Source organism: Bradyrhizobium sp. CCBAU 11430 (assembly GCF_028128855.1).
Classification (GTDB): Bacteria; Pseudomonadota; Alphaproteobacteria; order Rhizobiales; family Xanthobacteraceae; genus Bradyrhizobium; species Bradyrhizobium ottawaense.
The window spans coordinates 1-111,760 of sequence record NZ_LBJV01000057.1 but is presented as its reverse complement, the minus strand read 5'-3'; the positions used below and the strand labels follow the sequence as shown (position 1 = coordinate 111,760).

The 111,760-nt window shown below is 64.7% G+C and carries 110 protein-coding genes and 1 tRNA gene (1 of these 111 cut by a window edge); 52 read left to right on the top strand and 59 right to left on the bottom strand.

Annotation, left to right across the window (positions count from 1 at the left end; translation table 11 throughout):
- Both mfd and XI04_RS18055 read right to left on the bottom strand, forming a co-directional pair.
- Positions 1-543 carry the start of a transcription-repair coupling factor gene (mfd, locus tag XI04_RS18060; RefSeq protein WP_152102924.1) on the bottom strand. Its footprint begins 2,976 nt before the window's first position, so the window shows 543 of its 3,519 coding nt (coding positions 1-543); its start codon is at positions 541-543; the stop codon falls past the left edge of the window.
- A complete protein-coding gene (locus XI04_RS18055; RefSeq protein WP_028144552.1) occupies positions 540-830 on the bottom strand; it encodes an FAD assembly factor SdhE in 291 nt (96 codons plus the stop codon). Before XI04_RS18055 ends, mfd begins: the two co-directional genes overlap by 4 nt.
- Positions 831-1,014: 184 nt before the next feature.
- Between XI04_RS18055 and recG the strand changes: the two genes are divergently transcribed.
- Positions 1,015-3,123: an ATP-dependent DNA helicase RecG gene (recG, locus tag XI04_RS18050; protein WP_271610118.1), complete on the top strand. Its 2,109-nt coding sequence runs from the start codon at positions 1,015-1,017 to the stop codon at positions 3,121-3,123.
- Between the two features lie 97 nt (positions 3,124-3,220).
- Here the strand turns inward: recG and XI04_RS18045 are convergent, their stop codons facing one another.
- From XI04_RS18045 to glmS, 3 genes are all read right to left on the bottom strand, one after another.
- Positions 3,221-4,078 carry an NAD(P)-dependent oxidoreductase gene (locus XI04_RS18045; RefSeq protein ID WP_271610128.1) on the bottom strand — a complete coding sequence of 286 codons (858 nt, stop codon included), beginning with the start codon at positions 4,076-4,078 and terminating at the stop codon, positions 3,221-3,223.
- A 104-nt stretch (positions 4,079-4,182) separates the two neighbouring features.
- On the bottom strand, positions 4,183-4,953 hold the full coding sequence (locus XI04_RS18040) for a DUF502 domain-containing protein (RefSeq protein ID WP_028144549.1): 771 nt from the start codon (positions 4,951-4,953) through the stop codon (positions 4,183-4,185).
- Between the two features lie 84 nt (positions 4,954-5,037).
- Positions 5,038-6,864 (bottom strand): glutamine--fructose-6-phosphate transaminase (isomerizing), encoded by a 1,827-nt coding sequence (gene glmS / locus XI04_RS18035; protein WP_271610117.1) that lies wholly within the window; start codon positions 6,862-6,864, stop codon positions 5,038-5,040.
- Between the two features lie 221 nt (positions 6,865-7,085).
- Here glmS and XI04_RS18030 point away from each other — a divergent pair, with 221 nt between their 5' ends.
- Positions 7,086-7,304 (top strand): hypothetical protein, encoded by a 219-nt coding sequence (locus XI04_RS18030; protein ID WP_038970382.1) that lies wholly within the window; start codon positions 7,086-7,088, stop codon positions 7,302-7,304.
- Between the two features lie 154 nt (positions 7,305-7,458).
- Here the strand turns inward: XI04_RS18030 and glmU are convergent, their stop codons facing one another.
- Entirely contained in the window at positions 7,459-8,814 is a 1,356-nt protein-coding gene (glmU, locus tag XI04_RS18025) for a bifunctional UDP-N-acetylglucosamine diphosphorylase/glucosamine-1-phosphate N-acetyltransferase GlmU (protein ID WP_271610116.1), read from the bottom strand.
- 174 nt (positions 8,815-8,988) lie between these two features.
- On the opposite strand from glmU, the gene XI04_RS18020 reads away from it, so the two are divergent.
- The 5 genes from XI04_RS18020 to XI04_RS18000 all read left to right on the top strand — a co-directional run bounded on the left by XI04_RS18020 (position 8,989) and on the right by XI04_RS18000 (position 12,192).
- A complete protein-coding gene (locus tag XI04_RS18020) occupies positions 8,989-10,380 on the top strand; it encodes a hypothetical protein (RefSeq protein ID WP_028144545.1) in 1,392 nt (463 codons plus the stop codon).
- Between the two features lie 177 nt (positions 10,381-10,557).
- Positions 10,558-10,815, top strand: a complete 258-nt coding sequence (locus XI04_RS18015) for a hypothetical protein (protein WP_028144544.1) — start codon at positions 10,558-10,560, stop codon at positions 10,813-10,815.
- A 232-nt stretch (positions 10,816-11,047) separates the two neighbouring features.
- Complete coding sequence (locus XI04_RS18010) at positions 11,048-11,488, top strand: MgtC/SapB family protein (protein WP_018317958.1); 441 nt, start codon at positions 11,048-11,050, stop codon at positions 11,486-11,488.
- A gap of 76 nt (positions 11,489-11,564) precedes the next feature.
- On the top strand, positions 11,565-11,720 hold the full coding sequence (locus XI04_RS18005; protein ID WP_161966444.1) for a hypothetical protein: 156 nt from the start codon (positions 11,565-11,567) through the stop codon (positions 11,718-11,720).
- Positions 11,721-11,811: 91 nt separating this feature from the next.
- Positions 11,812-12,192, top strand: a complete 381-nt coding sequence (locus XI04_RS18000; protein ID WP_028144543.1) for a hypothetical protein — start codon at positions 11,812-11,814, stop codon at positions 12,190-12,192.
- Here the strand turns inward: XI04_RS18000 and XI04_RS17995 are convergent.
- Complete coding sequence (locus XI04_RS17995; protein ID WP_271610115.1) at positions 12,152-13,711, bottom strand: glycoside hydrolase family 17 protein; 1,560 nt, start codon at positions 13,709-13,711, stop codon at positions 12,152-12,154. The genes XI04_RS18000 and XI04_RS17995 overlap by 41 nt on opposite strands.
- A gap of 368 nt (positions 13,712-14,079) precedes the next feature.
- On the opposite strand from XI04_RS17995, the gene XI04_RS17990 reads away from it, so the two are divergent.
- From XI04_RS17990 to XI04_RS17955, 8 genes are all read left to right on the top strand, one after another.
- Positions 14,080-14,670, top strand: a complete 591-nt coding sequence (locus XI04_RS17990; protein WP_028144541.1) for a hypothetical protein — start codon at positions 14,080-14,082, stop codon at positions 14,668-14,670.
- A gap of 217 nt (positions 14,671-14,887) precedes the next feature.
- Entirely contained in the window at positions 14,888-17,554 is a 2,667-nt protein-coding gene (locus XI04_RS17985) for a glycosyltransferase (protein ID WP_271610114.1), read from the top strand.
- Positions 17,555-17,873: 319 nt separating this feature from the next.
- Positions 17,874-17,949, top strand: a tRNA-Lys gene (locus XI04_RS17980).
- 414 nt (positions 17,950-18,363) lie between these two features.
- Complete coding sequence (locus XI04_RS17975; RefSeq protein ID WP_271610113.1) at positions 18,364-19,371, top strand: hypothetical protein; 1,008 nt, start codon at positions 18,364-18,366, stop codon at positions 19,369-19,371.
- Position 19,372: 1 nt separating this feature from the next.
- Complete coding sequence (locus tag XI04_RS17970) at positions 19,373-20,773, top strand: MBOAT family O-acyltransferase (RefSeq protein ID WP_271610112.1); 1,401 nt, start codon at positions 19,373-19,375, stop codon at positions 20,771-20,773.
- Between the two features lie 1,451 nt (positions 20,774-22,224).
- The gene (locus tag XI04_RS17965; RefSeq protein ID WP_028144539.1) at positions 22,225-22,419 is read left to right on the top strand and encodes a hypothetical protein; all 195 of its coding nucleotides are present in this window, start codon (positions 22,225-22,227) and stop codon (positions 22,417-22,419) included.
- A gap of 156 nt (positions 22,420-22,575) precedes the next feature.
- The gene (locus XI04_RS17960; RefSeq protein ID WP_162832273.1) at positions 22,576-22,746 is read left to right on the top strand and encodes a hypothetical protein; all 171 of its coding nucleotides are present in this window, start codon (positions 22,576-22,578) and stop codon (positions 22,744-22,746) included.
- Between the two features lie 465 nt (positions 22,747-23,211).
- Positions 23,212-23,454 carry a hypothetical protein gene (locus XI04_RS17955; protein ID WP_028144537.1) on the top strand — a complete coding sequence of 81 codons (243 nt, stop codon included), beginning with the start codon at positions 23,212-23,214 and terminating at the stop codon, positions 23,452-23,454.
- 59 nt (positions 23,455-23,513) lie between these two features.
- Here the strand turns inward: XI04_RS17955 and XI04_RS17950 are convergent, their stop codons facing one another.
- Together XI04_RS17950 and XI04_RS17945 are read right to left on the bottom strand one after the other, a co-directional pair.
- Complete coding sequence (locus tag XI04_RS17950) at positions 23,514-24,182, bottom strand: hypothetical protein (protein ID WP_028144536.1); 669 nt, start codon at positions 24,180-24,182, stop codon at positions 23,514-23,516.
- 1,206 nt (positions 24,183-25,388) lie between these two features.
- On the bottom strand, positions 25,389-28,493 hold the full coding sequence (locus tag XI04_RS17945; protein WP_212475508.1) for a DEAD/DEAH box helicase: 3,105 nt from the start codon (positions 28,491-28,493) through the stop codon (positions 25,389-25,391).
- 791 nt (positions 28,494-29,284) lie between these two features.
- On the opposite strand from XI04_RS17945, the gene XI04_RS17940 reads away from it, so the two are divergent.
- Both XI04_RS17940 and XI04_RS17935 read left to right on the top strand, forming a co-directional pair.
- On the top strand, positions 29,285-29,524 hold the full coding sequence (locus XI04_RS17940; protein WP_028144534.1) for a hypothetical protein: 240 nt from the start codon (positions 29,285-29,287) through the stop codon (positions 29,522-29,524).
- A 159-nt stretch (positions 29,525-29,683) separates the two neighbouring features.
- Positions 29,684-29,968, top strand: coding sequence for a hypothetical protein (locus XI04_RS17935; RefSeq protein WP_212475480.1), 285 nt, complete (start codon positions 29,684-29,686; stop codon positions 29,966-29,968).
- A 1-nt stretch (position 29,969) separates the two neighbouring features.
- On the opposite strand, the gene XI04_RS17930 is transcribed toward XI04_RS17935, so the two are convergent.
- Both XI04_RS17930 and XI04_RS17925 read right to left on the bottom strand, forming a co-directional pair.
- Positions 29,970-30,362, bottom strand: coding sequence for an NUDIX hydrolase (locus tag XI04_RS17930; RefSeq protein ID WP_018317944.1), 393 nt, complete (start codon positions 30,360-30,362; stop codon positions 29,970-29,972).
- A gap of 141 nt (positions 30,363-30,503) precedes the next feature.
- Complete coding sequence (locus XI04_RS17925) at positions 30,504-31,583, bottom strand: AI-2E family transporter (protein ID WP_370092373.1); 1,080 nt, start codon at positions 31,581-31,583, stop codon at positions 30,504-30,506.
- Positions 31,584-31,733: 150 nt separating this feature from the next.
- Between XI04_RS17925 and XI04_RS17920 the strand changes: the two genes are divergently transcribed.
- The 3 genes from XI04_RS17920 (at position 31,734) to XI04_RS17910 (ending at position 32,767) form a co-directional block, all read left to right on the top strand.
- Complete coding sequence (locus XI04_RS17920) at positions 31,734-31,946, top strand: hypothetical protein (RefSeq protein ID WP_028144531.1); 213 nt, start codon at positions 31,734-31,736, stop codon at positions 31,944-31,946.
- 151 nt (positions 31,947-32,097) lie between these two features.
- Entirely contained in the window at positions 32,098-32,325 is a 228-nt protein-coding gene (locus tag XI04_RS17915) for a hypothetical protein (RefSeq protein ID WP_212475481.1), read from the top strand.
- 139 nt (positions 32,326-32,464) lie between these two features.
- Positions 32,465-32,767, top strand: a complete 303-nt coding sequence (locus XI04_RS17910; protein ID WP_018317940.1) for a hypothetical protein — start codon at positions 32,465-32,467, stop codon at positions 32,765-32,767.
- A gap of 27 nt (positions 32,768-32,794) precedes the next feature.
- Here XI04_RS17910 and XI04_RS17905 read toward each other — a convergent pair whose 3' ends face one another.
- From XI04_RS17905 to XI04_RS17895, 3 genes are all read right to left on the bottom strand, one after another.
- The gene (locus XI04_RS17905; RefSeq protein WP_038949116.1) at positions 32,795-33,115 is read right to left on the bottom strand and encodes a hypothetical protein; all 321 of its coding nucleotides are present in this window, start codon (positions 33,113-33,115) and stop codon (positions 32,795-32,797) included.
- A gap of 161 nt (positions 33,116-33,276) precedes the next feature.
- Entirely contained in the window at positions 33,277-33,495 is a 219-nt protein-coding gene (locus tag XI04_RS17900; RefSeq protein WP_028144529.1) for a hypothetical protein, read from the bottom strand.
- 339 nt (positions 33,496-33,834) lie between these two features.
- A complete protein-coding gene (locus XI04_RS17895; protein WP_038949118.1) occupies positions 33,835-34,119 on the bottom strand; it encodes a hypothetical protein in 285 nt (94 codons plus the stop codon).
- Between the two features lie 187 nt (positions 34,120-34,306).
- On the opposite strand from XI04_RS17895, the gene XI04_RS17890 reads away from it, so the two are divergent.
- The 3 genes from XI04_RS17890 (at position 34,307) to XI04_RS17880 (ending at position 35,907) form a co-directional block, all read left to right on the top strand.
- Positions 34,307-34,894, top strand: a complete 588-nt coding sequence (locus XI04_RS17890) for a formyltransferase family protein (RefSeq protein WP_095424117.1) — start codon at positions 34,307-34,309, stop codon at positions 34,892-34,894.
- Positions 34,895-35,066: 172 nt separating this feature from the next.
- Entirely contained in the window at positions 35,067-35,417 is a 351-nt protein-coding gene (locus XI04_RS17885) for a hypothetical protein (protein WP_080670293.1), read from the top strand.
- Positions 35,362-35,907, top strand: a complete 546-nt coding sequence (locus XI04_RS17880) for a hypothetical protein (protein ID WP_028144526.1) — start codon at positions 35,362-35,364, stop codon at positions 35,905-35,907. Before XI04_RS17885 ends, XI04_RS17880 begins: the two co-directional genes overlap by 56 nt.
- Before the next feature lie 52 nt (positions 35,908-35,959).
- On the opposite strand, the gene XI04_RS17875 is transcribed toward XI04_RS17880, so the two are convergent.
- Complete coding sequence (locus XI04_RS17875; protein ID WP_212475482.1) at positions 35,960-36,358, bottom strand: RidA family protein; 399 nt, start codon at positions 36,356-36,358, stop codon at positions 35,960-35,962.
- A gap of 165 nt (positions 36,359-36,523) precedes the next feature.
- Between XI04_RS17875 and XI04_RS17870 the strand changes: the two genes are divergently transcribed.
- On the top strand, positions 36,524-37,399 hold the full coding sequence (locus tag XI04_RS17870) for a DMT family transporter (protein WP_038949123.1): 876 nt from the start codon (positions 36,524-36,526) through the stop codon (positions 37,397-37,399).
- 201 nt (positions 37,400-37,600) lie between these two features.
- Positions 37,601-39,028 carry a caspase family protein gene (locus tag XI04_RS17865; RefSeq protein WP_212475483.1) on the top strand — a complete coding sequence of 476 codons (1,428 nt, stop codon included), beginning with the start codon at positions 37,601-37,603 and terminating at the stop codon, positions 39,026-39,028.
- A 172-nt stretch (positions 39,029-39,200) separates the two neighbouring features.
- Here XI04_RS17865 and XI04_RS17860 read toward each other — a convergent pair whose 3' ends face one another.
- Positions 39,201-39,443, bottom strand: a complete 243-nt coding sequence (locus XI04_RS17860; RefSeq protein ID WP_028144522.1) for a BrnA antitoxin family protein — start codon at positions 39,441-39,443, stop codon at positions 39,201-39,203.
- Positions 39,444-39,446: 3 nt separating this feature from the next.
- Positions 39,447-40,424 carry a cysteine synthase A gene (cysK, locus tag XI04_RS17855; protein WP_095424116.1) on the bottom strand — a complete coding sequence of 326 codons (978 nt, stop codon included), beginning with the start codon at positions 40,422-40,424 and terminating at the stop codon, positions 39,447-39,449.
- A gap of 222 nt (positions 40,425-40,646) precedes the next feature.
- Between cysK and XI04_RS17850 the strand changes: the two genes are divergently transcribed.
- Complete coding sequence (locus XI04_RS17850) at positions 40,647-40,865, top strand: hypothetical protein (protein ID WP_028144520.1); 219 nt, start codon at positions 40,647-40,649, stop codon at positions 40,863-40,865.
- A 15-nt stretch (positions 40,866-40,880) separates the two neighbouring features.
- On the opposite strand, the gene tgt is transcribed toward XI04_RS17850, so the two are convergent.
- Positions 40,881-42,026 (bottom strand): tRNA guanosine(34) transglycosylase Tgt, encoded by a 1,146-nt coding sequence (tgt, locus tag XI04_RS17845; protein ID WP_095424115.1) that lies wholly within the window; start codon positions 42,024-42,026, stop codon positions 40,881-40,883.
- A gap of 204 nt (positions 42,027-42,230) precedes the next feature.
- Here tgt and XI04_RS17840 point away from each other — a divergent pair, with 204 nt between their 5' ends.
- The 4 genes from XI04_RS17840 (at position 42,231) to XI04_RS17825 (ending at position 46,413) form a co-directional block, all read left to right on the top strand.
- Entirely contained in the window at positions 42,231-43,415 is a 1,185-nt protein-coding gene (locus XI04_RS17840; protein WP_246554089.1) for a patatin-like phospholipase family protein, read from the top strand.
- Between the two features lie 127 nt (positions 43,416-43,542).
- A complete protein-coding gene (locus XI04_RS17835; protein ID WP_028144517.1) occupies positions 43,543-44,289 on the top strand; it encodes a TetR/AcrR family transcriptional regulator in 747 nt (248 codons plus the stop codon).
- A 251-nt stretch (positions 44,290-44,540) separates the two neighbouring features.
- On the top strand, positions 44,541-45,143 hold the full coding sequence (locus tag XI04_RS17830) for a PepSY domain-containing protein (RefSeq protein ID WP_038970390.1): 603 nt from the start codon (positions 44,541-44,543) through the stop codon (positions 45,141-45,143).
- Positions 45,144-45,375: 232 nt separating this feature from the next.
- Positions 45,376-46,413 (top strand): aspartate-semialdehyde dehydrogenase, encoded by a 1,038-nt coding sequence (locus tag XI04_RS17825; protein WP_095424114.1) that lies wholly within the window; start codon positions 45,376-45,378, stop codon positions 46,411-46,413.
- 122 nt (positions 46,414-46,535) lie between these two features.
- On the opposite strand, the gene queA is transcribed toward XI04_RS17825, so the two are convergent.
- From queA to coaD, 5 genes are all read right to left on the bottom strand, one after another.
- Entirely contained in the window at positions 46,536-47,609 is a 1,074-nt protein-coding gene (gene queA, locus XI04_RS17820; protein ID WP_271610127.1) for a tRNA preQ1(34) S-adenosylmethionine ribosyltransferase-isomerase QueA, read from the bottom strand.
- Between the two features lie 142 nt (positions 47,610-47,751).
- Positions 47,752-48,216 carry a peptidylprolyl isomerase gene (locus XI04_RS17815; RefSeq protein ID WP_028144513.1) on the bottom strand — a complete coding sequence of 155 codons (465 nt, stop codon included), beginning with the start codon at positions 48,214-48,216 and terminating at the stop codon, positions 47,752-47,754.
- Positions 48,213-48,629 (bottom strand): hypothetical protein, encoded by a 417-nt coding sequence (locus XI04_RS17810; RefSeq protein WP_271610110.1) that lies wholly within the window; start codon positions 48,627-48,629, stop codon positions 48,213-48,215. Before XI04_RS17810 ends, XI04_RS17815 begins: the two co-directional genes overlap by 4 nt.
- 9 nt (positions 48,630-48,638) lie before the next feature.
- Positions 48,639-49,202 (bottom strand): peptidylprolyl isomerase, encoded by a 564-nt coding sequence (locus XI04_RS17805; RefSeq protein WP_271610109.1) that lies wholly within the window; start codon positions 49,200-49,202, stop codon positions 48,639-48,641.
- A 37-nt stretch (positions 49,203-49,239) separates the two neighbouring features.
- Positions 49,240-49,737 (bottom strand): pantetheine-phosphate adenylyltransferase, encoded by a 498-nt coding sequence (gene coaD, locus XI04_RS17800; RefSeq protein WP_028144510.1) that lies wholly within the window; start codon positions 49,735-49,737, stop codon positions 49,240-49,242.
- A gap of 260 nt (positions 49,738-49,997) precedes the next feature.
- Here coaD and XI04_RS17795 point away from each other — a divergent pair, with 260 nt between their 5' ends.
- The gene (locus XI04_RS17795; RefSeq protein WP_018317917.1) at positions 49,998-50,255 is read left to right on the top strand and encodes a hypothetical protein; all 258 of its coding nucleotides are present in this window, start codon (positions 49,998-50,000) and stop codon (positions 50,253-50,255) included.
- Between the two features lie 178 nt (positions 50,256-50,433).
- Positions 50,434-52,287, top strand: a complete 1,854-nt coding sequence (locus XI04_RS17790) for a potassium transporter Kup (RefSeq protein WP_028144509.1) — start codon at positions 50,434-50,436, stop codon at positions 52,285-52,287.
- Positions 52,288-52,392: 105 nt separating this feature from the next.
- Here XI04_RS17790 and gyrA read toward each other — a convergent pair whose 3' ends face one another.
- Complete coding sequence (gene gyrA / locus XI04_RS17785; protein WP_212429252.1) at positions 52,393-55,137, bottom strand: DNA gyrase subunit A; 2,745 nt, start codon at positions 55,135-55,137, stop codon at positions 52,393-52,395.
- A 357-nt stretch (positions 55,138-55,494) separates the two neighbouring features.
- Entirely contained in the window at positions 55,495-55,992 is a 498-nt protein-coding gene (locus XI04_RS17780; protein ID WP_018317913.1) for a single-stranded DNA-binding protein, read from the bottom strand.
- A gap of 448 nt (positions 55,993-56,440) precedes the next feature.
- On the opposite strand from XI04_RS17780, the gene XI04_RS17775 reads away from it, so the two are divergent.
- From XI04_RS17775 to uvrA, 4 genes are all read left to right on the top strand, one after another.
- On the top strand, positions 56,441-57,190 hold the full coding sequence (locus XI04_RS17775; RefSeq protein WP_271610108.1) for an outer membrane protein: 750 nt from the start codon (positions 56,441-56,443) through the stop codon (positions 57,188-57,190).
- A gap of 234 nt (positions 57,191-57,424) precedes the next feature.
- Positions 57,425-58,099, top strand: a complete 675-nt coding sequence (locus tag XI04_RS17770; protein WP_091963333.1) for an outer membrane protein — start codon at positions 57,425-57,427, stop codon at positions 58,097-58,099.
- Between the two features lie 222 nt (positions 58,100-58,321).
- Positions 58,322-59,068 carry an outer membrane protein gene (locus tag XI04_RS17765; protein WP_038949134.1) on the top strand — a complete coding sequence of 249 codons (747 nt, stop codon included), beginning with the start codon at positions 58,322-58,324 and terminating at the stop codon, positions 59,066-59,068.
- A 286-nt stretch (positions 59,069-59,354) separates the two neighbouring features.
- On the top strand, positions 59,355-62,330 hold the full coding sequence (uvrA, locus tag XI04_RS17760) for an excinuclease ABC subunit UvrA (RefSeq protein ID WP_271610107.1): 2,976 nt from the start codon (positions 59,355-59,357) through the stop codon (positions 62,328-62,330).
- Positions 62,331-62,356: 26 nt separating this feature from the next.
- On the opposite strand, the gene XI04_RS17755 is transcribed toward uvrA, so the two are convergent.
- Positions 62,357-62,908: an RNA 2'-phosphotransferase gene (locus XI04_RS17755; protein WP_028144502.1), complete on the bottom strand. Its 552-nt coding sequence runs from the start codon at positions 62,906-62,908 to the stop codon at positions 62,357-62,359.
- A 64-nt stretch (positions 62,909-62,972) separates the two neighbouring features.
- Here XI04_RS17755 and XI04_RS17750 point away from each other — a divergent pair, with 64 nt between their 5' ends.
- A complete protein-coding gene (locus tag XI04_RS17750; protein ID WP_271610106.1) occupies positions 62,973-63,611 on the top strand; it encodes an HAD family hydrolase in 639 nt (212 codons plus the stop codon).
- 81 nt (positions 63,612-63,692) lie between these two features.
- Here XI04_RS17750 and XI04_RS17745 read toward each other — a convergent pair whose 3' ends face one another.
- The 6 genes from XI04_RS17745 to XI04_RS17720 form a co-directional block, all read right to left on the bottom strand.
- Positions 63,693-64,646, bottom strand: a complete 954-nt coding sequence (locus tag XI04_RS17745) for a YVTN family beta-propeller repeat protein (RefSeq protein ID WP_271610105.1) — start codon at positions 64,644-64,646, stop codon at positions 63,693-63,695.
- A gap of 2 nt (positions 64,647-64,648) precedes the next feature.
- Entirely contained in the window at positions 64,649-65,230 is a 582-nt protein-coding gene (locus XI04_RS17740) for an SRPBCC family protein (protein ID WP_028144499.1), read from the bottom strand.
- Between the two features lie 1,071 nt (positions 65,231-66,301).
- Complete coding sequence (locus XI04_RS17735) at positions 66,302-67,069, bottom strand: AAA family ATPase (protein ID WP_028144498.1); 768 nt, start codon at positions 67,067-67,069, stop codon at positions 66,302-66,304.
- A gap of 106 nt (positions 67,070-67,175) precedes the next feature.
- A complete protein-coding gene (locus XI04_RS17730) occupies positions 67,176-68,036 on the bottom strand; it encodes a PCC domain-containing protein (RefSeq protein WP_038973377.1) in 861 nt (286 codons plus the stop codon).
- Between the two features lie 9 nt (positions 68,037-68,045).
- Entirely contained in the window at positions 68,046-69,653 is a 1,608-nt protein-coding gene (locus XI04_RS17725) for an acyl-CoA synthetase (RefSeq protein WP_038949143.1), read from the bottom strand.
- Between the two features lie 105 nt (positions 69,654-69,758).
- The gene (locus XI04_RS17720) at positions 69,759-70,256 is read right to left on the bottom strand and encodes a hypothetical protein (protein ID WP_271610104.1); all 498 of its coding nucleotides are present in this window, start codon (positions 70,254-70,256) and stop codon (positions 69,759-69,761) included.
- A gap of 94 nt (positions 70,257-70,350) precedes the next feature.
- Here XI04_RS17720 and XI04_RS17715 point away from each other — a divergent pair, with 94 nt between their 5' ends.
- Entirely contained in the window at positions 70,351-70,710 is a 360-nt protein-coding gene (locus tag XI04_RS17715) for a hypothetical protein (RefSeq protein WP_028144494.1), read from the top strand.
- Between the two features lie 87 nt (positions 70,711-70,797).
- Entirely contained in the window at positions 70,798-71,073 is a 276-nt protein-coding gene (locus XI04_RS17710) for a GNAT family N-acetyltransferase (protein WP_028144493.1), read from the top strand.
- Between the two features lie 49 nt (positions 71,074-71,122).
- Here the strand turns inward: XI04_RS17710 and XI04_RS17705 are convergent, their stop codons facing one another.
- Positions 71,123-71,518 carry an SPW repeat protein gene (locus tag XI04_RS17705; RefSeq protein WP_028144492.1) on the bottom strand — a complete coding sequence of 132 codons (396 nt, stop codon included), beginning with the start codon at positions 71,516-71,518 and terminating at the stop codon, positions 71,123-71,125.
- A 317-nt stretch (positions 71,519-71,835) separates the two neighbouring features.
- Here XI04_RS17705 and XI04_RS17700 point away from each other — a divergent pair, with 317 nt between their 5' ends.
- Positions 71,836-72,111, top strand: a complete 276-nt coding sequence (locus tag XI04_RS17700) for a GNAT family N-acetyltransferase (protein WP_038973376.1) — start codon at positions 71,836-71,838, stop codon at positions 72,109-72,111.
- Positions 72,112-72,176: 65 nt separating this feature from the next.
- Here XI04_RS17700 and XI04_RS17695 read toward each other — a convergent pair whose 3' ends face one another.
- Positions 72,177-72,578, bottom strand: coding sequence for a DUF3597 domain-containing protein (locus XI04_RS17695; RefSeq protein WP_028144490.1), 402 nt, complete (start codon positions 72,576-72,578; stop codon positions 72,177-72,179).
- 335 nt (positions 72,579-72,913) lie between these two features.
- On the opposite strand from XI04_RS17695, the gene XI04_RS17690 reads away from it, so the two are divergent.
- Both XI04_RS17690 and XI04_RS17685 read left to right on the top strand, forming a co-directional pair.
- Positions 72,914-73,822: a DUF2189 domain-containing protein gene (locus XI04_RS17690; RefSeq protein ID WP_271609458.1), complete on the top strand. Its 909-nt coding sequence runs from the start codon at positions 72,914-72,916 to the stop codon at positions 73,820-73,822.
- A 128-nt stretch (positions 73,823-73,950) separates the two neighbouring features.
- Complete coding sequence (locus XI04_RS17685) at positions 73,951-74,775, top strand: lytic murein transglycosylase (RefSeq protein WP_028144488.1); 825 nt, start codon at positions 73,951-73,953, stop codon at positions 74,773-74,775.
- A gap of 70 nt (positions 74,776-74,845) precedes the next feature.
- Here the strand turns inward: XI04_RS17685 and XI04_RS17680 are convergent, their stop codons facing one another.
- Positions 74,846-75,172 carry a hypothetical protein gene (locus XI04_RS17680; RefSeq protein WP_038949145.1) on the bottom strand — a complete coding sequence of 109 codons (327 nt, stop codon included), beginning with the start codon at positions 75,170-75,172 and terminating at the stop codon, positions 74,846-74,848.
- 589 nt (positions 75,173-75,761) lie between these two features.
- Here XI04_RS17680 and XI04_RS17675 point away from each other — a divergent pair.
- From XI04_RS17675 to XI04_RS17655, 5 genes are all read left to right on the top strand, one after another.
- The gene (locus XI04_RS17675; RefSeq protein ID WP_007590701.1) at positions 75,762-75,914 is read left to right on the top strand and encodes a DUF1127 domain-containing protein; all 153 of its coding nucleotides are present in this window, start codon (positions 75,762-75,764) and stop codon (positions 75,912-75,914) included.
- 129 nt (positions 75,915-76,043) lie between these two features.
- Positions 76,044-77,471 (top strand): methylenetetrahydrofolate--tRNA-(uracil(54)-C(5))-methyltransferase (FADH(2)-oxidizing) TrmFO, encoded by a 1,428-nt coding sequence (trmFO, locus tag XI04_RS17670; protein WP_271609459.1) that lies wholly within the window; start codon positions 76,044-76,046, stop codon positions 77,469-77,471.
- Between the two features lie 7 nt (positions 77,472-77,478).
- Positions 77,479-78,573: a serine/threonine protein kinase gene (locus tag XI04_RS17665; protein ID WP_038973380.1), complete on the top strand. Its 1,095-nt coding sequence runs from the start codon at positions 77,479-77,481 to the stop codon at positions 78,571-78,573.
- Between the two features lie 93 nt (positions 78,574-78,666).
- Entirely contained in the window at positions 78,667-79,224 is a 558-nt protein-coding gene (locus XI04_RS17660) for a CAP domain-containing protein (RefSeq protein WP_028144484.1), read from the top strand.
- Positions 79,225-79,315: 91 nt separating this feature from the next.
- A complete protein-coding gene (locus XI04_RS17655) occupies positions 79,316-80,494 on the top strand; it encodes an aminotransferase class V-fold PLP-dependent enzyme (protein ID WP_271609460.1) in 1,179 nt (392 codons plus the stop codon).
- A 56-nt stretch (positions 80,495-80,550) separates the two neighbouring features.
- On the opposite strand, the gene XI04_RS17650 is transcribed toward XI04_RS17655, so the two are convergent.
- On the bottom strand, positions 80,551-81,012 hold the full coding sequence (locus tag XI04_RS17650; RefSeq protein ID WP_038949151.1) for a cupin domain-containing protein: 462 nt from the start codon (positions 81,010-81,012) through the stop codon (positions 80,551-80,553).
- Between the two features lie 126 nt (positions 81,013-81,138).
- Between XI04_RS17650 and XI04_RS17645 the strand changes: the two genes are divergently transcribed.
- On the top strand, positions 81,139-82,692 hold the full coding sequence (locus XI04_RS17645; RefSeq protein ID WP_271611072.1) for a winged helix-turn-helix domain-containing protein: 1,554 nt from the start codon (positions 81,139-81,141) through the stop codon (positions 82,690-82,692).
- Positions 82,693-82,724: 32 nt separating this feature from the next.
- Here the strand turns inward: XI04_RS17645 and XI04_RS17640 are convergent, their stop codons facing one another.
- From XI04_RS17640 to yajC, 6 genes are read right to left on the bottom strand one after another with little or no spacing between them, the layout of a single operon-like run.
- Positions 82,725-83,969: a threonine ammonia-lyase gene (locus XI04_RS17640; RefSeq protein ID WP_038949153.1), complete on the bottom strand. Its 1,245-nt coding sequence runs from the start codon at positions 83,967-83,969 to the stop codon at positions 82,725-82,727.
- Between the two features lie 45 nt (positions 83,970-84,014).
- Positions 84,015-84,878 (bottom strand): phytoene/squalene synthase family protein, encoded by an 864-nt coding sequence (locus XI04_RS17635; protein ID WP_271609463.1) that lies wholly within the window; start codon positions 84,876-84,878, stop codon positions 84,015-84,017.
- Between the two features lie 7 nt (positions 84,879-84,885).
- On the bottom strand, positions 84,886-85,269 hold the full coding sequence (locus XI04_RS17630; protein ID WP_028144478.1) for an Mth938-like domain-containing protein: 384 nt from the start codon (positions 85,267-85,269) through the stop codon (positions 84,886-84,888).
- 60 nt (positions 85,270-85,329) lie between these two features.
- The gene (secF, locus tag XI04_RS17625) at positions 85,330-86,349 is read right to left on the bottom strand and encodes a protein translocase subunit SecF (RefSeq protein WP_028144477.1); all 1,020 of its coding nucleotides are present in this window, start codon (positions 86,347-86,349) and stop codon (positions 85,330-85,332) included.
- Between the two features lie 10 nt (positions 86,350-86,359).
- Positions 86,360-87,964, bottom strand: coding sequence for a protein translocase subunit SecD (secD, locus tag XI04_RS17620; RefSeq protein ID WP_028144476.1), 1,605 nt, complete (start codon positions 87,962-87,964; stop codon positions 86,360-86,362).
- A gap of 47 nt (positions 87,965-88,011) precedes the next feature.
- Positions 88,012-88,386 (bottom strand): preprotein translocase subunit YajC, encoded by a 375-nt coding sequence (gene yajC, locus XI04_RS17615; RefSeq protein ID WP_014495068.1) that lies wholly within the window; start codon positions 88,384-88,386, stop codon positions 88,012-88,014.
- A 182-nt stretch (positions 88,387-88,568) separates the two neighbouring features.
- On the opposite strand from yajC, the gene XI04_RS17610 reads away from it, so the two are divergent.
- Complete coding sequence (locus XI04_RS17610; RefSeq protein WP_038949155.1) at positions 88,569-89,549, top strand: ATP-binding protein; 981 nt, start codon at positions 88,569-88,571, stop codon at positions 89,547-89,549.
- Positions 89,550-89,723: 174 nt separating this feature from the next.
- Here the strand turns inward: XI04_RS17610 and XI04_RS17605 are convergent, their stop codons facing one another.
- Both XI04_RS17605 and XI04_RS17600 read right to left on the bottom strand, forming a co-directional pair.
- Positions 89,724-91,127: a LysM peptidoglycan-binding domain-containing M23 family metallopeptidase gene (locus XI04_RS17605; protein ID WP_038949156.1), complete on the bottom strand. Its 1,404-nt coding sequence runs from the start codon at positions 91,125-91,127 to the stop codon at positions 89,724-89,726.
- 109 nt (positions 91,128-91,236) lie between these two features.
- Positions 91,237-91,887: a protein-L-isoaspartate(D-aspartate) O-methyltransferase gene (locus XI04_RS17600; protein WP_038949157.1), complete on the bottom strand. Its 651-nt coding sequence runs from the start codon at positions 91,885-91,887 to the stop codon at positions 91,237-91,239.
- 228 nt (positions 91,888-92,115) lie between these two features.
- Here XI04_RS17600 and XI04_RS17595 point away from each other — a divergent pair, with 228 nt between their 5' ends.
- Complete coding sequence (locus tag XI04_RS17595) at positions 92,116-92,487, top strand: response regulator (protein ID WP_008547195.1); 372 nt, start codon at positions 92,116-92,118, stop codon at positions 92,485-92,487.
- 104 nt (positions 92,488-92,591) lie between these two features.
- Here XI04_RS17595 and surE read toward each other — a convergent pair whose 3' ends face one another.
- The 12 genes from surE to XI04_RS17535 all read right to left on the bottom strand — a co-directional run bounded on the left by surE (position 92,592) and on the right by XI04_RS17535 (position 104,698).
- Entirely contained in the window at positions 92,592-93,359 is a 768-nt protein-coding gene (surE, locus tag XI04_RS17590; protein WP_018317879.1) for a 5'/3'-nucleotidase SurE, read from the bottom strand.
- Between the two features lie 108 nt (positions 93,360-93,467).
- Complete coding sequence (locus XI04_RS17585) at positions 93,468-93,830, bottom strand: hypothetical protein (protein ID WP_271609470.1); 363 nt, start codon at positions 93,828-93,830, stop codon at positions 93,468-93,470.
- Between the two features lie 151 nt (positions 93,831-93,981).
- Positions 93,982-95,313 (bottom strand): serine--tRNA ligase, encoded by a 1,332-nt coding sequence (gene serS, locus XI04_RS17580; RefSeq protein WP_097668672.1) that lies wholly within the window; start codon positions 95,311-95,313, stop codon positions 93,982-93,984.
- A 137-nt stretch (positions 95,314-95,450) separates the two neighbouring features.
- A complete protein-coding gene (gene tatC / locus XI04_RS17575) occupies positions 95,451-96,266 on the bottom strand; it encodes a twin-arginine translocase subunit TatC (RefSeq protein ID WP_028145379.1) in 816 nt (271 codons plus the stop codon).
- Positions 96,263-96,778 carry a Sec-independent protein translocase protein TatB gene (gene tatB / locus XI04_RS17570; RefSeq protein ID WP_028145380.1) on the bottom strand — a complete coding sequence of 172 codons (516 nt, stop codon included), beginning with the start codon at positions 96,776-96,778 and terminating at the stop codon, positions 96,263-96,265. The genes tatC and tatB overlap by 4 nt, the downstream gene beginning before the upstream one ends.
- An 88-nt stretch (positions 96,779-96,866) precedes the next feature.
- Complete coding sequence (locus XI04_RS17565; RefSeq protein ID WP_028145381.1) at positions 96,867-97,100, bottom strand: twin-arginine translocase TatA/TatE family subunit; 234 nt, start codon at positions 97,098-97,100, stop codon at positions 96,867-96,869.
- A gap of 167 nt (positions 97,101-97,267) precedes the next feature.
- Positions 97,268-98,032 (bottom strand): SMC-Scp complex subunit ScpB, encoded by a 765-nt coding sequence (scpB, locus tag XI04_RS17560; RefSeq protein ID WP_028145382.1) that lies wholly within the window; start codon positions 98,030-98,032, stop codon positions 97,268-97,270.
- A gap of 21 nt (positions 98,033-98,053) precedes the next feature.
- On the bottom strand, positions 98,054-98,893 hold the full coding sequence (locus XI04_RS17555; RefSeq protein WP_018317872.1) for a segregation and condensation protein A: 840 nt from the start codon (positions 98,891-98,893) through the stop codon (positions 98,054-98,056).
- On the bottom strand, positions 98,890-99,918 hold the full coding sequence (gene nagZ, locus XI04_RS17550; RefSeq protein ID WP_271609465.1) for a beta-N-acetylhexosaminidase: 1,029 nt from the start codon (positions 99,916-99,918) through the stop codon (positions 98,890-98,892). Before nagZ ends, XI04_RS17555 begins: the two co-directional genes overlap by 4 nt.
- A 46-nt stretch (positions 99,919-99,964) precedes the next feature.
- Positions 99,965-101,548: an SPOR domain-containing protein gene (locus XI04_RS17545; RefSeq protein ID WP_271611073.1), complete on the bottom strand. Its 1,584-nt coding sequence runs from the start codon at positions 101,546-101,548 to the stop codon at positions 99,965-99,967.
- Positions 101,549-101,689: 141 nt separating this feature from the next.
- Positions 101,690-103,480: an arginine--tRNA ligase gene (argS, locus tag XI04_RS17540; RefSeq protein ID WP_271609467.1), complete on the bottom strand. Its 1,791-nt coding sequence runs from the start codon at positions 103,478-103,480 to the stop codon at positions 101,690-101,692.
- 9 nt (positions 103,481-103,489) lie between these two features.
- Positions 103,490-104,698: a deoxyguanosinetriphosphate triphosphohydrolase gene (locus tag XI04_RS17535; protein WP_271609468.1), complete on the bottom strand. Its 1,209-nt coding sequence runs from the start codon at positions 104,696-104,698 to the stop codon at positions 103,490-103,492.
- Positions 104,699-104,821: 123 nt separating this feature from the next.
- Here XI04_RS17535 and erpA point away from each other — a divergent pair, with 123 nt between their 5' ends.
- On the top strand, positions 104,822-105,151 hold the full coding sequence (gene erpA, locus XI04_RS17530; RefSeq protein ID WP_038949166.1) for an iron-sulfur cluster insertion protein ErpA: 330 nt from the start codon (positions 104,822-104,824) through the stop codon (positions 105,149-105,151).
- Between the two features lie 4 nt (positions 105,152-105,155).
- On the opposite strand, the gene XI04_RS17525 is transcribed toward erpA, so the two are convergent.
- Complete coding sequence (locus XI04_RS17525; RefSeq protein WP_271609469.1) at positions 105,156-107,486, bottom strand: ATP-binding protein; 2,331 nt, start codon at positions 107,484-107,486, stop codon at positions 105,156-105,158.
- 134 nt (positions 107,487-107,620) lie between these two features.
- On the opposite strand from XI04_RS17525, the gene xth reads away from it, so the two are divergent.
- Entirely contained in the window at positions 107,621-108,418 is a 798-nt protein-coding gene (gene xth, locus XI04_RS17520) for an exodeoxyribonuclease III (RefSeq protein WP_038949167.1), read from the top strand.
- Between the two features lie 61 nt (positions 108,419-108,479).
- Here the strand turns inward: xth and XI04_RS17515 are convergent, their stop codons facing one another.
- Together XI04_RS17515 and ilvD are read right to left on the bottom strand one after the other, a co-directional pair.
- Complete coding sequence (locus XI04_RS17515; RefSeq protein WP_028145390.1) at positions 108,480-109,310, bottom strand: tetratricopeptide repeat protein; 831 nt, start codon at positions 109,308-109,310, stop codon at positions 108,480-108,482.
- Positions 109,297-111,021, bottom strand: a complete 1,725-nt coding sequence (gene ilvD, locus XI04_RS17510; RefSeq protein ID WP_028145391.1) for a dihydroxy-acid dehydratase — start codon at positions 111,019-111,021, stop codon at positions 109,297-109,299. Before ilvD ends, XI04_RS17515 begins: the two co-directional genes overlap by 14 nt.
- Between the last annotated feature and the right edge of the window lie 739 nt (positions 111,022-111,760).

Below are 111,760 nucleotides of genomic sequence, written 5' to 3'. Positions count from 1 at the left end.
GATGCCGCCGCGCACGGCATATTCACCGGGCTCACGCACGGTCGAGGAACGGTTGTAACCGTTGTGCTCGAGCCAGGCGACGATGGTGTCCATCGGCACGACGTTGCCGGGTGCCACCGACAGCGCCTGCGCCGCGACGAGTTCACGCGCCGGCACGCGCTGCACGATCGCATTCACCGTGGTCAGCACGATCAGCGGCTTGTCGCTGCCGGTGAGCGAGGCCAGCCGCGCCAGCGTGGTCAGGCGTTGTGCCAAAATGCCGCCATGCGGCGAGACGCGGTCATAGGGCTGGCAGTCCCAGGCCGGGAACTGGAGCACCGGCAGATCGGGCGCGAAGAACTGCAGCGCGCGTTCGAGCTGCTGCATGCGCGGACCGTCGCGGCAGACCACGGCAAGGCTGACGGCCGGCTTCTTCGGCCGCGCCGCGATGGCGCGGGCGAGATCGGAGACGACCAGGCCTTCGGCGCCTTCCGCGACATTGGCAAGCGTCAGCACACGGCCGGGCGCAAGCAGCTCGGCCGGAGATTTCATTCCCTGCTTCATGCGTCGCGGTCCGCGATCGGATAGGCCTTGATGCGGGCAAACAGCGCGCCGGTGACATCAGCCGGCAGCACCTTGTCGCCGGTGATGGCGGCATAGAGATCGGGATCGTTGACCTCGAGCAAGGTCTCGAGCTCGGTCAGCTCGGCGTCCGACAGATTGCCGATCTCGGCATCCGCAAAGCGGCCGAGGATCAGGTCCATCTCGCGCGTGCCGCGGTGCCAGCAGCGGAACAAAAGCCGCTTGCGGCGGTCGTCCAGCCCGCTGCTCGATCGTGTCGTTCCCGTCATGTCTCAAATCCAGTCAAACGCAGAAAGCCCGGACGTGCCGGGCGGGGCTGATATAGCCATTCGGGGTGGCCGTGTCAGCCCTCGATTTGGCAAGCCTGCCGCCCGGGTGCGGCCGCGAAAAAAGCCGTGGATGCCCGGCATAAAGCCGGGCATGACGGGCCGAAACGATCCTAGATTCGCATCCATGCGCCCCAGCCTGCTCAATCCGCTGTTTGCTCCCGTGACCAGCCTGCCCGGCGTCGGTCCGAAGCAGGACAAGCTGCTGCAATATTTGCTCAGCCGCAGCGAGACGCCGCGGCTGGTCGACCTGCTGCTGCATCTGCCGAGCCAGGTCATCGACCGCCGCGCCCGGCCGAAGATCCGCGACGCCGCGGTCGGAACCATGGTGACGCTGGAGGTCACCGTCGACCGCCACCGCCCGCCTCCACCGCGCAACGCGCGCGCACCCTATCTCGTCTATGCCAGCGACGACACCGGCGACGTCGTGCTGACCTTCTTCCGCGCCAAGCCCGGCTATGTCGAAAAACTGCTGCCAATGGGGGAGAAGCGCTACGTCTCCGGCACGCTGCAGATGTACGACGGCATCCCGCAAATGGTGCATCCCGACCGCGTGCTGGACGAGGAGGCGATCGCAAAGCTCTCCGGCATCGACCCGGTCTATCCGCTGACGGAGGGCCTCGCGCTCGGCTCACTCCGCCGCGCGATCGCGCAGGCGCTGCAGAAGCTGCCGGCTTTGCCGGAGTGGATCAGCCCGGAGGTGATGCGCCGCTGCAATCTTCCTGCGATCACCGAGGCGCTCAACCGTGTGCACCAGCCGGTCGAGCTCACGGACATCCTGCCCGATCAGCCGTTCTGGTCGCGACTCGCCTTTGACGAGCTCCTGGCCGGCCAGCTCGCGCTCGCCTTGATCCGCGCGCAATTGCGCCGGCCCGCCGGCGTGCGCAATTCCGGTGACGGGCACTTGCGCAACAAGATCATCGACGCCCTGCCCTATGCATTGACGCTGTCCCAGCGTGACGCGGCCGCGGCGATCGCCAGCGATCTGCAACAGCCCGTGCGCATGTTGCGCCTGCTCCAGGGCGACGTCGGCTCCGGCAAGACCGTGGTCGCGCTGCTCGCGGCCGCGGCCGTCACGGAGGTCGGCAAGCAGGCCGCGCTGATGGCACCGACCGAAATCCTGGCGCGCCAGCACATCAAGACCATCGCCCCGCTCGCCGAGCGCGCCGGCATGCGGGTTGCGATCCTCACCGGCCGCGAAAAGGGCAAGGAGCGGCGTGAGATCATCGCGCAGCTCGAAGCCGGCGAGATCGACCTCCTGGTCGGCACCCATGCGCTGATCCAGGACGATGTGATCTTCCACGATCTTGCCCTCGCGATCGTCGACGAGCAGCACCGCTTTGGCGTGCGCGAACGGCTCGCGCTGACGTCCAAGGGCGAGGCCGTCGACGTGCTGGTGCTGAGCGCGACGCCGATCCCGCGCACGCTGGTGCTGACCTATTTCGGCGACATGGACATTTCCGAGCTGCGCGAAAAGCCCGCCGGCCGCCAGCCGATCGAAACCCGCACCATCTCGAGCAGCCGCCTCGCCGAGGTCACTGATAGCATCGGCCGCGCGCTGCAGGCGGGCAAGCTGGTCTACTGGATCTGCCCGCTGGTCGAGGAATCCGAGGCCGAAGGCACCGAGCACCTCACCAACGCGACCAAACGTTTCGAAGGCCTGCAGAAGCGGTTCGGCGAGCGCGTCGGCCTCGTCCACGGGCAGATGAAGGGCGCCGAGAAGGACCGCGTGATGGGCCAGTTCGCCGCCCACGAGATCGGCCTTCTGGTCGCGACCACCGTGGTCGAGGTCGGCGTCGATGTGCCGGCGGCGACCATCATGGTGATCGAGAACGCCGAACGGTTCGGCCTCGCCCAGCTGCACCAGCTGCGCGGCCGGATCGGACGCGGCTCGGAGGCCTCGACCTGCCTGCTGCTCTACTCCGAGCCGCTCGGCGAGATGTCGAAGGCGCGGCTGAAGGTGATCCGGGAGACCACCGACGGCTTTCGTATCGCCGAGGAGGATCTGAAGCTGCGCGGCGAAGGCGACGTGCTTGGCGTGCGCCAGAGCGGCCTGCCCGGCTACCGCATCGCGCGCTCGGAGGTCCACGGCCAGCTCATCACCCAGGCGCGCGACGAGGCACTGCGCATCCTCAAGGACGATCCAAAGCTGAAGGGCGAGCGTGGCGAGGCGCTGCGGTGCCTGCTGTATCTGTATGAGCGCGACGAGGCGATCCCGCTGATCGGCGCGGGCTGAGGGCTTCCGCAAAGATCGTCGCAAAGGGACTCGCGGAGACTCCCCCTCGTGTGGAGAGAGACCTTTACATCTGAAGCAAACCGGCTCGCGGGAGCGACTAGGCTTTCTTCTGTGTGATCCCCGCAGCGAACGCCTTCATCAGCGCGGCATCCGCCGCCTCACCATTTGCATCCTCGGCGAGATGCTCGAACCATCTCGCAAAGCCCTCATAGATCTGGCTGGCCGGATGATCCGGGCCGAGGAATCCGGAAATCTCCCGCATCTCCGCGACCCAGCGATACGCTTTCGGGATCATGTCCGGCAGCGCGACCTCGAGCCGCGCCAGGATCGCGGGCTGGCTCAGCGCCAGTTCGTCACGCAACGCGTCCGCAGCGCCCGCTTTCGTCGCCGCGACCACCATCGCCGAGCCGATGCCGGCGAGGCCCTTGACGATGCCGGCATAGGACATTTTCAAAGCCGACGCGGCGCCGACCGGGCCCTCGACGATGCGCACGTCGAGGCCGAAATCCTTCAGCACCGCGACCTCCTTGGCGTATTCGCCGGACATGTAGAAGGCCGGGCTCTTGCCGCCGGGCTGCGGCGGAAAGCCGATGATGCCGCCATCGACGAACGGCGCCTGCGCCGAGCCGATGATCTCCTCGATCCTTTGCACCGTGTCGACGTTGACCGCATTGCAATCGACGACGACCGGCTTCTTCTCGCGCCTGACGATCAGCGCGGCCAGCCGCTCAGCCACCGCGACGGCTTCGCCCGGCGGCACGATCGAGAGGATGATGTCGGCGCTCGCAATTTGATTGTCATCGGCGCCGACCATGCCGGCATCCGCCGCGCGTTTCCGCGTCGCCTCGCTCCGCCCTTCCAAAGACGTCAGCACGCGCGCGCCGTGCTCACTGAGGCGGCGGGCGACGGCGCTGCCCATGGCGCCGGGCGCGAGGATCGCAATGGTCTTGGACATCATGTACTCCGGATCGAATTCCGAGCGAGGCGCTCAGGTGAACCGGAGGATATCAGAGGATGCGAACGCGCGCGTGACTGCGGCCATCCCGCAAGGGAATGGCCCTACTCCACCTTCGCAGGCTCGGGCCGAAGCGCCGAGGCGTTGGCGATGCGCGCGGCATTCGCCATGCCCGCGAGCGCGGCGGCCTTTTTCGGATCGGGTGCCGAGCCCGGCTGCACCACGCCGGCCGACATGATCAAGGTCGCGGCGTCTTCGGTGCTCATGTCGACTTCGACGATCTTGCTCTTGGGCACGTAGAAGAAGAATCCGGTGGTCGGGTTCGGCGAGCACGGCAGGAACACGGAGACATGCTCCTCCTGCCCCGGCAGGCTGCGCGCGACCTCTTCATTCGGCGATTGCGAGATCAGCACGATCGACCACATGCCTGGCGAGGGAAACTCGACCAGCCCGACTTTGCGGAAGCTCGAGCCCTTGCCCGAGAACAGCGTCTCGAACACCTGCTTCAGGCCGCGATAGATGGCGCGCACGGCCGGGATCCGGCCGAGGAAGGTCTCGCCGACATCGACCAGCGTCCGGCCGATCAGGTTGGCGGCGAGGAATCCGACCAGCGTCAGCGTGAAAAATGCGACGACCAATCCCCAGCCGGGAATGACGTACGGCAAATAGGTTTCGGGCCGGTAGGCCAGCGGCACGAACGGCCGCACCACGCCGTCGACCCAGGTCACGAACCACCAGACCAGATACAGGGTGATGGCGATTGGGCCCGTCACCACGAGGCCAGTCAGAAAATAGTTGCGGAAGCGGCCCATCAGGCCGGTATGCGGTTCCGGGAGGGGATCAAGAGGCGCAGGCGCGTCGTCGCGGGGGGTCATTCGGGTTCCAGGTCGGTCGCAGCACACAAGCTAGGGTCTTCTAGCAGGTTTTGGAAGTCCGCGACCGACTGATATCCCTTCTGCCTATTCCACGGTCACCGATTTCGCGAGGTTGCGAGGCTGGTCGACGTCGGTCCCCATGACGACAGCCGTGTGATAGGCGAGCAGCTGCACGGGAACGGCATAGACCATCGGGGTGAAGGCCGCCGCCATGTCGGGCATGACGATGGTGACGAGGGACTCCACGGTCGCCTCTTCCGCACCCTTCGCGTCCGTCATCAGGATGATGTTGCCGCCGCGCGCGGCGACCTCCTGCATGTTGGAGACCGTCTTTTCGAACACCCGGTCGTAAGGCGCGATGACGACGACAGGCATCGTCTCGTCGATCAGCGCGATCGGCCCGTGCTTGAGCTCGCCGGCAGCATACCCCTCGGCGTGGATGTAGGAGATCTCCTTCAGCTTCAGCGCGCCTTCGAGCGCAAGCGGGAAGCTGGTGCCGCGGCCGAGATAGAGCACGTCGCGCGACTTGGCGATCCTGTGCGCGAGCTTTTCGATCTGCAGCTCGGTGGTGAGCGCATCCGCCATCCGGCGCGGGACCTCGACGAGGCCATGGACCAGCTTGGTCTCATCCTCGTCGGACAATTCGCCGCGCGCCTTGCCGGCCGCGATCGCGAGGTTTGCGAGCACCATGAGCTGACAGGTGAAGGCCTTGGTCGAGGCGACGCCGATCTCGGGGCCCGCGAGCGTCTGCAGCACGGTCTCGCTCTCGCGCGCGATCGTCGAGGTCGGCACGTTGACGACGGCGACCGTATGCACGCCCTCGGCCTTGGCATAGCGCAGTGCCGCAAGCGTGTCGGCGGTCTCGCCCGACTGCGAGATGAAGATGGCGAGATCGCCCTTGCGCAAGGGCGCCTCGCGGTAGCGGAATTCGGAGGCGACATCGACCTCGACCGGCACGCGCGCAAAGCGCTCGAACCAGTATTTTGCGACGTAGCCGGCATAGCTCGCGGTGCCGCAGGCCGTGATGTTGATGCGCTGGATGTTCTTGAAGTCGAAGGGGAGCTTGACCGGCAGCGCGACGCGCTCGGTCGCCATGTCGACGTATCGCGCCAGCGTGTGGCCGACCACTTCCGGCTGCTCGTGGATCTCCTTCGCCATGAAGTGGCGATAGTTCGCCTTGTCGACGAGCGAAGTCGAGGCGGCATGCTTGATCTTGTCGCGCTGGACGGCATTGCCGTCCTTGTCGAAAATCGACGCGCTCTTGCGCGTCAACACGACCCAGTCGCCATCTTCGAGATAGCTGATCGTGTCGGTGAACGGGCCGAGCGCGATGGCGTCCGAGCCGAGATACATCTCGCCGTCGCCATAGCCGATCGCCAGCGGCGGCCCGTTGCGGGCGCCGATCATCAGGTCGCCGTCGCCGGCGAAGATGAAGCCGAGCGCGAAGGCGCCGCGGAGTCGCCCCAGCGCCAGCTTGACGGCTTCGACCGGCTTGTTGCCGCGCGTGAGCAAATCGTCGACCAGGTGCAGCACGATCTCGGTGTCGGTCTCGGTGTGGAACACCGTGCCCTTCTTCTCGAGCTCCTCGCGCAGCTCGCGGAAATTCTCGATGATGCCGTTGTGGACCACGGCGACGCGCTCGGTCGCGTGCGGATGGGCGTTGTTGACGGTGGGCTTGCCGTGGGTGGCCCAGCGGGTATGGCCGATGCCGGTGGTGCCCTGGAGCGGCTCGGCTTCCAGCCGCTTCTCCAGGTTCTTCAGCTTGCCCTCGGCGCGACGGCGCTCGATGTGCTTGCCTTCGAGCGTGGCGACGCCCGCCGAGTCATAGCCGCGATATTCAAGACGTTTGAGCGAATCCACCAGCTGCTCTGCAACCGGCTCGCGCCCGAGAATGCCGACAATCCCGCACATGCGGATCACTATCCCCCAAATCGTCGAAAAATCGCCTAAACGACGCGCCCGGTTTTTAGCGAAAATCCCAGGGAACCATATACTCAATAATTATTGCGGATTGAGACAGCATGGACCGCAACCTGAGCTTCGCCTGCGTCGAATTGGCCGGCCTTAGACAGCGCACGTTAACTTGTTGTCAATATGTTTGACCAACGATTCCGGTGCAGGAGAGCAAAGCCATGAAAGGCTCGTCCGACCGCAAAGGTCTGTCATCGATGTACTTGCGTGCCAGCGAGACCACGGGCACGCATTTGGCGCATTGGCCGCCGCCCCAGCGCGGCAAGGAAAGCAAGCCGGTCTTCCTGAAGCACGCTGAAGGCGAGCCGGCCAAACGCGCCAAGCCGCGCGGCTGGCGCCTGACCCGCGCGATCTTCTCCGAATTCGCCGACGACGAATAGCGCCTACGGACGAAGACCCTCATGGTGAGGAGCGCAAAGCGCGTCTCGAGCCATGAAGCCCCCGCATCTCGCCCGCGGCCCTCCTTCGAGACGCCCGCTTCCAGCGGGCCCTCAGGATGAGGGCGGCGTGTGCTGCGACACAACAGAATAGTGCCTATTTCTCCGGTTTCTTGCCGCCCGTCTTCAGCTCGCGATAGCGCGCAGCGCCGCCTTCGCGGATGGTCTGCTGGTTGCGCTCCAGTGCCATCGCATCGTCAGGCACGTCGCGGGTGATCACCGAGCCCGAGCCGATATAGGCGCCATTGCCGATTTTGACCGGGGCGACCAGCGAGGAATTGGTGCCGACGAAGGCGCCCTGCCCGATGATTGTCTTGTGTTTCTTGAAGCCATCGTAGTTGCAGGTGATGGTGCCGGCGCCGATGTTGGAATTGACGCCGACGGTGGCGTCACCGATGTAGGAGAGATGATTGACCTTGACGCCGGCCTCCAGTGTCGCCGCCTTGGTCTCCACGAAATTGCCGATGCGCGCGCCGTCGCCGAGCGAGGTGCCGGGCCTCAAGCGCGCATAGGGGCCGATCGAAACGTTCTTGCCGAGCGTGGTCTGCACGATGTGCGAGAACGAGTGGATCACGGTGCCGTCGGCAATTGACACGCCGGGGCCGATCACCACGAAAGGCTCGATCGTCACGTCCTTGCCGAACAATGTGTCGGCGGACAGATAAACGGTCTCGGGCGCGATCAGCGTGACGCCGGCCTCCATCGCCGCTTTCCGCAAGCGCGCCTGCATCACGGCTTCGGCTTCCGCAAGCTGCGCCTTGGTGTTGATGCCGCGCACTTCATCCTCGCTGGTCTCGATCACCACGGACTCCCATCCCTGCTTGCGGACGATTTCGACCGCGTCGGTCAGATAATACTCGCCCTTTGAATTCGCATTGCCGATTTGCCCGAGGATTTCGAGCGCCCGGCGACCGTCGATCGCCATCACGCCGGCATTGCACAGATCGATCTTGCGCTCCTCTGCGCTGGCATCGGCCTGCTCGCGGATCGCGACCAGACGTTCGCCCTCGACGATGAAGCGGCCATAGCCGGTGGGATCGGCGGCGCGAAAGCCGAGCGCGGCGATCGCGGCGCCGCTGGCGAGCGGCGCGCGCAGCCGTGCAAAGGTCTCGGCCGAGATCAGCGGCGTATCGCCGAAGGCAACAAGGAGATCGTCCACGCCGCGCCCGATCGCCTCGCGCGCCGCCAGCACCGCATGCGCGGTGCCGAGCCGCTCGGCCTGCACGAAGGTGAGCGCGTCGGGGCGGATGCGCTTTGCCTCATCCGCGACGGCCTGGTGATCGGGGCCAATCACGACCGCGAGCGAGGTGCCGGTTCCCTGGGGTGCCGCGGCGAGCACGTGAGCGAGCAAGGTCTGGTGGGCTACCGGATGCAGCACTTTCGGCAGGCTCGATCGCATGCGCGTGCCTTCGCCGGCGGCGAGCACGATCGTGAGGCTGGAACGGGCGGTCATCGAAATCCTGTCAGATACGGCCGAATCAATTGGCGCGACGGGCGGGCAACCACCCTCAAAAGCTCTTGCCTTGCTACCCCCGCAAACGCCCGGAATTCAAGTGCGACACGCTTTTCCTGTTAATGTTCCCTGATTGATTCGGGGAAGCCGGACAGGGCTGGGCACTTAACGTTCATGGCAAAGGATTCCGACCCACTGGCGGATGCCTTCGGCACCAAGGAGACCGGCGGGCTGTTCTCCGGACTTGTGGCCGAGGAAAGCGCGTTCGACCGCCGCATGATGTGGCGGCTGGGCTCCTGGGGTGTGGCAGCCGTAGGCGCCGTCGTCATCGCGGTGATGGCCAATCAGGCCCAACTCGGCTGGCGGCGCGACCAGGTTGCGTCCGCCGATCTCGCGCGCCAGGCAGAGCGGCTCCAGGCGCTGGCCAAGGAGAGCCAGAACGAGGCCCGCCGGCTTGCGGCCGCCATCGAGACGCTGAACACGGATCGCGACCGGCTCTATTCCCGTGTCACCGTGGTCGAGCAAGGGCTCGATTCCGTCACCGGCGCCATCGCCAAGCAACCCACCGCACCACCGCAGCCCGGCAAGCCGCAGGATGCCACGCCGACGGCGCCCAGCGTCGCGCCGGTCGCTTCGACCCCCGCCTCCGCCGGCGACAAGCCCCGCACCGAGGCCGCCAAGGACACGCCCAAGGACACGCCCAAGGATACGGTCACGGTCAAGGATACGCTCAAGGAAGTTGCAAAGGAGCCGTCGAGCCTGCCACCGCAGACTGCCGCCGCCGCCTCGCTCGTGCAGCAGCCGCTGGCAGCGACTTCGGCGCTGCCGACCATACCGCTGGTGCCGTCCAAGTCGATCATGGCGCCGCCCGATCCAGCCGCGTCGAAATTGATTCAGCCCGAGACAAACGAGAAGGCCGCCGAGAAGAAAGTCGAGCCGGCGCCCGCCCCGACCGAAGTCGTCGCGACAGCCGCGAAGGCACCTGAGGCAGCCGAGAACGAATCCCCCGCCATCGCGGTCCAGCAGACGCGTTTCGCGATCGACCTCGGCGGCGCCAATTCGATCGACGGCCTGCGCGCGCTCTGGCGCGGCCTGAGCAAAACCAATCCGGAAATCGCAGCACTGCGACCGATCATCATGATCAAGGAAGGCAACACCGGCCTCGGCATGCAGCTTCGCCTGGGTGCCGGTCCGCTGGTCAACGCCGCCGCCGCCGCAAAATTCTGCGCGAGCCTCGCGGAGAACGATCGTCACTGCGAGACCACCGTCTTCGACGGCCAGCGCCTCTCGATGCGCGGCGGATCGGAGAAGGGACAAGAGAAGTCCCAGGACAGAGTTCAAGAGAAGAACTCCGAGAAGAACCAGGACGCGGTCCCGCAAGCCGAAACCGCGCCCGCGCCGAGTGCAAAGCCCGAGAAGCCGCAGCGCCGCCGCAGCTACTCCTCCAAGCGCTCGTCGAAGCGCGAAGAGCCCGCGCCCCCGCCTGCGGCGCAGCCCGCGCCGGCGAAGCCGGAGACCGCGTCTGCGTCCGCGGGATCGACGCTGTCGTCGTTCTTCAGGCGATAAACATTGCGCCTGAACGGGCGGTGAATGCCGGCGTGTTTTTGCGCGCGCCGATGAACCTAAATTTCGGTCCGAGAAGAGAAACCACCCGTCAATTGCCAAGTTGTCCCGGTCGTGAACCGGAGCGGCCGATGTGAGAAATCACGCGCGCCCGCCTCCATGACCTCGGGAGAAACCCACGTGAAGACATTGATCATCGCAACGGCCGCGCTTCTGGCGGCATCTCCGGCGCTTGCGCAAACGACGAAATCGCCGGGCGCCTCGAGCAACGCGCCGGGTCAGCAAATGCACAACACAAAGAAGCCTTCGACAGGACCCGGCGCGTCCGAATACGCCCCTGGTCACCAGACCAATACCACCAAGGGACCGGGCCACTCGGAGAGCGCGCCGGGACAGAAGATGCAGACCACCACGGGCTCGAACACCAGCAAGAAGTGATGGTGCGCGGTCGCGTTCTACTCTGGCAGATGGCGTCGACCAGGCTGGTCGGCGCCATCGCCTTGTCGAACGGCGGCTCGCGCTGCCTGATCGCCGATGATCGCTCAGAGTTGCGCGGGCATGCGACCATCGGACGCTTGGATCTCAGCGGCTCTTTCTCACCAAGTTGGCGTTTAGTCCCGATCTGCCGGGCGCACGCCAAGCGTCCGTCTCCCGAAACGCACGAGCTTCGATGAACGAACTGGATGATGTGCTGAGGCTTCTCGTCGCGGCGGGAACAGGGCTGCTGATCGGCATCGACCGCGACATGAACGACAAGCCGGTCGGAATGCGCACCCTGGCGCTTGTCGCTCTGGGCTCCGCGCTGGTCTCGATCTCCGTGATCGAGTTCCAGAATCTGCGTGACCACCCCGATGCGATCTCCCGGGTCATTCAGGGCGTCGTTGCCGGCGTGCTGACCGGTGTCGGCTTCATCGGCGCGGGCGTCATCCTGCACGACGCCAAGGCGAAGACCGTGCACGGCCTCACGACCGCGGCAACCGTCTGGATTGCGGCGGGCCTCGGGATTGCCTGCGCGCTCGGAGCCTGGCTGCTGGTCGCCGCAGCGATCGCCGTCACGCTGCTCGTGCTGTTCGTTCTTGGCTGGGTCGAGCGCCGGCTGGGATTGAAATAGGCAAACATACCAAATGATAGGGAAGAGGTCCGCGTAAGGCGGCAGTATCCGCGACGGATTTTGATTCGGAGCGGAGATGACGGACGCGAAGTTTCTGCGGGAGCAACTCGCGTTGATCCGCGAGCTGGCCGAGCAGGCGGACCCCTACATCAGAAAACGCCTGCTTGCATTGGCTGAGAAATACGAGCGACGGCTCGCGGACCAGAATCGGGCGACGCAAAGCCGGCTTTGACGGCCCCTCGCGCACGTCGTGGGCGAGCCGGATCAACAGAAACATCCCCTGCCCTGTTGCCTGCCCGCGCCATCACGACCATATTGCCGCCATGACAAAAAAGCCCTTCCGCCTCTCGCCCTACCAGGTGCAGTTCCTGATCGTCGTCGGTTTCGCGTCCGTCGGCTATGCGCTCTATCTGCGCTACCTTGCGATCGAGCTGTCGCAGGTCGCTCTCACCTGCGACGCCGGGCTTCAGACGATGATCTGCAAGGCGCGGTCGGTCTCGACGGTGCTGTTCAAGAATTCGGTGTTCGGCATCGTCGCGCTGGTGGTTGCGACGCTGAACCTGATGCGGCCGTCGATCGTGCTGCTCACCGTCGGCATCATCGCCGCCGGCCTCGGCATCGTGCTCTACAATGTCGTGCTGTCGGGCCTGGCGATCGGCCTGTTCATTCTTGGGTTTGCTCGGCCCGCGCCCGCCACAGCGTGAGCGCGAACAACAGATAGATCGTGCAGGTCCACAGCGACTGCCAATTGTCGCGGCCTTCGTTGAAGAGCACGAACACCGCCGACAGCGCCAGCACGCCCGCGAACACCGATTCCGCGATCGGACGCTGGCCGATCTGCGGCCGGTTCAGCATCAACAGCGCGAACGGCACGACCGCCATCGTCAGAGCGGCGTAGGGAAAATCCTTGTAGCGCGGGTCGAAAACGAAACCGAGCGCAGTCGCGGCCGCGATCACGGCCGTCACCGCGAGCGTCAGGCCGAGCACCGCGGTGAGCTTCGACCATTTTCGGCCCTCGCGCGGACCGAGCAGATCGAGAAAGGTCGGAAGGCTGCGGCCGATCACCATCGCCTGCGCGCAGAAGATCGGCGACAGGATACCGCCCGCGAGCAGCGCGCCCCAGAGCAGCCAGCCGCCGATGCCGTAGCTCTCATAATAAAGCTTGTCGGCGCCGATCCCGAGCAGGCTGCCCGCCGTCGTCGCCGAGATGGCGACGCCGAGCCAGGCCGAGAAGCGCGGCGTCCACGGCCGCCGGCGCAACGTGATGAGCGCAACCGCGAACACCAGCACGGAAAGGCCCATGCCGGCGCCCATGTACCATTTCCAGTACGGGAAATTGCTGATCGGCTCGCCCGGCGGATATTTCAAGCTGCGGCGCACCGAGTCGTACAGGCCCCAATAGCCGCCGACGGTGCCTTCCAGCTTGCGCTTCCACGGCTGGTCGTAGGACTCGATCAGATTGATGCGAAACTTCTGCGCCTTCGCCAGAGCCAGGATTTCCGAGACCACCCGCGCCTGGTTGGTGCGTGAGGGCAGCGCGCCGTCGCGCATGCGCCCCTCGCTCGGCCAGCCGGTCTCGCCGATCAGGATTTCCTTGCCCGGAAACGCCACCGCCATGCGCTCGCGGATCGCCTCGACATGGGCGGAGGCGAACTTCGCCTTCACCGGCATATCCTCCCAATAGGGCAGGATGTGAATGGTGACGAAGTCGACGGCGTCATAGACCTCGCGGTTCTTCAGCCAGAATTCCCAGACGTCGGCATAGGTGACGGGCACGCTGACCTGCGTCTTCACCAGGCGGATGATCGAGACGAGGTCCGCCGTCGTCATCTCGCCGCGCAGCAGCACCTCGTTGCCGACGATGACGGCGGTGATGATCGCGGGGAATTCCTTGGTGAGACGAATGGCGAGCGCGGCCTGCTCAAAATTCTTGGCTCGGTTGCTGGAGAGCCAGATGCCCTGCAGCACTTTCAGCCCGCCGACCTTGGCGGCGATCGCCGGCACCTGGTCGAGCCCGTTCTCCAACGAATAGGTGCGGACGCAGTCGGTGATTTCCTTGAGCTGGCGCAGGTCCTGCTCGATCTGCTCGGCCTCGATATGGGTCCACGCGTTCAGCGGCGTCTGCTCGCCGCGGAACGGCGCGTAGGAGACGCATTGGACCTTCTCGGCGGGATCGATCGGGGCGCGCGCGAGCGTGATCGGCGTCGCCAACCACCACCACACGGCAGCAATCGCACCCAGTGAAACGAGCAGAAGCGCCAGTGGCGTACGAAGTGAAATCGGTTCCGTCCTCCGCGAAGGGTCCGTCGATTACCTGCTTGCACGCCGTCTGCCAAGGGGGTGTCCAAAGAGGGTGCCCAAGCGGGTGTCCAAATGCCGATCCACTCTCAAGGATCCGCGCCTGCCCTTAAGGAATGGGGCTGCGGCTGTTCGACCGGGGCCTAGCATCGTGACTTTGCTGGACAAAATTCCAAATACAGGTCATGGACTCGGAAAGACTTTTCCGCCGCATTGGAGACCCATTTGGACGCCATCACCGGCGCGTCCGCGGGATCCTGACGCGGACGGCCAGCGGATACATTGGGGAATTCATGCGGCAACGGGTGTTCGAGTCACGAAATGCGGTCCTGCGGCAGTTCGCCGCCACCTTGGCCGTCTCCTGCCTTCTCGTTCTCGCCGGTCTCGGTGGCGCTTCCGCCCAGAGCGGCACGCCCGCGCCGGACCAGGGCAAGGCCGCCGCCCAGCCCGCCGACGCCGCCAAGGATGCGGCCCAGAACCAGCGCCGCACCGACGAATTCGCCGAAGCGGCCCAGGTCATCAGCGGCCCGGCCGGCAATCCCGAATGCGTCTGGCTCGGCCGGCGCGTGGTGCGGCTGATGTGGCGGGATGACCTCGATACCGCGTTCCGCCATCTCGACCTCTATGACCGCTTCGGCTGCCCCGGCGGCCACATCCAGGCGGCCTTCCGCTGCCTGACCCGGTTCGGCGGCCAGATCGATCCCAAGGTCGCCGAGACCCTGGACAGCCGCGTGCATGCCTGCTGGATCAACCCGGCGGCCCAGCCGCAGCAGGCGGCGGCCGCAGCGGCACAGCCGGCCGCTCCCGCGGCCAACAATGCGCAGCCGCAGCCGGCCGCCAGCCCATCGCCCGCGGCAAGCCCGACGCCGGCGCCCCAGAAATAGCCGCGATCGTTTCAGCTGTCGTTCAGAAACGATCGGCCATAGACGCGGTTGGCACCGCCGCGCGTCGTTCGAAAAAGGCCATGCCCTCATAAGGACATGAGGCCATGACAGTTGTGAAACCGTGCGACGGAGATATGCTCCCTTTGCCGCGGACTTGGTCGGATCTCGGGGGCGGATCCGCTTCCCTGCCCCCTCAGCCCCTTTTGGTTTAGCCGCGATGCGCGTTGTCGCCGCCGTTTTGTTGCTCGTGTCTGCGCTTCACGCAGGGCTATGGGGAGTCTTGCGCGACAAGGAACCCGCGCCCGACTTCAAGGGCCTGTTGCCCAGCGTCTCCTACGCGCCGTTCGAGGGCTCGGCCCACCCCGACATCGACAACATCCCGACCGTCGAGAAAATCCGCGCCGACCTGAAGACGCTGTCGACCATGACGCGCGCGATCCGCCTCTATTCGTCCACCGGCGGCGTGGAACTGGTGCCGCCGATCGCGGCCGAGTTCGGCCTCAAGGTCACCGTCGGCGCCTGGATCGACAAGGACAAGGATCGCAACGAGCGCGAGATCAAGGCCGCCATCGAGCTCGCCCGCAAGAACAGCAACGTCGTCGGCGTCGTCGTCGGCAACGAGGTGATCTACCGCGGCGAGCAGAAGGTCGAAGACCTCATCGACATGATCAAGAAGGTGAAGGGCTCGGTCCGCGTGCCCGTCACCACCGGCGAGATCTGGAACATCTGGCGCGACAATCCCGACCTCGGCTCCAGCGTCGATTTCATCGCCGCGCACGTGCTGCCCTATTGGGAAAACTTCCGCTCCGACCAGGCGGTCGACCAGGCCGTCGACCGCTACAATCTCTTGCGCAACCTGTTCCCCGGCAAGCGCATCGTGATCGCCGAGTTCGGCTGGCCGAGCCAGGGCTACAATTTGCGCAACGCCGATCCGGGTCCGTTCCAGCAAGCCCTGATCCTGCGCAATTTCGTCAGCCGCGCCGAAGCCATCGGCATGGAATACAACATCGTCGAGGCCATCGATCAGCCCTGGAAATTCTTCGAAGGCGGCGTCGGTCCGTACTGGGGCATCCTCAACGCCAGCCGCGAGCCGAAATTCGCCTGGACCGGTCCGGTCGAGAATCCCGATTATTGGAAGCTGATGGCGATCGCCCTCCTGGTCGGCATCCTGCTGTCGCTGCCGATCCTGCGGATCGAAAAGCCAACCGCGAAGCAGGCCTTCCTGCTGTCGGCGACCGCCAACGGCGTCGGCGCCTGGGTCGCCACAGTGTTCGCCTTCTGGAACAGCCACTACTTCCTCTTCGGCTCGGCCTTCGCGCTGACGCTCGGCATGATCCTGCTTGTGCCGCTCGTCCTCATTGCGATGGCGCGCATCGACGAGATCGCAGCCGTCGCCTTCGGCCGGTCGCCGCAGCGGCTGCTCAGCAAGGGCAAGCCGGTCGAGAACGTTCCCGAGAATTACTGCCCAAAGGTCTCGATCCACATCCCCGCTTATTTCGAGCCGGTCGAGATGCTCAAGCAGACGCTGGATGCGCTGTCGCGGCTGAACTATCCGAACTACGAATGCGTGGTCATCATCAACAACACGCCGGATCCCGCGTTCTGGCAGCCGATCCAGGACCATTGCCGCGCGCTCGGTGAACGCTTCAAGTTCATCAACGCCGAGAAGGTGCAGGGCTTCAAGGCCGGCGCTCTTCGGATTGCGATGGAGCGCACCGCCGCCGATGCCGAGATCATCGGCATCCTCGACGCCGACTATGCCGTCGATCCCGACTGGCTGAAGGACCTCGTGCCTGCCTTCGCCGATGCGCGTGTCGGCCTCGTGCAGGCGCCGCAGGAGCATCGCGACGGCGATCTGTCGATCATGCACTACATCATGAACGGCGAATATGCCGGCTTCTTCGACATCGGCATGGTCCAGCGCAACGAGGCCAACGCCATCATCGTGCACGGCACGATGTGCCTGATCCGCCGCGCGGCGATGGACATGGCCGGCGGCTGGTCGTCCGACACGATCTGCGAGGATTCAGATCTCGGCCTTGCGATCCAGGAGCTCGGCTGGACCACCCACTACACCAACCACCGCTACGGCCAGGGCCTCCTGCCCGACACCTACGAGGCCTTCAAGAAGCAGCGTCACCGCTGGGCCTATGGCGGCCTCCAGATCGTCAAGAAGCACTGGCGCTATTTCCTGCCCGGCAAGAGCCGGCTGACGCCCGACCAGAAGCGCGAATATGGCCTGGGCTGGCTGAACTGGCTCGGCGCGGAAAGCCTCGGCGTGGTCGTGGCGCTGCTCAACCTCGTCTGGGTGCCGATCGTCGCCTTCGCCGACATCGCCATTCCCGACAAGATCCTGACGCTGCCGATCATCGGCGCCTTCATCGTCTCGCTGGCGCACTTCCTGTCGATGTACCGCGCCCGCGTCGCCATCAAGCCCGGACAGATGCTCGGCGCCATGATCGCGGCGATGAGCGTGCAATGGACGGTCTCGCGCGCGGTGGCGCAGGGCCTCATCACCGAGCACATCGCCTTTGCCCGCACCTCCAAGGGCGGCCTGTCCCGGATGTCGATCGAGTTCCAGGCGTTCTGGGAGGCCGTGATCGGCACCCTGCTCCTGATCGGCGCGGGCGTGCTGATCGCCACCAACAGCTACCGCCAGATCACCGAAATCTACATCTTCGCCGGCGTGCTGGTGCTGCAAAGCCTGCCGTTCCTGGCCGCGGTCGCCATCGCCATCCTCGAGCTCAGCCGCATCAACTCGTTCCAGTTCTGGCGCGACAGCGCGATCCGTACCGCCGAGCTGATCGGCCTGCGTCCGGTCGCGCTGCCGGCCCCCGGCACGCCGCAGCCGGTGCCGAACGAGGTGCGGCGGGAAACCCAGTGATTGAGGCTCCGCGATAGCCTTTGGACCTCGTGATTAAAAGACTCGTGGTCTTCGGCGTGGATGACGGCCCGCCAATTCGGGTTGAGCTTTCCGCCTTAAGCGGCGGAAACCGCGAGCAAATCCCCGCCCCTGCCGCGTCTTTCGGCAACCACCCAAGCTATTGACCTCAGCGCCCCATCCCCCTACACAGCGCGGGCCGAAAGCATGATCCGGAAACAGCCGGTTTTTCCCCGCGACGCCAGCTTGAGCGCAGCGGCAAGACATGCTTCTCGAATGTCCGACCACGATGGCGATCTCTTTAAGCCATCAGCGGCCATGGGAGCGCGTAGCTCAGCCGGTAGAGCACGTGACTTTTAATCACGGGGTCCTGGGTTCGAGCCCCAGCGCGCTCACCAAAGCTAATGATACAAAAGCAACACGTTATAGCTGTGCCAAATTGCGCCCGGGCGGGCATGTCAGCCCCGACAACCGGACAACGATCCGCAACCTTCGCCAAATTCGATTTTCTATACGAGTCGAGATTATCGGAGATAGAAGTCATTCGGACCCGCACACCGGACTGGACTTAGCCCAATCGTGTGTCGCCCCTTTACGGTTACGCTCGTGATCGGCTGGGCTGCGGTAGCCATCTGCATCTGAAGTTGTTTCCAAGGCTCACCATGAAGCCGCCATCGCTCGCAAGCGATTCGGCGCAACGGATGGCCATGATGCCAAACCGTTTGCAGCCAATTCGCCTCTGGACCTCCACAACCACTCCGTGTATGCACCTAACGATTGTCTAAAGACAACAAATTGTGTCGAGGGTTGCATTGGTTGACTCGTTCCAGACCGTGCGCGGGCGCTCCTGGATTGCCGTTAGCATCGGTTCCATGGCCATCGGTCTTCTCGGGGCATTTGCCACAGTCGTCGCGCTTGATCCGTTCGGACGTCTTCGTCTCAGCAAGAGTGAAGACGTTGGATACAACGAAGAACGACCCGCGATGGTGTCACGGGCGATCGATCCTCGGTTTAACTCCGTCATTATCGGCAACTCAGCATCGATGCCTCTAATGCCGCAAAGTTTGAGTAAGCTAACCGGGCAGCATTTTGTGACCCTTTCTATCTCTGGCTCGGGTGCGCCGGCCTCCATCGCGACGATGAAGTTCTTTCTGGCACATCATGAAGATGCCAGGATCGTGGTCGTCGGGCTGTTGCCGGAAACATGGTGCGGCGCCAATAACAGCGAGCGTAGGCCCTTTCCGTTTTGGCTCTATTCCTCATTGCCGCACTATTTGTGGGGCCTTGCAGGCGCAACATCTTTCCAGATGTTCAAAACTGTCTTTGCGAACTGGCAAGCCAAGAAAGCGGACGGCTACCGCCCCTACATAGCAGTCGATGGCTACCACAGATTTATCGGCCCGTTTGAGCAGGCTAGCTACGACGACATCAACTTCGTTCGCTCTGTTCTCGACAAAGGCGTGAGACCAGATAAATCCACCAATCCAAGCAACAGCTTTCCGGCCGTCCAAGAGCTCATTGATCACATCGGGAAACCGTCGCGCGCGTTTTTCGTCCTGTTGTGGACACCGCGGTATATCGGCTATACGCCAGCGCCGGGAAGCGCCGCAGAGACAACTGACCGCGAATGCAAATTGAAGTTGGCTCATGCAGCCACTTCCCTCCCAAACGCCACCGTCCTCGATTGGTCGGGAGCCGAACGTCCCGGAAATAGCGTCCCGGCAAATTTCTTTGATCCCATCCATTATCGGCGCGCTTATGCCGCTCAGATCGAGGAGGACATTGCTAGAGTAATTCCGACTGTAGTGAAGGGGCCGTAGCTTGCTATTCAACTCGTTTAGCTACCTCGCCGTCTTCCTACCTGCTGCGTGGCTCATTTATCTTGGCACATGCAAATGGTTGCCCCGCTGCCGACTCGTCGTTCTGCTGGCGATTTCGATCGCATTCTACGGATATTGGGATCAGCACTTTATTCTGTTGATCGTTCTCTCAGTCCTGCTCAACTGGCTCACGGCACGCTGGTTCGCTTCTGCGGGGCGGCAATGGATCATCTACGGCGCCATCGCGGCCAACATCATCGTGCTCGGGGTTTTCAAGTATCTTAACTTCCTACTGGGGTTGCTGCCGTTTGAGTGGGGAACGTTGCATTTCGATATCGCCCTGCCGCTTGGCATTTCCTTCTTCACTTTTCATCACGTCATGTACCTGACGGATCTTCGACGAAAGCTTGCGCCCCAATACTCGCTCGTCGAGTATGGTCTCTACATCTCCTTTTTCCCGCAGGTCCTTGCCGGTCCACTGGTCAGGTGGCGCGAAGTCATGCATCAGTTCGCTGCTTCCCCCTTTCCTAGTTCCTCCCTGGTGGGCGACAGCGAGCAGTGGCAACGCGCGGCCTACGGCCTGACACTGATCATCCTCGGCCTTTGTCAAAAGGTTATGCTGGGCGATCATTTGGCAACTGTCGCCAATCCGGTATTTGCACAGGCCGCTTTGTCGCCAGTCAGGCCGGTCGACGCATGGCTCGGTACGCTTGCCTTCACCTTCCAAATCTTCTTCGATTTCTCCGGCTATACCGACATGGCCATCGGCTCGGCTCTGTTGTTCGGCATCACCTTGCCCCAGAACTTCAACGCGCCGTACCGCGCAACATCGCTCCAGGACTTCTGGCGGCGCTGGCATATGACATTGTCGCGTTTTCTGCGTGACTATCTCTATATTCCTCTCGGCGGCAACCGGCATGGTGCTGCCCTTCAGCTTTACGCGCTGCTTGCAACGATGACACTCGGCGGTCTGTGGCACGGAGCCAGCCTGACCTTTGTCGCCTGGGGCGCGCTGCATGGCATCGGACTCGGCTTCGAAGCAGTCTGGCGTCGCTCGCGGCTCGTCGTGCCCGCGCTGATATGCGGACCTCTCACCCTCCTGTTCGTCGTCTTCGGTTGGGTGCTATTCAGAGCGCAGAACTTCGAGGCGGCGAGGCACATCTACGAAGCCTTGCTTTGGCTGCGGAGGGGCGGCACTGATGCTCACCTGGACCTCCGTTTCTCGGCAATGATTGTTGGTCTCGCCGGGCTGCTTGCTTTTGTTCTTCCCAATACATCCACTCTCGTGTCGCGGCTTCCGCCGAGACCAGTCTGCGCCGCCGGCCTTGGCCTTCTCGCGGCTTGTGCCATACTTGCGCTAAACTCGGCGGAGAGCTTTGAGTTCATCTATTTTCGCTTCTAGCACGTAGGATGGGTTGACCTCTTGCGAAACCCATCACTCGTTGCGATCGACACAGCTGCGTTCCGCGATCGATTTTTCGAAGCAATCCCCAACGGCCCCTTCGCCGCAAAAGCACGCCAATTTCCGATAACCCCAGTAGTCGCCCCGAGATGAACTCCCCGCAGCATCCGCCTATTGTGCCCTACCCCTTCAGGCATTTTGGCGATGGTCTGCGCAGCGAAAGACAGCCCGCCCGTTCTGATCTGCTCCAAGTGCGGACGGCCGATGACGTTCTTGGCGACGCTTCCCGCCATCCTCAATCTGCCTGCAGTCCATGCTTTCCAGTGCCGCCCCTGTCTGCGCGTCGACACCATTCCGCTGGCATAGCACTCGGCGCCTAAGTCGGTTTGAGCTCTTGCAAAACCCGTCACTCGTTGCGATCAGCGCCGCTGCGATCCGCCATCGGTTATCGGAGCAATCCTCAAAAGGCAGCGAAGTGGCCGACCGACTTGCCAGCGATGGGTTTCGCAAGTGCTACACCCGTAACGCGCCAATCCGAATCTCTCGAAGCTCAACCTGCTCAAGCCGTGCACCGCGTGTGCAACGCGAAGATTATCCCCGCCTTTATAAGGCGGGAACGGCACCATCTCTGCCAAGTTATCCCGCTACCGGAGGTAACTGAAGGAGGTAGACATGCCGGTATTCATACTCTGGGCCGTCCCTACGGTGCTCGTCATCGGCGGCGTCGGCTACTATTTTCTCCGCGTAGTTCACTAGTTGAGTATTTTGGCCACGCTCGAATGCTGATGACGGTTGCCAAAGTCTAGCCGGCATTGGCATTGCCGGAAGCCCGGCGTCGACGTCATTGCCCGACGCTGGGCGGCCGCGCCAGGCGCCTCTTTGGCCGATCGGGTTTTGCCGACGATTTGAGTTTAGCAGTCCGGTGGATTGGTGCGGCCGGTTTGCGGTCGGCGCTACGCATCTGTTGCATTTGCTCGGCCGCGATCACGCGGGAGCGCAAATTTTCTAACTCGGAACGCCCGGAAGCAAGCTCGTCGAAACGCTGTTTCAGCACAGCGGCGTGATCACCAGTGCCCATTGTACGCCCCCTGGGCTACTCGAAGATCGACCGAGACAACCGGGAAAACTATGCAAATCGGAAATGCGGTGGCGAGGGGACAGTTCCTATTGAAAGTGCCGCGCCGTAGGCGCGGGCGTGCGCTGCAAAAGGCTCAACGCCCCCTATCGCGAACGCGCAGAAGGTCAGATTCACGGGGGATCGAGCGGGCTCCATTGCCAGTGACGGCCCCGGCTGTGGGGGCTTCTGGGGTGGAGGCCGGGGCCGCTGGAGGTGCCTGGACCTTTTGGGAAGGGCCGAAGCAAGCGTAGACTAGGAAAAAGCGGCAATCACTTCTGTTCGCTTTCGTACATTGCCTGTACCATTCCATTTGCGGGGAACGGAGCAATTGCCGATGAAGGACTATCTCGTCCAGATCGAGAAACTTCGGAAAGATGCGGCCGAATGCGCCCTGATCCGCGATTTGGCAACCGATCCAGGCAAGCGCGAATTGTTCGACCGGCTTGCAAGCCACCTCACGGTCCTGGCTGACCAAGTTGAAATGGCCATGCTCGAGCGGAAGACCGCGACTGCCCCGTCTCGGCCCTAGAAAGGCGCGCCGCTTATTGAAAGACACGCCTGCGGAAGGCTGCGCCTGCCGATGCTGCGAGATTTTCTGAGCTCGCCGTTCGCCCAGGCCCGCCCCCAAAAACCCGCTGACAACCCGCCGGAAACGTGTAGGATTCACCAAAACCGGAGGAACGGCATGTTTGAAATCAACGGTTTCGACACGGCGGGCGTCGTCAGTCTCAAGCGGCTGTCACTCGCCGCCGCCCTCAAGAAAGCCAAAGAGCTTACAGAGGACGGGTGCTGGGACGTTCGGGTCGTTGATCCCGCCGGCCGGATCTACACCTCGTTTGAAGAGCAGGCCGCCTAGCCGCCCCGCCATTCGAGCCATCACCAGCCTCCGCTTCCGCGGCTATCCGCCTCGGCCGACGTTTGACGAGGCGTTGTTCAGCCAGCGCAGCGTTGCATCGTCGCTCCAGCCAGGGACGGCAAAGCGCGCCGGCGGAGTTGCATTCGCGCGGGGCCGGTCCACCGCAGGATGGCGTGCGCGGGGGTGATGCACCGGCGCGGCGTTTGCGGAGGTGCACAGCGCCAGCAACAGACCCATGGCAATAAGAGCGCGCATCGCAGCAACTCCAATCGAGCAATCGCCCGCTGTCATCTGATGCCCGATCGGCTCACCACAACCGATTGCGGCTTCACAAGCAGGAGAGAAGCGCGGGCACCTGCGCTGGTGCAAGCAGCTCGCAACTGCCGCGCGCCATGCCATTGCCAGTCAACTCGTTTGGGAGCAGGCTCTCTCGAGGCGCTCAAGACGCCGCACAGGGAGCGAACCATGAAGGAACACGGCCTGGATGGCCGCCACCGCGACAAGGATGGCGCGATCGGCAAGAAGCACGGCAACACGCTGGTCGGCACGTTGCGCAAGATTTACGGAAGAGGTTTTGCGGCCGGCTATCCCGATACGACTGAGCTCAGCGAGGTCCTGCTTCAGCTGAACGAGACGTCGCTGAGCCAGTTGCGTCGCGATCACGACACCGGGCATCTGCAGCACAAGATCGACCACGCCGCGAAGTGACGGACTGTCGGACCTGACGGCCAATTTCGGCTCGACTCGGTCAATCCGGAAGTTGGTCGTCAGCTTTCCGGAGCAGCCGTCGCAGCCGGCACAGTCAGCGGGGCGCCTCCGACCGAAACGGGACCCAGGGGCTTTGCTTCCCGAACCATCCGCTTGCGCATCGCGGCGGACAGTCCGTAGCGCGCATGCGCTCGTCGGATGGACGAGGTGACGTCCGACGTCGTCGTGTTTTGCAGCGCATCGATCTTCGCCATCAACGTGGACAGCTGCGACGAGATCTTCCTCACGTCGACCCGCTCGTCCGTGATGCTCTGCCGCAGCGACAGCAGCACCATCGAATCCTGCTGCAGCATAACCGAGTTCTGGTCCGTTGCCTGATTGGTCTGTTGCAGTAACGCGGTGTGTTGCCGCTGGGCCGCCTGAATGTCCTTCAACGCAGCGATAACGGGATCCGGCTTTGGTTCGGACGCCTCCAAACGCGGAAGCAGCTCAGCCAGCCTGCCGACATTCAGCGAACTAAAATCGGAAGGCGATGTGTAGATCGCCGCCGCGCCGTTGATGGCCAGGGCACAGACCGACAGGGCCAGGACCGATTTCCGGCTGGACCGTTTGATCAGGGCTGGAGCTTCGGAGATTTCGGGTTCGTCCGCTGCTGCGGCGGCTGCAAGTGCTGCAGCGTCGAGTTCCTCGGCGAAGCTTTGCATTTCGAAGGTCGTGGTCATTTGCATTGACCCCAGTGAGCGAGCAACAGGAAACCGCCCCTGGACCGTCCTCGCGACGACCCCTTGTACGCAGCACCCTTACACAACTGTCTAAAATTGTGAGCATTTCCGATTAATTCCACGTTAGCGGCCGAGCACGCCGCCCCCGGCCGACTACGGGGGACCGTGCGAAGAGGAGGCGCTACGCTGACATTGCCGTAGGGTCGGCAAAGCGAAAGCGTGCCCACCGCTTCGATCGCCGGGGCTTGGATGCATGGTGGGCACGGCGCTTTGCGCCTTTGCCTACCCTACGGCAGCCGTTCCTAAGTCCGCATCCTGACTAGCGGATTTCCCGAAGATGGCATCATGCCACCGTTTTACCCGACAAAGCAAACGGGCGTTGCCGCCGGATTCAAAACACCTTGCGCCAGCAGCACTTAGCTACTGTGCATGGGGTTGTTTTCGCATTTTGATGCGCTCTCCCCTCATCGAGCACTCGGAACAGCTCCTCCATCCGCTCGCAGATTACAAATCTGGTCCTATCGGGCTCGTAGCGCGTTTGCGCGACAAAGTCGTTCGCCGCTCGACCTGGGCCTTGGCATCCAGCACCTTGTCTCCAGCTCGTGCGGCTCGCTGCTCTGAAAGGGTCGAGCCTCTCCCTGCCAGACCAACCGAACCAACGCCGCTGTTTCCCTGAGCCTGTGTTGCCGGCCGGAATCTGTTTTGGGAGGACGCCGAACCAGTGGCCGTTTGATCCTCATTGCTCGTGCCGCTCCCAATCGCGCCGATCGGCAGGCCATTTTGAGCGTGACCAGCCCCGGCATTTCTCGCGGCCTGAGCTGCCGCCCGCGACCTTGCGGGCGTGGCGGGCTGAACGTTCGGATTGGTCGGTTGGCTGTTGGTGCCCAGATCGCCGCCGGCGGCGCTGTCCTTTGTCCCCATCCCCGCGGGTGCGGAAGGACCTGCATTGCCCGCACTCGTCCCCATTCCAGAAGGCGCCGAGCCGCCAGCGCTACCCGGCCCGGTTCCCATGCCAGCTCCTGCCGACCCGGCATTTGCGCCGCCTGCTTGCACCAGGGCCAACAGACACGAGCTTGCGACAATCGCGATGATTGGAGGAATGGCATGTGACATCGGACAATCTCCTTCGCCACGCCCCAACTGACTATAAGGGTGGAACAGGGATTCCGCTACGAATTCGCAGTTGTTCGCGCTGACGAACGCGCGAGCCCCTCACCCCTCGTCCAGGACCTCGAACAACTCCTCGACCCGCTCGAATGGTGCATCCTGCATCTTGGCGTAATGGACCACGCGGTCGCCGTCGCGTTGAAGCGACGTTCCCTTCGACTTCCGCAAGCGTCCGGGCAGGAACGTCGCGGCCGCAGCTTCAGGCCCGACGTCGAGGCGGATGATACCTCTGCGCTTGCACTCCAGCCTGAGCCTGGCTGCGGCGAAGAACTCGCGCGCGACCTTCGGCAACGGGCCGAAGCGGCGGGAGGTCTCCTCTTCGAGGTCTTCGAGGTCGTCTTCGTCCGTGCATCTTGCGGCGCGCGCATAGAGTTCGAGCCGCACCGGCTCGGACTGCACATAGGTCTCGGGCAGCATGTCCGCGACCGGCAGGTTCAGGTCAGGCACCCACACCGCCTGCCCCTCATCGAGCTTCTCCGAGGCCATCTTCAGGAGGTGGCTGTAGAGCACCGGCCCGAACACCTGGACGTGGCCGGATTGCTGCTCCGAGAACAGGTCGCCCGCGCCTCGCAGATCGAGGTCGCGCTCGCTGATGGCAAAGCCCGCGCCGGGCCGGCTGAACTCTTCGAGCACGGCCAGCCGCTTCTCGGATTGACCGGACTGCGTCTCGGTCAACAGATGAGCGAAAGCGCGGATGCCGCCGCGGCCGACGCGTCCGCGCAGCTGATGCAGCTGGGCGAGGCCGAACTTCTCCGGCCAGCAGACCACGATGGTGTTGGCACGGGGGATGTCGAGGCCGCTCTCGACGATGTTGGTCGCGAGCAGCACGTCGGCCCTGCCCTCGACGAAGCTCATCATGCGGTCGTCGATCTCGTCGGCCGCTAGTCTCCCGTGCAGGCAGACGATGCGCAGGTCCGGCGCCACTGCCTGCACCCGCGCCAGCATCGGATCGAGATCCTGGATGCGCGGACAGATCAGGAAACTCTGGCCGTGGCGGCGCTGCTCACGCAGCAGCGCGGAGGCGATCGCCGCATCCGACAGCGGCGCGATCCTGGTCGCGACAGGCAGCCGGTGCACCGGGGGCGATGCGATCACGCTGAGGTCGCGGAAGCCGGCCAGGCCCGCGGCAAGCGTGCGCGGGATCGGCGTCGCGCTCATCATCAGCACATGGACATTCTTGGCGAGGCCGGACAGCTTGGCCTTCTCGGCCGCGCCGAAATGCTGCTCCTCGTCGATGATGACGAGGCCGAGATCGTCGAACCTGACGTCCTTGCCACCGAGCGCCTGCGTGCCGATCACAACCTTGATCCGGCCGCTGCGCAGTCCCTCCTTGGTCTCGCGCAGCTCCGCGCCCGAGGTTGCCCGCGACAGATTTCCCACCTCGATGCCGAACGGTGCAAATCGCTTCTGGAACGTTGCGACATGCTGCCGTGCCAGCACGGTCGTCGGCACCGCGATCGCCACCTGCTTGCCCGACAGCACGACGGCGGCCGCCGCACGCAGCGCTACCTCGGTCTTGCCAAAGCCGACGTCGCCGCAGATCACCCGGTCCATCGGGTGACCGGACGCAAGATCGTCCAGCACGTCGGCTATCGCCTTGGCCTGGTCGGTCGTCGTGAAGTAAGGGAAACGCGCGACGAACTTCTCGTAGGCCGAGCCCGGCGGAACCAGCTTGTCGCCGCGCCGCTTGCGGCGCTGGCTGATGTGCTTGGCCAGCGCCTTGCCTGCCACCTGGATTTCGCGCTCGGCCTCACCGCGGCGGGCCCACCACGTGCTGCCGTCCGCCTTGTCGAGCGAGAGCTTGCCGAGCTCGGCCGCGTAGGGCCACATCAGGGCCAGATCGGGCGGCGGCACCAGCACCGCATTGTCGCCGGCGAACTTCAGGCGGATCATCTCCCGCATTGCGCCGCCGCCGGTGTTCACGGTCTGCAGGCCGTCGAGCACGCCGAGGCCGCGCTGGAGATGGACGACCACCGTACCCTGCTCGGGCACGTCGGCATGGTCGAAGGCCGCGCTCCAGGCGCGCGCCATCGGCTGCGGATGATGCGCCCGGCTGCCGAGCACGTCGGACGCCGTCACGACGACGAGAGGCTTCTTCCCCGGCATGACGAAACCGGCATCGAGATCGGCCAGCAGCGCTGCCTCGCCGCTGCGCCCGCGCGCCGCGTCGTCCCAATCTTCGCAGCGCGGCGCCTTGAGGCCGCTCATCCGCTCCATCACGCGCAGATCGTCCTCATGCGCTGCGGCGAGGATCAGTCGCGATCCGGCCCGGCGCGTCTCCTCGACGAAGGCACGCAGCGCCTTCCGGGAGGAGGTCAATTTCGAAAACTCCGGGATGGTCTGGAAGGACGACGCGCGCGGCAACACCTTCATCCCCCGGGAGAGCTGCTTCCAGTCGCGCCGTCCGAGATATTCGCGCTCACGTTCCGCACGCGGCGCGGCCTCCTCGATCGTGTCAAACCAGCCGTCGGCATGCATCGGCACGCCGGCATCGGCAATCCATTTGGCGCGTCCGCAATAGTCGAACAGGTTCGCGCGCTTGCCGCGTTTGCCGGCAAGGCCAAGCCGCTCCGACATGGGATCGACGATAAGCTCCTTGGTCTCGAAGATGATCCTGTGCTCGTTCGGATCGAACGCCACGATCCGCCTGATCGCGCGATCCGAATGCTCGATCCGGAACGGCCCCAGCGCGCCGGCGGGAAAAATCTCGAAGGTCTGGCCGTGAAACAGCGCCCCACCCGGATAATCCGGCTCGTCATCGAGATCGTATCCGAGGGCTTCAAGGCGCGTCTCAAGATCCTGTTCGGAGAACGTGCCGCCCACCTTCAGGCTCACGCTCAGGCGCGACAGGCTCGCCGGCAGCGGCAGTCGCTCCATCACGGCTTCCGCCGTCGAGACGAGAAAGAGCGGCTTCTTGGATTTTGCAAGGCGCCTGAGAACGGAAGCTCTGCGCCCCGCCAGCTCGTGCGACGGCTCGAGCTGATCGAACGGCAGAGTGTTCAAGCGCGGAAATACCAGCACCTCACAGGAGGGGTCGAGCGCGTGAATGACACTGCCGAGCCGCTCCGCCCTGTTCTCGCTCTCGGCGAGAAAAACGATGCCGCTGCGTCCGGACTGCGTCCATTGGGCAAGCAGATGGAGTGCCAGCACGCCGAGCGGCGAAGAGGACGAGATCGCAGTGCGCTGCGCATCTTTGCTCTTCCTTGGCAGCGCCTTGCGTGGCGACGTCTTGTTCGCCGTTGTCTTGTTCGGTGACGTCTTGTGCGGTGACGCCTTCTTCGGCGGCGTCTTGGCCACCCGCGCCTTTTTGGTAAGCCTCACTTGAATCCGTTTCTGGTCGTAAGCCGTCGTCAACTGAACGCCAGCCGCCCTCATTCCGATTCGGCGACTTCTCGCCTTGCATATGGGATTTGCCCGATGAACGCACGCCTGGTGGCAACGTTCGGCGCGGCGCCGCGATCCCGACAATTTGGCTGTTGATCGAGCTCGGGCCGGAACTAGCGCGGCGCGAGATCTGCGTCTGTCGATGCGACGCTTGGCGCGATTGTAAACATTCTGCGCCCGGAGAGAAACGAAAAACCCCAGCGCTTGGAGCCACGCTGGGGCGTTTCGAGCAAAATGAACTGGTCAAGCAATGACGTCTTCATAGCAGCGATTTCACCCCGCGCTTGTGAACTGGTTCACATGTTGCGGCAAACAAACGACCCCGGTGAACCGAGGTCGCCAACCTTTGTGGGGAAGGTTTTCTCGCGGCCCGGGGGCTTTGGGGACTTAGGGATGGGCCGCGAGCCTGGATTCGACGCCTGCAGCGCCCAGTCGTTCCAAAGCCGCCGCTGGAGGTTCGCCCGCGCGGCCAATCGCGCCGGAACGGGGTACCGCGCTCCCCCGGTTTGAGCACGCCCCCGCCGCGCGCTAGGATGCCTTCTTTTACGGAGGCTCATTTGAAACCAATCTTTTTCATTGCCGCCATTGCACTGCTTGCGACGGCTCCCGCCCGCTCACAGCCGCTGGTCGATCCCAACAAGGTTGCTCCCGAATTCCGCGAGGCGGCCGAGAAGCGCCGGGCCGAGCAGTTGCGCCAGCGCGAATGCGCGCTGAAGGCGGATCTCGAGAAAGTGCTGCCCAGGGATCGCACCGCCTTTCTCAACCAGTGCCTGGACACGATGGCGGCCAAGCAATAGCGGCTGACCGTTTTCTAACCGGCCTCTTCCGCCGCCGGCCGCGGCCGATGGCGCTTGCCCGCGCGATCCGCGAGCATCCGACCACGAAGGCATTCAAGCTTTCTTCAGACATTTGGGATCATCTGACGATCCATTTCCCAAAATCGTTGTTGTCCGCGCATGAGTTCAGTCCAGATTCAGTGCACGCGGTGCAAGAACGTGTTTCGCGATCGCGCCGGGCGGTTGCAGGACGGCTATTCCAGACAATGTCCGAGCTGCGAAGTGGTGCTGTTCTTCGCCGAGGATTCCCAGCATCCCTTCGTCAAGCGCGCGATGCGCGATGCGCGCAAGGTCCGCAAGGAGATGCGCGAGGCCGAGGCCGCGAAGCTGGTGGCGCCCGAACCGCAGGCGCAGCAGTCGAGGAGGTTCGCCGGACGAACACGATCGGCGGGACGCGAGGACTAGCTCACCGCCGCCTCTGCTTCCTCGGAAACAGGCGGTCGCGGATATAGCGCGAGGTCGGCGTCAGACGGATGCCGCGCGGCTTCTGCCAGGCGGCGCGGTCGATCTCCTTCTTGTCGCCGATCGCCAGCCTGCCTTTAGCCGTCTTGGCAATGAAGATCGCGTCGCTCATCTTACGACCGGAGCGCTTGTTCCTCGCCGTCACTTCCTTCCAGAGGCTGATCCTGCCGAGCTTCAGCTTGGGCAGCTCCTCCCTGATCTCCCGCCGCAGGCAGTCCTTGTCGGACTCTCGCGCGCGCTTGCGGCCGCCCGGGAACATCCACAGGCCGTCCGACCGGCGTCTGACCAACAAGACCTTGCCGCGCCGGGCGGCTACCAGTTTGGAAGACTTCGCCATTGCTGCCGTCATTGAAACCAGAATCGTCCCGATCGTAACTTGTCTAGTCGAACAGACAAGTTCCCGGCACGTTTTGATCACAGGCCGCGATCCGTCTGGTCCTGGCGGCACGGCGGAAAGATCGCGCCGATCGAGGCAAGATCAGCCCTCGGCCGCTCCCGCCCGATCCTCGGTCCTGATCCAGGCCATCATCATCTCCCAGGCCACCGACAGGATGATCGGCCCGATGAACAGGCCGACGATGCCGTGGGCCAGCGTGCCGCCGATGACGCCGACGAAGATCACGATAGTGGGCGTGGTCAGGCCGCGCCCCATCACGAGCGGCTTCAACATGGTGTCGAGGAAGCCGACCACGACGAGAAACACGGTGAGCAGCAGCGCCGTGGTGACATCCTTGGCGGTCCAGATCCAGATGATGACAGGCAGCAGCACGAGGAAGGCGCCGATCTGCACGATCGAGAGCAGCAGCACGATGAAGGCGAGAAGGCCGGCGCTCGGCACCGCGGCGAGCTTGAAGCCGATGCCGGCGAGCAGCGCCTGCACGATCGCGACGCCGATCACCCCCTGCGCCACGGCGCGGATGGTCGCACCCGCGAGCGACAGGAAATGCTCGGTCTGCTCGGGCACGATGCGAAACAGGAAACCGCGGCTGGCCGCGACCAGCCGCGGCCCATGTGGAAACAAAAAGCCGGCCACGAACACCGACACCAGGAACTGGAGCGTGCCGACGCCGGCATCGCCCGCGAGCGAAAGCAGCGGGCCCGCCAACGGCTGGAGATACGGCGCCACCTCGCGTACCACCGCGCGGACGTTGGTGTAGGCCTGGTCCCAGAGTTCGTAGAGCAAGGGGCCGACCAGCGGCCACGATTTGAGCTGCTCGGGCGCGGCCTGAAGCGCCAGATCGCCGGTGCCGAGCTGATGCGCCAACTCACGCACGCCGTCCACCGCGCTGATGCCCAGCCAGGTGGCCGGGCCAATGACGATACCGAGCGTGATCAGGGTCAGGATCACTGCTGCGGTCTTGGGCCGGCCGCCGAGGATTTTTGCGACCCAGCTGAAGGCCGGATAGAACGCGACCGCGAGCACGCCGCTCCAGGCCAGGATCGGCACGAACGGGCGGATGATCAGGAAGGTCCAGATGATCAGCAGGGCGAGCAGGCCGAGCCGGATCACGAGCTGGATGACATCCTCTCCCGTCAGGAGCTGACGGAGACTTTTCACGGGCACTGCTTTCCTTGCGGCATGAACGCAACTTCCGGTGCTTGCGAGGTCCAGCCGTTATTGCCAGCAACGCATCCGGCGTCAAGGCGACTGGAACTGCTCGGGGCCACGATTAGGAACACATCGGGGCCATCCCGCATTCGAAAGGCGATGACAGACCCTCCCGGAGAATCCGATGCACGCGCGGGAATGCACCGCGGCATCCGCTATTCCCTGAGGCCGAACGCCGCGCCGGGCTATTGGCAATACGCCTATGCGATCGGCGCCAGGGTCCGCTCCGGACGGGTGCAAGGCAGGCTGCGGCAGCTCGCGGTCAGGCGGGTGCAGATGCGCATCGACCGGGACATGCGAAGCGACAGCTGATCCGGCTGCGAGGTCGCGCCGATCTCGCATGGCCCGCGACGGCGGCCGGGCGTGGCTAACGCCCGTTAACCGGATTTCCCTGCCCTGGTTTACGCCACTGCAAATGCCCATGACTACCGTGGGTCGAGGTCAACAAAAAGCATTCCGTCAAATGGCCAACAGCATCTGGACGATCGAAGAATTCACCTGTGCGGGTTGCGGCATGAACTACACCGCGACCAGGGAAAAGCACAGCGAAGCCCACACCGGCAGCTTCAAATGCAGCATCTGCAGCGGCGTGGTGCACGCCTGGTCCGGCAAGCACCATTTTTTCGGCTGGCAGGCGGTGAAGACACGGCCGCCCGTGTTCGGCAGGCGCTGGGCCGACGTCGAGTGGTAGGCAGTCCACGGCGCTGTGATTGCGCCGCGCCGGTCATCCTGGACGGACCGGGATCGGCCGAATTGCACCGGAACCGTTTGGACTCCGTTCACCGATCGCCGCTAGATCAGGGACGGATCCTCCGCGCCGAACAGCAGACATGGCCGATCTCAACGCCGTCCTTACCAGGCTCAACGACCGCCTGCTCCGCCTCGAGGGCGAGCTGTTCGTGCTGCGCTCGCTGGCGCGCGCGACGCTGACGGCGGGCGACGACCATGCGGCGCGGATGCGCAAGCTGGTCGAAGCCGCAAAGATCGCGCTCGACGACGAGGCCAAGCGCCCCCTCGACAAGCCGACACGCAAATATGTCGATGCAGCCACCGCGCTGGTGGAGGAATTGCTGGTCGAGCCGACCCCGGCTCGGCCGCTGTTCACGGTGATCGACGGCGGCCGGCGCGACTGAGCGCGCCCGCCTCAGCTCGGCGATCGATTACCGCCCGTACATGCCGGGCGCGCGTGCGCCGTTCGGAAAGCACTGTCCGCGCGAATAGTTGTAATCGTAGCCGTGCGGACAGAGGCCGCCGCCGCGTTGGCGTCCGTAGTATTCGTGCGGCCCGGGATTCCGCGTGTAGACACCCGGCGCATGATAATCGTTGGGGTAGCAGCGGCCGTTCGAGTGGTTGAAATCATAGCCGTCCGGGCATCGTCCGCCCGGAGCAGCCCTGAACTGAACTTGCTCCACCATGGGCTCCGGCGATGCCGCAGGCACGGTTGCAAAGGCAAGCAGGCCGGCCAGCGCAAGCTCGATCATGACGTCTCCTCCAAATCACGGGGACAAGCCTAGCAGGATTCGTGTCCCACGAAACAACCCGGGGATTGAGACATGGCCGGCCTGAACCATGCATGAACCGGCCTCCGGCTGCGACGATGCGTCGTCCCCACGCCACGCGAGAGCCCGCCTCGCCGCCCCCGCTAGACCGGGCTGGAATTTTCCGCCTTGAGCCGGCTGAGGCCGGCCTCGATGATCGCGATCTCCTCGTCGATCTGGCCGATCGGCAGGCTGAAATCATAGCCGGACCTGCTCTTCAGATCGACCGCGAGCCGCTGCCTGTGCATCATCAGCTCGTCGAGCCCGCGCCGGTTCTTCAGCCGCACATAGCTGTCGACGATCTGCTCAATTGCGCTCGGCATGAAATCTGTCCCGGCGAAAAAGGCCCGCGCGGCGCACAAAGGCCGGCGGGACATTTTCGGTGTCGCGGTACGCAATACAAATCCGCGACGGATTCGTCGATACGCCAGGCTGGTTGAGATCGTGTTACCATTCGATGATTTCGTGATGGGTGGCACGAAAAGGCCGCTGGCGAATACGCCAGCGGCCAAAGCCGGGTTCGAAAACGGATGCGGGTTGAAATGTCGCCAGCCCCGGTGGGCGCATGTCTAGCAGCCGGCCGCGAATACCTCTGTTAAAAACCAAACACAGGAACCGGTTTTATCGCCTCCTTGCCGGCCTGTCGTGGCCGCGCGGCAACGCTAGTCCGTGACGCAGAAATAGGTGCGCGGATATCTGCGATAGGCGCCGTAGCGATAATACGGCCGGTAGGCATAGCCGCGATAGAGCGCCGGCGGCTCCTCACCGTAATAGGCACCGTGATAGAAGTTGGTGACCGTCCCTCCGGCGCAACGATAGGCGTCCCAGGTCGGCCCCACGAACGGCGCGACCCCGGTCTCCGGCGGCACGGCAGGGTACGGCCCGCCGGCATGAGCCGGAGGGGCTACGATCAGTGTCGCGAAAAGGAAAAGCCAGGCGCCTCGCATGCACTCGCTCCCGAGCCGTGCAATGCAGGTATGGAGCACTGGAACGGCCGCCTGCGCAATCGCGAAATGCGTCGCGTCCCGCGCCGGCACATTGTTGATAACCGGCGCAAACGCTGCGCGGGTGGTGACAGGGCGTCCGGACGTGTTATCGGGGGATGACGCAGTTGCGAGACCGGATCGGACACCCATGCGCATTACCCTCGTCGGCTCCCGCCATTTCGGCGTGACCACCCTGAACATGCTCCGGGAGCACGGCGTCTCGGTCGTCCGGGTCGTCGTCGCCGATGCCGAGGATCGGCTCGCCGCGACCGCCAAGGCGGCCGGCATCGACGTCGCGGTCCAGGCCAATCCGAAGCTGGTGGTGGCCTCCGAGATTGCCCCCGATACCGACCTGATCATCACGGCGCACAGCCACGCCCGGATCGGCAGGGACGCGCTCGCCGCCGCCAAGTTCGGCGGGATCGGCTATCACCCCTCGCTGCTGCCACGCCATCGCGGCAAGGCCGCCGTGGAATGGACCATCAAGGAAGGCGATCCGATTGCCGGCGGCACGATCTATCATCTCGCCGACCGCATGGACGCCGGCGCCATCGCCGCCCAGGACTGGTGCTTCGTCAGGAAGGGCGAGACCGCCCGCGAACTCTGGGAGCGCGCGCTCGCTCCGCTCGGCCTCAAATTGCTGGCCGACGTGATCGATTATGCCAAGGTCCACAAGGCGCTGCCGTCCAAGACTCAGGACGAGCAATTCGCGACTTCTGCACCGAGTCTGTCCTGACGTTTACCCTTAACGTGAGGGGGCCTTGATTCCGCTTAGAAAATCGGAACCGGGAACGCAAATAAACCATTGTTTCCACAGGAACAATTTTCGATTTGGCATTGCAACAAATTTCCGTCACATTTCGTCCGAATAAGCGTCAGCATATCAGACAAATTCAAGGACGGAATTCATGCGTTTTGGTCGCATCGCGGCGTTCTGTGCCGCTTCAGTTTTGACCGGCACCCTCGCCGCTCCCGCCCTCGCCCAGAGCCCCTATGACGGCAACTGGCAGGTCGTCATCGTCACCAAGAGCGGCACCTGCGAGCCGACCGCAAGCTCCATGCTGACAGTTGCCGACGGCAGGATCACCGCGCCCGGCGCTAACGTTTCCGGCACCATCGGTAGCGGGGGACTTGTGAAAGTTTCGATCAATGGTGCATATGCCAACGGTCAACTCAACGGCAACGCCGGATCGGGGAAGTGGAATGGAGCATCTGCAGGCATACCGTGCAGCGGGCGGTGGGAAGCATCGCGCCAGTAAACCAAGTGTGGCTCGCGCCCGGAAGCGGCGGCTGCTGATCGCGGCCGCCGTTTTGTTTGCGGCAGGGATCGCCAACTCTGAAAGCAAGGCCCAGTCCGGCCCGTTCGCCCCGATGGCAGGAAGCTGGAGCGGCGGCGGCGTCGTCACGCTGGACGACGGCTCGACCGAGCGGATCCGCTGCCGGGCCAAATACGCCCCGATCGGCCCGACCATGGAGATGTCGCTGACCTGTGCCAGCGATGCCTACAAGTTCAACCTCGGAGCCAATGTCAGGGCCGAGGGCAGCGCCATCACCGGCAGCTGGTCCGAGGCCAGCCGCAACATCTCCGGCTCGCTCCAGGGCCGCGGCGGCGGCGGGAACTTCGAAGTGGTCGCCTCCGCGGCCGGCTTCAATGCCAACATCGCGCTGAAGACGAGCGGCAACAAGCAGAACGTCTCGATCCGCGCGGACAGCCAGTTCCGCGGCGCCAATATCTCGCTGTCGAAATAAGACTGTAGAGTGACACGGCAATCGATCCGGCGCCCGCGCCGGATCGATTTTTTTATGCGTTCGGCACAAACGCCGTGACCTCGATCTCGACCTTGGCCCGCTCGTCCACGAGGCCGCCGATATAGAGCAGCGTCGAGGGCGGGAAATTGCGGCCGAGCGTCTCCTTCCAGGCTGCGCCGATACCCACGCTCGCGGCCTCGTATTCGCTGCGGCTGGTCAGATACCAGGTCAGGCGGACGATGTGCTCGGGGCCGGCACCGGCCTCGGCCAGAAGCTTGATGATCCGCTTCAGCGCGGCTCCGACCTGCACCGCCAGGTCGGGCGCGTAGCTACCCGTCTCGTCGCCGCCGGTCTGGCCGGCCAGAACCACCCAGCGACCAGGGCCCTCCGCCACAACGCCGTGAGAGAAGCCGCGCGGTTTTTTCCATTCGGCCGGCTGCAAGATCTGCATGAGCGGAGTTCTCCCATTTTTTGTCGTTGTTCGTTGATGCCTTAGCACGTCGCCCTGCATCGCTGCATCCGCAGATTTGGCCGTTGCAAACGGTGGCGATGTCGTCGATACCGGCCGTCCTTTCACATTCCAACCTCCAACACCCTGCCCCCAAACCCCTGCCCAATGAGCGCGACACCGTCCAAAACGATGGCTGCATTGTGGATGGCCGGCTGGCTGTCGCTGATGCTGGTCATGGCGGTTGCCGGGCGCGAGACCACGCGTGAGCTCAACGTCTTCCAGATCATGGAAGTGCGTTCGGTGATCGGTCTCACGCTGCTCCTGCCGCTCATCTACCGCGCCGGCGGCTTCAAGGCGGTCGCGACCAAACGCCTGCCGCAGCACCTTGCACGCAATGGGGTCCATTATTTCGCGCAGCTCGGCTGGTTCTACGCACTGACGCTGATCGGAATCGGCCAGGTCGTGGCGATCGAGTTCACCATGCCGATCTGGACTGCGGTGCTGGCCGCAACGTTCCTGTCTGAACGCATGACGGTCTGGAAGATCGCCGCCGTCGTGCTCGGCATCGTCGGCGTCGTCATGATCGTGCGGCCCGCCACCGGGGAGATCAATCCCGGCCAGCTGATCGCGCTCGGAGCCGCAATCGGCTTCAGCGTATCCATGATTCTGGCGAAATCGCTGACCCGAACCGAGAGCGCATTATCGATCCTGTTCTGGATGATCATCGTGCAGATGGTCGTGGGCCTGCTGCCGACGCTCTATGTGTGGACCTGGCCGTCAGCCTACCTTTGGGGATGGCTCTTCGTCATCGGTGTCTGCGGCACTTTCTCGCACTATTGCCTTGCCAGCGCGCTCCGATATGCCGACGCAACGATCGTGGTTCCCATGGACTTCCTCCGGGTTCCACTGACGGCGACGGTCGGCTGGCTGCTGTATTCCGAGCGGCTCGACGCCTGGACCGTGCTCGGTGCTGTGCTGATCCTGTGCGGCAATCTCCTGAATTTGAAGCCGGTCTCAGCGATTCCCGCCCGCGCGGGGTGAACCTCGCGCTGCCTCGCGCGACAAAACAAAGTGGGCGTGTGATTTGGATCACGTTGGGAAACATTCCCATCGTGCACATTCGGCCACACAGCAGCGGGTTGCATGCAACGGACCGCCGTTTCGGTGGCGCGAAGTCGGGCACTTCGTGTAGGTTCGTTGCCAATTCGTTGCTGCCTGCAATTCGATTCTGGGGATTTCAGAATGCGCTACCTCACCCTCCTCGCTTCGCTGATGTGCATGGCGCTGTCGGTCAGTGCCGCGAAGGCCGATCGCCGCGTCGCCTTCGTCGTCGGCAACGGCTCCTACAAGAACGTCGCACAATTGCCGAACCCGCCGATCGATGCCAAGGCGATGGCGTCGACGCTGCGCAATGTCGGCTTCGAGGTGATCGAAGGCTCCAATCTCAGCCGCGACCAGATGACGGAGAAGCTGCTCGACTTCGGGCGCAAGGCGCAGGGCTCCGACATCGCGCTGTTCTATTATGCCGGCCACGGCATCGCCGTCAGCGGCACCAATTACCTGCTGCCCGTCGACGCCGACATCAAGTCGGAGATGGACGTCAAGCTGGGCGCCGCCATCAACATCGACCTGACGCTCGAGCAGACCATGGGCGATGCCAAGGTCAAGCTCGTGTTCCTCGATGCCTGCCGCGACAATCCGTTCGCCGCCAAGATCAAGTCGAACTCCGCGACGCGCAGCGTCAACGTGCAGAGCGGTCTTGCCGAGATGAAATCCGGCGAAGGCACTCTCATCGCGTTCGCCACCGGCCCCGGCCAGACCGCGCTCGACGGTCAGGAGGGCAACAACAGCCCGTTCACCCGTGCGCTGATCGACAACATCACCAAGCCCGGCATCGAGATCCAGCAGGCGATGACGTCGGTGCGCGCCCAGGTCAATGAAGAGACCCGCAAGGGTCAGCTGCCCTGGGGCCACACCAACCTGACCGGCTCGGTCTATCTCAACCAGGCTCCGACAACCCAGGTCGCCAACGCGGCGCCGACCGCTTCTGGCATCGTGCCGGCGGCGAGCGGCAGCTCGGACGGCGTCGAGCTCGAATATTGGCGCTCGGTGAAAGAGTCCAACAAGCCGGAAGAGCTCAACGCCTATCTCGCCGCCTATCCCAACGGTCAGTTCAAGGCGCTGGCGCTGGCACGCCTTGCGGCCATCAAGAGCGGTCCCTCGACCGCGACGCGCACCCTCAACGCCGGCGTCGATCCTGCGACCTTCACCGACGAGGCCACCCAGCTCACCGAGGATCAGATCGGCCTCGACAAAACCCAGCGCCGCGACGTGCAGCGTCGTCTCACCGGGCTCGGCTTCGATACCAAGCAGACCGGCGTTTTCAGCGATGAGACCCGGACCGTGCTCAAGCGCTGGCAGGCCGCGCGCGGCTATCCCTCATCGGGTTACCTCAACAAGCACCAGCACAAGGCCCTGATCTCGGAGGTCCAGGCCGCCCCGCCGACCGCGAGCGACACCAGCCAGAAGGCGGCCCGCCGTGCCGCCGCGCCCGCAGGCAGCAGCGCACCGGCACCGGCTCCCCAGCGCAGCAATCCCGGCGATGCCGCCGGCGCGGCGTTCGTGGGTGGCGTCGTCGGTGGCATGATGGGCGGCATGTTCCGCCGCTGAGATGCGGTGAGGTTGAAAACACAAAAGCCCGGCTCGCGCCGGGCTTTTTCTATTGTGCGACGGTGTCGCAGCATGCTCCTCATTGCGAGGAGCTCTTGCGACGAAGCAATCCAGAATCTCTCTGCGGATACATTTCTGGATTGCTTCGCTGCGCTTGCAATGACGAGGTTGGCTACTTCCCCGCGGCCTTGCGCAGCGCCTCGTTGATGCGGTCCTGCCAGCCGGGGCCGCCCTCCTGGAAGAACTCCAGCACGTCCTGATCGATGCGTAGCGTCACCTGCTCCTTGATCCCCGGTGCCACGTTCGGCTTCGGCGGCGCCGCGGCGACCTTGGCCGTCACCTTCTTGAACGCCGCCTCGGCCTCTGTCCTGGCATCGCCGAGTGTGCGCGGCCGCCTCGGTGGTTGATCTGCCATGTCCTAGATTCCCTCAAACAGCGCTGTCGAAAGATACCGCTCGGAGAAGGACGGCACGATCGCCAGGATGGTCTTTCCCGCCGCTTCCGGCCGCTTGCCGATCTGGAGCGCGGCCGCGATCGCCGCGCCCGAGGAGATGCCGCCCGGAATCCCCTCGTGCCGCGCCAGCGCGCGCGAGGTCTCGATCGCCGTCGTCGAGTTGATTTTCACGATCTCGTCGATCACGGCGCGATCGAGGATGTCAGGGACGAAGCCGGCGCCGATGCCCTGGATCTTGTGCGGCGTATGCTGTCCGCCCGACAGCACCGGACTTTCCTCCGGCTCGACCGCGACGACGCGCAGTGAGGCCTTGCGTGGCTTGAGCACCTGGCCGACGCCGGTGATCGTGCCGCCGGTGCCAACGCCGGCCACGAAGAAATCGATATTGCCGCCGGTGTCGTTCCAGATTTCCTCTGCGGTGGTGCGACGGTGCACCTCGGGATTGGCGAGATTCTTGAACTGCTGCGGCATCACCGAGTTCGGCGTCGTCTTCAACAGCTCCTCGGCGGCGGCGATCGCGCCCTTCATGCCCTGCGCCGCGGGCGTCAGCACCAGCTCGGCACCGAGAAATGCCAGCATCTTGCGCCGCTCGATCGACATCGATTCCGGCATCACCAGCTTGAGCCGGTAGCCGCGCGAAGCCGCCACGAAGGCGAGCGCAATGCCGGTATTGCCGGAGGTCGGCTCGATCAGCACGGTGTCGGGCTTGACGATGCCCGCCTTCTCCATCGCGATGATCATGGCCGCGCCGATGCGGTCCTTCACGCTTGCGGCCGGATTGAAATATTCAAGTTTTGCCAAAATGGTCGCGTTCACGCCGTGCATGCCGGGCAGCCGGCGCAAGCGCACAGTCGGTGTATTGCCGAAGGCCTCGACAATCGAGTCATAGATCCGGCCGCGGCCGGGTTGGTGCGCTGCACCCGTGTTGGACGATGCGTCCATGATGAACTCCCTGTGACCACATTTGCGCTTCTTACGCGGCTCATGCGCAGTTACGGATAGCCTGCGACGACACGCAAGCGACAATTGCGGCACATGTTAAATACGCTGCATCGCAAAATCGCGTGAGCTTTAATTAGCAGAAAACCAACGCATTTGTGTTGCGACCTCGTCAACTGATTCTGCTTATGTTAGACTTAGGTCTCAAAGCAGGGAGGTCACACGATGTCAGCAGTTGCTGAAGTGATGCCGACCGTAGCGCTAAGGCGTGATCCGCGTTGCAGCGAATTGCCGACCTGTCCCGTCTGCGCCGATTCCATGGTCGCCGCCGAAGCATCCGCCTACATCTCGGACCACGTCATCAGCTATCTCTGGACCTGCGACAATTGCGGCTACGGCTTCGTCACCAAGCACGCCGTCAAGCAGCGGATCGTGTGCAATTGAGCTTGGACCGTTGACCTAGCGCGGGGCGATATCGCCCCTCGCCCAGTCCGCGCGCGTACGCTGGTAGAACTCGTCGAACCTTCCCTGCGCGATCGCGTCCCTGATGCCCTGCATCAGGAACTGGTAGTAAGCGATATTGATTTCGGACAGCAGCATCGCGCCCAGCGTCTCGCCCGCCTTGACGAGATGGTGCAGATAGGCGCGCGCGCAGTTGCGCGCCGACGGCCATGAGCTCTCCTCATCCAGCGGACGCGGATCGTCGGCGTGGCGCGCATTGCGCAAATTCACCTGGCCGAAGCGCGTGAAGGCGACACCGTGCCGGCCATTGCGCGTCGGCATCACGCAATCGAACATGTCGATGCCGCGCTTGACGGCTTCGAGGATGTCGTCGGGCGTCCCGACGCCCATCAGATAGCGCGGGCGCTCTTTCGGCAGCAATGGTGCGGTCTCGTCGATCATCGCCAGCATCACCGCCTGCGGCTCGCCGACGGCAAGGCCACCGATTGCATAGCCGTGGAAACCGGTCGCGACGAGACCTCGCGCGCTCTCGTGGCGAAGCTGCGGGATGTCGCCGCCCTGCACGATGCCGAACAGCATATAGCCGTCGGGGGCGCTCTCGAAGGCGCGCTTGCTTCGCTCGGCCCAGCGCAGCGACAATTGCATCGCGCGCTCGATGTCGGCGCGCTCGGCCGGCAGCCGCACGCATTCGTCCATCTGCATGGCGATATCGGAGCCGAGCAAGCGCTGCACCTCGATCGAGCGCTCCGGCGACAGCTCGACCTTGGCACCGTCGATATGCGAGCGGAAGGTGACGGCGTTCTCGGTGACCTTTCGCAAGTCCGACAGCGACATCACCTGGAAACCGCCGGAATCCGTCAGCATCGGCCCGTTCCAGCCGGTGAACCGCTGCAGGCCGCCGAGGCCGGCGATCCGCTCGGCGCTCGGACGCAGCATCAGGTGATAGGTGTTGCCAAGCACGATGTCGGCGCCGGCATCGCGCACCTCGCGCCAGTGCATGCCCTTCATGGCGCCGGCGGTGCCGACCGGCATGAAGGCGGGCGTGCGCACCACGCCGTGAGGCGTGGTCAGGCGCCCGGTCCGCGCGGCGCCATCAGTGCCGAGCAATTCAAAGTGATTGGGAAGATCGTTGTCGGGATTCATGGCGGTGCTTATTGCGTGTCGGAGAAGGCCGATCAACCCGCCACGCGGCAGCCGGCGGGTGCTTCAGACTGGGACACGGTGGATTTTAGCGCCACCGCCCTTGTTAAACAAAACGATACAGTGTAGTTTTATCCTGGGGGCTGGACGAGAATGCCGCGGCAAATCTGCCGGCGGCAGTAAATGCGTGATCGCCAGCCACCGACAATGCCCTTCGCTTCCTGTTCGACTGATGTCGCCGGCCGCCCGCATGACTGGATCAGGCAGACAGGCGGCCGCCTGGCCGGATTTCTGCTCCTGGCGTGCAGCCTGGTGCTCGGCGCCTGTACCTCGCTGCCCCGCACGCCTTATACGGCCGCAGAAGCCAGCACCTCGCGCGTGCTCGAGATCGACGGCCTCAGGCGCTACGCCGACGAGCCCATCACGAAATTCAGCTTCGAGAAGGACACCAGCACCGCGACGAAGTCCTATCTGGCGCTCTCCGGCGGCGGCGCCGACGGCGCCTACGGCGTCGGCGTGCTCAACGGCTGGACCGCGGCCAGAACCCGCCCCACCTTCTCCGTCGTCTCGGGCGTGAGCACGGGCGGCCTGATCGCGCCGTTTGCGTTTCTGGGCTCGCAATACGACGACACGCTGAAGGAGGTCTATACCAGCGGCATCGCCGAGACCCTGTTGAATGATCCCAGCATCATGCGCGTGCTGTTCGGATCCGGCCTGTTCGGCAACACGAGGCTGCGCGAGCTCGTCGCCCGCTATGTCGGGCCGGAGATCATGGCGCAAGTCGCGCGCGAGAATGCCAAGGGCCGGAAGCTTCTGGTGGTGACGACCGATCTCGATACCCAGCGCACCGCGATCTGGGACATGGGCAAGATCGCCGCGGTCGGCACACCCGAGGCGCTCAAACTGTTTCGCGACGTGATGGCGGCCTCCGCCAGCATTCCCCTGGTATTTCCGCCGATCATGATCGACGCCGAGGGCCAGGGCCGCAAGTTTCAGGAGATGCATGTCGACGGCGGCGTGACCGCGCCGGTGCTGACGCTGCCGGAAGCCCTGCTGTTCCAGGGCAACCGTCTGCCGGGCAACGCGAAGATGGACATCTACATCCTCGTCAACAAGAAGATCGAACGCAATTTCGAGCTGGTCTCCAATGGCACCATCGATGTCGCCTCGCGCAGCCTGTCGGCGATCACCCAGTCGCAGACGCGCTCGATCATCTTCTCGACCTATGATTTCGCCAAGCGCAACCGCCTCGGCTTCCACCTCTCCTACATCGCGCGCGAGTATCCGGCGCCGCCGTCGGAAGGGTTCGACACCGGCTATATGCGGGCGCTCTATCAATACGGTTATGACAAGGCCGCTGCCGGTCAGGCCTGGAGCTCGACAGTGCCGTGAGACGGAACGAGGCCCTGCCGAAACCGTTGACGATGCGGCCAATCCGGCCAGATTCGCGATGACGCCTCCGCTCCTGCGCGATATAGAGCGAATGACGACTGTCAGAAACGCGCAGGAATCACTGGGCATGGGATTGACTGCGACCAGGACGAGACCGGCAGGGCCGCGGCGCGAAGTGCCGAAATCCCGCGGCGGCCGGCCGACGAAAACCGCCGCCATCGAGCGCGACCTGCGGCTGATCGAGGTCGCCACCCGCCTGTTCCTGGACCGCGGCTTCGACGCCACCTCGCTGGACGCGGTCGCGGAAGCGGCCCGGGTCAGCAAGCCCACCGTCTATTCCCGCTACGGCGACAAGCGCGGCCTGTTTGCCGCCGTGCTGAGACGCGAGATCGCGCGCTGGCTTGCCCCATTGTCGGCCGCCGCCGAGACGCAGCTCTCCAGCGCCTCCGACATCTCGGTCGAGCAGCGGCTGGTCGAGATCGGGCGCGAGATGCTGACATTCACCTGCGGACCCGACGCTGTCGCCTTCAGCCGCATGATGACGTCACAGGCCATCAACTTCCCCGACGTCGCCAAGCTCGGCAAGGAGGAAGGCTGGATGAAAGCCGTCGCCACCACGGCACGTTTCTTCGACCGTCTGGTGGCGCAAGGCGCGCTCGACATCGAGGACACCACAATTGCCGCCGAGGTGTTTCTCGACGTGGTCGTCGGTCACACCCACCGCATGGCGACGTTCGGGACTGCGCTCGAATTGAAGGCCGCCGAAAAGCGGATGCGCACCGCCATCAAGCTGTTCCTCGCCGGGGCGCTAGGACCTGCCGACCGCGTCCAAAGCACCACCAAAGCCTCGTCGCGGCGACGCCCCCCGCGCTGACAATTCCGTGAGATTGCGCGCTTTCCCCATGGGAAACCGCCCGCGCCGTTGACCAAAATAAAACGATACGGTATGGTTTAGTTATAAGCGATACGGACCGCTTTTTTCCCCAGCCCCAAAAGTGGCCCGTACCGCTGAGATCGCCGTGCCGGGTACAGCCCGGTGCGGCGCTCCGCGGCCGGCCGATGCCCAAGGCCGGCCGCGAATTCTTTACGATCATCCGGCACACTCGCTGGCCGAGGGTTTCGAGCATGACGACAGCCAAACGATGGACCTCGCGATTGCTTGTGATCGCCTTGCCTGCGCTGCTCATCGTCGCGCCTGCGCGGGCGATCGTGACCGCGGGTACGCCGACCGCCCTTCACAGCGACACAGATGGTGATGCCGAGGCCGACCGCCAAGCCGTCAGCCGTGAGATCGAGCGTTTCCGCAGCTCGTCGATCTCGATCAGCCAGGCCATGTCGATCGCCGAAGCCCGGCACGCCGGCGCCACCACGGCGGATGTGAGTTTCGACGGGGCCACCCGCGTGCCGGTGTATCGGGTGAAGACCCTGCACAACGACCGGATCTGGCGCCACACCATCAATGCCACGACCGGCGAGCTCGTCGGCGGCGAAGCCGCCCTCCCCCTCACTGAGCTCGACCACGAGGATCGCGACAACCTCGCAGCGCTCGGTGCGATCAGGCACCGCCTCGCCGATGCCGTGCGCGTCGCCGAACGCGCCGCCTCGGGCAAGGCGATCAGCGGCGGGCTGGTGCGCGAACGTGGCCGGCTGAACTTTTCGATCGTCGTCGTCAGCGGCGACGACCTCAAGGAGGTCACCCTCGAGCCGCCGGGCGCCAGGGCGAAATAGCGGGAGTCCGGCCCCGGGCATCGACCGGGGTGAAAAGCCATTGACGGGCGCAAAACTCTCCCGCATAAGTCGCCACCATGTTCACGACCACCAAACGCACGACCAAAACCACCACGGCCTCAGGGGCCCGGGGAGGCGTGCGCGCGTAGTCGTCGACTAAAACGCATCAGCTCTACGGCAAGCCCCGCCCTCGTTGGTCCGGGGCTTTTTTGTTGTCTCATTCGCAAATTCAATGGAGGACAAAGTGAGTAACGATCCCGTCGTCGCGATTGTCGGCGTCACCGGTGCGGTGGGCGCCGAATTCATCGCCACCATGGACAAGCGCGGCTTTCGCGTCGGCAAGCTCAAGGCGCTGGCCAGTGCCCGCTCGGCCGGCAAGACGGTGTCGTTCCGCGGCCAGCCGGTCGTGATCGAGGAGCTCACCGAGCGCTCCTTCGAAGGCGTCGATATCGCCCTGTTCTCCGCCGGCGGCAGCATCTCCAAGAAGTATGCGCCGATCGCGGTGAAGTCCGGCGCGGTCGTGGTCGACAATTCCTCCGCCTTCCGCATGGACCCGAACGTGCCGCTGGTGATCCCCGAGATCAACGCGAACCGCATCCGCGACCACAAGGGCATCATTGCCAACCCGAACTGCGCGGCGATTACCGCACTGGTGCCGCTGTGGCCGATCCACCAGAAGAACCGCATCAAGCGCGTGATCATCTCGACCTACCAGGCCGCTTCCGGCGCCGGCGCCGCCGCGATGGAAGAACTGGTCGAATCCACCCGCGCCAATCTCAACGGGCAGGTCTATACGCCGAAGGTGATGCCGCACCCCTACGCCTTCAATCTCTTCAACCACAACACCGCCGTCGACCCTGACACCGGCTACAACGACGAAGAGACCAAGGTCATCAAGGAGACCCGCAAGATCTTCGAGGACGAGACCATCGCGATTGGCGTCACCTGCGTGCGCGTGCCGGTGCTCCGCGCCCATTGCGAGGCCATCACCTTCGAATGCGAGAAGGAGATCACCGAGGACCAGGTCCGCGCCATCATGGCCCGGGCGCCCGGCGTGAAGGTCGTCGACGATCGCGCCAAGAACTACTTCCCGATGCCGATCGATGCCTCGGGCCAGGACGACGTCCTGGTCGGCCGCATCCGCAAGGATCTCAGCGATCCCTCCGGGCATTCGATCTCGATGTTCGTGGCGGCGGATCAGTTGCTCAAGGGCGCAGCGTTGAATGCGGTTCAGATCGCGGAGCTGTTGCCGCAGCGGGTGATGGCGTAACCGGCGCCGTAGGAACAGGTATCGTAGGGTGGGCAAAGGCGCGCAAGCGCCGTGCCCACCACTCTTCCCTATTCAAGAAAGACGTGGGCACGCTTCGCTTTGCCACCCTACAGCGCCGGCGCTTAGCCGCGCGACCTGAAGAGCAAGCACGCATCGCCATACGAATAAAACCGGTACCCGCTCGCAATCGCATGAGCATACGCCGCCTTCATCGTCTCCAGCCCCGAAAACGCCGACACCAGCATGAACAGCGTCGACTTCGGCAAATGGAAATTCGTCATCAAAATATCGACCGCGCGGAAGCGATAGCCGGGCGTGATGAAGATCGAGGTCTCGGCCGCGAAGGGCTGGATGGTGCCGTCTTCGCTCGCCGCGCTCTCGAGCAAGCGCAATGACGTGGTGCCGACGGCGATGATGCGGCCACCATTTTTCCGCGCGCTGTTGAGCCGTTCCGCCGTCTCGGCCGAGATCGTGCCCCACTCGGCATGCATCTTGTGGCCTTCGGTGTCCTCTACCTTCACCGGCAGGAACGTACCTGCCCCGACATGCAGCGTGACCTGGTTGATGCCGACGCCACGCGCGCGCAGCGCCTGCTCCAGCGCCGGGGTGAAATGCAATCCAGCGGTCGGCGCGGCGACCGCGCCTTCGTTCACGGCGAACATGGTCTGGTAGTCGGCGAGGTCCTGATCGTCGGGCGTGCGCTTGGAGGCGATGTAGGGCGGCAGCGGTGGGCTGCCGAGGTCGGCGATGGCCTGATCCAGCGTCGGGCCGTGGAACGAGAACGACAGCGTCACCTCGCCCTCGAGGCCCTTGGCCTCGACCTCGGCATCGAGATGGCCGAGCAGGCAGACCTTGCCTTCATTGCCGAAGCGGATGCGGTCGCCAGCTGTGAGCTTCTTCGCGGGCTTCACCAGCGCCTGCCAGTGCGAGCCGTCGAGCCGCTTGATCAGGGTCGCCTCGATCTTCGGCTCGGTCTCGCGGCCGATGCGGCGGCCCTTCAATTGCGCCGCGATCACCTTGGTGTCGTTGACGACGAGCTGGTCGCCCGGCTTCAGCCATTGTGCGAGGTCGCCGATGGTCTGGTCGCGCAGCGCGCCGTTCTCGACGACCAGCATCTTCGCGGAGTCGCGCGGGCTCGCCGGGCGCAACGCGATGCGCTCGGCGGGCAGGTCGAAATCGAACAGATCGGTGCGCATGTGGTGCCGGGCGCGACGGAGCCAGACCCTCATGGTGAGGAGGCGCGTAGCGCCGTCTCGAACCATGAAGGCCGAACTGCAGCAGGGTGGCCTTCATCCTTCGAGACGCGCGTTCCGCGCTCCTCAGGATGAGGGGCGACGCTTACTCAGCGTCCGCGGCCATCCGCGCCTTGACGATCTTGTCGGGGTTCTGCACCGGCTCGCCGCGCTTGATCTTGTCGACGTTCTCCATGCCTTCGGTGACCTTGCCCCACACCGTGTACTGGTTGTCGAGGAAGCGGGCGTCGTCGAAGCAGATGAAGAACTGGCTATCGCCGGAATCCGGGCTCGCGGCGCGCGCCATCGAGGTGGTGCCGCGCACATGCGGCTCCTTGTTGAACTCGGCCTTGAGCTTCTTGCCCGAGCCGCCGGTGCCGGTGCCCTGCGGGCAGCCGGTCTGCGCCATGAAGCCGTCGATCACGCGGTGGAACACGATGCCGTCGTAGAAGCCCTCCCGGACCAGTTCCTTGATGCGCGCGACATGGCCGGGCGCGAGGTCGGGCCGCATCTCGATGGTGACCGGGCCCTGGGTGGTCTCGAGGATCAGGGTGTTTTCGGTGGCGCTCATGCTCGTCTCTCTTGAGTTGGAGGTGAAGTCTTGTCAGGCGTTTTGCGGCTGCGGAACTGGATCGCGAATGGACGTCCCGCGGCGGCGCCGGCCATTGCCTCGGTAAATGGCATCGGCGTGCAGCGTTGCAACGCCTCCATCACCGCGATCCGGTATTGCAGCCGGTCATTGTCGGAGGCCTCCGTGGATTCATAGGAGATCCTCGGATGGCCCAGAATGTCGCCGGACCGGTTAAAGCTCACGACGACGGTGATGTCGAGTGGGCGGGCCTTGGCGGCCGGCGGCGGTTTCCAGCAGGTGCGCAGATGCCTGAAGATATCCTGGATGGTATTGACCTGCCTATCCTCGGCGGCAGCACTGGACACGCCGAGCAACAGCACCACAGCCAGGAGCTTGTCGCCACAGCGCGCCATCGCCGTCTCCTATTTGATGTCGGAGGCGACCTGCACCTTCACCATCTTGTCGGGATCGGTCACGGCGCCGCCGGCCGAGCCGGGAGGAGCCTTCTTCAGCTTGTCGACGACGTCCATGCCCTGCACGACCTCGCCGATCACGGTGTACTGGTTATCGAGGCTGCCGCCGTCGGCGAACATGATGAAGAACTGCGAGTTGGCGCTGTCGACGCTGTCGCCGCGCCGGGCCATGCCGACGATGCCGCGGGCGAAATGCACCTTGGAGAATTCCTGCTTCAGGTTCGGATATTTCGAGCCGCCGGTGCCGTTGAAGTTCTGGCCGTCGCCGGTCTGCGCCATGAAGCCGTCCATGACGCGATGGAACGGCACGTTGTTGTAATAGCCCTCGCGCGCGAGCTGCTTGATGCGCTCGGCATGCTGGGGCGCGATATCGGTGCGCAGCTTGATGACGATGCGGCCCTTGGTGGTGTCGATGACGATGGCGTTGGCCTTGTCGAGGTTGGCCGGCAATTGCTGCGCCGCCGCCGGCACCGCGAACAGAAGCGCGGCAAGAACTGCGAGAATTCGGATCATGACAACTCCGGATCAGAGAGAAAAAGGAAGCGCGCCGTTATGCGGCGAATTTTGCCTTGAGCTGGGCCACGACCTGCGGCGGGACGAAGGCCGAGACGTCCCCGCCCATGCCGGCGATCTGCCGCACCAAAGTGGCGGTGATCGGGCGAACCATGGGGGAGGCCGGCAGGAAGACCGTGTGCACCTCCGGCGCCATCGCTTCGTTCATGCCGGCGAGCTGCATCTCGTAGTCGAGATCGCTGCCGTCACGCAGGCCCCGAATCATGATCGTCGCACCGTGCTTGCGCGCCGCCGTGACCGACAAATCATCAAACGTCACAGCTTCGAGCACGCAACCAGCCTTGGCGGCCAGCGGCCCGCAGACGTCATGGAGCATCTGCAGCCGCTCCTCGGTCGAGAACAGCGGCTTCTTGCCGGGGTGGACCCCGATCGCGACCACGAGCCGGTCGCACAGGGAAACGCTGTGCCGGACCACGTCCAGATGGCCGTTGGTGATGGGGTCGAAGGAACCGGGATAGAAGGCAATGCGCGGCATGGCCCCCTCCTACCGCGCCCGGCCCGGCCCGGCAAGCCGGGCCGGTTCCCCAGCCGTCTCCGGCGAAATATCCCGCCGGCCGTGTCGGCGATGGCCGGTTTGTTTCGTCCTGAGAGCGACCACGAAACAAAGCGGCGCGGACACGAAACCATTTCCCGTGCCGGCGAAGACGTCCGGAAACTGGCCATGGTTACTAATCCGGCCAACGAATGACGGGCCGCACACTGGGCGTAGGCGGCCGCATCACAGGGGACTGTCAAATGATCAAGGCTCTTTCAGCGATCGCTCTGTCTGCGTGTGTCGCCGCCGCCCTTACCCTCCTGCCCGGCTTTGCCCCGAGCGTCGAGGCCAGCGTGCCGCAGCCGCTGGCCAAGAGCGACCGGCTCGATATCCGCGCCATCGGCAAGGACTGCTCGCAGCAGGCCTGGCCGAATTTCGAGGCCTCCTGCCTGCGCAAGGCCGGCACCAAGGCGAATGTCCGCGAGGCTCGCCTCGTGACCGCCAACCGCACCCCGTAGGCTGGCCTGTCAGCTTCACGTCACATAATCCCGATGGAGTTTTGCGACGTCTCGTCGCAGACTGGTTTGCTCGCGCCCGCCGGAATGGCCCGTCGGGCGCGATCCCATCGGGGGGTTGCCATTGTCCAGTACGCCCGCTGTCGCTTCCGGCCACCATCCTGATCCGCTACCGCTTGCCATGACCATGGGCGCCCTCGGGGTGGTCTATGGCGATATCGGTACCAGCCCGCTCTATGCCCTGAAGGAAGCCGCCAAGGCGGCTGCCCATGGCGGCACACTCAGTCACGACGCTGTCCTGGGGATTGCCTCGCTGATCCTCTGGGCCCTGCTGCTGATCATCTCGCTGAAATATGCGCTGCTGATCCTTCGCGCGGACAATCGCGGCGAAGGCGGCATCGTGGCGCTGCTGGCGCTGCTCCATGCCCGCCACGCCCAGCCAGGCACATGGCGCGCCCACCTCCTGGTGGTCGGGCTCGTCGGCGCTGCGCTGCTCTATGGCGACGGCGCGATCACGCCGGCCATCTCGGTGCTCTCGGCCATCGAGGGCCTCAAGGTCGACGCCCCCTCGCTTGCGCCGGCCGTGGTGCCCGTGACCGTCGCCATCCTGATCGGCCTGTTCATGATGCAGAAGCAGGGCACCGGCTTCATCGGCCGCATCTTCGGGCCGGTGATGCTGGCCTGGTTCGTCGTGCTCGCGGCGCTCGGCATCCACGGCATCGTCAAGGCGCCGGCGGTGCTGGTGGCGCTCAGCCCGCTCTACGCCTTCGACTTCCTGATCCACCAGGATTTCCACATCTCGTTCGGAATTCTCGGCGCGGCCTTTCTCGCGGTGACCGGCGGCGAGGCCATGTATGCCGACATGGGACATTTCGGCCGCCTGCCGATCCGCCTCGCCTGGTTCGCCATCTGCCTGCCCGCGCTGGTGCTGAACTATTTCGGCCAGGCCGCGCTCTTGATCACCGATCCCGCGATGATCGAGAACCCCTTCTTCCAGCTCTGCCCCGACGCCCTGCACTATCTGCTGGTCGCATTCTCGACGGTCGCGACCGTGATCGCCTCGCAGGCGATCATCTCCGGCGTGTTCTCGCTGACCCAGCAGTCGATCCAGCTCGGCTTCCTGCCGCGCATGCTGATCCGTCACACCACGAGCGACGCGATCGGCCAGATCTACGTGCCCCTGGTGAACTGGCTGCTTGCGGCTGCGACGCTCGGGGCGGTCCTGAGCTTCGGCACGTCGGACGCGCTTGCCGGCGCCTACGGCATCGCGGTGTCGCTGCTGATGGCGATCACGACGCTGCTCGCCGCGCTGGTCGCGATCCAGTGGGGCTATTCGCCCTGGCTGGTGGTGGCCGTGAACGGCGCCTTCTTCGTCATCGACGTGATCTTCTTCTCGGCCAACTCGATCAAGCTGTTCGAGGGCGGCTGGTTTCCGCTGCTGCTCGCCGGCCTCGTCGCCTTCCTGATGCTGACCTGGCGCGCCGGCGTGAAGCTGGTCGAGGCCGCGAGGGGCCGGCTGCGGCAGCCCGAGGAAGATCTGATCGAGACCGCCGTGAACAAGTGCAGCGCAAGGCTGCCCGGCACCGCCGTGTTCCTGGCCTCCGCACCGCGCGGCGTGCCGCTCGCGCTCACCCAGTTCGTCAGGCACAACCGCGTGCTGCACGAACGCGTGCTGCTGGTCACCGTGCTGATCGAGGAGCTGCCGCACATCGCGGACGAAGAACGCGGCGAGGTGATCGAGATCATTCCCGGCATCACCCGCGTGATCCTGCATTACGGCTTCATGCAGAACCCGACGATCTATGAAGGCTTGAATCTCGTCTGCCGCCAGAGCAAGCTGCCCGGCATCGACCTCTCCGACATCACCTATTATGTCGGCCGCGAGACCATCATTCCCAGCGAGGACATTCCGGGCATGTGGGTCTGGCGCGAAGGCGTGTTCGCCTTCCTCCAGCGCAACGCCGAACGCTCTGCCGCGTTCTTCGGCGTGCCGACCAAGCAGGTGGTGGAGTTCGGCACGGAGCTGGAGATTTAGCGAGCTTCGTAGTCCGGATGGAGCAAACCGCAATCCGGGATTTTCGCCAGGCGTGAGAGCCCCGGATTTCGCTTTCGTTCCATCCGGGCCACAGGGAGTGACTTATCACTCCCCGCTCGACTCCCCGTTCGCTCCGTTCCCGCTCTCCGCCTCTTCCGTGATGTGCTCGACCGAGACGACATGCTCGTCCTCGGCGGTGTCGAACACGATCACGCCTTGCGTCGAGCGGCCGGCGATGCGGATGCCTTCGACCGGGCAGCGGATCAGCTGGCCCTTGTCGGTGACCAGCATGATCTGATCGGCATCCTCCACCGGGAAGGACGCGACCAGATTGCCGTTGCGGTTGTTGACGCTCATGGCGACGATGCCTTTGCCGCCGCGGCCGGTGGTACGGTACTCGTAGGACAATGTCCGCTTGCCATAGCCGTTGACGGAGACGGTCAGCACGACCTGCTCCTGCGCCGACATCTCGGCGTAACGCTCCTGCGCGAGCTGGAAGCTGCCGGAGGTCTCCTCGGCCTCGGCGTCCACGGCGGCGTCTTCGGCCGCAGCTTCGCCGGCGACGGCGCGGCGCATCTTCAGGTAGGCCGAACGCTCGTCCGAGGTGGTCTCGACATGGCGCAGGATCGCCAGCGAGATCACCTTGTCGCCTTCGCCGAGCGCGATTCCGCGCACGCCCATCGAGGTCCGCCCGGTGAACACGCGCACATCGGGGACCGGGAAGCGGATGCACTGGCCGCCGGCGGCGGTCAGCAGCACGTCGTCGCGCTCGGTACAGATCTGCACGTCGACGATCGACTCGCCGTCGTCGAGCTTCATGGCGATGATGCCGGAGCGGCGGACGTCGACGAAGTCCGACAGCTTGTTGCGCCGGACGTTGCCGCCCGTGGTGGCGAACATCACGTCGAGGTTGCCCCAGGTGGATTCGTCCTCCGGCAGCGGCATGATGGTGGTGATGCGCTCGCCCTGCTCCAGCGGCAGGATGTTGATCAGCGCCTTGCCGCGCGCGTTCGGCGCGGCCATCGGCAGACGCCAGACCTTCTCCTTGTAGACCTGGCCGCGCGAGGAGAAGAACAGGACCGGCGTGTGCGTGGAGGCCACGAACAGGCGGCTGACGAAATCCTCGTCGCGGGTCTGCATGCCGGCGCGGCCCTTGCCGCCGCGGCGCTGGGCCCGGTAGGCCGACAGCGGCACGCGCTTGACGTAGCCGGCATGGGACACCGTGACGACCATGTCCTCGCGCTGGATCAGGTCCTCGTCCTCGACCTCGCCTTCCTGCTCGATGATGACGGTGCGCCGCGGTGTGGCGAACTCGGCCTTCACCTCGGCAAGCTCGGTCTTGATGATGCCCAGCACGCGCTCGCGCGAGCGCAGGATGTCGAGATAATCGGCGATCTCGCCGGCAAGCTTGTCGAGCTCGTCGCGGATTTCATCGCGGCCGAGCGCGGTGAGGCGCTGAAGGCGCAGATCGAGAATGGCCCTGGCCTGCTCCATCGACAGCCGGATCGTGCCGTCCGCGCTGATGCGGTGACGGGGATCGTCGATCAGGGTCAGCATGTCCTCGACATCCCGGGCCGGCCAGTCGCGCGACATCAGGGTGTCGCGCGCGGTGGTCGGGTCCGGCGAGGTCCGGATCACGCGGATCATCTCGTCGATATTGGCCACCGCGATCGCGAGACCAACCAAAATATGGGCGCGATCGCGCGCCTTGGCGAGCAGGTACTTGGTGCGACGCGTGACGACCCGCTCACGGAAGTCGACGAAGATCGCGAGCAGGTCCTTCAGATGCATGATCCGAGGACGGCCGCTGTCGAGCGCCACCATGTTGACGCCGAAGCTGGTTTGCAGCGGCGTGAAACGGTACAGCTGGTTCAGCACCACATCCGGCACGGCGTCGCGTTTCAACTCGATGACGACGCGGTAACCGTCGCGGTCCGATTCATCGCGCAGGTCACCGATGCCCTCGATCTTCTTTTCCTTGACCAGCTCGGCGATGCGCTCGACCATCGTCGCCTTGTTCACCTGGTAGGGGATCTCGGTGATGATGATCGCCTCGCGCTCCTTGCGGATGGTCTCGATCGCGACCTTGCCGCGCATGACGACCGAGCCGCGGCCGAGGTGATAGGCCGCACGGATGCCCGCGCGTCCGAGAATGACGCCGCCGGTCGGGAAATCCGGTCCCGGCACGATGTTGATGAGCTCGTCGATGGTGAGCGCGGGGTTGTCGATCAGCGCGACGCAGGCGTCGATGACCTCGCCGAGATTGTGCGGCGGGATATTGGTGGCCATGCCGACCGCGATGCCGCCGGCGCCGTTGACGAGAAGGTTCGGGAACTTGGCCGGCAAGACCGACGGTTCGGTCTCGTTGTTGTCGTAGTTCGGCTGGAAGTCGACGGTGTCCTTGTCGATGTCGGCCAGCAAAGCCAGCGCGGCCTTGGTCAGGCGCGCTTCGGTGTAACGATAGGCAGCCGGGGGATCGCCGTCGACCGAGCCGAAATTGCCCTGGCCGTCGATCAGCGGCACCCGCATCGAGAAGTCCTGCGCCATGCGGACCATGGCGTCGTAGATCGACTGGTCGCCGTGCGGGTGGTACTTACCGATGACGTCACCGACCACGCGGGCGGATTTGACGTACTTCTTGTCGGGCGTGTGCCCCTGCTCGTTCATCGAGAACAGGATGCGGCGGTGCACCGGCTTCAGACCGTCCCGGGCATCAGGCAGCGCCCGCGCCACGATCACGCTCATGGCGTAGTCGAGATAGGACTTCTTCATCTCCTCGAAGATGGAGACGGGGCGAATATCCGAGGGTTGCGCCGGCTGGTCGCCGGGCTTGTCGTCGTCGTCAGCCAAGGGGAAATCCGGTGAGGTTTTAGCTGGGAATCATATAGCGCATCGAGACCCTGATAACCACCCTCGCAGGCTTCAGGGAAGCGCTTTTTCCGCTTATTTTTCCAACAACTTACGGCCTTACGGAGAGCGTCTCGGAGGGACCCGGAACAGGCCTTCCGAAATCACCTCCGGGACCTCGTCAATCGCGCGGCCGGCGCGCGCCATCGACGCGATTGCTCTGGCGCAATCCGAGTTCAACCCAAACATGAATCGGGCCCGGAAATCCCGAGCCCTTTCTGCCGATTAGTAAGGTTTGCTGACACGAAATGGGAAGGCGCCGCTCAGCCGGCCTGCGCCCCCTCATCGTCCGGTCCCTGCTCAGAACGGGATGTCGTCGTCCATGTCGCTGTTGCGGCCACCGCCGCCGGCGGCCACGGGACGGCGCGGTGCGCTGCTGACGGGTCCGGAGGAGCCGAAATCGCCGCCCGGCTCGTCGCCGAAGCTGCCGCCTCCGCCGCCGCCGCCACGGCCGTCGAGCATCGTGAGCGTCGAGTTGAAGCCCTGGAGCACGACCTCCGTCGAGTATTTCTCGACGCCGCTCTGGTCGGTCCATTTGCGGGTCTGCAGCGCGCCCTCGATGTAAACCTTCGCGCCCTTCTTCAGGTACTGCTCGGCGACCTTGCAGAGCCCTTCATTGAAAATCACGACCCGATGCCACTCGGTCTTTTCCTTGCGCTCGCCGCTGTTCTTGTCGCGCCAGGTCTCGGAGGTCGCGATGCTCAGATTCGCGATCGGCCGCCCGTCCTGGGTGCGGCGGATTTCAGGATCCTTGCCGAGATTTCCAACCAGAATGACCTTGTTGACGCTTCCCGCCATCGCCGCTCTCCACTCCGAATGCCACTGAATTTCCTAAGGCCGAGCGCACTGCCCGCGTTCCTCTGCGCCCTGTTAGGGCGACCCTATACGCTTGCAGGGGCTGCTCAGCCCGTCACCCCCAAGGTTATCCCCACATATAGCACCGACCGGCGGTCTGTTCCAGATTTGTTCCTGCAGAAATCGCCGCCAAATGTGGAGACGGGATGGCGTCTAAATGGCGCTGTGATGGCAATTGGGATGGAACCAAATCGGGTTCCCGTGAACGACAAAAATCACTTAACATTCATTAAGTTAGAGGTAGGTCGATTACACCCAACTGTTGCACTCCGGGCACGGACTCTGCCGCAGAATCGAGCTATCGTCGTGCCTGGAATTGATGCAATGGGCCTCGCGCCTGATAGTCCGCCTTGGGGAACTCAGAGAGGCGGACACGACTGGGGAGATTACAGTGAAGAAGATTTTGATTGGCTTTGCCGGCGCGGTTGCGCTGACCCTCTCGGCTCCGGCCGGTGCTGCGGATCTCGCAGCGCGTCCCTATACAAAGGCGCCGGTGGCGCCCCCCGCTCCGATCTATACCTGGACCGGCTTCTACGTCGGTGTGCAGGGCGGTGGTGCCTGGGGCCGCAGCGACGAAACCTTCTTTGGCGGTCCTAATACGGCGATCTTTGCTGGAAGTCAGAACTACGACACCACCGGCGGCTTTGTCGGTGGCGTGGTCGGCTACAACTGGCAGGCTGCCAACTGGGTGTTCGGCATCGAGGGCGACTATCACTGGGCTGACATCAACGGTCGTTCGGCCGAGATCAATGCCGGCCTCGGCGACACCTATTTCACGAGAATCCGCGGCTTCGGCGACATCAAGGGCCGTCTCGGCTACTCGACCGGCCCCGCTCTCTTGTTCGTCAGCGGCGGCGCTGCAGTCGGCGACATTCAGCATCGCTACGATGGCATCCCCGGAAACGTCTTCATCCAGAACAACACCCGCTGGGGTTGGACCGTCGGCGCCGGCGCGGAATACATGTTCGCTCCGAACTGGTCGGCCAAGGTCGAATACAACTACATCGATTTCGGCAAGAGCACGATTCAGTACAGCCCCGTCGTGACCAACCGGTCCGAGTGGACCGATACCGTCCACACGGTCAAGGCAGGCGTGAACTATCACTTCAACTGGGGTGCGCAGGGCGTCGCGCGGTACTGATATCCCTCTGACATCATTGACGTCTAAGGCCGGCCTCGCGCCGGCCTTTTTCGTTTGGCGCGACATGAACGAGGGCAATAAGTCAGCAACCATCACCTTTTCGACCGCTGTGGCTTTTCGGAGACACAACTTGCGGCTTTGGTGGTGTAAGTACGGCGTCAGTTGGGCCGTTGAGTCCGCTGCCCTTCCGGTCAGGAAGGCAACAACAGAAACTGGGACTGGGATTAGTTGAAAATGAAGAAGGTTTTGTTGGCTTCGGCCTGTTTGTTCGCTCTCGCTGCGCCCGCCTCGGCGGCCGACCTCGCAGCCCGCCCCTACACCAAGGCTCCGATCGCTCCGGCAGCTGCCGTCTACAACTGGACCGGCTTCTACCTCGGTATCGTCGGTGGCGGCGCCTGGGAAAACGCTTCCGGCGACCCGAAGATGAAGGGTGGCTTCGTCGGCGGCACCGCCGGCTACAACTGGCAGGCCGGCAACGTCGTGTTCGGCATCGAGGCCGATGGTTCCTGGGCTGACGTCAGCGCCTCGGCGACCGCTCTCGGCATCACCGTGTCGTCCAAGACCGACGCGCTCGGCACCGTCCGCGGCCGCATCGGCTGGGCCGTCAACAACGTGCTGTTCTACGGCACCGGTGGTTACGCCTGGATCGACAACAAGGTCAGCGTCAGCGCGCTCGGCGTGACCGTCTCCGACAGCAAGTTCCACTCGGGCTGGACCGTCGGCGCCGGCGTCGAGGCGTTCTTCGCTCCGCAGTGGTCGGTCAAGGGCGAGTACCTCTATCGCAGCCTCGGTGGCGAGACCTACTTCTCCGGTCTCGGCGCTCCGATCACCACCGGCACGCTCAACTTCCACACCGTGCAGGTCGGCGTGAACTACCACTTCGGCGCCCCGGTGGTTGCCAAGTACTAAGCTACACTTCAACGCCTCGCGTTACGAAAGGCCGGCCTCGCGCCGGCCTTTCTGTTTTTGCGCGCCACAACCGGCTCGCTCGCGTTTTCGGAGAGATGTGGCGCCCGGGTGACACAACCTTTGGCTTTAATGGTGTAAAGCAGTGACATTAGTCGGGTCATAGGTCCGCTGGCTCTCCGCTTTCCGGAAGGTCAGAAAGAGAAACGGAACTGGGGAATGGATATGAAGAAGCTTTTGCTGGCTTCGGCCGGTTTGTTCGCACTCAGCGCGTTGGCACCGGCCTCGGCGGCCGATTTGGCGGCCCGCCCCTACACCAAGGCTCCGGTCGCGCCGATCGCGATATACAATTGGAGCGGTTTCTACATCGGTATCAACGGCGGCGGCGCCTCGAGCCGCAATTGCTGGGACGTCAACAACATCTTCGGTGTTGCGGGTCCGGACACGGCTGAAGGCTGTCACAATGCGACCGGCGGCGTCGTCGGCGGACAGGTCGGTTATCGCTGGCAGTCGGCCAACTGGGTGTTCGGCCTTGAAGCCCAAGGCGACTGGGCCAACCTGAAGGGCTCGAATACGAGCGTGGTGCTTGGGCCGCTGGTCAACCAGACCAAGATCGACGCGCTTGGCCTGTTCACCGGCCAGGTCGGCTATGCCTGGAACAACGTGCTCTGGTACGTGAAGGGTGGCGCGGCCGTCACGCACGCCAAATATAACGGCCTGCTGGGCGGCGTGGTCCTCGACAGCGCAAGCGAGACGCGCTGGGGTGGCGCGGTCGGCACCGGCATCGAATTCGGCTTCGCACCGAACTGGTCCGTGGCGATCGAATACGACCATCTGTTCATGGGCAAGCGCAACAACTCGTTCACGATCCTCGGCGTCAACGACCGTATCGATCGGATCAAGCAGGACGTCGACATGGGCACCGTCCGCCTCAACTACACTTTCGGCGGCCCCGTGGTCGCCCGGTATTGATCTGAAGTCCTGATCGCTACCGACGTCCCATCGTCACGAAAGGCCGGCCTTGCGCCGGCCTTTTTGTTTTCGCGGCAGCTTCCCGCGCAGTTCCGCACAGCAACTGCTGCCAGATGCCGCCAGCGCGCCAACATTCCGTTGACGATTCGCAAGTCCCACTGGAAATCCGTCTCCGTTCTTCCTACGTTCGCTGACAACCCCATCGGCGCCGATCCCGGTTCCGGGCGAGCGCGCCTTTTTTATTGGCGCGGTCGCGCACCCATGGGATTCCTTGAGGGCAACTCGGATGGATGAAGTGATCAAGGCGAAGCGCCAACAACAGAACGCGGGCTCCAGCCTGCGCGCAATTACGATCCGTGGCGCGCGCGAGCACAACCTCAAGAACATCGACGTCGAGATTCCCCGCGACAAGCTGGTGGTGTTCACCGGGCTCTCCGGCTCCGGCAAATCCTCGCTCGCCTTCGACACCATCTACGCCGAGGGCCAGCGCCGCTACGTCGAATCGCTGTCGGCCTATGCGCGCCAGTTCCTCGAGATGATGCAGAAGCCTGACGTCGACCAGATCGACGGCCTGTCGCCGGCGATCTCGATCGAGCAGAAGACGACGTCGAAGAACCCGCGCTCCACCGTCGGCACCGTCACCGAGATCTACGACTACATGCGCCTGCTCTGGGCCCGCGTCGGCGTGCCCTATTCGCCGGCCACGGGCCTGCCGATCGAAAGCCAGACCGTCTCGCAGATGGTCGACCGCGTGCTGGCGCTGCCCGAGGGCACCCGCCTCTATCTGCTCGCCCCCGTCGTGCGCGGTCGCAAGGGCGAGTACCGCAAGGAGCTCGCCGAATGGCTCAAGAAGGGCTTTCAGCGCGTCAAGATCGACGGCACCTTCCACGAGCTTGCGGAAGCGCCTGTTCTCGACAAGAAATTCCCGCACGACATCGACGTCGTGGTCGATCGTATCGTGGTGCGCGCCGACATCGGCCAGCGCCTCGCCGAGAGCTTTGAGACCGCGCTGAAGCTCGCCGAAGGCCTCGCCGTCGTCGAATTCGCCGACGCGCCGGCGGCGGCTCCCGCCGAGGAAAAGAAGAAGACCGCCAAGATCCACGACAAGAGCGGACCCGAGCGCATCCTGTTCTCGGAAAAGTTCGCCTGCCCGGTCTCCGGCTTCACCATCCCCGAGGTCGAGCCGCGCCTGTTCTCGTTCAACAACCCCTACGGCGCGTGTCCGGCCTGCGGCGGCCTCGGCGTCGAGCAGCATGTCGACGAAGACCTCGTCATCCCCGACAAGGAGCTCGCCATCGGCAAGGGCGCGATTGCGCCCTGGGCCAAATCGTCGTCGCCCTATTACGTGCAGACGCTGACTGCGCTCGGCAAGCACTACAAATTCACGCTGACCACCAAGTGGAAGGACCTGGCCAAGAAGACGCAGAACGCCATCCTCCACGGCTCCGGCGAGGACGAGATCAAGTTCTCCTACGAGGACGGGGTGCGCTCCTACGACACCAAGAAGCCGTTCGAGGGCGTCATCACCAACATCAACCGCCGCTATCGGGAAACCGAGAGCGAGTGGGCGCGCGAGGAGCTGGCGAAGTATTTCCACGACGTGCCCTGCGAGGGCTGCAAGGGCTTTCGGCTCAAGCCCGAGGCGCTCTGCGTCAAGATCGGCGGCAAGCATATCGGCGAGATTTCCGAGCTGTCGGTGAAGGGCGCCGGCGCATGGTTCGAGACCGTGCCCGAGGCGCTCAACGCGCAGCAGAACGAGATCGCCGGCCGCATCCTGAAGGAGATCCGCGAGCGTCTCACCTTCCTGCTCGACGTCGGCCTCAACTACCTCACCCTCTCCCGCTCCTCCGGCACGCTGTCCGGCGGCGAGAGCCAGCGCATCCGCCTGGCCTCGCAGATCGGCTCGGGCCTGACGGGCGTGCTCTACGTGCTGGACGAGCCCTCGATCGGCCTGCACCAGCGCGACAACGCGCGCCTGCTCGACACCCTCAAGCGGCTGCGCGACCTCGGCAACACCGTGATCGTGGTCGAGCATGACGAGGACGCCATCCTGCTCGCCGACCACGTCCTCGACATCGGCCCCGGCGCCGGCATGCATGGCGGCAACATCATTGCCGAAGGCACGCCCGCCGAGATCATGCGCAACCCGAAATCGCTCACCGGCAAGTACCTGACCGGCGAGCTCGAGGTCGAGGTGCCGGAGCGGCGGCCGCCGAACCATCGCCGCACCATCAAGGTGGTCAATGCGCGCGGCAACAATCTCAAGAACGTCACCGCCGAAATTCCGCTCGGCCTGTTCACCGCCGTCACCGGCGTGTCCGGCGGCGGCAAGTCGACGCTGCTGATCGACACGCTCTACAAGTCCATCGCCCGCAAGCTGAACAATGCCAGCGAGGGTGCGGCCCCGCACGACCGCATCGAGGGCCTCGAGCACATCGACAAGATCATCGACATCGACCAGTCGCCGATCGGCCGCACCCCGCGCTCCAACCCCGCGACCTATACCGGTGCCTTCACGCCGATCCGCGAATGGTTCGCCGGCCTGCCCGAATCCAAGGCGCGCGGCTACGAGCCCGGCCGCTTCTCCTTCAACGTCAAGGGCGGCCGCTGCGAGGCGTGCCAGGGCGACGGCGTCATCAAGATCGAGATGCACTTCCTGCCCGACGTCTACGTCACCTGCGACGTCTGCAAGGGCAAGCGCTACAACCGCGAGACGCTGGAAGTCCTGTTCAAGGGCAAGAGCATCGCCGACGTGCTCGACATGACCGTCGAGGAAGCCGCCGAGTTCTTCAAGGCGGTGCCGCGCGTGCGCGAGACTTTTCAGACCCTGCACCGTGTCGGGCTCGATTACATCCACGTGGGCCAACAAGCGACGACCCTCTCGGGCGGTGAAGCCCAGCGCGTCAAGCTCGCCAAGGAGCTGTCGAAGCGCGCCACCGGCCGCACGCTCTACATCCTGGACGAGCCCACCACCGGCCTGCACTTCCACGACGTCAAGAAGCTCCTGGAAGTGCTGCACGAGCTCGTCGCGCAGGGCAACACGGTCGTCGTCATCGAGCACAATCTCGAAGTCATCAAGACCGCCGACTGGGTCATCGACCTCGGCCCCGAAGGCGGCGACGGCGGCGGCGAGATCGTCGCCTGGGGCCCGCCGGAGGACATCGCCAAGGCGCCGCGGAGCTACACGGGCAAATTCCTGGAGCCGGTGCTGAAGAAGGCGAGGAAGCAGAAGCGAAGGAGCACGAGCGAGGCGGCGGAGTAGCAGCCTCTCCGCGGCTTCCCATTATGTCATTTGCTCGTCGCCGGGGCCAAGAACTCCGGCGGCACTGTATCGGTCAGCCAGACCCCATTGTCGGCGCGATAGAACTTGAAACCGCGCGCATACATGCCGCCGGCATCGACCTTGAAGATGTGGGGCTTGCCATGGCGCTGCCCCACTTGCCGCGCGGTCTCCTCATCGGAGGACAGGTGCACTTGTTGGCGCGCCTGCGGTTTCAAGCCCTCCGCGAGGATCGCTTCGACAAATCGCGTCGCCGTCCCGTGGTAGAGGACTGAGGGCGGTTCTTGGGGTGGCAAGCCGAGCTCCACCGATACAGAGTGCCCTTGGGCGGCCCGGATCTTCAGTCCGTCGGCTGATAGCGAAAATCGCTTCTTGTCGCTGCTTGCGACGACGCCGAGCAGGTCAGCTCGGTCAAACATCGTCCCTGTTGCATTGGCTTTCTCAAGCAATTCGTCAATATTGACCCAGCCCTCGGCACTGAGCGTCAAGCCGATCTCATCGGGCTTGTGTCTCAGCACGAAGCTCAAGAACTTGCTAAGTTGAATCTGATCGACCGGCATCTTTGTCTTCCTGCTTCCGTCTTGTACATCCGGCCACTTAGCTCGACCAGACTCCCCTTCCCCCATGCCCTACACCCTCGCCATCTTCGATCTCGACGGCACGCTGGCCGACAGCTTCCCGTGGTTCCTGCGCACCGTCAACGACATCGCCGACCGCTTCGGCTTTCGCCGCGTGCGGGATGAGGACGTCGAGGGACTGCGGCATGCCTCGACGCGCGAGATCCTCAGCCACCTTGAGGTACCCTTGTGGAAGCTACCGGCAATCGCGCGGCATGCGCGGCGGCTGAAGGGAGAGGCAGCTAGCGAGATCCCGCTGTTTGGAGGTGTCGAGACCATGCTGCGGACGCTGGCGGACAACGGCGTGCAGCTCGCGCTGGTGACATCGGACAGCGAGGCCAATGCGCGCGAAAAGCTTGGCGAGGCCGCCGCGCTGTTTTCGCATTTCGACTGCTCGGCATCGCTGTTCGGCAAGCCCGCGAAATTCCACCGCGTCATCCGCCGCGCCGGCGTGGCGCCAAACCAGGTCGTCGCTATCGGCGACGAGGTTCGTGACATCGAGGCAGCACGCGCGGTGGGCATTGCCTGCGGCGCGGTGTGCTGGGGCTATGCGGCCCCGGCGGCGCTGCGCGCGCACGGGCCGGATCACGTGTTCGAGCGGATGGACGAGATTGCGGGCGTGTTGTGTAATCGTAGGGCGGATTAGCGCAGCGTAATCCGCCGACCGATCGTCGATGCAAGATGGCGGATTACGCTTCGCTAATCCGCCCTACACACCCTACACCCCCTACTCCGTCTTGCGCAGGAACACCCCGAACGCCCTTGGGCCGTCGCCGGTCCTGATCTCGCCGATCACCTTCAGATCAGTCGCGTCGATGATGCTTAGCGTGTTGCTCTCCCAGCAGGCGACGATGACGCGCTTGCCGTCGGCGGTCGCAGCGATTCCTTCGGGATAGTCGCCGACATTGATGCGCTTGACCGGCTTCAGGCTCGCCAGATCGAACACGCTGACGGTGCCGCCATATTGGTCGGTGACGAAGCCGCGGCCCAGCGTCAGCGCCACCGCATAGGGGCGCATGCCGACCGGCACGCGGCCGATCTCGCGCCCTTCGGCGATGTCGATCACGGAGACGTCGTCGGAGCCGACATTGGCGGTGTAGGCGCGCTTGCCCTCGGCATCGATGGTGACGCCGAATGGTCGGGTGCCGACCTTGATGGTCGCCTTGCGCTGGCGCGTCGCCATGTCCACGACCGAGACGCTGTCATCGTCGCGGTCGGCCGAGAGCAGCAGCCTGCCGTCCGGCGTCACCGCCAGGCCCGATGGCGAGGCGCCGACCGCGATGCTGGCCGTGACGCTGCGGCTCGCGGCGTCGATCACCCGCACCGCGGCTGCATACCAATCGGCGACATAGACGGTGCGGCCATCGGGCGCCACGGCAATGCCGAGCGGCCCGCCGCCGACTTCGATCCGCCCGACCACCTGCCGGGCTGCGGCGTCCACCACCGTCACCGCCTTGGCGTCCGGGCTCGTCACATAGGCAAAGCGGCCGTCCGCGCTGACGGCGACGCCGGCCGGCTTGCCGCCGATCGGGATGGTCGCGACGCTACGCGCGGCGGCGAGATCCACGACCATCAGATCGTCGCTGAGCTGGTTGGTGACGAACGCCTCCTCGGCAGCGGCGCTGCCGAGGCTGGCATGACAAAGGCTGGCGGCGAGCGCCGCCAGAACCAGCATCCGCACGATCAGCTACCGCTCTCGATCTTCTTCTTCAGGGCTTCGAGGCCGGCCTTGTAGAGCCCGCTCACCGCCTTCACCGCGGCCTCGTCGCTCAGCTCCGGCGGCGGATCGTTGTTGGGAAAGCCGCGGTAGAATGCCCCGGCCCATTCCAGCTTGGACTTGCCGTCGGAAGCCGGCGACACCGTCAACGTCGAGGAATAATTGGTCACCGGCAGCACCTTCACGTCGACCTTGGTGATACGGTACGAATAGCTCATCATGTCGGGCTCGTATTTGTAGAGCTCCTCATCGACAGTCGCCCCGCCCGTCAGCGTCAGTTGGCGCGTCGCGCCGATCTCGTTGCCCTTCTCGCCGGTGGTCTTGGTGACAGGCGGAAGCCAGCCCATGTCCTGGAAGTTGCGGATCGCAGCCCAGACCTTGTCCTGCGGCGCGTTGATCTCGATGGATTCCCGCACCTTCTGCCGGGTCGGCCCATGCGCCCAGGCCGCCGGTGAAAAAAACGGCCCGAAGGCTGCCGTCAAGCCTGCCGCCCCACACACAGCCAGCGCGCCAGCCACAGCCGTGCGCCGTCCAATCGTCACCCTCATCTCGTTTCCTCTTACGTCCAGTTGATCGTGCGCGACTTGGAATGCGCGCTGCGGTCATCCTAGCGCATTTTGGGGCCGAGGGGAGACCGGTTCGTGGCGCCGTTGCGGCGGAGCCCGGCGCGACCCACAAGCCCTTGCGCGACCCGGCGGGCAAAACACCCACGGGAGGGTCAACGCCACCAAATCGAAATATTTCTCTTTATCAGAACTTCGGATTATCGTATAGACGATCATCCCAACCCGGCCGAGGGGCGCAACGCGATCGTCACGACACGCGGGATGGGACGTGGTGGACGCAGGCGGCGTCGGCGCGAAGGTGGTTTGCAGGGCGGGTCACACCGTGAGCAAGGACTAACGCGCACACGACCGGTGCAGCCTGCGTACGGCAAAATCGTGTGGTCCTGGCGCCCGGGGTCTGTGCGCCAAGTGTTGCGGTGATGTCGCGGCCCGACCGGGTGCGCGCATCAGCCATCCGCAAGGCGACGGGGGCAATAGTGCATCGCTCCCCGGGGAGAGCACGACATAAGCCGTAAACCCACTGCGCAGGGAAGGCCGGATGTTTGGCTACACCTGTATGCCGCTGTGCAGCTTTTTAAGCACACGCTTTCGCACAGTGGACCGCGGGTGCCAGCCGGCACCCGGCCTTCCCTGCGCCCTCGGCACTTTTGAGGGCGGAAAGGATCACAAAGCTCGGGCCGAACAGGCCGCGAGAACGCAAAACCGCGCGAGATCTGGATAGGAATGCGAGATGGATACAACTCTCGTGCCCCGGACGCAGCGCAGCGCCCCTTCGGCGGTGCGCTGCAGAGCCGGGGCCCATGCAACAGCGATATGTGAGGCTCCTGGGTCCCGGCTCTGCGCCGCCATAAGCGCGTTTACGCGCGTCTTCGACGCGCTATGCGCGTTGCAGCTTGTCCGGGACACCAGAGCGGAAAATGCCGCTACTTCACCTACCGTCATTGCGAGCGCAGCGAAGCAATCCAGACTGCCGCCGCGGAAAGATCCTGGATTGCTTCGTCGCAAGGGCTCCTCGCAACGACAGCGGAGAGAACAGCCGTCAGACACGTTCAGCTATTCCTCCAGCGTCGCCTCCACAAACCCGCGCGGGTCAGCACAAAACTCCCGCATCAACCGGTAATGATCCGTCTCCTCGACCGTCACCGGCTCCAGCCCATATTTCGCCAGCCGCAGCAGCCGCGCATTCGGGTAAGCCATCAGCATCGGCGAATGGGTCGCCATGATGACCTGGCAGATCCGGGAATCCTCCATGCGTCGCAGCAGCTTCAAAAACTCGATCTGGCGCGCCGGCGACAACGCCGATTCCGGCTCGTCGAAGATGAAGATGCCCTGGCGCTGACAACGCTCCTCGAAGAAGCGCAGGAAGCCTTCGCCGTGGGAGTGCGACAGGAAATCGGGACCGGCCTGGCCGGCATCACGCGCGGCCTTGTCCAGATACCGCGCGACCGAGAAAAAGCTCTCGGCACGAAAAAACCAGCCATTGCTGATCTTCGGCAGCCAGCTCGCGCGGAGCGCCTTGCCGAGCTGGCCGCCCATCTTCTCGCGCGCCTCGGAATGGTCGACCGGCATATAGCCCTTGCCGCCGCCGGCATCGTCGTAGCCGGCGAGTGATGCGATGCCCTCGAGGATCGTCGACTTCCCGGTGCCGTTCTCTCCAACGATAATCGTGATGGCAGCGTCGAAATTGAGCTCGAAATCATCCGGGAAGATGGGCAGGCAAAACGGATAGGCCTCGCGATCGTGAACTTTCGACGGGTCGAGCCAGACCCGCTTCAGATACGGTGCCGGCAGGTTGATCGTGCGATGACCTCGCCGGCTCATGGTCGTCTCTCCGTCCGTTCCGCCACCGGCGATCTCAAACCGGAACGTAACGGGAACAATGATGCCGCGCAAGTGGCAGGGGCTCCCGGCGAGCCCCGGTCGCAACCTAGTCCAGCGCCTCCAGCACCAGCTCCATCGTCATCAGCACGGGATTGTCGCCGCGGACCAGCCGCCCCTCCGCCAAGCCGCCGGTGTAGTCGACCAGCGCGACGTCGAGCGCCGCTTCGATCGCACCGGAGTGCCCGGGCGCGATCAGACCGGCCGTCACCGCAAGCTCGGTCGCAAACGGCTCGGTCACACCGCCATGGCTGAAGCGCGCGCCGATGGTCGAGCCGACGCCACCATGGATCTTCGCGCGCGCGATGCCATGCGTGCGGCAGAAGTCTTCGAGGGAGCCAGCAAGATCCTGATTGGGGCGCAGCCGCAGCGCGAAGGCGCTGGCCGTGGTGCGCGCGCCGCTGCTCGCAGCCGCCACCGGCCCGAACAGCTTGAAATTGGTCTCGGGATCGGACTCGGCGGCGAACATCGCGCCATCAAGGCCGAAGGCCTCGACCTCGAACGGTTCGGCGACAACAGTCTCGTCCGGCAGCATGTGGCCACCTCTCGCCTTGCCGTCCGCCTCCGTCCACAGCCCGTGGCAGTGAAAGAACGGCACGCCGTCGCGCATGCCGAGCGTCATGCTCCCGAGCTTCGTGCGCGTCACGCCGCCGGGCCAGTACGTGTCGCTATAGAACGCCGCGTTCTCGCCGGTCTTCGACAGCGCCGGCATGACATAGGCGAACGGCCCGAGCGCGCCGTGCCGGAAGTTGAGCACGCCGCCGGCAAATCCCTCCGCCGCAAAGCCACGCCGTGCGGCTTCCAGCAGCGGCAGACCTGCCGGAAGCGTGAACGAGAAGGCGCGCCCCCTCGCCTCCACCCATTGAATGCGTTCCGCGATGGGCGCGCCCGGCTGCGTGATACTCCTCATCACCTGCGCTCAGCCTGTCTTCGTCTTGTCGAGATCGAGCAGCCCGCGCGCCTCGAGCTCGTCGCGCACCATGCGCTTGGGGACCTTGCCATAGCCGGATTTCGGCAGCGCCTCCCAGAAGAAGAACCGCTTCGGCATCTTGTAGCGCGGCACCTTCGGCGAGAGGAACGCCGCCATTTCGGCTTCGCTCACCGCCTTCTCGCCGGCACGCGCCACGCAGACGGCGACGCCGACCTCGCCCCAGGTCGCATCGGGTACGCCGAGCACGGCGACCTCGCCGACCGCGGGATGCGTCAAGATCTTCTCCTCGATCTCGCGCGGATAGATGTTGGAGCCGCCGGAGATGTACATGTCGGAGGCGCGGCCCGTGATGTAGACGAACCCCTCTTCATCCATGTGGCCGAGGTCGCCGGTGCGGAACCAGCCGTTGCGGAACGCCTTCGCATTGGCTTCGGGATTGTCGTAGTAGCCTGCGAGCACCGCCGGCCCGATCACGCAGATCTCGCCGCTCTGGTTGGCCGCGAGCTCGCGGCCCTCGTCGTCCTGGATCGAGACCTGCATGCCGGTGCGCTCGAAGCCGCAGGTGCCGATCTTCGCGTGCGGGCCGTCCTCGGGATCGTGCAGCGCTGCCGGCAGCACGGTGATGTTGCCGGTGACCTCGCCGAGGCCAAAATACTGCACGATGACCTTGCCGAGCTTCTTCAGCGCGGTCTTCTGATCCTCGCGATACATCGGTGCCCCCGCATAGATCACGTGACGCAGCGAGGAATGATCGTATTTGTCGACGGCCGGGTGCTCGACCATCATCTTCAGGATCGTCGGCACCGTGAAGAGATTGGCGACCCGATGGATCTCGATCAGGCGGAACGCCTCGTTGATGTCGAATTTTTCGGTCGGCAACAAGACAGTACAGACGCCGCGCGCGGTCTGCACCAGTTGATGCACGCCGGCGCCATGCGACAGCGGCGCCACCACCAGCGAGGCGTCGTTCTCGGTGACGCCGGGCGTCAGATCGGCGAGATGGTTGGTGATCACAAAGCCCATCTGGCCGTGGGTCAGCACCGCGGCCTTGGAGCGGCCGGTGGTGCCCGAGGTGAAGAAGAACCAGCAGGGATCGTCGTGTTCGACAGCGACATTCGCGACATTGGCGCCGGCCTGCGAGGCAATGGCCTCAGCAACCGAGCGCTCGCCGAACGCGCCCTTGCCGTCGACGCTCCAGGTGAACTCGAGCGCGCCGCCTTTCACGGCCGCCGCATGCTCGGGAAAATCGACATGGCACAGAAACGCCTTGGCGCCGGAGGCCTCTGCGAGATAGGTGACCTCATCCGGCATCAGGCGGAAATTGGTGGGCACCCAGACCGCGCCGAGCCGGAACGCGGCGAACATCGAGAAGAACATCTCGGCGCCATTCTTGGAATGGACCAGGATACGGTCGCCCTTGGCAATGCCACGCGCGGCGAGCGCCGCCGCCAGCGCCGAGACCTGCGCATCGATCTGCCGCCAACTCCAGGACTTGTCACCCCAGACGAAACCGGGACGCGCGCCATGCCGCCGCGCATTCTGGGTCAGCATGTGAGCGAGATTCATGACGCGGCGGGACATGCGCAGGGGCTGCATGGTGATTCCTCTTCGAGGGCGGACGGCGCGCTGGCCGCCGGCTCATTGCAGCCCATTTATCGCCATCGCCCGCGCCCCTGCAAGGCCGCCGGATGCACGGCTCCCCTACGGCTGCTTGAACGCAAACGGCGTCGCCGTGATCGCCTTCTGCTTGACGCAGGTCTGCGGGCCAAAGCCGCCGCAGAAGCTGCCATGAAGATCGAAGCGGACGGTGCGCGCAGCGCCGCGCTTCATCGGCGGGGCCATGATCTTGTAGCGGAGGACATAGCCGTCAAACACCGGGCGAACGTTGCCGTCCGGCAGCGTCACCAGGATGTTGATGACGCAGCCGCCAGTTCCGCAATAGGTCGTCTCGCGATCGCCGCATTTGGTGTCCTGGAAATCGACGATGTAGTCGTCGCGGCCGTCACCGGTCAGGTCGATCTTACGCACCGTATCGGGCGCGAAGGTCACCTCGCCACCGTCCTGGCTGGTGCATTCCTCGTTGGCGTAGCGCAGTGCCTTCTGCACGCCGGGCGGATAGTCGGAGGGATTGAACGGCTTTGCATCCTCCGCGCGCGCGGCGGAGACGAACAGAGCGAGCAGAAGCATCAAATAGCGCATGCGCGTTTGTCGCCGGCGCGGCCGCAATCGTTCAGGGAATTTTAAACATGATCGGCGCACCCTCGCTCAGTTCTCGCGTAAAGAGTGCCGCATCATGGTCAAAGCGCCCGCCTTCCTCCTGTTGTCGCTGGCGCTCGCCGGATGTGCCGTGGCGCCACAGGCGCATCTGGCCTCCGATCCCGCCTTCAAGCCTGCGCGTTACGCCTGGGATGGCGCCGGCGAGGATCCCAATCGACCGCGGGCAGCCGCACAACCAGCACGGACCGCGGCCCGATCCGAGCGCAACACATCGCAGGCCGGACTTCAGCCTCAGTCGAAGGAATGGTGGCAGGCGCAGGATGCCAGCGAGGCCGAGCAGGATGCCAGGGTCAACCGCTCCCTGGTCATCTGCCAGGGATGCCTGCGTCCGCCGCAGCAGCCCGAAGATTCCAGGCTCGCCAAAGCGGCCGATTGAACCGAACGACCTCAACATCGGAAACCGGCCGGCGCGACCGTGCGTTATGACTTGGTGCGCGAGGCTGGCAGCTGGAGGGGCGACAACATGAGCAACGTCATCAACAACAAGGACCACTGCCGCTACGAGCTCGCAGTGGATGGCAATCTTGCGACCGAGCATTACAAGCTCGATGGCAACGTCATCACATTCGAGCATACGGACGTGCCGAAGGAGCTCGGCGGCAAGGGCGTCGGCTCGAAGCTGGTGCAAGGCGCTCTCGACCAGGTCCGCGCCGCCGGATTGAAGCTGATCCCGCAATGCCCGTTCGTGAAGGCATGGATCGAAAAGCATCCGGACTATTCCGACCTCGTGGCGAGGTGAGAGCACAGGCCCGCCGCCCAAAGCCAGCGGGCCTGCCGACATCTACGGCCTATCGTCCGTGCTTGAGCATGTCCTGATCGTTCAGATCCCAGTCCTGCCACAGCTGAAGGATGCCCAGCAGCACCACCGCCGCGCCGAGGCTCGTGTGGTAGATGCGGAGAAAGCCGTCAGCGGAATAGCCGAGGGCGTAAGGCGAGGCGATGAGCCACAGTCCGACGAGGATCGTCGTCACCTCTTGCCAGCGCTGCAAGGCGACATATTCGAGCTGGCTGATGCCAAATACGACCAGGCCGATTGCGACCGTATTCAGGATCGCCGTCGGGTGCCCGGCAATCGCCGGATCCTGGATGGGAAACCACGGCGAAGCCACGATGAGCGCGCCGAGCAGCATCCCGCACCAGTCTTCCCATGTTCGATGAGTATTCAAGAAACCAAAGTCCGACATCGTAACCTCCTGCAAAGAGGCATACGTCTGCGGCTGGCAATCATGACACTCCGAATGTCTAGCGACCCTGCCGGCCGCATTCGGGCGTATGTCCTTGAGAGGACGTGGGAGCCGCCGTGGAACTTGCAAGGGTGTCGCCGGTAATTATTGGAGCCGGCGTGGTGTTCACCAAGGATGGCTTCTCGTACTGCGCTGCAGCTACAAGCACGCGCGTTTGCAGATATCTGCCGTGCGGCAAGCTCCCATGGCCGCGCCTTGCCAAGGACGGGGACGGGCTCCTAGATCAACGCGTCAGACGCACGGCGGAAGGATCTTGCATGGTGGCATCGGTACGGGACAACAAGGACAGGAGCCGCTTCGAACTCGGTGTTGGCAACGAGGTCGCCTTCGCCAGTTACCGGCTGACCCCGACGGCGGTCATCATCACCCACACCGAGACGCCCCGCGCGCTGCGCGGCCGCGGCATCGCCTCCGAGCTGATCAAGGGCGCGCTGGATTTGATCCGGCGCGACGGCCGCAAGGTGATTGCCGGCTGCGGCTTCGTCGTCGACTATCTCGACAGGCATCCGGAGGACGCGGATCTGGTCGCCTGAAAGCAAAAGGGCCCGCGCGACTGCGGGCCCTTGCGACGCGACCAGCGGTCGGTCAGTGCTTGCAGTCAGTGCTTGATCTCCGGCGGCAGCTTGCCGCCATTGGCGGCGAGCTTGGACATCACCTGCTTGTGCAGCCAGACGTTCATGCTGGCGGAGTCATTCATGTCGCCGCTGTAGCCGAGCTCCTTGGCGAGATCCTTGCGCGCAGCGAGGCTGGAATCGATGTCGAGCGCCTTCATCAGGTCGACGATCGAGGTACGCCATTCCAGCTTCTCGCCCTTGTGCGCGGCCACCGCCTTGTCGACGATCGCTGCCACGTCGACCGCGGCCATGGGCGCGCCTGCCGGAGCCGAAGCGTCCGGCGCGGCGCCTGCGGGCGCACTGCCCGGCGCTGCGCCACCGGCGGGCGCGGCGGAAGCCGGCTGGCTGCCGAAGATCGCGCTCATGATTTTCCCGAAAATGCTCATGTCTGCTCCCCGAAAAGGATCCGTTGGAAGGGCCTTGAGTGGCACTTATAGACCAAGTTACTGCGTAGCGCCCGCAAAGTTCCGCGAGCCAGCACGCAGCATCAGCTTATCTGCGGCGAAATGACGACCGAATGACACCGTCGAGTTGCGCTGCGGCATCGAATTTCACCCAAGCGTGAGGGACAGGACTCGCAAATGGGCGTACGCTTCCAGCTCAGCTCGCGATGTTATCCGGAATTCGCGTCTGGTCGGGATCGCGGGACTTCAGAGAATGGCGGCCGCTCGCGCCGTTTGCCGGCGCCGAATTCGGCTGCTCGGCAAGGGAGCTAGCGACCATGGCCACACTCTACCAGGGCAATGTCCCCACGATGGCCCAGCCCACTGATGCGGCTGGACCGGTGATCCGAACCATCCAGCTGTCCGATCTGCACGATGCGCTGAGGCGCGGCTGGGAAGATTTCAAGGCCGTGCCGAGCCACGCCATCATCCTCTGCGTGATCTATCCGGTGCTCGGCCTCGTGCTCGCCCGCGTGGTGATGGGCTATTCGGTGCTGCCACTGTTGTTTCCGCTGGCCGCCGGCTTCGCGCTGATCGGGCCCTTCGCGGCCCTCGGTCTCTACGAGCTCTCCAGCCGGCGCGAACGCTATGAGGAAGCCAGCGCCTGGGATGCGATGGAGGTGCTGCGTTCGCCTTCGTTCGGAGCGATGCTCGGCCTCGGCACATTGCTGCTCGCGCTGTTCGTGACCTGGGTTGCGACCGCGCAGGCGATCTATGTTGCGGCGTTCGGCTATGAGGGCGTGACCGGACTCTCGGACTTCATGACGCGCGTGCTGACGACGCAGCAGGGCTGGTGGCTGATCGTGGTCGGCTGCGGCGTCGGTTTCCTGTTCGCGCTCGCCGCGCTGTGCATCAGCGCCGTGTCGTTCCCCTTGATGCTGGATCGCCATGCCGGCGCGTTCGAGGCGATGAGCACCTCGCTGCGCGTGGTCGCCAGGAACCCGGTGCCGATGGCGGCCTGGGGCGTAATCGTCGCGGTCCTGCTCGCGCTCGGCACGATCCCGGCGTTCCTCGGCCTTGCCGTGGTGATCCCCCTGCTCGGCCATGCCACCTGGCATCTCTACCGCAAGGTGATCGTCTCGGAGCCCGGTGCACGTCCGGTGCCGCCCCCGCCGCATCGTCCGCGCAAGCCGGCTGCCGACTTCCCGGCCAACCTCTTCCCCTGGCGTAATAGGACGGACGCCTGACGATATCGTGACATGCGATCCTGCCCTGGTTCGGGCAGGATCGCGGCCTGTCGCACGCCTTGCTTTGGCCGCGGTTCCGATCGAGATTGCCGGCCGGCCAGATCGCTTCACGGAATTCATTACCTCGAATGACCTCGACGATTTCTCGTCTCGCTCTCGCAGCCTTCGCTCTCTCCGCGTCAATCCTGTCCGCCCAGCCAGCGTTCGCCGCGGTTGCCTGCGGCTCGGGCAATTTCGATGCCTGGCTTGCGGACTTCAAGACCGACGCTGCGGCCAAGGGCATTTCACAGCAGGCCATTGCATCTGGTCTCGCCGGCGTGACACTCGATCAGAGCGTGCTCAACCGCGACCGCTCGCAAAAGGTCTTCGCCCAGACCTTCGAGGAATTTTCCGGCCGCATGGTGCCGCCGCGCCTGGAACGCGGCTCCAACAGGATGAAGCAGTACGGCTCGGTGCTGTCGCGCATCGAGCAGACCTATGGCGTTCCCGGCGAGGTCCTGGTCGCGATCTGGGGCCTGGAGACCGATTTCGGCGTCAACACCGGCAAGTTCGGCACGATCCGCTCACTCGCAACACTGGCCTATGATTGCCGGCGCGCGGAGCAGTTTCGCGCCGAGCTGCTGGACGCACTGCGCATCGTCCAGCGCGGCGATCTCGTGCCAGCCGAGATGAAGGGCGCCTGGGCAGGCGAGCTCGGCCAGACCCAGTTCATGCCGTCGTCCTGGATGAAATACGCCGTCGATTTCGACGGCAACGGCAAGCGCGACCTCCTGCACAACGCGCCCGACGTGCTCGCCTCCACCGCCAATTATCTTGCCGGCTATGGCTGGCAAAAGGGCAAGGATTGGCAGCCGGGCAGTCCGAATTTCGCGGTGCTGCAGCAGTGGAACAAGAGCGAGGTCTATTCCAAGACTGTCGCCTATTTCGCCACCCAGCTGGCGCGCGCCCCCTAAACACCCATCAACAAACGCGTAGGGGCCGATCGCCCGGCGACCGGCCCTCTCTTGTGCGTCTACCTACCCATCACTTGCCCATGGTGGCGTGCATCGCCTTGTTCAGATGCGCGCCGCATGCGCCCATTTTGCCGTTGAGCAGCGAATCCTGCGCAGCCGCGATCTCCTTCTGCGCCACAAACTTGCTGTCACCGTCGGCCATGTTCTCGATCGCGGTCTCCGTCTTCTCCAGATTGGCCGAGCTGCAACCGCCCGTGGCGTGCTTGGCGGCCTGGGCCGGCGCGACGGCGAACGCGACGGCGGCGATTGCGATAACCCCGAGTAACTTCGTCATGACGTTACCTTCCTTCTCTTGATCTTGGGACAGACCCGGCGACATTGCCGGAATCTGCAACATGACTTTCCTCCCGACGCGGCAACTTGCCGCAATAAATTCCCCGCGAGAATTGCGTGATGTTGCGCGCCACGCAGAGCCGCATGCGAAATTTCTGATTTTCATTACATCTCGGTAATCATCGCCACACGCTCGGGGTGTGTGCGCTGCGTTATCGTGGGTGCGAATGGGCCGTTCCGCTGCATTTCGTCGCCCAACCTGCTCCGGCAAAGCCCCTAGGACCATTACAAGAAGTGAATTTAAATTCAGATCGGCGAGGTTCGTTTCATGCGAATCACGCATGCCGGACTTGGGTATAGAAGCTGAGCGTCCGACTTGCCGGTGACAGGAACGCAACCTATTTCGGCTATGATCGAGATCAATCGACAGCCCTTAAACCCGTGATTACACGGGCGTTTGTGGCTAGATTCGATGCATACGGCCGAAGCCTTGGGCGAGGCTGGCGAGAGGTTAAGCGTCCCTTACCCACGGTATGCGTTACTCGCTTAGCTGCATCGCAACATCGGAACTTTCGCACTGCACCACTCTCACTTATATTCATTTCAACGATGCAGTCCGGGCAAGGGCTGAATCGAACTACAGGAGACTACCAATGCTGCTCTCGCTCATCCGCATGATCCAGGCCTTCCGGGACTATCAGCGCAATGTTGCCGAGCTGTCCCAGCTCAGCGATCGCGAACTGGCCGATATCGGCCTCGATCGCTCGGACATCCCGCGCGTTGCCGCCGGTCAGTATCAGGGCTGATATCGTTTCAGCCCTTCCACCGGAACGGACCGATAGCGCCCGCCTCGTGCGGGCGTTGTCGCATCTAGCGGCAGAAAACTCGATCTCGGCGATTCCACTCCCCGCCGAAAAGCGCTACCTGTCCGCCCCATGACAGGACCTCAATCCAACATCGTGCACGTGATCGGCGCCGGCCTTGCCGGCTCTGAAGCCGCCTGGCAGGTGGCCAAGGCCGGCGTGCCCGTGGTGCTGCACGAGATGCGGCCGACCCGCATGACCGAAGCGCACCGCACCGACGGGCTCGCAGAGCTCGTCTGCTCCAATTCGTTCCGCTCGGACGACGCCGCCAACAATGCCGTCGGCCTGCTGCATGCGGAGATGCGCCGGCTCGATTCCCTGGTCATGCGTGCAGCCGACGCCAACCAGGTGCCTGCTGGCGGCGCTCTCGCCGTCGACCGCGACGGCTTCTCCGCGGCCGTCACCAAGGCGCTGAACGACCATCCCCTGATCCAGATCGCCCGTGGCGAGGTCAAGGGCCTGCCGCCGGCCGATTGGAGCAACGTCATCGTTGCAACCGGTCCCCTCACCTCCGCTCCACTGGCCGATGCCATCCGCGAGCTGACCGACGAGAACGCGCTCGCCTTCTTCGACGCGATCGCGCCGATCGTGCACCGCGAATCCATCGACATGTCGGTGGCCTGGTTTCAGTCGCGCTATGACAAGGTCGGCCCCGGCGGCACCGGCGCGGACTACATCAACTGCCCGATGACCAAGGAGCAGTATGACGGCTTCGTCGCTGCGCTCATCGCCGGCGAGAAGACCGAGTTCAAGGAGTGGGAGACCAACACACCCTATTTCGACGGCTGTCTGCCGATCGAAGTGATGGCGGAGCGCGGCCCCGAGACTTTGCGCCACGGCCCGATGAAGCCGGTCGGCCTCACCAACCCGCACGATCCCACGACCAAAGCCTACGCGATCGTACAGCTGCGCCAGGACAACAAGCTCGGCACGCTCTACAACATCGTCGGCTTCCAGACGAAGCTGAAGTATGGCGAGCAGCAGCGCATCTTCCGCACCATTCCCGGGCTGGCGAAGGCCGAGTTCGCCCGCCTCGGCGGCCTGCATCGCAACACCTTCCTGAACTCGCCAAAGCTTCTCGACGGTCAGCTGCGCCTGCGCGCGCAGCCGCGGCTGCGCTTCGCCGGCCAGATGACGGGCTGCGAGGGCTATGTGGAATCGGCCAGCGTCGGCCTGATCGCCGGTCTCTATGCAGCCGCGGACGCGCGCGGCGAGACGCTTGTCAGCCCGCCTGGCACGACCGCGCTCGGATCGCTGCTCGGCCACATCACCGGCGGCCATATCGAGACCATCGAGCCCGGCACACGGTCGTTCCAGCCGATGAACATCAATTTCGGTCTATTCCCACCGCTTGCGACCGCGCCGACGAAGAAACCCGACGGCACGCGCATGCGCGGTAACGAGAAGACGGTGGCCAAGAAGCAGGCGATGAGCGCACTGGCACTCGCCGATCTCGATCGCTGGATCGCCGATCATTTGCGCATTGCCGCAGCCGCGTGAGTTTGCGATGAGCCTCCCCAAAGACGACGCCGCGACGCTCTCGGCGCGCTGGACCGAGGGCGTTCTGCTCAAGCGCGACGTGTTCTCGACCGTCGAGCGCGGGCGCTTCCGCGGCGAGAGCGGCGAGGTCGATGCCGTGCTGCGCCGGCTCGACGAGGTGCCGTGGTGGTCGTTTCTCCTGGCGCGCCATCTGTTCGCCCGCGAGAAGCACGCTCTGGCGCTCGCCAAAGGCCTCAACGTTGGTCCGGAGCTGCTGTGGGCCGGACGCCGTGCGCTGGTGCGCGGCTTCGTCGACGGCGTCGCTTTGCATCTGGCAAAGCCGCATGGCGACCTCGCCTATTTCCGCTCGGCCAAGGCGGCCCTGCGCCGGCTGCGCCGCGCCGGTATCTGCCACAACGATCTTGCCAAGGAACAGAACTGGCTGGTCGGCCGCGACGGCCTCGCCTATGTCACCGACTTCCAGCTCGCCGCCTGCTTTGCACGGCGCGGCCGGCTCTATCGCATCCTGGCCTATGAAGACCTCCGGCATCTGCTCAAACACAAGCGCTCCTACGCACCTGAGGCGCTGACGCCGCGCGAGCGAAAGATCCTTGCGAAGAAGTCATTCGCCGCCAGCCTGTGGCTTGTCACCGGCAAGAAGGTCTACCGCGCGATCACGCGCGGCCTGTTCAACTTCACCGATCGCGAGGGCGGCGGCCGCAGGCTCGTGAATGACGCGCCGGTGCTGACCGAGCTGATCCGCAAAAACCCGGCCGTGCGCGACACCGCCATCGTGGCTTTCGCGGACCGCCGCTCCGGCGTCGGGCTCTATGCCTTCGTCGAAGCCGACCAGGCCACGCTCGAAGGCCAGTTGCGGAACGAGCTTGCGGCCGCAAAGGGGCCGAAACCGCCGGAGCACATCCAGGTGGTGCACGCGCTGCCGCGCGACGCCGGCGGCAAGCCGCGCACCGAGATCCTGCAACTGGTTGCCATGAACCAGCTCGACCTGATCGAGCCGATGATGAAGAACGACCAGGACCGCGCCTTCCTCAAGGACATCCTGGAACAGCGAAAAAATCTGCGCGACCGCTTCAACTTCGAGGCGGATCTGCCAACTCACTGACGGCCCGCCTCGCCTTGAAGCGTCCACATTGGCGATAGAGAAGCGGTCGGACAAGGCAGGCGCGGCGGAGTCATGGGCGCTCGGGGGACGATGATGCATCATCTGGTGGGCGGCCTGATTGCCGGCCTTCTGCTGCTGGCGGCCGCGCCCGCAATGGCCGAGACCCCGGCCGAGCTGATCTCCAGCTTCCGCCTCAAGCACGGTGAAGTTCGCGTCGTCCGCGATTCCACCCTCGACCGCATCGCCATGGACCAGGCCCGCGCGATGGCGGCGAAAGATGACCTCAGTCACGACGCGCTCGGCCCCTTCAACCGCCGCGTCGCGCCCGCCGGCGCGGGCCGCGCCGCAGAGAACATCGCCTACGGCTACGACAATTTCGAGAAGACCCTGGGACAGTGGATCGACTCGTCCGGGCACCGCAAGAACCTGTTGCTGCACAACGCCTCCCGCGTCGGCATCGCCAGCGCCAGGAATGCCAGCGGCAAGCGCACCTATTGGGCCATGGTGATCGCCGGCGATTATGAGCCGAAGGGCAAGGGCAAGAAGAACAAGGACAAGGAGCCCCTAATTGCCGTGAAGCGGGAAGCTGCGCCTGCGAGCAAGCCCAAATCGAGCAACTGCCACGTCAAGCTGCTCGGGCTCTGCATCTGAGATCCAGCCGACGTCCCTGGCCCGACGTCTTGCTCGGCCCCTTCGGCGCGTCTAATTCATGCATGAGGGATCGCGAGAAGTGGAGGCGTTGGTGATCGACATCGACCAAATTCGGTCTGACACACCGGCCGCCAGTCGGCTCGCGTATCTCCACAATGCGGGGGCGGCGCTCATGCCGACTTCCGTTGTCGCGGCGATGAAGCAGCATATCGATCTGGAAAGCGAGATCGGAGGCTATGCGGCCGCGGATCGCGAGACCGACCGGCTCGAAGCGGTCTACGGCTCGGTGGCGCGTCTGCTGAATGCCGCACCCGACGAGATCGCGCTCGTGGAGAACGCGACGGTCGCCTGGCAGATGGCGTTCTACGCGCTTGCGTTTCGCAAGGGTGACCGCATCCTGACTGCTGAGGCGGAATACGCGGCCAATTATGTCGCGTTCTTACAGGTCTCCAAGAGGACCGGCGCGACGATCGACGTCGTGCCGAGCGATGCCAGCGGCGAGCTCGACGTCGACGCGCTCGAGCGCATGATCGATGAGCGCGTAAAGCTCATCGCGATCACCTGGGTCCCGACCAATGGCGGACTGGTCAATCCGGCGGCAGCGGTCGGCAGGATCGCGCGGGCACGCGGCATTCCCTATCTGCTCGACGCCTGCCAGGCGGTCGGCCAGATGACGGTCGACGTCGAAGCCATCGGCTGTGACATGCTGTCGGCCACGGGTCGCAAATTCCTGCGCGGCCCGCGCGGCACCGGCTTTCTCTACGTTCGCCGCGCGCTGCTGCAACGGCTCGAGCCGCCGATGATCGATCACTTCGCCGCGCCCTGGGTCTCGCGCGATGAATATCGGCTTCGCGACGATGCACGCCGCTTCGAGACCTGGGAGAACAATTACGCGGCCCGGCTGGGCCTCGGCGCCGCCGTCGACTACGCCCTGGAGATCGGCATCGCTCCGATCGAACAACGCTGCCGAATGCTTGCCGGCCGTCTTCGCAACGGCCTCGCGGCCCTTCCCGGCATCACCATTCGCGACCTCGGACGCGCGCCGGGTGCCATCGTCAGCTTCACGCTGGACGGGCACGAGGCGGACGCCGTTGTCGCCAGTGCCGCTGCAGCAGGCATCACCATCGGCGCTTCAGATCCGTCGAGCACGCGCATCGATGCCGAACTTCGCGCCTTGCCGCATGTCGTGCGGGCATCGCCGCATTATTACAACACGGAAGCCGAGATCGATCGGCTGATCGCTCATCTGGCGGATCTGGCGGCACGGTAACAAAAGGCCGGCGCGGCCGGGCCTTGAAGTCGGTCCACAGTCGCGCCGTCTGGGCTTCAAGCTCTTGTCGTCAGCGCCGAGAGCTGGTCGGTATCGAAGCGGGCGCGTAGCTCGCTGATGGCCTTCGCATCCGGGCGACCGCTTGCTGTCAGCTTCGCCAGCTCCTCGAAGTAATGCTCGTGTCCCGGCGGGGATACGGTCATGAGCACACGCGCGGGCTTCTCGCTCGCGTTGGTGATGTTGTGGGGAACACCGGGAGGAATGAAGAGGAAGGTTCCTGGGGTTGCCCGGACAATCTCATCCCCGACGAACCATTCACACTCGCCTTCGAGCATGTAGAAGGTCTCCTCCTGGACACGATGAACGTGCCGGCCGGTGGCGAATCCTGCCGGAATTGTCCAGTCGAACATGCTCGTGTGCCTGGTGTCCTCGCCCGTCACCAGGAAGGCCATTGGTTGGCCGCGCAGCGTGACCCCCTCGGTCTCGCCGGGCCTGCGGATGACGTGTTTCGCGGTCATGTACACCTCCATCGCTGTTGCAGCGTTCCTCACGGCTCGCGCGATGGTGGTCCCGTCCAGCCGGAAAGTCGCGAAGCCGTTCGGAAAACGTTGCAAAAAACCTGCGAAATGTGGCCTTCTTCGGCGATGGCCACGATCCTTGAATTTGGTCCCTTTCGGCTCGATGGCGATGCGGGGATCCTGTTCCACGGTGCTGAGCCGACCGCTCTCGGACAGCGCGCAGTGCTGCTGCTGGCGCTCCTCGTCCGGCAGGCTGGTGTGCCGGTTTCAAAGGAGGCCTTGATCGAGGCGGCCTGGCCCGCCCAGGCCGTCGAGGACAGCAACCTGACCGTCCAGATCGCGGCGGTGCGGCGCACGCTGGCGGACATCTCCGGCGAGGCGCGTTGGATCGAAACGCTGCCGCGCCGTGGCTATCGCTATGTCGGTCCGACCGTGACGAAGTCCGATCCGGATCCCGCACGAGCAACACCGCAAGCGCCGTTGCTGTCACTGCCCGACAGGCCGTCGATCGCAGTGCTACCTTTCACGAACTTGAGCGGCGACGAGGAGCAGGACTATTTTGCCGACGGGATGGTCGACGACATCATCACCGGCCTCTCGCGCATCAACTGGCTGTTCGTGATCGCGCGGAATTCCACGTTCGCGTACAAGGGCCGCGCGGTGGACGTGAAGCAGGTCGGCCGCGAACTTGGCGTACGCTACGTGCTGGAAGGCAGTGTCCGCAAGACCGGCACGCTGGTCCGCATCACCGGTCAGTTGATCGATGCGTCGACTGGCATGCACGTATGGGCCGAGCGATTTGACCGCCGGTCCGAAGACGTCTTCGCCCTCCAGGACGACATCGCATCGTCGACCGTCGGTGCGATCGCACCCAGCCTGCGGCGCGCCGAGATCAACAGGGTCAGGCGCAAGCGGCCGGACAGCCTGGATGCCTATGATCTCGTCCTGCGCGCCCAGCCGGACGTTGATTCCGGCATGCCAGCCCAGGTCACCCAGGCGCTCGTGCTGCTCGAACGTGCGATCGCGCTCGAGCCTGCGTATGCGCTTGCGCACGGCAATGCAGCGATGTGCCATCATTGCCTGTTTCTTCGAGCCGGTTTGCAGGAGGCCAATCGCGAGGCCTCGATCCGCCACGCGCGCTCGGCCATCGCCCATGGCCAGGATGATGCGCTTGCTCTCACGCTCGCAGGCTTTTCGATCGGCATGGACGGGCACGATCGCCCCGCAGCCTTCATCGCGTTCGAGGCCGCGCTCGCCATCAGCCCATCATCGGCGCTGACCTACATCCTCGGCAGCGTCATGCTCGGCTGGGGCGGAGATGCTGACCGCGCTATCGAATGGAGCGAACGAGGCCTGCGGCTCAGCCCGTTCGATCCATGGGCTTTCGCCGCTTTCGACGCCCAGGCTCTCGGGCACTTCCATCACGGCCGATATGAGGATGCGTGCCGCGCCGCTTACCGCTCGGTTCAAGCCAATCCTCGCCACAGCATCACCCATGTGCAATTGGCCGCGGCGCTGGCAAAGCTTGGACGATTGCAGGAGGCGAAGGCGGCGGCCGCGCGGGTGCTGGAGCTGCACCCGACGTTCCGCTATGGCCGTCAATTTCAGGGCGTCAACTGCGCGCCAGCGCTTGCTTCCTCGCTCGGCGACGCCCTCCGCATCGCAGGCCTTCCGGAGTAGCGCTCGGCTCGGCCTGGCGTCTTCAACGTGCCCTAGGTGCAGCGCGCGCTCAGTCCGGACGCACTGAGCTTCGCCATCACCTCGTCGAGATGGGCGCTGTCGCGGGTCTCGATGACGAGTTGCAGGAGTGTGGCCTTGGCCGGCAGGTCGGAGAAGGTCCGCTGGTGCGAAACCTCGATGATGTTGGCGCCGGCCTCGGCCAAAAGGGCCGCGACGGCGGCCAATTGCCCGGGTCTGTCTGGAATGTCGAGTGAGAGCTGGGTCAGCCGCCCCTCGCGCGCCAGCTCGCGCGTGAGGACGGATGCGATCAGCCGCGTGTCGATATTGCCGCCGCTCAGGACGAGACCGACTTTCTGGCCGGCAAAGCGTGACGGATCGGACATCAGCGCGGCAAGGCCGGCGGCGCCGGCGCCCTCGACGACCGTCTTCTCGATCGAGATCAGGGTTGCGACCGCGCGCTCGAGCTCGGCCTCGTTGACGAGCGCAATGTCGTCGACGAGGCGTCGGACGATTTCGGTCGTGATCTTGCCGGGCGATTTCACCGCGATGCCTTCGGCGAGCGTGTCGCCCCGCGCCGGCAGATTGCCGTCATGGATGGCGTTGTACATCGAGGGATAGAGCCAGGCCTCGACGCCCAGAATTCGCAGCGACGGCTTGATCGATTTCGCCGCGATGCCGATGCCGCTGATCAGGCCGCCGCCGCCGATCGGCACGACCAGCGTGTCGAGCTCCGGCACGGCCCTCATCATCTCCAGGCCGACCGTGCCCTGCCCCGCGATCACCAGCGGATCGTCGTAGGGGTGGACGAAGATCATGCTTTTGGCTTCGCCGTGGCTTCGCGCGAACGCGGCCGCCTCCTCCAGCGTCGCGCCTGTGACGACCACTTCAGCGCCGTGATGCCTGGTGTTCTCGACCTTCACCATGGGCGTGCCGACCGGCATGACGATGGTGGCGGGAATGCCGAGCCGCTTGGCGTGATAGGCGACGCCCTGCGCGTGGTTACCCGCCGACATCGCGATCACGCCCCGCGCGCGCTCCTCCGGCGCCAGCGCGGTGAGGCGGTTGAGCGCGCCGCGCTCCTTGAACGAGGAGGTGAACTGGAGGTTCTCGAATTTGAGCCAGATCTCGCAGCCGCAGATACTGCTCAGCGTGCGGCTGTAGCTGCAGGGCGTCTCGACGACGGCGCCCCTGATCGTCTCGGCTGCGGCAGCAATGTCGCTTGGGGCGACCGGCAGACCGCTGAGATCAAAGGGCGGGATTGGGGACAAGTCAGCCATAGGACAGCATAGGGCATTTGGCCGGCTCAGGCGATAAGCCAGCCGCTATTTGGTAAACTCGCGCGACCGCGAAGCCCGCCACAGCGTCCACAGCGTGCGCAGCCGGGACGATGGCCTCGGCGTGAAGGGATTGCGCCCGGGTTGCGACAGCAGCTTGAGGTCGGCCCGCACCTGTCCAATCGGCAGAAATGCTGCCCGCGCCGCTGCCGGCACCTCCGGCAGCAACGACAGGGCCGTAGCCAGATGCTGCCTCGCTTCGCCCGCGAGCTGCTCCAGCACGGAACGCAAATTCGGCGTCTCCTTGCCGGCGAACACATCTTCCATGTTGCAACCGTGGCTCGTCAGCAGCTGCTGCGGCAGGAACAGCTGCCGGTGCGCGGCATCGCGCGGCAGATTTGCAATGACCTGGACGATGCCCTGCGCCAGCCCGGCATGACGGGCGAGATGCTCGGTGGCGTCCGAGGGCGGCGCCAGGATCTGCGCCGCCAGAGCGAACAGCGCCGATGAGGTCGCGGCCAGATAGCCTTCCAGCGCCGCCATGGTCGGCATCGGGTCGTTGTAGAGGTCGAACTGGTGCTCGTCGACGAGCAGCGACAGCGGCTCGACCGGCAGGTCGAAATCGCGGATCGCGCGCAGCAGCTCCGCCGCCACCGGATTGCCCTCGGCGCTGCCATGGACGTGGCCGGAGAGCATGTCGGTCCACCATTGAAAGCGGATTTCGCCGGGCAAGGGCTGGCTCACCTGATCGCGGACGCGGACGATCTCGACATTGAAGGCATAGAGCGCCAGCAGCGCTCGGCGCTCGGCGGCGGGCGCGAACAGCGTCGCGACGTAGAGCGGAAAGTCATGGCTGCGCACGAGATCGGCGCAGAAGGTGACGGAATCGGGCGGCGGCGCGGCGCTGCTCATGTGCTGTTCATGGCACCGCGATCAGCGCAGCGGCAACCCGCCGCCGTTCGCCGATCATGATGTTGTAGGTGCGCACCGCAGGGCCGGTCTGCATCGTATCCAGCACCACCCTCACCGCCTTGAGCGCCTGCCGCAGCGCCGGCGGCGGCAGCCAGACGCCGGTTCCGGTGCCGATCAGGAGCGTGTCGATGCTGTTGGCGGCCGTGAAGACCCGGTCCAGCGAATAGCGGTCGATCTTCTGGGGATCCGTCACGTCCCAGGCCCAGATCGCGTCGGGCAGGCACAGCAGCGAGCCCCGATGCGACATGCCGGCGAAGGCGAAGCCGCCCTTGCCATAGGCCTCGATCGGCGCCGAGCGCGGGAAATGCGGTGCATTGGGATCGCCGGCCATGAGCTCTGTCCGAATGGGCTTACTGCCCTCGCAAACGCCTGCGAGGGCATGCGGTTCGGATCATGCCTTGCTTTTCTTCGCCGGTGGTGCCGTATCGGGCGCATCCTCGCGATGCTCGCCGACGCCGAGATAGATCAGGATCGGCGCCGCGATGAAGATCGAGGTGTAGGTGCCGACCAGCACCACGCCGAACATCATCACCGCGGTGAAGCTGTGAATCGCGTGCCCGCCGAACAGGAGCAGCGCCAGCAGCGCCAGCGTCACCGTGAAGTGGGTGATGATCGAGCGCGACAGCGTCGAGTTGATGGACTCGTTGAGCAGCTGCGGCATCGGCATCTTCTTGTAGCGCCGCAGCATTTCGCGGATTCGGTCGTAGATGACGACGGTGTCGTTGAGCGAATAGCCGAGAATGGTCAGCAGCGCGGCGATACTGGTCAGGTCGAAATCGACCTGGCTGATCGACATGAAGCCGATCGTGAGCACGATGTCGTGCACGTTGGCGATCATGGCCCCTAACGCGAACTGCCATTCGAACCGGAACCAGAGATAGATCAGGATCGAGACGATCGCGAGCATCAGACCGAGCATGCCGAAGGCCAGCAGCTCGCCGGAGACGCGCGGGCCGACCACTTCGACGCGGCGATACTCGACGGAATCGCCGAGCGCGGAACGAACCTTCTGCACCGCCTCCTGCTGCGCGGCATCGCCGCCCGGCTGCTCTGCGACGCGGATCAGGACGTTCGCGGCATCGCCGAACTGCTGCAACTGCACTTCGCCGAGACGCAATCCATCCAGCGTCGTGCGCATCGCGGCGATGTCGGCGGCGCCCGACTTCGCCCTGACCTCCAGCAGCGTGCCGCCGCGGAAGTCGATGCCGAAATTCAGGCCATGGGTGAAGAACAACGTGATCGCGACGATCGACAGCGCCGCCGAGATCGGGAAGCTGATGCGGCGGAAGCGCGTGAAATCGAAATGCGTTTCGTCAGGGACGATACGCAGCGACGGCAGCAGGCCGAGCGCGGCAACCACGGTGAGGACGGCAATGAGGACGCCGAGCCCGATGAGAACGGTGTGAGTCACGATCAGGCTCCTAGATCGGCACGCTCTGCGGCCGCTTCCACCGCACCCACCAGGCGACGATCAGCCGCGTCAGCGTGAAGGCGGTGAACACCGTGGTGATGATGCCGATGCCGAGCGTCACGGCAAAGCCGCGCACCGGGCCGGTGCCGATGTAGAACAGCACCGCGGCGGCAATGAAGGTTGTGATGTTGGAATCGAGGATAGTCGCGAGCGCCCGCTTGAAGCCGGCGTCGATCGCCGAGATCGCGTTGCGACCGCCGCGCAGCTCTTCGCGGATACGCTCATAGATCAGCACGTTGGAGTCCACGGCGATGCCGACGGTGAGCACGATGCCGGCGATGCCGGGCAGCGTCAGCGTGGCGTTGAGCAGCGACAGCAGGCCGAAGATCATGGCGACGTTGATGGCCACGGCGATGTTCGCGAACACCCCGAACAGCCGATAGGTCAGCAGCATGAAGATGATGACGAGGATGGAGCCGACATAGGCCGCGAGTTCGCCCTTCTCGATCGAGTCCTGGCCGAGGCCCGGACCGACGGTGCGCTCCTCGACCACCGTCAGCGGCGCCGGCAATGCGCCGGCGCGCAGCAGGATCGCCAGATCGTTGGCCGATTGCACGGTGAAGCTGCCGGAGATCTGGCCCTGGCCGCCGGTGATGGGCTCGCGGATGACGGGCGCCGAGATCACCTTGTTATCCAGAACGATCGCGAACGGCAGGCCCACGTTCTCCTGCGTGGCCTGCGAGAACTTGCGCGCACCCGAGGTGTTGAACTTGAAGCTGACGACCGGCTCGCCCGTGCGCTGGTCGAAGCTCGCCTGGGCGTCGGTCAGATCGCCACCGGCGACCAGCACCTGCTTCTTGACCACATAGGGCGTGGGCGGCGGCGATGCGCTCATCAGGAGTTCGGATTCCGGCGGCAACCTGCCCGCTTGCGCCTGATCCGGCGGCACGGAGGTGTCGACCATGCGGAATTCCATCTTCGCAGTCTTGCCCAGCAGTTCCTTCAGGCGGGTCGGGTCCTGAAGTCCGGGGACCTGCACCAGGATGCGGTCATTGCCCTGGCGCTGGATCACGGGCTCGACGGTGCCGAGCTCGTTGACGCGGCGTTCGACGATCTGGATCGACTGCTCGATGGTCTTGCGCAGGCGATCGAGCATCGCGGCCTGCGGGACGCTCAGGCGGATCACCCCGCCGCCGGCATCGGTCACCTCAAGGTCGCGCTGACCGCTGGATCCCATCAGGCCGCCCAGCGGCTGAGACAGCTCGCGCAGCTTGGCGAGCGCCGCCTGAGCGTCGGATTCCTTGGTGATGCGAACCTCGACCGCGTCGTTGCGCACGGTGACGCCGCCGGTGAAGCCGATCTTGGCATCGCGCAGCGTGCGGCGAACGTCGTCACGGACCTGGTCGAGCCGTTCCTTCTTCACGTAGTTGGAATCGACCTCGAGCAGCAGGTAGGAGCCACCCTGGAGGTCAAGGCCGAGCACGAGCCGGCGCTGCGCCCAGGCGGGCCAGGTCTTGACCTGGGCCTCGGGGAAGAAGTTCGGGACCGCGCAGAGGCACACGATCAGCGCCGTCAGGATGATCCCGAGCGCCTTCCACCGCGTGAAATACAACATCGACTGGACCTGTCAGATCAGGAGACTTGAGATGCTCGCGGACGCGCTCACTTCGAGGCGGCGTCGTCCTTGGCGGCTTCCTTGCTATCCTTGGATTCCTTCGCCGGCTCGCCCTTGGCGCGCACGCCCGAGATCATCTGGCGCATCTGCCGCACGCGGACGCCGTCGGAAATCTCGAACTCGATCTGGTCGTCGTCGACGACCTTGGTGACCTTGCCGACGAGGCCGCCCGAGGTCACGACGGTGTCGCCGCGGCGGATATTCTTCACGAGGTCGGCATGATCACGGACCTTCTTCTGCTGCGGACGCAGAATCAGGAAGTACATGATCACGAAGATCAGGGCGAACGGCAGCAGCGACATCAACATGCTGTTGGTGTCGCCGGCGCCCGCGGCCTGGGCATACGCAGGGGTAATCAGCATTCGGACGATCCTCGTGAGAACGGGGGAAAGCCGGTCAGGCCCTCAAAGGCGACCGGTTCGGTCAAATTCGCGCGGACTATAGCGGCCATTGCCCCAATTGCAACGCTGCCAGACTGCCCTTTTGACCCACCTTGCGGCGCGCCGTCAGGCCCGATAAGGCTGCGTTCTCAGGAACTTCGGACATGCCCAAAAACCTTAGCAAAAGCCCGGCCGGCAAAGGCCCCCGCACCCCTGCCCGCAAGCCCGCCCCCGTCGCGGCAAAACGCCCCAAGGCGGCCGTCAAGGCAGCCCCAGACCTCTCCCAGGAGCGCATCGTCCGCGCGCTGGAGACCATTGCGGCGCACCTGTCCGCCCAGGGCAAGCCGGCCCTCGAACGCGAGTCGTTCAAGCAGGCCGATGCCTATGTCTGGCACCCCGACGGCCGCCTCGCAGCCGTGCCGCGGGTCAGCCGCGTCGAGCTGTTCCTGCTCAAGGGCGTCGACCGGATGCGCGACATCCTGATGGAGAACACCGAGCGCTTCGCCAATGGCCTGCCCGCCAACAATGCCCTGCTCTGGGGCGCGCGCGGTATGGGCAAGTCGTCGCTGGTGAAGGCGGCGCACGCCAGCATCAACGCGGAGCGCAAGCCGGCGGACAGGGTGAAGCTGATCGAGATCCACCGCGAGGACATCGAAACGCTGCCGACGCTGATGGAGAAGCTCCGGGACGCCAGCTTCCACTTCATCGTGTTCATCGACGACCTCTCCTTCGACGGCAATGACGCGTCCTACAAATCGCTGAAGGCCGTGCTCGAAGGCGGCATCGAGGGCCGGCCCGAGAATGTCATCCTCTACGCCACCTCCAACCGCCGCCATCTGCTGGCGCGCGACATGATCGAGAACGAGCGCTCGACCGCGATCAATCCCGGCGAAGCCGTCGAAGAGAAGGTCTCGCTGTCAGATCGCTTCGGCCTGTGGCTCGGCTTCCACCGCTGCAGCCAGGACGAATACCTCGCCATGGTGCGCGGCTATTGCAGCCATTTCGGCATTGAGGTCGACGATGAGGCGCTGGAGCGCGAGGCGCTGGAATGGTCGACCACCCGCGGCTCCCGCTCGGGCCGCGTCGCCTGGCAGTTCGTGCAGGAGCTGGCGGGCCGGCTGGGCGTGAAGCTGACGGCGAAGTAAGGCTAGCTATAGCCCCGCCCACAACTGTCATTCCCCGCCTTGTGCGCAATTGCGCACTGGAGCGGGGAATCCAGTACGCTGCGGCTTTTCGGCTCAACAATGACTGTCTCTGAAATACTGGGTCGCCCGGCCAGGCCGGGCGACGACAGCTTCAATGCGGAGGCAATTTAGGCCTTACGCCCCGTTCAGGAATTGAAGCGGGTCAACCGGGCTCGATCCCTTGCGGATCTCGAAGTGGAGCTGCGGCGACGCCACCTCCCCGGATTGACCCGACTTGGCAATGACCTGACCGCGCTTGATGGTATCGCCGCGCTTCACCATCAGCTCACTCGCATGGGCATATGCGGTGACGTAGCCGTTGGAGTGCCGAACCAGGACCAGATTGCCGTAACCTTTCAGCTCATTGCCGGAATAGGCGACGACGCCGTCTTCGGCCGCCTTGACCGGCGTCCCCTCGGGCACCGCGAGATTGATGCCGTCATTGGACTTGCCGTTGGTCTTGGCGCCGTAGGTGGTGACCACCTTGCCGCGCACCGGCCAGCGGAAGGTCGGCAGCGCGCTGGTGGTCTCCGCGGCTTTCGCCGGAGCCTCGGCGGGCTTCTCTTCGACATTGGTCGTGGCCTGAGCCAGCCGAGCACTCTGCACCGGTGCGGCGACAGCCGCCATCTTGGTGGCGGGCGCAGGAGCGGCAGCAACCGGCTGGAGCGTCCCGACAACCGGAGCAGCCCCGACGGGAGCCGCCGCAACCGGCGCCGCGAGGGCAGCGGTCTTGGCACCGGGCACGGTCAGCCTGGTGCCGAGCTTGAGCTTGGCCGACGGATCGAGGCCGTTGGCACGGGCGAGCTCAGCCGACGATATATGGTTCTTGCGGGCAATGCTGGCGAGCGTGTCGCCGTGATTGACGAAGTGGGTGCTCGGCGGCGCAGCCAACGCCGCAACCGGCTTGGCTGCAGGCGCCATCGCGGGAGCCGCCGCGACGGGAGCCAACGCGGGCGCAGGTGCAGCGGCGGTGGCCGGATGCGGGATGATCAGCTGCTGGCCGGGCGAGAGCGAGCGCGGCCCCTTGTAGCCGTTGGCCGCGAGGATCGCCTGCGGCGTGACACGATAACGCTTGGCGAGCACGTCGAGCGTATCGCTGGTGCCGACGATGATCTTGGTCCCTCCGGCCGGCTGAGCCGCGGCAACGGAACGCGGCGGCACGGTGGCCGTGGTTTCCAGATGCGGCTGCGCCGGGGGCGCGTAGGAGCTGACGCCGCGCCCGCCTCCGGACACGCCACCACCACCCGTGACGGGATAGGATTGCGGTGCGGACACCGCCGGCGGCGGCAAGGGCTGCGACTGATAATAGCCCGGCTGCGTCTGCGGCCGCGAATATTGCGGCAGCTCGCGCTGCTGCGGCGGCGGCGGGGCCGGCTGCACCGAACCGGTCTGGTCAGAGGAGAAGGGGTTGGAGAAGTTCGACTGGGACAGCCGCGACGACATGTCGGCGCTGCACCCTGCGAAGCTGAAGGAGATCAGCGCCAGCACCGCGACCTGCGGTACGCGGCGCGAGTAAAGCAACTCGGCGACGACGGACATGGTTACTCACTCGTACGCAACAGAACTGGTGTTTTAAGTAAACACGCGCCGAGTAAATAACGGCTTAACCCTCCCAATAAGATGTTGGCCGCGCAGCCGATCCGGAAATCTACAGCTCCCGCGCCACCCCGGGCAGTGCCGGCACGAAGCGGACCTCGACGAGTTCCTTGCGCTCGATCCCAGCTTCGGTGCGGGTCAGGCGGACCAGCGTCTGCACGCCCTGATGCGGGCCGACCGGCGCGATCAGGATGCCGCCGACCTCGAGCCGCTCGACCAAATTGTCCGGAAGCCGCTCCACTGCGGCGGTGACGATGATGCGGTCGAACGGGCCGATATTGGGCGGCAGATTGAGCCCGTCGCCGAGCATCACCTCGACATTGTGACAGTCGAGCTTTTCGAGCCGGGCGCGCGCCGTATCGGCAAGCTTGCGATAGCGTTCGACGGTCAGGACCTGGCCGGCGAGCCGCGACAGCACGGCGGCCTGATAGCCGGAACCTGCCCCGATCTCGAGCACGCGGTGCCGCTTCTGAAGCTGGAGCTGCTCGGTCATGTAGGCCACGACGAAGGGCTGGCTGATGGTCTGCCCGCAGGCGATCGGCAGCGCGCTGTCACGATAAGCGCCCTCGCGATCGGCCTCGTCGACGAAAAGCTCGCGCGGCACCTCCTCCATGGTTCGCAGCACCGCCTGATCGCTGATGCCCCGACGCCTCAGCGAGAGCTGAAACATCATCTTTTCCGGCGGATGCTGATCGGGGGTCATTGCCTGCTTGTGCTGTCGTGCCGGGTCCGGTGGACGTTAAGCCCGGGCGCAGGAATCGTGTTCCTGCTCAGGAACCCATGATAACCTTCGCCTGGAGCATTTGACCACAAATTGGCTTGCCATGGGCGAGCCGCGATGACCATTTTCAGGTATCCGTTCGTCGAAACGCGCATTGCGTCAATTCGTGTTATCTGCGAACGTTTTTGGCAATGGGCAAGGGACTCAACTATGACCGCGACAGGGCTTTCCGGCCGCTCTGTATTCCTCGTCGAGGACGAGGTGATGATCAGGATGATGGTCGCGGACATGCTCGAGGAGCTTGGCTACAAGGTCGCAGCTGAGGCGGGCGACATCACCGAGGCCATGCGGCTCGCCCAGGCGACCGAGTTCGACATCGCCATTCTCGACGTCAACGTCAACGGCAAGGTGATCTCGCCGGTCGCCGACGTGATCAAGGCGAAAGGCTGCCCGTTCATCTTCGCCACCGGCTACGGCTCCTCCGGCCTGCCCGAGCAGTACCGCGACCGGCCGGCGCTCCAGAAGCCGTTCCAGCTCGACGCGCTCGGCAAGACCATCGAAGCCGCGCTTCGCGGCGGCTAAAGCATGATCCGGAAAAGTGCGCAGCGGTTTTCCGAAAAGATCATGCTTAAACGACAACCTAAAGCGCGATGACGATTCATCCTGATCGCATCGCGCTTTAAGCGTTACTTCAGCGTCGCGCTGAGCTCTTCCGAAAACGCTTCGTTGGTGCGGTCGAGCCTGAGCGGGGTGACCGAGACATAGCGCTCGCGAAGCGCCGCCAGATCAGTGCCGTCCGCCGGCGTATCCATCATCGCGGCGCGCTCGAAGCCGATCCAGAAATAGGGATTGCCGCGGCCGTCCTGGCGCTCGTCGATCCTGAGGAAACCGAGATTGCGCTTGCCCTGGCGCGTGACGCGGATGCCCAGCACATCCTCCGGCGCGCAGGACGGGAAATTGACGTTGATGACCGTGTCCTTCGGAATGCCCGCGGCAATCACCTTGCGCAGGATGTCGGGCCCGAACTTGCGCGCGGTGTCCCATGGCGGGCGCTCGCGGGTCTCGACGCTGAACTCCTGCGACAGCGCGAATGACGGCAACCCCAGGATGGTGCCTTCCAGCGCGCCGGCGATGGTGCCGGAATAGACCACGTCCTCGGCGACGTTGCGGCCCTTGTTGACCCCGGACAGCACGACGTCAGGCAGCTTGGCACCGAGGATATGGCGCGCGCCCATGATGACGCAGTCGGTCGGCGTGCCGCGCACGGCAAAGTGCCGCGGCCCGACTTCGCGCAAGCGCAAGGGATCGTTCAGCGACAGCGAGTGCGACACGCCGGACTGGTCGAGCTCGGGCGCCACCACCCAGACGTCGTCGGACAGCGCGCGCGCGATCTCCTCCACGACCTTGAGGCCGGGGGCGTGGATGCCGTCGTCATTGGTGCAGAGAATGCGCATGCGGAGGTTCGATTCCAAAAAAGCGGGGTCCAAGCCGTCTTATCCGGCTCCGGCCGATCAGGCAAACCGACCGCTTGGGGTTCGGCGGCAGGTTCCGGCTTAATCCTGTTACCGGCGGATTCGCCATTGCGGAAGGAAGCGCGCCAGCCGACCCTCCGCACGCAGACTCATCGCGGGTACCGCCGGACTGGCGACGGCAGCCTCGATCACGCCGAGCGCCTCCAATTGCGCAACGAACGCGTCCGGCTCCGGTTCTCGCGGAAAGCGTTCGCGGGCCACCGTCAGCGCGCTGTCGAAGTCGGCAGCGTTTACACCGGGCTTGGCCCGCCGGCTCTGCACGAGATCGTCGTCCCAGAGCCGCGCGATCGCGATGTCGAGCACGCCGCGCAGGCGCTGATCGACGGCCTGGATCCCGGCCCCCGTCACCGCCCATTGTCGGCCGACCCAGAAGATGTCGCGGTGCAAGGCCATGAACGGTGGGTTCGCGTTGCGGGGGCCGGCAGGATAGCCGGCCGCCCGATCTTCGCAACCGATCGTTTCCAGCATTTCAGACGGGCAGCGCGATTCTTGTCTTGACGCGTTCTCTTGACGCGAACCGGTATCCACTTCGCTCGAAAACGCTTTAGTCGCGCCCGATCACCTTCACGCCGCCCATATAGGGCTGAAGCACGTCGGGGACTGCGATCGAGCCGTCCTCCTGCTGATAGGTCTCCATCACGGCGATCAGTGCGCGGCCGAGCGCGGTGCCGGAGCCGTTCAGCGTGTGGACGAAACGCGGCTTGCCGTCGGGACCGCGCGAGCGCGCATCCATGCGTCGTGCCTGGAAGTCGCCGCAGACCGAGCAGCTCGAGATCTCGCGGAATGCCCCGCCCTCGCCCTGCCCCGGCATCCAGACCTCGATGTCATAGGTTTTTTGCGACGAGAAACCCATGTCTCCTGCGCAAAGCGTCATCACGCGATAATGCAGCCCGAGCCGCTGCAGCACCTGCTCGGCGCAGGACAGCATGCGCTCCAGCTCGTCCTTGCTCACCTCCGGCGTCGTAATCGAGACCAGCTCGACCTTGGTGAACTGGTGCTGGCGGATCATGCCGCGCGTGTCACGTCCGGCCGCGCCGGCCTCGGCACGAAAGCACGGCGTCAGCGCGGTGAGCCGCATCGGCAACTGCTTCTCGTCGAGGATGGATTCGCGCGCGAGGTTGGTCAGCGACACCTCAGCGGTCGGAATGAGGCCGAGGCGCTCTGTCCTCAGCCGCTCCTGGTCGGGCGAGGCAAGGAGCTCGCCCTTGATCGCCCAGAACTGATCATCCTCGAACTTCGGCAATTGTCCGGTGCCGAACATGATCTCGTTGCGCACCAGCAGCGGCGGATTGATCTCGGTATAGCCGTGCTCGTCGACATGCAGATTCAGCATGAACTGGCCGAGCGCGCGTTCGAGCCGCGCCAGTCCCTTCTTCAGCACGACGAAACGGGCGCCGGAGAGCTTTGCCGCCGCCTCGAAATCCATGTCACCGAGCGCGGTGCCGAGATCGTCATGCAGCTTCGGCGCAAAGCCGTAGTTGCGCTTGTTGCCGAACACGTGGTGCTGCACGTTGCCGTGCTCGTCGACACCATCGGGCACGTCGTCGAACGGAATGTTCGGGATCGCGGACAGCTCTTTGGTCAGCTCCTCATCGGCGGCTTTCGCGGCGGCCTCGAGCTGCGGCATCGTGGTCTTGAGCTCGGCGACCTCGGCCATCAGCTTGGCCGCGCGCGCCTCGTCCTTCGCCTTCTTGGCATCGCCGATTTCCTTGGAGGCCGCGTTGCGCCGAGCCTGCGCCTGCTCGGAGGCCAGGATCGCCGCGCGCCGCGTCTCGTCGATCGCGAGCAGCGAGGCCGACAACGGCTTCAGGCCGCGCCGGGCGAGGCCGGCGTCGAAGGCTTGCGGATTGTCGCGGATCGATTTGATGTCGTGCATGGCTGTCTTCCCGTCATGGCCGGGTTAATCCCGGCCATCCACGTATCTGCCGCCTTAGATCAAGTCGTGGATGCCCGGGTCAAGCCCGGGTATGACGAATCATGGGCTGAATGGCGCTATGATAGAGCGAAAGCGCCCTACTCCGCCGGATTGGCCGGCGTCGACACGTCGGTGCCGGTGGTCGCCTGCGAGGCTGCCGCCGCCCTCTTCTCCACCATCCCCACCGCGATGATCGAACCCTCGTAGAGCAAGAGCAAGGGAAGCGCGAGCGAGCACTGGCTGAGCACGTCCGGCGGGGTCAGCACCGCCGCGATGACGAAGGCGATGACGATGAAATAGCGGCGCTTCTCGCGCAGCATCTTCGAGGTCACGATGCCGATCCGCCCGAGCAGCGTCAGGATCACCGGAAGCTGGAAGGCGATGCCGAAGGCGAAGATCAGCGACATCATCAGCGACAGATATTCGCCGACCTTGGGCAAAAGCTGGATTTGCGCGGTCTCGTCGCTGCCGGCCTGCTGCATGCCGAGCGAGAAGCGGACCAGCATCGGCAGCACGACAAAATAGACCAGCGCCGCGCCGAGCACGAAGAAAAACGGGGTCGCGACCAGGTACGGCAGGAAGGCCTGCTTCTCGTGCTTGTACAGCCCGGGCGCGACGAATTTGTAGATCTGCGTCGCCACGATCGGAAACGAGATGAAGCCGGCGCCGAACAAAGCGAGCTTGAGCTGGGTGATGAAATATTCCAGCAGCGCCGTGTAGATGAACTTGGAATTCTCCGGACCCGCGACCCATACGAACGGCCAGACCAGCACGTTGTAGATCTGCTTGGCGAAGAAGAAGCAGAAGATGAAGGCCACGCCAAAGCCGAGCAGCGCCTTGATCAGCCGCGAGCGCAGCTCGATCAGGTGGTCCATCAGCGGGGCTTTGCTGGCCTCGATATCGGCGTCGCTCATGACGCTTTGGCGTCCTTGATCGCTTCGGATGGCGCGGTGTCCTGCGCAACCTGCGCCTGCTCGACCTCACGGGTGATGGCGAGCGGCTCGTTCGCAGCCGCATGCGCCTCGGCTTCCATGAAGGTCGCGGGCGTCGGCGCTTCCGGAGTGGTAGGAGTGACAGGCGCTTCAATTGAAGTCGCCGGTGGTTCGACAGCCGTCGTGGTCGGCGTCTCGGCGGGCTTGTCCAGCGCGTCGACGCGGAGCGCGTCGCTGACGTCCTTCTGGAGCGAGGACAGCGGATTGAAGCCGGTCGCGGCTTCCTTGACCTCGTCGAAGCTCTTCTTGAGGTCGGCCATTTCGGCCTCGCGCATCGCTTCCTGGAACTGGCCCTGGAATTCGGCGGCCATCTTGCGGGCCTTGCCCATCCACTGTCCGACCATGCGCAGCACGCCCGGCAGCTCTTTCGGGCCGATGGCGATCAAGGCCACGACCCCGATCAGGACCAGTTCACTCCACCCGATGTCGAACATGAGGTCTTCCGTTCACGCGAAGCCGCAGCCGACCCAATCCCTTGCGCGCAGGATCGGGCCGCACCCCGCGTCTCGCGTGCTCTTTGGCTCAGACGGCCTTGCTGCCGACGTCGGACCGCGCCGCGGTCGGCGCATTGTTGTGCTCGATGGACTTGGCCGGCTCGGGCTTCTCGGCGGGCTTGTCGTCGTCCTGCATGCCCTTCTTGAACGCCTTGATGCCCTGCGCCACGTCGCCCATCAGATCCGAAATCTTGCCGCGGCCGAACAGCAGCAGGACCACTGCGATCACCAGGATCCAGTGCCAAATGCTGAGTGAACCCATCCTGCAACCCTCCAAACGCGCATGGCCGGGGACCCGGCCGATCTTCACTGAAACCTAGGCTTGGCGGGTGTCAAAAACAAGGACCAAGGCAGCGCCAATTCGCTGTTGGCACTACGTAATCTTGCTAGTGTTAACCGGTCGCAGGGCACCGGTAAAACGCAAAGGCCTCACTCTTCGGTGCCGCCTTCGCCGCCCTCCTCTTGGCCGCCTTCCGGTGCCTCCTCCGGAGTCTCGGGCTCAACCGCAGGCGCCAGCGCCAGATCGAGATCCTCGCCCGGTTCCAAGGGATCCTCGTCCTCGCGGAGCTGCGGGTCGTCCGACGGCGTCGGCACGCTGAATCCGGTCGGCAGGCGCGAATCCAAGAGGCCCGTGCCCTTCAGCTCCTCGAGGCCCGGCAGATCGCCGAGCTGTTCCAGGGTGAATTGCGACAGGAAGTCCTCGGTGGTTCCGAAGGTCAGCGGACGGCCCGGCGTCTTGCGGCGGCCACGCGGCTTGATCCAGCCGGTCTCCAGCAGCACGTCGAGCGTGCCCTTCGAGGTGACGACGCCGCGGATCTCCTCGATCTCGGCGCGCGTCACCGGCTGGTGATAGGCGATGATCGCCAGCACCTCGATTGCCGCGCGCGACAGGCGGCGGGTCTCGGTGCTCTCCCGCGTCATCAGCCAGGCGAGATCGCCGGCGGTGCGGAAGGTCCATTTGTTGGCGACGCGAACGAGGTTCACCCCGCGCAAGGAATAGTCCGCCTGCAATTGCTCGAGCGCGGCCTTGACGTCGACGCCCTCGGGCATGCGCTTGGCCAGCGTCGCGGTATCCAGCGGTTCACTCGAAGCGAACAGCAGTGCTTCCAGCAGCCGCAATTCCTCGGGACGTGCCTGGGATTCGTTCTCCATCGGCTCGGCCTCTTCTACCCGCACTTCAGCCAGGCTTGCCATGGCAGCTTCTCCTTCTTGCACTTAACCGACCGGCGCATCAGGCGCAGGAGCTGCGTCCGGCACCGGTTTGGGGCGCCCCTTCCGGAAATAGATGGGCGCAAACGCCTCTTTCTGGTTCAGCTCCAGCTGACCTTCGCGCACCAATTCGAGCGCAGCAGCAAAGCTCGAGGCGAACACCGTCGCGCGCTGCGTCGGATCGGCGACGTGCCGGACCAGGAAGTCGTCGAGCACGCCCCAATCGTCCTGCTCGCTGATGCTGCCGACCAGCCGCTCCAGCGTGGCGCGCGCCTCGGCGAGCGACCACACCGTGCGCTTGGCCAGATGCACGCTCGCCAGCACGCGCGACTGGCGCTGCGAGGCGTAGGCGGTGAGCAAATCGTACAGCGTCGCCGTGTATTTCGGGTGCTTGATCTCGGCGATCTGCTCGGGCTCGCCGCGCGGGAAGATGTCGCGCAGCAATTGCTGCCTGTTCATCAGCCGGTTGGCGGCTTCGCGAATGGCCTCCAGCCGGCGCAGGCGGTTGGCGAGCGCCGTCGCCATCTGCTCGGCGCTCGGGCCTTCCGCGCTCGGCGGCTCCGGCAGCAGCAGGCGCGACTTCAGGAAGGCGAGCCATGCCGCCATGACGAGGTAGTCGGCGGCGAGCTCCAGCCTGATCTTTCGCGCGGCCTCGATGAAGTGGAGATACTGGTCGGCCAGCGCCAGGATCGAGATCTTGGCGAGGTCGACCTTCTGCTGCCGCGCCAGCGCGAGCAGCAGATCGAGCGGACCCTCATAGCCCTCGACGTCCACCACCAACGCCGGCTCACCCTCGGCAAGCTCTGCGGGCCGCCCGGTTTCGAAAGATAGAATTTCTGCGGTCATGCCGATGCCGTGTTTGCCCGTGCGATCAATGCGTCCAGCTCAGTGCGTGCGGCGACGCGATCGAGCGGTTGCGGCGCCTTGCGCGCGGCGAGCGCGGCGTTCGCCCGCTCCAGCGCCCTGCCCGACAGCTCAGGTGTCTGGCCGGCGACCTCGCGCATCTCCTCGATATTGCCGTTGCAATGCAGGGCCACATCGCAGCCGGCCGCGAAGATGGCGCGGGTCCGCTCGGCGATATTCCCCGACAGCGCGTTCATCGACACGTCATCACTCATTAACAAACCCTGGAACCCGATTGCGCCGCGAATCACGTCAGCAATCATTGTCGCAGATGTCGTCGCCGGATGGGCGGGGTCGACCGCGCTAAACACAACATGTGCAGTCATGGCCATCGGCAGGTCCGACAGCGGCTTGAAGGCGGCGAAGTCGGTCCGTTCCAGCTCGTCCCTGGGCGTATCGACCGTCGGCAGCTTGAAATGGGTGTCGGCAGTGGCCCGGCCATGGCCGGGGATGTGCTTGAGCACCGGCAACACGCCGCCCTGCTCCAGGCCCTCGGTGACCGCGCGGGCGATCGCCGCGACCTTGCCGGGCTCGGTGCCATAGGCCCTGTTCCCGATGACAGCATCGGCACCCTCGACCGGCACGTCGGCCAGCGGCAGGCAATCCACGGTGATGCCGAGATCGGCAAGATCAGCCGCGATCAGGCGGGCGGACAGGCGCGCCGCGGTGAGCCCGAGCGCCGAATCAGTGTCGTACAAGGTCGAGAAAACGGCGCCCGGCGGATAGACCGGCCAGTGCGGCGGACCGAGCCGCTGTACCCTACCGCCTTCCTGATCGATCAGGATGGGCGCGTCGGCAGCACCTGCCGCCGTCCGCAATTCCGCAACCAGTGCAGCGACTTGAGCTGGCGTTGCGACATTGCGCTTGAATAGGATGAAGCCCCATGGGCGCTGGTCGCGGATAAACTCCCGCTCGACGGCGGTCAGTTCCGTTCCGGGTACACCGGTAATGAAGGCCCGCGTGCTCATAACGGCCGATTAACCCTGACCCGCGAGGGGGTCAAGGAAACGGCCGTTAATTCCTCTGGACGAAGCAGGCGGACAAGCCTGCGGACTTCAGGCTGTTGCAGGCGTGCGTCGCTTCCTCTGCCGAACCATAGGGCCCAGCGAAGGCGCGGTAGACGACCCCCTTGCCCTTGTCGCTGAGGTCGACCCGCTTGATCACCGGCGAACGGGAGCCGAGCACGCTGCCATATTTGCTCTGAAGCACGCGATACGACGCGGCCGCGCTATCCTCGCTCTGCTGCGAGGAGACCTGCACGATGTAGCCGCCACCGCCGCTGCTGGCGGGCGCGATTTGCGTCGGGGTGGTCGCAGCCATCCGCTGCGGCGGTTCGGCTGCCGGGACCGATTGCGGCGCCAGCGACATCGGCTGGTTGGCGCTGGCATTGGCCGAGGTCGGCGGATTGCGCGGCGCGACCGGCGCAACGGGCGCAGCCACAGGCTTCGGCGCAGCCGTTGGCCTGGCGGCAGCGGCCGATTGCGGCGTGGCGCTGTCGGTCTGATCGCCCTTCACGGCGACAGTCCTGATCGGGCGCGGCGAATTGTTCGACATCGTGCCGTTGCTCGCGCCCGTGCTCGGCGGCGGCACCGCAGACGGCGACACGCTCGCCACCGACGGCGGGTTCGCATTCTGGTTCAGCGGCGGGAACACCACGCGAGGACCGCCCGCCTTGGCGTTGACGTCGACCGGCGCCTCTTCCCGCGGCACGATCTTCTCGGTGCCATCGCCGCTCACCATGCGATCCGGCACCTTGGCCGAGGAATCCGTCGGCGCCGGCACGATCTTGGTCGGGGTGTTGTCGGCCTTGATGATCGGCGGCTCACCGCTGCGGGGCGAGCCGACATAGGTCTTGTAGGCGAAGGCGGCGCCGGTGCCGACCACGGCAAGCGCCAGGATCGCTGCGACCGTCATCATGCCGCCGCGCTGCTTCTTGGGCTCTTCGAGCTCCGCCTCCGGATAGTCGCTCTGATACGCGTAGGGATCGTCGGGATAGGCGGGATCGCGCTGATAATCCTGCTCGCCTGCCTCCAGCCGGCCGTAGAGCGCATCGTCGTAACGCGCCGGATCGGGCTGCTGATGTGGCTCCTGATAGGCCTGTTGCTGGTAAGCCTGATCCTGCTGGTAGGCCTGATCCTGGTAGGATTGCGCCTGATAGGCGTGATCCTGATAAGCTTGGGGCTGATGAAGTTCAGGCTCGGGCGCGGCAGGCTGGGCTGAATAGCGGTGCAACGGGTGGACCGGGTTTACGGACACGGGATAGTCTGGCTCGGGAGCTGGCGCCGGCTGCGGCTGCACGTTGGCCCGCCGCATCCATGAGGGCGGCCCGGGCTGCGCCGGGGGGGCCTGCTCGGCATAGTCCTGTTGATAATCGTCCTGTCGATCCTCTTGCCGATAGTCGTCGTCCTGATAGCCCTGCGCGGGCGCGGGGGCTGCCGGCGGATGTGCGCCGGGCCGCCCCTGAGCTGCGAACGGATCGGTCTGTCCGATCAGGCGGGCGAGCTCGGCTAAGGGATCGCTCTCCGCCTTGCCATGCTGGGCGCCGCCGCGACCATAGTCATCGGAGGGCAACGGTCTGTCCTGATATCGTTCGGCCATCGTGATGATGCGTCCCTTCGGGAAAGCCGCGCGCCCCTCGACCAAGGCACGGCTTTCGACCCACAAGGCTTTCAACCAAGTCTAAGCGATCCGGCTTCTGCCGGTTACCCCCGATATTCCCCTTAAGTAGTTCGCCCCAAACTACCGCATCTCGTTCGGAGCATGGACGCCGAGGATGGCGAGGCCCGATGCCAGAACCGAGACGACGCCCTGGACCATGGCCAGTCGCGCCTTTGTAAGCTCTGCATCATTATTGATAATGAAGCGTAAATAGGGCAAATCGCGCCCCTTCGTCCAAAGTGCATGAAATTCGCTGGCTAAATCATAGAGATAAAAGGCAATTCGGTGCGGCTCGTGGGCCCCGGCTGCGGCTTCCAGCATGCGCGGAAATATTGCGAGACGCTTGAGCAGGTCGAGCTCGACGGGGTCTGAGAGCCGTTCCACCGCCGACTCAGCGAGCCAGGCGATCCGCCCGCCGGCATCCTCCGGCAGTTCCGGGAACACCTCCGTCCGCGCGTTGCGGAAGATCGAGTGGCCGCGAGCGTGGCCGTACTGGACGTAGAACACCGGGTTGTCGCGCGACTGTTCCATGACCTTGGCGAGGTCGAAGTCGAGCACGGCGTCGTTCTTCCTGTAGAGCATCATGAAGCGGACGGCGTCCTGGCCGACCTCATCCACCACCTCACGCAAGGTGACGAAGTCCCCGCTCCGCTTGGACATTTTCACCGGCTCGCCGTTGCGCAGCAACTTGACGAGCTGGACGATCTTGACGTCGAGCGAGCCCTTGCCCGACGTCGTCGCCTTTACCGCCGCCTGCATGCGCTTGATATAGCCGCCATGGTCGGCGCCCCAGACGTCGATCATTTCCGCAAAACCGCGGTCGAACTTGTTCTTGTGGTAGGCGATGTCGGCGGCGAAGTAGGTGTAGGAATTGTCCGACTTGATCAGCGGACGATCGACGTCGTCGCCGTAAGCCGTCGCCTTGAACAGCAGCTGCTCGCGGTCTTCCCAATCCTCGACCGGCGCGCCCTTTGGCGGCGGCAGGCGGCCTTCGTAGACGTCGCCCTTGGCCTTCAGGAAATCGATGGTCTCGGCAACCTTGTTGTTGCCGGTCTCGATCAGCGAGCGCTCCGAGAAAAACACATCATGACGGATGTTGAGGGCGGCGAGATCGTCCTTGATCTCGTCCATCATCATCGCGATCGCCTTGGCGCGCACCGTCGGCAGCCATTCGACCTCGCTCATCGCGAGGAGCTTGTCGCCGTGCTCTTTCGCCAGCGCCGCGCCGACCGGCTTCAGATAGTCGCCCGGATAGAGGCCTTCCGGGATCGCACCGATGTCCTCGCCGAGCGCCTCGCGGTACCGCAGGAACGCGGAGCGCGCGAGCACGTCGACCTGGGCGCCGGCGTCGTTGATGTAATATTCGCGCGCGACGTCGTGGCCTGCGAAACGGAGCAGGCTCGCCAGCGCGTCGCCAAACACGGCGCCGCGGCAATGGCCGACATGCATCGGCCCGGTCGGATTGGCCGAGACGTATTCAATATTGACCTTGGAGCCGCCGCGGACGCGGCCGTAATCGGCGCCCTCGCGCAGGACCATCCGCAGCGCCTCGGCCCAGGCAGCGGGCTGCAGCGTCAGATTGATGAAGCCGGGACCGGCGACGTCGACCTTGGCGATCAGCGCGTCCGCGCGCAGCCGCTCGGCGATCTGCTCGGCGAGGTCGCGCGGCTTGGCCTTTGCCTCTTTCGCCAGCACCATGGCGGCGTTGGTCGCCATGTCGCCATGGGAGGGATCGCGCGGCGGCTCGACCACCACGCGCGAGAAATCGATGCCCTCGGGCCAGTTGGCTTCCGCCGCCAGCGTACGGCAGGCGGCGTGCACGCGTGCAAGCACGTCGGCGAACAAATGCAGTGCTGAGGATGTGTCGGGCATGGCCGCCGCCTAACGCAAATCCGGGGTCGAGTCAAAAAGCCGCTGGTGCTCGGTCAGGGCGAAACGGTCGGTCATTCCGGCAATGAAATTGCCGATCCGGCGGGCCCGGTCACCCTCATTGTCAGCCTCCGCCCCCGAGAGCCATTCCGGCGGCAGCTCGCCCGGGGATTTCAGGTATTTCGCGAACAGGTCGAACAGGATCTGCTCCGCCTCCCCCATCACCCGCATCACCCGCTTGTGACGGTACATGTGCTGGTAGAGGAAGGTCTTGATGGCGGCCTCCTCCTCGGCGACCTCGGCCGGAAATGCGACCAGCGCCCGGCTCTGCTGGCGGACATCCTGGGTCGATTGGGGCTTCACCGCGGCGAGGTTCTTCTGCGCCTGCGCGAACACCGCACCGATCAGGTGCGAGATCAGCTCGCGCACCAGCTCGGCACCGCGCCTGAGGTCTTCGAGGTCGGGATAGTGCGCCGAGGTCTCGGCGATGATCTCAGCCGTGAGCGGCATCACCTTGAGATCGTCGAGATGGAACAGGCCGGCACGCAGACCATCGTCGATGTCGTGGGCGTCATAGGCGATGTCGTCGGCGATGGCGGCGACCTGCGCCTCCAGCGAGGCGAAGCTCCACAATTCGAGGTCGTAGGTCTCGATATAGTCGGCGATGCCGACGGGAATGCCGTGCTCGCGATAGCGCCCCACCGGCGCGCCGCTGCGGTCGGTCAGCGGACCGTTATGCTTGACGATGCCCTCCAGCGACTCCCAGGTCAGGTTGAGCCCGTCGAAATCGGGGTAGCGATGCTCGAGCGAAGCGACGACGCGGAGCGTCTGGGCGTTGTGGTCGAAGCCGCCAAAATCCTTCAGGCAGGCGTCCAGCGCCCGCTCGCCGGCATGGCCGAACGGGGGATGACCGAGATCGTGGGCCAGCGCCAGGGTTTCGGTGAGATCCTCGTCCAGCCCGAGCTGCCGGGCCAGCGCACGGGCGATCTGCGCCACCTCCAGCGAATGGGTCAGCCTTGTGCGGTAGTGGTCGCCCTCGTGGAACACGAACACCTGGGTCTTGTACTTCAGGCGGCGGAACGCGGTGGAGTGGATCACCCGGTCGCAATCCCGCCGGAACGGGCTGCGGGTCCGGCTCGGCGGCTCCGCGACCAGCCGGCCGCGGCTGCGGTCGGGATCGCAGGCATAGGGCGCATGGGGGGCAGCCATTCCGACGGACACGACGAATTTAGTCCCTATCCATTTGATTCTGCGTATCCTTGCACTTAACTATGCCGGACGCGGGATACCAAATGAATTGGGCAAGTGAACCTGGTATGACCGCGGGACTATCGGAGACAAGCCATGACGACCGACGTGACCATCAGTGACCGCGCCGCACGCCGGATTGGGGAGATCCTCAAGGGCGAAGGTTCTGGCGCGATGCTGCGCATCTCGGTCGAGGGCGGCGGCTGCTCGGGTTTCCAGTACAAATTCGACATCGACCGTGCGCGAACCGACGACGATCTCGTGATCGAGCAGGACAATGCGGTGGTGCTGGTCGATTCCGCCTCGCAGCCGTTCCTGGCGGGATCGCAGGTCGATTTCGTCGACGACCTGATCGGCGCCTCGTTCCGCGTCAACAATCCGAACGCCACGGCATCCTGCGGCTGCGGCACCAGCTTCTCGGTCTGACCGCCTACGCGCCTGTTATCTGCCTCTCCTCATCCGTCCACTCCATCTCGGCCGGCATCAGCTCCGGCTGCAGCGGCGCGTCCTCGGACATCACGTGGCCGTCGAGCGCACGCAGCAAGGCCGCGACCAGCGCCTGTTTGCGCAGCGGCTTGGCGAGGAAGTCCGACATGCCCGCCTCGCGGCAGATCCTGACATCCTCGGGGAAGGCGTTGGCGGTCAGCGCGACGATCGGCAAGGCCGCGAAGCGCCCGCCTTGCGCACGGATCGCGCGGGTGGCGGCAAGCCCGTCCATGTCGGGCATGCGCACGTCCATCAGCACCACATCGTAATTGCCTTCGGATGCTGCCGCGACGGCCTCAGCGCCGTCGGTGACGACGCGCAGCTCGACGTCGAAGGCCCCCAACATCTTGCTCACGACCATGCGGTTGACCGCATCGTCCTCCGCGACCAGCACCTTCAGCGGCCGATCGAGACCGGCGATACGGGTCTTGAGCTCGTCGGCCTCATCGTGGCCGGCCGTCTGCTCGGAGGCCTGCGCCTGGCTCCAGGGCAGGACCAGCGTGAAGCGGAAGGTCGATCCCTCGCCCGGCGTCGAGGTGACGCCGATGGTGCCGCCCATCTGCTCGATGATGCGCCGGGAGATCGCAAGCCCGAGCCCGGTGCCGCCGAAGCGGCGGCTGATCGAGGCGTCGGCCTGCGCGAAGTCGCTGAAGAGCTGGCCAAGCTTTTCGGGGGCGATGCCGATGCCGCTGTCGGTCACCGTCCATTCGACGGTCGCCAGCAAATCGCGGCGCGCCTGGCAGGTCGCCGAGATCGTCACCTCGCCTTCATCGGTGAACTTCACCGCGTTGGACGCGAGGTTGAGCAGCACCTGGCGGATGCGCGCGACGTCGCCGCGCAGCGTCGGCGGCAGATTCGGGTCGAGTGCCAGCTTGACCGTCAGCCCCTTGCCCTTGGCGCTCGCGCGGACCACGGTCGCAACAGCCTCCACCAGCGCCTGCGGGGCGAAGTCGATCACTTCGAAGGTGAAGCGCCCGGCCTCGAGCTTGGACAGATCGAGGATGTCGTTGAGGATGCGCTGGAGATTGTCGCCGGACTCGCGGATCGTGGTAACGGCCTCGCGCTGCTCCGGATCGAGCTTGGTTTCGAGCAGCATGCTGGCAAGCCCGAGCACGCCGTTCATGGGCGTGCGGATCTCGTGGCTCATCACGGCGAGGAAGTCCGACTTGGCGCGGCTCTCGGCCTCGGCCTTTTCCGCGCGCCAGCGCTCGGTCACGTCGCGGCCGAAGCCGCGATAGCCCAAAAATTGTCCCTCGCGATCATAGGCCGGCTTGGCCGTCAGCGACCACAGCCGCGCCTCGCCGCCGGCGACGACCTTGAGGTTCATCTCGTGCAGCGGCTCGTTCTGCTCCATCAGGCCGACGACGTTGTAAGCCGCGCTCTTGTCCTCGGGGCACAGCATGTCGAGCACGTCGGCGAAATGCGATCCCTTCAATAGCGGCAGCGGCAACTGAGCGACGTCCGCGAAGCGCTCGGGCACATCGACCAGATGCCCTTCGGCATCGGTCTGCCACAGCCAATCGCTGGCGTTCTCCTGAAAGTCTTTCAGCAGCAGCGAGATGATCTCGGTCTGGCGTTCGAGTTCGAGTTGGGCCTTGAGATTGCCGAGGAACAGATTGCCCTGCGAGACGATGCTGCGCGCCATGAAAAATGCGAACAGCAGCAGGAACACCGCCGTCACCAGATACGGCCCGGCGCCGCAGAGCAATAGCGCCCCGGCGCAGGCGGTCGTCATGGTGGCGAGATAGACGAGGCCGGCGCGCGGGAACGTCGACAGCGTGAAGGCGCCGCCCGACATCATGCCGACCATCAGGCAGGCCAGGATCAGCTGGCTGGTCGGCTCGATGCGGCTGAACAGAGCGAGCGGCAACGCGCCCCAGATCGCGGCGAGCAAGACCGCCTGCCGCAGCATCTGCCGCGCGGCGCGGGGCGAGGCCTCCTGCGGCGGGTTCTGATGCGACCGCCGCCAGGCGCGCACCGCGAGCGAGGCGGTGGCGGCGAGCGTCAGGCCCCAGATCGCGAGGAAGTCGTTCCATCCCCGGCCCCAGAACAGGATCAGCACGATGGCGACGTTCAGCATCGTCACCGCCATCGTCACGGGGATCAGCCGCGTTACGGCGTCGATCTGCTTGGCGCGGATGCGGCGAATCTCGCGCTCGCTGAGATCGGCGGTCAGGCCGTCCTCGATCTCGAAGCCGCCGAGCCAATACAGGAACGCGCCGATCAGGCCGTCACGCGGCTCGGTTCGCTTCATCGATTTGTCCGGCCATCCCATTCGCGGAACCTTTTGACGATCAATGGCCTGCCGCCTGCTTAAGCCGGGTTAATTTTGTGGGAGATTTTGCGGCGTCCTTGACGGGCGCGTTTGCAGTTTGTTCTAACCATGGCCCCTGCCCGGAGCCCGCCGACATGACCATCAGAGTTGCCACCTGGAACGTGAACTCGGTCCGGCAGCGGATCGACCTCCTGCTGACCTGGCTGAGGGAGTGCCAGCCGGACATCGTCTGCCTCCAGGAGATCAAATGCGTCGACGAGGCCTTCCCGCGGCTCGAGATCGAGGCGCTCGGCTACAACGTGGTCACGCACGGGCAGAAGACGTTCAATGGCGTCGCGCTGCTCTCCAAGCTCCGGTTCGACGAGACCAAGTCGGGGCTCGCCGGCGACGACGAGGACGCCCATGCCCGATTCATCGAGGGTGTGGTCACGCTCAAGCGCGGGGTGCTGCGCATCGCCTGCCTTTATCTGCCCAATGGCAATCCGGTCGGGACGGAGAAATATCCCTACAAGCTCAAATGGATGTCCCGGCTTCTTGACTATTCGAAAGAGCGCCTCAAGACCGAGGAGCCGCTGATCCTCGCCGGCGATTTCAACGTCATCCCGCACGCCCGCGACGTGCACAATCCGGCCGCCTGGACCGAGGACGCCCTGTTCAAGCCCGAGACGCGGGAGAGCTTTCAGTCCCTGCTCGGCCTCGGCCTCACCGATGCCTTGCGGGCCGTCACGGATGAACCCGGGCTTTACACCTTCTGGGACTACCAGGCCGGGGCCTGGCAGAAGAACCAGGGCCTGCGGATCGACCATCTGCTGCTGTCGCCACAGGCCAGCGACCGGCTGGCCAATGTCGGGATCGACAGCTATGTGCGCGGCTGGGAGAAGCCCTCGGACCACGTGCCGGTGTGGGCGGATCTGGATCTGGAGGCAGCCTAACGTCCGCAGAGTTGGTGGGCGCGCTGCGCTTTGCCCACCCTACCGGCACCGAGTTGCCGCCCTACTCGCGGCGGCCGCCCTGCACCCACTGTTCCAGCATTTGCAGGCACATGGCGCGGTCGTCGTCGGAGGCCTTGGCGAAGGCGCGGCTGTAGCTTTCCTTGATCCAGGTCTCGTCGGCACCGGCGCTGTCGCGCGCCAGCGTCAGCCACATCAGGCCGCGCGCGGCCTGTCGCGGCAGACGGTCGCCGTTGAACAGCATCTGGCCGAGCAGCGCCTGCGCCTCGTGCTGGCCCTTCTGCGCGGCGAGGCCGAGCCAGCGCGCGCCGTAGCGGAAATCCTCGCGCGAGGCGTCCGGCGTCTTCAGGTAGAGCCGGGCGAGATCGTATTGCGCGTCGGCATTGCCGAAATAGGAGGCAGCATAGGAGAACATCTCCCGCGCCCGCTCCGGGTCCGACTTGACCTTCGAGTTCGGGATGCCGCTCAGATAGTAGCGGCCGAGCGCGACGAAGGCGTTGGCCACGATCTGCGCCTGCGGTGCCGACGGGCTGTCCTCGGCATGCGCATTGGCGATCCGGCTGAAATATTCGAAGGCACGCAGATCGTCCTGGGCGACACCGTCGCCATTGGCGTACATGCGGCCGAGCTTCCACTGCGCGATGGGGTGACCACCCTCGGCGGCATATTGCAGCGCACTAAGCGAGGTCGCCTGAGGCACGGCCGCCGGCGCGACCTTGCCGCGTGCGGTCGCCGCGCTCCCCGGCAAGGTGGTCACGACCGGGATGGTCGCGTCCTTCGGGTTGACCGGAGCCCCGTCGAAGGCAAGCGCCGGCGCGGCCAGCGCACCGACCCCCAACACAAACGCAACTATGGCACGCCTAGATGTCCGCATAGCACTGTTTCTCGTGCGCGCCGCCCGGATGGGTCACTGCCCCCCCGACCGCTGGTCCAACCTGTTGAGCATATTTCCAGAGCGCACCCGACGTGTGGTTAGTCGCGCGAGCGGTCCATTTGGTCTTGCGCTGGGCGAGCTCGGCGTCGCTCAATTTTACGTTAAGGGTACCGGCGACCGCGTCGATCTCGATGATGTCGCCGTCCTCGAGCAGCCCGATCGGGCCGCCAATGGCAGCTTCCGGCCCGACATGGCCGATGCAGAAGCCGCGGGTGGCGCCCGAGAAGCGGCCGTCGGTGATGAGCGCGATCTTGCCGCCCATGCCCTGGCCGGTCAGCGCCGCGGTGGTCTGGAGCATTTCCCGCATGCCGGGGCCGCCCTTGGGCCCCTCGTAGCGGATCACGATGACTTCGCCTTCGCGGTAGGTGCGCTTCTGGACCGCCTCGAAAGCATCCTCCTCGCGGTCGAAGCACCTGGCCGGACCGGTAAACCTGAGGTTGGACATTCCCGCGACTTTCACGATCGCACCTTCTGGCGCCAGATTGCCCTTCAGACCGACCACACCGCCTGTCACGGTGATGGGCTTGTCTGCCGGGTGCACCACGTCCTGGTGCGGATTCCACTTCACGCTCTTGAGGTTTTCGGCGATCGTACGGCCCGTGACGGTAAGGCAATCACCGTGCAGGAAGCCGTTGTCGAGCAGCGTCTTCATCAGAAGCGGTATGCCACCTACTTCAAACATGTCTTTGGCGACATAACGGCCACCCGGCTTCAAATCCGCGACATATGGTGTCTTTTTGAAGATTTCGGCAACGTCGAACAGGTCGAACTTGATGCCACACTCATGCGCGATCGCCGGTAGGTGCAGCGCAGCATTGGTCGAGCCGCCAGAGGCGGCGACCACGGCGGCGGCATTCTCCAGCGCCTTGCGGGTGACGATGTCGCGCGGCCGGATGTTTTGGGCGATCAGGTCCATCACCTGCTCGCCCGCGGTCATGCAGAAGGCGTCGCGGATTTCATAGGGGGCCGGGGCACCGGCCGAGTAAGGCAGTGCGAGGCCGATCGCCTCGGACACGGTCGCCATGGTGTTGGCGGTGAACTGCGCGCCGCAGGCGCCCGCCGAGGGGCACGCCACGCGTTCGATCTCGTCGAGGTCTTCGTCCGACATGGCGCCGACCGAATGCTTGCCGACGGCCTCGAACATGTCCTGCACGGTGACCTGCTGCCCGCGGAAAGTGCCGGGCAGGATCGAGCCGCCATAGATGAAGATCGAGGGCACGTTGAGGCGGACCATGGCCATCATCATGCCCGGCAGCGACTTGTCGCAGCCGGCGAGCCCGACCAGGGCGTCATAGGCATGGCCGCGGACGGTCAGCTCGACGGAGTCGGCGATGCATTCGCGCGACGGCAGCGAGGAGCGCATGCCGTCATGCCCCATGGCGATGCCGTCGGTGACGGTGATGGTGCAGAACTCACGCGGGGTGCCGCCGGCTGACGCCACGCCCTTCTTCACCGCCTGCGCCTGGCGCATCAGGGCGATGTTGCAGGGAGCGGCCTCATTCCAGCAGGAGGCAACGCCGACGAAAGGCTGGTGGATCTGCTGGGTGGTCAGACCCATGGCGTAGAAATAGGACCGATGCGGCGCGCGCGCAGGGCCTTCCGTCACGTGACGGCTCGGCAGCCTCTGCTTGATGTCGGTCTTCGCGTTCATCGCAACCCAGTTTCCTCGGTCAACCCTTTCAGACCCGAAAAATTAGAGCCAAGATTTGAATCGACCTTGGGATTTTCTCGTGGCCCTTCGAAGACCGCCGCTGCCCGTAAAACATTAGAGTGATTTTATTCATGTTCGGGTGTGGCCAAAAAGCGGCGGCGATGCGAACCGCCGGTGATGAGGGTTAAATCCGGGATGAGTGTTGCGGAGACAGCACAATCGTTACCGGGAAGACACGGGTTGGATTACTGCAATACCCTCAGGAAGATGACGATCCACAACTTCAGATTTTGTGGCACGCACACTGCGCCCAACTCCTCCTCGGCGACCAGGCGTGCGAAAGTGAGTCGGTGTGCCCTTCCGCTCGTTGGCTACTCCCTCCCGTATCCCGGACAAGTCGCAACGCGCGAGCGTTGCGGCGCAGAGCCGGGACCCAGAAACCATAGATAGCGCTCGCGGAGACATGGGCCCCGGCTCTGCAGCGCACCGGACGATGTTTTCGCATCGCCGGGGCGCTGCGCTGCGTCCGGGGCACGAGACGAGAGTTTGACGTAGGCTCTCTCCTGCTCGGCAATGACGGAGTATGAGGTGGCGGCACTCCTCCAACCTGCATTTAAATCGTAGACACGTCTTCGCGTCCTCGCGGCGGATTTCGCCCGAGCTTTGATTCAACTCTCCACCCTCCAATCCAAGAGGGCGCAGGGAAGGCCGGGTGCTGGCTCGCACCCGCGGTCCGCTG

What these genes read in the sequence shown, in the direction of transcription:
- XI04_RS18055 (WP_028144552.1), bottom strand. Translation starts at nt 830, where the DNA reads ATGACGGGAACGACACGATCGAGCAGCGGGCTGGACGACCGCCGCAAG.
- recG (WP_271610118.1), top strand. Translation starts at nt 1,015, where the DNA reads ATGCGCCCCAGCCTGCTCAATCCGCTGTTTGCTCCCGTGACCAGCCTG.
- XI04_RS18045 (WP_271610128.1), bottom strand. Translation starts at nt 4,078, where the DNA reads ATGTCCAAGACCATTGCGATCCTCGCGCCCGGCGCCATGGGCAGCGCC.
- XI04_RS18040 (WP_028144549.1), bottom strand. Translation starts at nt 4,953, where the DNA reads ATGACCCCCCGCGACGACGCGCCTGCGCCTCTTGATCCCCTCCCGGAA.
- glmS (WP_271610117.1), bottom strand. Translation starts at nt 6,864, where the DNA reads ATGTGCGGGATTGTCGGCATTCTCGGGCGCGAGCCGGTTGCAGAGCAG.
- XI04_RS18030 (WP_038970382.1), top strand. Translation starts at nt 7,086, where the DNA reads ATGAAAGGCTCGTCCGACCGCAAAGGTCTGTCATCGATGTACTTGCGT.
- glmU (WP_271610116.1), bottom strand. Translation starts at nt 8,814, where the DNA reads ATGACCGCCCGTTCCAGCCTCACGATCGTGCTCGCCGCCGGCGAAGGC.
- XI04_RS18020 (WP_028144545.1), top strand. Translation starts at nt 8,989, where the DNA reads ATGGCAAAGGATTCCGACCCACTGGCGGATGCCTTCGGCACCAAGGAG.
- XI04_RS18010 (WP_018317958.1), top strand. Translation starts at nt 11,048, where the DNA reads ATGAACGAACTGGATGATGTGCTGAGGCTTCTCGTCGCGGCGGGAACA.
- XI04_RS18005 (WP_161966444.1), top strand. Translation starts at nt 11,565, where the DNA reads ATGACGGACGCGAAGTTTCTGCGGGAGCAACTCGCGTTGATCCGCGAG.
- XI04_RS18000 (WP_028144543.1), top strand. Translation starts at nt 11,812, where the DNA reads ATGACAAAAAAGCCCTTCCGCCTCTCGCCCTACCAGGTGCAGTTCCTG.
- XI04_RS17990 (WP_028144541.1), top strand. Translation starts at nt 14,080, where the DNA reads ATGCGGCAACGGGTGTTCGAGTCACGAAATGCGGTCCTGCGGCAGTTC.
- XI04_RS17985 (WP_271610114.1), top strand. Translation starts at nt 14,888, where the DNA reads ATGCGCGTTGTCGCCGCCGTTTTGTTGCTCGTGTCTGCGCTTCACGCA.
- XI04_RS17965 (WP_028144539.1), top strand. Translation starts at nt 22,225, where the DNA reads ATGAAGGACTATCTCGTCCAGATCGAGAAACTTCGGAAAGATGCGGCC.
- XI04_RS17960 (WP_162832273.1), top strand. Translation starts at nt 22,576, where the DNA reads ATGTTTGAAATCAACGGTTTCGACACGGCGGGCGTCGTCAGTCTCAAG.
- XI04_RS17955 (WP_028144537.1), top strand. Translation starts at nt 23,212, where the DNA reads ATGAAGGAACACGGCCTGGATGGCCGCCACCGCGACAAGGATGGCGCG.
- XI04_RS17950 (WP_028144536.1), bottom strand. Translation starts at nt 24,182, where the DNA reads ATGCAAATGACCACGACCTTCGAAATGCAAAGCTTCGCCGAGGAACTC.
- XI04_RS17935 (WP_212475480.1), top strand. Translation starts at nt 29,684, where the DNA reads ATGAGTTCAGTCCAGATTCAGTGCACGCGGTGCAAGAACGTGTTTCGC.
- XI04_RS17930 (WP_018317944.1), bottom strand. Translation starts at nt 30,362, where the DNA reads ATGGCGAAGTCTTCCAAACTGGTAGCCGCCCGGCGCGGCAAGGTCTTG.
- XI04_RS17920 (WP_028144531.1), top strand. Translation starts at nt 31,734, where the DNA reads ATGACAGACCCTCCCGGAGAATCCGATGCACGCGCGGGAATGCACCGC.
- XI04_RS17915 (WP_212475481.1), top strand. Translation starts at nt 32,098, where the DNA reads ATGGCCAACAGCATCTGGACGATCGAAGAATTCACCTGTGCGGGTTGC.
- XI04_RS17910 (WP_018317940.1), top strand. Translation starts at nt 32,465, where the DNA reads ATGGCCGATCTCAACGCCGTCCTTACCAGGCTCAACGACCGCCTGCTC.
- XI04_RS17905 (WP_038949116.1), bottom strand. Translation starts at nt 33,115, where the DNA reads ATGATCGAGCTTGCGCTGGCCGGCCTGCTTGCCTTTGCAACCGTGCCT.
- XI04_RS17900 (WP_028144529.1), bottom strand. Translation starts at nt 33,495, where the DNA reads ATGCCGAGCGCAATTGAGCAGATCGTCGACAGCTATGTGCGGCTGAAG.
- XI04_RS17895 (WP_038949118.1), bottom strand. Translation starts at nt 34,119, where the DNA reads ATGCGAGGCGCCTGGCTTTTCCTTTTCGCGACACTGATCGTAGCCCCT.
- XI04_RS17890 (WP_095424117.1), top strand. Translation starts at nt 34,307, where the DNA reads ATGCGCATTACCCTCGTCGGCTCCCGCCATTTCGGCGTGACCACCCTG.
- XI04_RS17885 (WP_080670293.1), top strand. Translation starts at nt 35,067, where the DNA reads ATGCGTTTTGGTCGCATCGCGGCGTTCTGTGCCGCTTCAGTTTTGACC.
- XI04_RS17880 (WP_028144526.1), top strand. Translation starts at nt 35,362, where the DNA reads ATGGAGCATCTGCAGGCATACCGTGCAGCGGGCGGTGGGAAGCATCGC.
- XI04_RS17875 (WP_212475482.1), bottom strand. Translation starts at nt 36,358, where the DNA reads ATGCAGATCTTGCAGCCGGCCGAATGGAAAAAACCGCGCGGCTTCTCT.
- XI04_RS17870 (WP_038949123.1), top strand. Translation starts at nt 36,524, where the DNA reads ATGAGCGCGACACCGTCCAAAACGATGGCTGCATTGTGGATGGCCGGC.
- XI04_RS17865 (WP_212475483.1), top strand. Translation starts at nt 37,601, where the DNA reads ATGCGCTACCTCACCCTCCTCGCTTCGCTGATGTGCATGGCGCTGTCG.
- XI04_RS17860 (WP_028144522.1), bottom strand. Translation starts at nt 39,443, where the DNA reads ATGGCAGATCAACCACCGAGGCGGCCGCGCACACTCGGCGATGCCAGG.
- cysK (WP_095424116.1), bottom strand. Translation starts at nt 40,424, where the DNA reads ATGGACGCATCGTCCAACACGGGTGCAGCGCACCAACCCGGCCGCGGC.
- XI04_RS17850 (WP_028144520.1), top strand. Translation starts at nt 40,647, where the DNA reads ATGTCAGCAGTTGCTGAAGTGATGCCGACCGTAGCGCTAAGGCGTGAT.
- tgt (WP_095424115.1), bottom strand. Translation starts at nt 42,026, where the DNA reads ATGAATCCCGACAACGATCTTCCCAATCACTTTGAATTGCTCGGCACT.
- XI04_RS17840 (WP_246554089.1), top strand. Translation starts at nt 42,231, where the DNA reads ATGCCCTTCGCTTCCTGTTCGACTGATGTCGCCGGCCGCCCGCATGAC.
- XI04_RS17835 (WP_028144517.1), top strand. Translation starts at nt 43,543, where the DNA reads ATGGGATTGACTGCGACCAGGACGAGACCGGCAGGGCCGCGGCGCGAA.
- XI04_RS17830 (WP_038970390.1), top strand. Translation starts at nt 44,541, where the DNA reads ATGACGACAGCCAAACGATGGACCTCGCGATTGCTTGTGATCGCCTTG.
- XI04_RS17825 (WP_095424114.1), top strand. Translation starts at nt 45,376, where the DNA reads ATGGAGGACAAAGTGAGTAACGATCCCGTCGTCGCGATTGTCGGCGTC.
- queA (WP_271610127.1), bottom strand. Translation starts at nt 47,609, where the DNA reads ATGCGCACCGATCTGTTCGATTTCGACCTGCCCGCCGAGCGCATCGCG.
- XI04_RS17815 (WP_028144513.1), bottom strand. Translation starts at nt 48,216, where the DNA reads ATGAGCGCCACCGAAAACACCCTGATCCTCGAGACCACCCAGGGCCCG.
- XI04_RS17810 (WP_271610110.1), bottom strand. Translation starts at nt 48,629, where the DNA reads ATGGCGCGCTGTGGCGACAAGCTCCTGGCTGTGGTGCTGTTGCTCGGC.
- XI04_RS17805 (WP_271610109.1), bottom strand. Translation starts at nt 49,202, where the DNA reads ATGATCCGAATTCTCGCAGTTCTTGCCGCGCTTCTGTTCGCGGTGCCG.
- coaD (WP_028144510.1), bottom strand. Translation starts at nt 49,737, where the DNA reads ATGCCGCGCATTGCCTTCTATCCCGGTTCCTTCGACCCCATCACCAAC.
- XI04_RS17795 (WP_018317917.1), top strand. Translation starts at nt 49,998, where the DNA reads ATGATCAAGGCTCTTTCAGCGATCGCTCTGTCTGCGTGTGTCGCCGCC.
- XI04_RS17790 (WP_028144509.1), top strand. Translation starts at nt 50,434, where the DNA reads ATGACCATGGGCGCCCTCGGGGTGGTCTATGGCGATATCGGTACCAGC.
- XI04_RS17780 (WP_018317913.1), bottom strand. Translation starts at nt 55,992, where the DNA reads ATGGCGGGAAGCGTCAACAAGGTCATTCTGGTTGGAAATCTCGGCAAG.
- XI04_RS17770 (WP_091963333.1), top strand. Translation starts at nt 57,425, where the DNA reads ATGAAGAAGGTTTTGTTGGCTTCGGCCTGTTTGTTCGCTCTCGCTGCG.
- XI04_RS17765 (WP_038949134.1), top strand. Translation starts at nt 58,322, where the DNA reads ATGAAGAAGCTTTTGCTGGCTTCGGCCGGTTTGTTCGCACTCAGCGCG.
- uvrA (WP_271610107.1), top strand. Translation starts at nt 59,355, where the DNA reads ATGGATGAAGTGATCAAGGCGAAGCGCCAACAACAGAACGCGGGCTCC.
- XI04_RS17755 (WP_028144502.1), bottom strand. Translation starts at nt 62,908, where the DNA reads ATGCCGGTCGATCAGATTCAACTTAGCAAGTTCTTGAGCTTCGTGCTG.
- XI04_RS17750 (WP_271610106.1), top strand. Translation starts at nt 62,973, where the DNA reads ATGCCCTACACCCTCGCCATCTTCGATCTCGACGGCACGCTGGCCGAC.
- XI04_RS17740 (WP_028144499.1), bottom strand. Translation starts at nt 65,230, where the DNA reads ATGAGGGTGACGATTGGACGGCGCACGGCTGTGGCTGGCGCGCTGGCT.
- XI04_RS17735 (WP_028144498.1), bottom strand. Translation starts at nt 67,069, where the DNA reads ATGAGCCGGCGAGGTCATCGCACGATCAACCTGCCGGCACCGTATCTG.
- XI04_RS17730 (WP_038973377.1), bottom strand. Translation starts at nt 68,036, where the DNA reads ATGAGGAGTATCACGCAGCCGGGCGCGCCCATCGCGGAACGCATTCAA.
- XI04_RS17725 (WP_038949143.1), bottom strand. Translation starts at nt 69,653, where the DNA reads ATGCAGCCCCTGCGCATGTCCCGCCGCGTCATGAATCTCGCTCACATG.
- XI04_RS17720 (WP_271610104.1), bottom strand. Translation starts at nt 70,256, where the DNA reads ATGCGCTATTTGATGCTTCTGCTCGCTCTGTTCGTCTCCGCCGCGCGC.
- XI04_RS17715 (WP_028144494.1), top strand. Translation starts at nt 70,351, where the DNA reads ATGGTCAAAGCGCCCGCCTTCCTCCTGTTGTCGCTGGCGCTCGCCGGA.
- XI04_RS17710 (WP_028144493.1), top strand. Translation starts at nt 70,798, where the DNA reads ATGAGCAACGTCATCAACAACAAGGACCACTGCCGCTACGAGCTCGCA.
- XI04_RS17705 (WP_028144492.1), bottom strand. Translation starts at nt 71,518, where the DNA reads ATGTCGGACTTTGGTTTCTTGAATACTCATCGAACATGGGAAGACTGG.
- XI04_RS17700 (WP_038973376.1), top strand. Translation starts at nt 71,836, where the DNA reads ATGGTGGCATCGGTACGGGACAACAAGGACAGGAGCCGCTTCGAACTC.
- XI04_RS17695 (WP_028144490.1), bottom strand. Translation starts at nt 72,578, where the DNA reads ATGAGCATTTTCGGGAAAATCATGAGCGCGATCTTCGGCAGCCAGCCG.
- XI04_RS17690 (WP_271609458.1), top strand. Translation starts at nt 72,914, where the DNA reads ATGGCCACACTCTACCAGGGCAATGTCCCCACGATGGCCCAGCCCACT.
- XI04_RS17685 (WP_028144488.1), top strand. Translation starts at nt 73,951, where the DNA reads ATGACCTCGACGATTTCTCGTCTCGCTCTCGCAGCCTTCGCTCTCTCC.
- XI04_RS17680 (WP_038949145.1), bottom strand. Translation starts at nt 75,172, where the DNA reads ATGTTGCAGATTCCGGCAATGTCGCCGGGTCTGTCCCAAGATCAAGAG.
- XI04_RS17675 (WP_007590701.1), top strand. Translation starts at nt 75,762, where the DNA reads ATGCTGCTCTCGCTCATCCGCATGATCCAGGCCTTCCGGGACTATCAG.
- trmFO (WP_271609459.1), top strand. Translation starts at nt 76,044, where the DNA reads ATGACAGGACCTCAATCCAACATCGTGCACGTGATCGGCGCCGGCCTT.
- XI04_RS17665 (WP_038973380.1), top strand. Translation starts at nt 77,479, where the DNA reads ATGAGCCTCCCCAAAGACGACGCCGCGACGCTCTCGGCGCGCTGGACC.
- XI04_RS17660 (WP_028144484.1), top strand. Translation starts at nt 78,667, where the DNA reads ATGCATCATCTGGTGGGCGGCCTGATTGCCGGCCTTCTGCTGCTGGCG.
- XI04_RS17650 (WP_038949151.1), bottom strand. Translation starts at nt 81,012, where the DNA reads ATGACCGCGAAACACGTCATCCGCAGGCCCGGCGAGACCGAGGGGGTC.
- XI04_RS17645 (WP_271611072.1), top strand. Translation starts at nt 81,139, where the DNA reads ATGGCCACGATCCTTGAATTTGGTCCCTTTCGGCTCGATGGCGATGCG.
- XI04_RS17640 (WP_038949153.1), bottom strand. Translation starts at nt 83,969, where the DNA reads ATGGCTGACTTGTCCCCAATCCCGCCCTTTGATCTCAGCGGTCTGCCG.
- XI04_RS17635 (WP_271609463.1), bottom strand. Translation starts at nt 84,878, where the DNA reads ATGAGCAGCGCCGCGCCGCCGCCCGATTCCGTCACCTTCTGCGCCGAT.
- XI04_RS17630 (WP_028144478.1), bottom strand. Translation starts at nt 85,269, where the DNA reads ATGGCCGGCGATCCCAATGCACCGCATTTCCCGCGCTCGGCGCCGATC.
- secD (WP_028144476.1), bottom strand. Translation starts at nt 87,964, where the DNA reads ATGTTGTATTTCACGCGGTGGAAGGCGCTCGGGATCATCCTGACGGCG.
- yajC (WP_014495068.1), bottom strand. Translation starts at nt 88,386, where the DNA reads ATGCTGATTACCCCTGCGTATGCCCAGGCCGCGGGCGCCGGCGACACC.
- XI04_RS17610 (WP_038949155.1), top strand. Translation starts at nt 88,569, where the DNA reads ATGCCCAAAAACCTTAGCAAAAGCCCGGCCGGCAAAGGCCCCCGCACC.
- XI04_RS17605 (WP_038949156.1), bottom strand. Translation starts at nt 91,127, where the DNA reads ATGTCCGTCGTCGCCGAGTTGCTTTACTCGCGCCGCGTACCGCAGGTC.
- XI04_RS17600 (WP_038949157.1), bottom strand. Translation starts at nt 91,887, where the DNA reads ATGACCCCCGATCAGCATCCGCCGGAAAAGATGATGTTTCAGCTCTCG.
- XI04_RS17595 (WP_008547195.1), top strand. Translation starts at nt 92,116, where the DNA reads ATGACCGCGACAGGGCTTTCCGGCCGCTCTGTATTCCTCGTCGAGGAC.
- surE (WP_018317879.1), bottom strand. Translation starts at nt 93,359, where the DNA reads ATGCGCATTCTCTGCACCAATGACGACGGCATCCACGCCCCCGGCCTC.
- XI04_RS17585 (WP_271609470.1), bottom strand. Translation starts at nt 93,830, where the DNA reads ATGGCCTTGCACCGCGACATCTTCTGGGTCGGCCGACAATGGGCGGTG.
- serS (WP_097668672.1), bottom strand. Translation starts at nt 95,313, where the DNA reads ATGCACGACATCAAATCGATCCGCGACAATCCGCAAGCCTTCGACGCC.
- tatC (WP_028145379.1), bottom strand. Translation starts at nt 96,266, where the DNA reads ATGAGCGACGCCGATATCGAGGCCAGCAAAGCCCCGCTGATGGACCAC.
- tatB (WP_028145380.1), bottom strand. Translation starts at nt 96,778, where the DNA reads ATGTTCGACATCGGGTGGAGTGAACTGGTCCTGATCGGGGTCGTGGCC.
- XI04_RS17565 (WP_028145381.1), bottom strand. Translation starts at nt 97,100, where the DNA reads ATGGGTTCACTCAGCATTTGGCACTGGATCCTGGTGATCGCAGTGGTC.
- scpB (WP_028145382.1), bottom strand. Translation starts at nt 98,032, where the DNA reads ATGGCAAGCCTGGCTGAAGTGCGGGTAGAAGAGGCCGAGCCGATGGAG.
- XI04_RS17555 (WP_018317872.1), bottom strand. Translation starts at nt 98,893, where the DNA reads ATGACCGCAGAAATTCTATCTTTCGAAACCGGGCGGCCCGCAGAGCTT.
- nagZ (WP_271609465.1), bottom strand. Translation starts at nt 99,918, where the DNA reads ATGAGCACGCGGGCCTTCATTACCGGTGTACCCGGAACGGAACTGACC.
- XI04_RS17545 (WP_271611073.1), bottom strand. Translation starts at nt 101,548, where the DNA reads ATGGCCGAACGATATCAGGACAGACCGTTGCCCTCCGATGACTATGGT.
- argS (WP_271609467.1), bottom strand. Translation starts at nt 103,480, where the DNA reads ATGCCCGACACATCCTCAGCACTGCATTTGTTCGCCGACGTGCTTGCA.
- erpA (WP_038949166.1), top strand. Translation starts at nt 104,822, where the DNA reads ATGACGACCGACGTGACCATCAGTGACCGCGCCGCACGCCGGATTGGG.
- XI04_RS17525 (WP_271609469.1), bottom strand. Translation starts at nt 107,486, where the DNA reads ATGGGATGGCCGGACAAATCGATGAAGCGAACCGAGCCGCGTGACGGC.
- xth (WP_038949167.1), top strand. Translation starts at nt 107,621, where the DNA reads ATGACCATCAGAGTTGCCACCTGGAACGTGAACTCGGTCCGGCAGCGG.
- XI04_RS17515 (WP_028145390.1), bottom strand. Translation starts at nt 109,310, where the DNA reads ATGCGGACATCTAGGCGTGCCATAGTTGCGTTTGTGTTGGGGGTCGGT.
- ilvD (WP_028145391.1), bottom strand. Translation starts at nt 111,021, where the DNA reads ATGAACGCGAAGACCGACATCAAGCAGAGGCTGCCGAGCCGTCACGTG.